105 protein-coding genes and 1 other RNA gene are annotated in these 115,343 nt (G+C 39.4%); 65 read left to right on the top strand and 41 right to left on the bottom strand.

Going from position 1 to position 115,343, the window contains the following annotated elements:
- From tuf to rimI, 5 genes are all read left to right on the top strand, one after another.
- On the top strand, positions 1-1,179 hold a 1,179-nt coding region (tuf, locus tag ASF86_RS00005), incomplete at its 5' end, for an elongation factor Tu (RefSeq protein ID WP_017390145.1).
- A 13-nt stretch (positions 1,180-1,192) separates the two neighbouring features.
- Positions 1,193-1,279, top strand: a complete 87-nt coding sequence (locus ASF86_RS18805) for a hypothetical protein (protein WP_227508788.1) — start codon at positions 1,193-1,195, stop codon at positions 1,277-1,279.
- A 204-nt stretch (positions 1,280-1,483) separates the two neighbouring features.
- Complete coding sequence (locus ASF86_RS00010; protein ID WP_056478349.1) at positions 1,484-2,365, top strand: metal-dependent hydrolase; 882 nt, start codon at positions 1,484-1,486, stop codon at positions 2,363-2,365.
- A gap of 229 nt (positions 2,366-2,594) precedes the next feature.
- Complete coding sequence (locus ASF86_RS00015; protein WP_017391404.1) at positions 2,595-3,470, top strand: metal-dependent hydrolase; 876 nt, start codon at positions 2,595-2,597, stop codon at positions 3,468-3,470.
- A 106-nt stretch (positions 3,471-3,576) separates the two neighbouring features.
- The gene (gene rimI / locus ASF86_RS00020; protein WP_004641628.1) at positions 3,577-4,032 is read left to right on the top strand and encodes a ribosomal protein S18-alanine N-acetyltransferase; all 456 of its coding nucleotides are present in this window, start codon (positions 3,577-3,579) and stop codon (positions 4,030-4,032) included.
- Positions 4,033-4,076: 44 nt separating this feature from the next.
- Here rimI and ASF86_RS00025 read toward each other — a convergent pair whose 3' ends face one another.
- Both ASF86_RS00025 and aat read right to left on the bottom strand, forming a co-directional pair.
- Positions 4,077-4,892 (bottom strand): arginyltransferase, encoded by an 816-nt coding sequence (locus ASF86_RS00025; protein ID WP_056478351.1) that lies wholly within the window; start codon positions 4,890-4,892, stop codon positions 4,077-4,079.
- 18 nt (positions 4,893-4,910) lie between these two features.
- Positions 4,911-5,642: a leucyl/phenylalanyl-tRNA--protein transferase gene (gene aat / locus ASF86_RS00030; RefSeq protein WP_056481686.1), complete on the bottom strand. Its 732-nt coding sequence runs from the start codon at positions 5,640-5,642 to the stop codon at positions 4,911-4,913.
- Positions 5,643-5,750: 108 nt separating this feature from the next.
- Here aat and ASF86_RS00035 point away from each other — a divergent pair, with 108 nt between their 5' ends.
- Positions 5,751-6,050 carry a putative quinol monooxygenase gene (locus ASF86_RS00035; protein ID WP_056478353.1) on the top strand — a complete coding sequence of 100 codons (300 nt, stop codon included), beginning with the start codon at positions 5,751-5,753 and terminating at the stop codon, positions 6,048-6,050.
- Positions 6,051-6,106: 56 nt separating this feature from the next.
- Here ASF86_RS00035 and trxB read toward each other — a convergent pair whose 3' ends face one another.
- Positions 6,107-7,057, bottom strand: coding sequence for a thioredoxin-disulfide reductase (gene trxB, locus ASF86_RS00040; RefSeq protein ID WP_056478355.1), 951 nt, complete (start codon positions 7,055-7,057; stop codon positions 6,107-6,109).
- Between the two features lie 268 nt (positions 7,058-7,325).
- On the opposite strand from trxB, the gene ASF86_RS00045 reads away from it, so the two are divergent.
- Positions 7,326-10,367 carry a DNA translocase FtsK gene (locus ASF86_RS00045; RefSeq protein WP_056478356.1) on the top strand — a complete coding sequence of 1,014 codons (3,042 nt, stop codon included), beginning with the start codon at positions 7,326-7,328 and terminating at the stop codon, positions 10,365-10,367.
- Positions 10,368-10,522: 155 nt separating this feature from the next.
- The gene (rhtC, locus tag ASF86_RS00050; RefSeq protein ID WP_004641642.1) at positions 10,523-11,143 is read left to right on the top strand and encodes a threonine export protein RhtC; all 621 of its coding nucleotides are present in this window, start codon (positions 10,523-10,525) and stop codon (positions 11,141-11,143) included.
- A gap of 41 nt (positions 11,144-11,184) precedes the next feature.
- Here rhtC and ASF86_RS00055 read toward each other — a convergent pair whose 3' ends face one another.
- From ASF86_RS00055 to ASF86_RS00080, 6 genes are all read right to left on the bottom strand, one after another.
- On the bottom strand, positions 11,185-11,472 hold the full coding sequence (locus tag ASF86_RS00055; protein WP_005048600.1) for a PA4642 family protein: 288 nt from the start codon (positions 11,470-11,472) through the stop codon (positions 11,185-11,187).
- Between the two features lie 84 nt (positions 11,473-11,556).
- Positions 11,557-11,829, bottom strand: a complete 273-nt coding sequence (gene minE, locus ASF86_RS00060) for a cell division topological specificity factor MinE (protein ID WP_003653273.1) — start codon at positions 11,827-11,829, stop codon at positions 11,557-11,559.
- Between the two features lie 2 nt (positions 11,830-11,831).
- A complete protein-coding gene (gene minD / locus ASF86_RS00065; protein WP_004641647.1) occupies positions 11,832-12,644 on the bottom strand; it encodes a septum site-determining protein MinD in 813 nt (270 codons plus the stop codon).
- 66 nt (positions 12,645-12,710) lie between these two features.
- Entirely contained in the window at positions 12,711-13,439 is a 729-nt protein-coding gene (gene minC / locus ASF86_RS00070; protein WP_004641649.1) for a septum site-determining protein MinC, read from the bottom strand.
- A 120-nt stretch (positions 13,440-13,559) separates the two neighbouring features.
- On the bottom strand, positions 13,560-14,606 hold the full coding sequence (locus tag ASF86_RS00075) for a hypothetical protein (protein WP_017391780.1): 1,047 nt from the start codon (positions 14,604-14,606) through the stop codon (positions 13,560-13,562).
- A 16-nt stretch (positions 14,607-14,622) separates the two neighbouring features.
- The gene (locus ASF86_RS00080; RefSeq protein ID WP_005042645.1) at positions 14,623-15,549 is read right to left on the bottom strand and encodes an acyltransferase; all 927 of its coding nucleotides are present in this window, start codon (positions 15,547-15,549) and stop codon (positions 14,623-14,625) included.
- Between the two features lie 246 nt (positions 15,550-15,795).
- Here ASF86_RS00080 and ASF86_RS00085 point away from each other — a divergent pair, with 246 nt between their 5' ends.
- The 10 genes from ASF86_RS00085 to ASF86_RS00130 all read left to right on the top strand — a co-directional run bounded on the left by ASF86_RS00085 (position 15,796) and on the right by ASF86_RS00130 (position 25,806).
- Positions 15,796-16,449, top strand: a complete 654-nt coding sequence (locus ASF86_RS00085) for an OmpA family protein (protein ID WP_005042643.1) — start codon at positions 15,796-15,798, stop codon at positions 16,447-16,449.
- Positions 16,450-16,641: 192 nt separating this feature from the next.
- A complete protein-coding gene (locus ASF86_RS00090) occupies positions 16,642-18,681 on the top strand; it encodes a UvrD-helicase domain-containing protein (RefSeq protein WP_005042641.1) in 2,040 nt (679 codons plus the stop codon).
- A 23-nt stretch (positions 18,682-18,704) separates the two neighbouring features.
- Entirely contained in the window at positions 18,705-19,157 is a 453-nt protein-coding gene (gene dut / locus ASF86_RS00095) for a dUTP diphosphatase (RefSeq protein WP_003653255.1), read from the top strand.
- 199 nt (positions 19,158-19,356) lie between these two features.
- On the top strand, positions 19,357-20,775 hold the full coding sequence (locus ASF86_RS00100; RefSeq protein ID WP_056478358.1) for a phosphomannomutase/phosphoglucomutase: 1,419 nt from the start codon (positions 19,357-19,359) through the stop codon (positions 20,773-20,775).
- A 15-nt stretch (positions 20,776-20,790) separates the two neighbouring features.
- Positions 20,791-21,696, top strand: a complete 906-nt coding sequence (gene argB, locus ASF86_RS00105) for an acetylglutamate kinase (protein WP_056478360.1) — start codon at positions 20,791-20,793, stop codon at positions 21,694-21,696.
- Between the two features lie 121 nt (positions 21,697-21,817).
- The gene (locus tag ASF86_RS00110) at positions 21,818-22,600 is read left to right on the top strand and encodes a GNAT family N-acetyltransferase (protein ID WP_004641657.1); all 783 of its coding nucleotides are present in this window, start codon (positions 21,818-21,820) and stop codon (positions 22,598-22,600) included.
- Positions 22,601-22,708: 108 nt separating this feature from the next.
- Positions 22,709-23,557 carry a class II glutamine amidotransferase gene (locus tag ASF86_RS00115; RefSeq protein WP_056478362.1) on the top strand — a complete coding sequence of 283 codons (849 nt, stop codon included), beginning with the start codon at positions 22,709-22,711 and terminating at the stop codon, positions 23,555-23,557.
- 251 nt (positions 23,558-23,808) lie between these two features.
- On the top strand, positions 23,809-24,264 hold the full coding sequence (locus tag ASF86_RS00120) for a bacteriohemerythrin (protein WP_017388663.1): 456 nt from the start codon (positions 23,809-23,811) through the stop codon (positions 24,262-24,264).
- Positions 24,265-24,415: 151 nt separating this feature from the next.
- Positions 24,416-25,483 (top strand): hypothetical protein, encoded by a 1,068-nt coding sequence (locus ASF86_RS00125; RefSeq protein WP_155860149.1) that lies wholly within the window; start codon positions 24,416-24,418, stop codon positions 25,481-25,483.
- Positions 25,483-25,806, top strand: a complete 324-nt coding sequence (locus tag ASF86_RS00130; protein ID WP_056478366.1) for an RnfH family protein — start codon at positions 25,483-25,485, stop codon at positions 25,804-25,806. Before ASF86_RS00125 ends, ASF86_RS00130 begins: the two co-directional genes overlap by 1 nt.
- Positions 25,807-25,873: 67 nt before the next feature.
- On the opposite strand, the gene ASF86_RS00135 is transcribed toward ASF86_RS00130, so the two are convergent.
- On the bottom strand, positions 25,874-26,272 hold the full coding sequence (locus ASF86_RS00135; protein WP_003653245.1) for an outer membrane protein assembly factor BamE: 399 nt from the start codon (positions 26,270-26,272) through the stop codon (positions 25,874-25,876).
- A 111-nt stretch (positions 26,273-26,383) separates the two neighbouring features.
- On the opposite strand from ASF86_RS00135, the gene fur reads away from it, so the two are divergent.
- Positions 26,384-26,821 (top strand): ferric iron uptake transcriptional regulator, encoded by a 438-nt coding sequence (gene fur, locus ASF86_RS00140; RefSeq protein ID WP_003653242.1) that lies wholly within the window; start codon positions 26,384-26,386, stop codon positions 26,819-26,821.
- Positions 26,822-26,890: 69 nt separating this feature from the next.
- Here the strand turns inward: fur and ASF86_RS00145 are convergent, their stop codons facing one another.
- Together ASF86_RS00145 and ASF86_RS00150 are read right to left on the bottom strand one after the other, a co-directional pair.
- Positions 26,891-28,009 carry a PilT/PilU family type 4a pilus ATPase gene (locus ASF86_RS00145; protein ID WP_004641663.1) on the bottom strand — a complete coding sequence of 373 codons (1,119 nt, stop codon included), beginning with the start codon at positions 28,007-28,009 and terminating at the stop codon, positions 26,891-26,893.
- Positions 28,010-28,028: 19 nt separating this feature from the next.
- Positions 28,029-29,066: a type IV pilus twitching motility protein PilT gene (locus ASF86_RS00150; RefSeq protein WP_003653239.1), complete on the bottom strand. Its 1,038-nt coding sequence runs from the start codon at positions 29,064-29,066 to the stop codon at positions 28,029-28,031.
- Positions 29,067-29,192: 126 nt separating this feature from the next.
- Between ASF86_RS00150 and ASF86_RS00155 the strand changes: the two genes are divergently transcribed.
- Positions 29,193-29,885 carry a YggS family pyridoxal phosphate-dependent enzyme gene (locus ASF86_RS00155; RefSeq protein ID WP_056478368.1) on the top strand — a complete coding sequence of 231 codons (693 nt, stop codon included), beginning with the start codon at positions 29,193-29,195 and terminating at the stop codon, positions 29,883-29,885.
- Between the two features lie 200 nt (positions 29,886-30,085).
- Here the strand turns inward: ASF86_RS00155 and ASF86_RS00160 are convergent, their stop codons facing one another.
- Both ASF86_RS00160 and ASF86_RS00165 read right to left on the bottom strand, forming a co-directional pair.
- Positions 30,086-33,682: an AAA family ATPase gene (locus ASF86_RS00160; RefSeq protein ID WP_056478370.1), complete on the bottom strand. Its 3,597-nt coding sequence runs from the start codon at positions 33,680-33,682 to the stop codon at positions 30,086-30,088.
- 9 nt (positions 33,683-33,691) lie between these two features.
- Positions 33,692-34,960: an exonuclease SbcCD subunit D gene (locus tag ASF86_RS00165; RefSeq protein WP_056478372.1), complete on the bottom strand. Its 1,269-nt coding sequence runs from the start codon at positions 34,958-34,960 to the stop codon at positions 33,692-33,694.
- A 164-nt stretch (positions 34,961-35,124) separates the two neighbouring features.
- Here ASF86_RS00165 and ASF86_RS00170 point away from each other — a divergent pair, with 164 nt between their 5' ends.
- The gene (locus tag ASF86_RS00170) at positions 35,125-35,601 is read left to right on the top strand and encodes an OsmC family protein (protein WP_056478374.1); all 477 of its coding nucleotides are present in this window, start codon (positions 35,125-35,127) and stop codon (positions 35,599-35,601) included.
- A gap of 72 nt (positions 35,602-35,673) precedes the next feature.
- Here the strand turns inward: ASF86_RS00170 and ASF86_RS00175 are convergent, their stop codons facing one another.
- Positions 35,674-36,051 carry a VOC family protein gene (locus ASF86_RS00175; protein WP_056478376.1) on the bottom strand — a complete coding sequence of 126 codons (378 nt, stop codon included), beginning with the start codon at positions 36,049-36,051 and terminating at the stop codon, positions 35,674-35,676.
- 380 nt (positions 36,052-36,431) lie between these two features.
- Between ASF86_RS00175 and ASF86_RS00180 the strand changes: the two genes are divergently transcribed.
- Both ASF86_RS00180 and ASF86_RS00185 read left to right on the top strand, forming a co-directional pair.
- Positions 36,432-36,881, top strand: coding sequence for an ABZJ_00895 family protein (locus ASF86_RS00180; RefSeq protein ID WP_004641670.1), 450 nt, complete (start codon positions 36,432-36,434; stop codon positions 36,879-36,881).
- Positions 36,882-36,967: 86 nt separating this feature from the next.
- Entirely contained in the window at positions 36,968-37,873 is a 906-nt protein-coding gene (locus tag ASF86_RS00185) for a TIGR01777 family oxidoreductase (protein ID WP_056478378.1), read from the top strand.
- On the opposite strand, the gene ASF86_RS00190 is transcribed toward ASF86_RS00185, so the two are convergent.
- Together ASF86_RS00190 and hemB are read right to left on the bottom strand one after the other, a co-directional pair.
- Positions 37,865-38,980 (bottom strand): NAD(P)/FAD-dependent oxidoreductase, encoded by a 1,116-nt coding sequence (locus ASF86_RS00190; RefSeq protein ID WP_056478379.1) that lies wholly within the window; start codon positions 38,978-38,980, stop codon positions 37,865-37,867. The two genes, ASF86_RS00185 and ASF86_RS00190, sit on opposite strands and share 9 nt — an antisense overlap.
- A 25-nt stretch (positions 38,981-39,005) precedes the next feature.
- Positions 39,006-40,019 carry a porphobilinogen synthase gene (gene hemB / locus ASF86_RS00195; protein ID WP_004641673.1) on the bottom strand — a complete coding sequence of 338 codons (1,014 nt, stop codon included), beginning with the start codon at positions 40,017-40,019 and terminating at the stop codon, positions 39,006-39,008.
- A gap of 142 nt (positions 40,020-40,161) precedes the next feature.
- Between hemB and ASF86_RS00200 the strand changes: the two genes are divergently transcribed.
- The 9 genes from ASF86_RS00200 (at position 40,162) to ASF86_RS00235 (ending at position 51,200) form a co-directional block, all read left to right on the top strand.
- On the top strand, positions 40,162-40,659 hold the full coding sequence (locus tag ASF86_RS00200) for a thioesterase family protein (protein WP_004641674.1): 498 nt from the start codon (positions 40,162-40,164) through the stop codon (positions 40,657-40,659).
- 268 nt (positions 40,660-40,927) lie between these two features.
- Positions 40,928-42,079, top strand: coding sequence for an EmrA/EmrK family multidrug efflux transporter periplasmic adaptor subunit (locus ASF86_RS00205; RefSeq protein ID WP_056478381.1), 1,152 nt, complete (start codon positions 40,928-40,930; stop codon positions 42,077-42,079).
- A gap of 6 nt (positions 42,080-42,085) precedes the next feature.
- The gene (locus ASF86_RS00210) at positions 42,086-43,612 is read left to right on the top strand and encodes a DHA2 family efflux MFS transporter permease subunit (RefSeq protein WP_005042591.1); all 1,527 of its coding nucleotides are present in this window, start codon (positions 42,086-42,088) and stop codon (positions 43,610-43,612) included.
- 305 nt (positions 43,613-43,917) lie between these two features.
- Complete coding sequence (locus ASF86_RS00215) at positions 43,918-45,903, top strand: gamma-glutamyltransferase family protein (RefSeq protein ID WP_056478383.1); 1,986 nt, start codon at positions 43,918-43,920, stop codon at positions 45,901-45,903.
- Positions 45,904-46,063: 160 nt separating this feature from the next.
- Positions 46,064-46,422, top strand: a transfer-messenger RNA (tmRNA) gene (gene ssrA, locus ASF86_RS18815).
- Positions 46,423-46,641: 219 nt separating this feature from the next.
- Complete coding sequence (locus ASF86_RS00220; protein WP_056478385.1) at positions 46,642-48,093, top strand: hypothetical protein; 1,452 nt, start codon at positions 46,642-46,644, stop codon at positions 48,091-48,093.
- A 151-nt stretch (positions 48,094-48,244) separates the two neighbouring features.
- Positions 48,245-49,285 carry a nucleoid-associated protein gene (locus ASF86_RS00225; RefSeq protein WP_056478387.1) on the top strand — a complete coding sequence of 347 codons (1,041 nt, stop codon included), beginning with the start codon at positions 48,245-48,247 and terminating at the stop codon, positions 49,283-49,285.
- Between the two features lie 35 nt (positions 49,286-49,320).
- Positions 49,321-50,553 carry a hypothetical protein gene (locus ASF86_RS00230; protein WP_056478389.1) on the top strand — a complete coding sequence of 411 codons (1,233 nt, stop codon included), beginning with the start codon at positions 49,321-49,323 and terminating at the stop codon, positions 50,551-50,553.
- A gap of 11 nt (positions 50,554-50,564) precedes the next feature.
- Entirely contained in the window at positions 50,565-51,200 is a 636-nt protein-coding gene (locus ASF86_RS00235; protein ID WP_056478391.1) for a hypothetical protein, read from the top strand.
- A 176-nt stretch (positions 51,201-51,376) separates the two neighbouring features.
- Here ASF86_RS00235 and ASF86_RS00240 read toward each other — a convergent pair whose 3' ends face one another.
- From ASF86_RS00240 to ASF86_RS00270, 7 genes are all read right to left on the bottom strand, one after another.
- On the bottom strand, positions 51,377-51,859 hold the full coding sequence (locus ASF86_RS00240) for a hypothetical protein (RefSeq protein WP_056478392.1): 483 nt from the start codon (positions 51,857-51,859) through the stop codon (positions 51,377-51,379).
- Positions 51,834-52,529 carry a hypothetical protein gene (locus ASF86_RS00245; protein ID WP_056481689.1) on the bottom strand — a complete coding sequence of 232 codons (696 nt, stop codon included), beginning with the start codon at positions 52,527-52,529 and terminating at the stop codon, positions 51,834-51,836. The genes ASF86_RS00240 and ASF86_RS00245 overlap by 26 nt, the downstream gene beginning before the upstream one ends.
- 3 nt (positions 52,530-52,532) lie before the next feature.
- A complete protein-coding gene (locus ASF86_RS00250; protein WP_056478394.1) occupies positions 52,533-53,072 on the bottom strand; it encodes a PAAR domain-containing protein in 540 nt (179 codons plus the stop codon).
- Between the two features lie 193 nt (positions 53,073-53,265).
- Positions 53,266-53,550, bottom strand: coding sequence for a hypothetical protein (locus ASF86_RS00255; protein ID WP_004641686.1), 285 nt, complete (start codon positions 53,548-53,550; stop codon positions 53,266-53,268).
- Positions 53,551-54,195: 645 nt separating this feature from the next.
- On the bottom strand, positions 54,196-55,542 hold the full coding sequence (locus tag ASF86_RS00260) for an OprD family outer membrane porin (protein WP_056478396.1): 1,347 nt from the start codon (positions 55,540-55,542) through the stop codon (positions 54,196-54,198).
- A gap of 78 nt (positions 55,543-55,620) precedes the next feature.
- Positions 55,621-57,006 carry an MFS transporter gene (locus ASF86_RS00265; RefSeq protein WP_056478397.1) on the bottom strand — a complete coding sequence of 462 codons (1,386 nt, stop codon included), beginning with the start codon at positions 57,004-57,006 and terminating at the stop codon, positions 55,621-55,623.
- 172 nt (positions 57,007-57,178) lie between these two features.
- Positions 57,179-58,123: a dihydrodipicolinate synthase family protein gene (locus ASF86_RS00270; protein ID WP_005042407.1), complete on the bottom strand. Its 945-nt coding sequence runs from the start codon at positions 58,121-58,123 to the stop codon at positions 57,179-57,181.
- A 185-nt stretch (positions 58,124-58,308) separates the two neighbouring features.
- Between ASF86_RS00270 and ASF86_RS00275 the strand changes: the two genes are divergently transcribed.
- Complete coding sequence (locus tag ASF86_RS00275) at positions 58,309-59,199, top strand: LysR family transcriptional regulator (RefSeq protein WP_056478399.1); 891 nt, start codon at positions 58,309-58,311, stop codon at positions 59,197-59,199.
- Positions 59,200-59,331: 132 nt separating this feature from the next.
- Here the strand turns inward: ASF86_RS00275 and ASF86_RS00280 are convergent, their stop codons facing one another.
- A complete protein-coding gene (locus ASF86_RS00280; RefSeq protein WP_056478401.1) occupies positions 59,332-59,934 on the bottom strand; it encodes a TetR/AcrR family transcriptional regulator in 603 nt (200 codons plus the stop codon).
- Positions 59,935-60,029: 95 nt separating this feature from the next.
- On the opposite strand from ASF86_RS00280, the gene ASF86_RS00285 reads away from it, so the two are divergent.
- From ASF86_RS00285 to ASF86_RS00295, 3 genes are all read left to right on the top strand, one after another.
- Positions 60,030-61,391, top strand: coding sequence for an efflux transporter outer membrane subunit (locus ASF86_RS00285; RefSeq protein WP_081407505.1), 1,362 nt, complete (start codon positions 60,030-60,032; stop codon positions 61,389-61,391).
- 68 nt (positions 61,392-61,459) lie between these two features.
- Positions 61,460-62,614, top strand: coding sequence for an efflux RND transporter periplasmic adaptor subunit (locus ASF86_RS00290; protein ID WP_056478405.1), 1,155 nt, complete (start codon positions 61,460-61,462; stop codon positions 62,612-62,614).
- Entirely contained in the window at positions 62,614-65,646 is a 3,033-nt protein-coding gene (locus ASF86_RS00295) for an efflux RND transporter permease subunit (protein ID WP_056478407.1), read from the top strand. The genes ASF86_RS00290 and ASF86_RS00295 overlap by 1 nt, the downstream gene beginning before the upstream one ends.
- A gap of 152 nt (positions 65,647-65,798) precedes the next feature.
- Here the strand turns inward: ASF86_RS00295 and ASF86_RS00300 are convergent, their stop codons facing one another.
- Positions 65,799-66,074 (bottom strand): hypothetical protein, encoded by a 276-nt coding sequence (locus ASF86_RS00300; protein ID WP_005042387.1) that lies wholly within the window; start codon positions 66,072-66,074, stop codon positions 65,799-65,801.
- Between the two features lie 406 nt (positions 66,075-66,480).
- On the opposite strand from ASF86_RS00300, the gene ASF86_RS00305 reads away from it, so the two are divergent.
- The 3 genes from ASF86_RS00305 (at position 66,481) to ASF86_RS00320 (ending at position 71,637) form a co-directional block, all read left to right on the top strand.
- A complete protein-coding gene (locus tag ASF86_RS00305) occupies positions 66,481-66,750 on the top strand; it encodes a hypothetical protein (protein WP_056478410.1) in 270 nt (89 codons plus the stop codon).
- A 2,117-nt stretch (positions 66,751-68,867) separates the two neighbouring features.
- Positions 68,868-69,575, top strand: a complete 708-nt coding sequence (locus ASF86_RS00315) for a YoaK family protein (RefSeq protein ID WP_056478414.1) — start codon at positions 68,868-68,870, stop codon at positions 69,573-69,575.
- A 148-nt stretch (positions 69,576-69,723) separates the two neighbouring features.
- Positions 69,724-71,637 (top strand): esterase/lipase family protein, encoded by a 1,914-nt coding sequence (locus ASF86_RS00320; protein ID WP_056478416.1) that lies wholly within the window; start codon positions 69,724-69,726, stop codon positions 71,635-71,637.
- A gap of 54 nt (positions 71,638-71,691) precedes the next feature.
- Here ASF86_RS00320 and ASF86_RS00325 read toward each other — a convergent pair whose 3' ends face one another.
- The 7 genes from ASF86_RS00325 to betI all read right to left on the bottom strand — a co-directional run bounded on the left by ASF86_RS00325 (position 71,692) and on the right by betI (position 80,680).
- Entirely contained in the window at positions 71,692-73,026 is a 1,335-nt protein-coding gene (locus ASF86_RS00325) for a basic amino acid/polyamine antiporter (RefSeq protein ID WP_056478418.1), read from the bottom strand.
- A gap of 5 nt (positions 73,027-73,031) precedes the next feature.
- On the bottom strand, positions 73,032-73,910 hold the full coding sequence (locus ASF86_RS00330) for a homocysteine S-methyltransferase family protein (RefSeq protein ID WP_056478420.1): 879 nt from the start codon (positions 73,908-73,910) through the stop codon (positions 73,032-73,034).
- Positions 73,911-74,125: 215 nt separating this feature from the next.
- On the bottom strand, positions 74,126-74,596 hold the full coding sequence (locus ASF86_RS00335) for a hypothetical protein (RefSeq protein ID WP_056478422.1): 471 nt from the start codon (positions 74,594-74,596) through the stop codon (positions 74,126-74,128).
- A gap of 91 nt (positions 74,597-74,687) precedes the next feature.
- Positions 74,688-76,328 carry a malate dehydrogenase (quinone) gene (gene mqo / locus ASF86_RS00340; protein ID WP_004641704.1) on the bottom strand — a complete coding sequence of 547 codons (1,641 nt, stop codon included), beginning with the start codon at positions 76,326-76,328 and terminating at the stop codon, positions 74,688-74,690.
- Between the two features lie 509 nt (positions 76,329-76,837).
- Positions 76,838-78,496 (bottom strand): choline dehydrogenase, encoded by a 1,659-nt coding sequence (betA, locus tag ASF86_RS00345; protein WP_005042369.1) that lies wholly within the window; start codon positions 78,494-78,496, stop codon positions 76,838-76,840.
- 95 nt (positions 78,497-78,591) lie between these two features.
- Positions 78,592-80,064, bottom strand: coding sequence for a betaine-aldehyde dehydrogenase (gene betB / locus ASF86_RS00350; protein ID WP_056478424.1), 1,473 nt, complete (start codon positions 80,062-80,064; stop codon positions 78,592-78,594).
- Positions 80,057-80,680, bottom strand: a complete 624-nt coding sequence (betI, locus tag ASF86_RS00355) for a transcriptional regulator BetI (protein ID WP_003653164.1) — start codon at positions 80,678-80,680, stop codon at positions 80,057-80,059. Before betI ends, betB begins: the two co-directional genes overlap by 8 nt.
- Before the next feature lie 265 nt (positions 80,681-80,945).
- Between betI and ASF86_RS00360 the strand changes: the two genes are divergently transcribed.
- From ASF86_RS00360 to ASF86_RS00375, 4 genes are all read left to right on the top strand, one after another.
- Positions 80,946-82,568, top strand: a complete 1,623-nt coding sequence (locus ASF86_RS00360; protein WP_056478426.1) for a BCCT family transporter — start codon at positions 80,946-80,948, stop codon at positions 82,566-82,568.
- A 121-nt stretch (positions 82,569-82,689) separates the two neighbouring features.
- Positions 82,690-84,756 carry a choline transporter gene (locus tag ASF86_RS00365; protein WP_056478428.1) on the top strand — a complete coding sequence of 689 codons (2,067 nt, stop codon included), beginning with the start codon at positions 82,690-82,692 and terminating at the stop codon, positions 84,754-84,756.
- 11 nt (positions 84,757-84,767) lie between these two features.
- Entirely contained in the window at positions 84,768-85,382 is a 615-nt protein-coding gene (locus ASF86_RS00370) for a MarC family protein (RefSeq protein WP_003653161.1), read from the top strand.
- 252 nt (positions 85,383-85,634) lie between these two features.
- The gene (locus ASF86_RS00375) at positions 85,635-86,150 is read left to right on the top strand and encodes an acyl-CoA thioesterase (protein ID WP_003653152.1); all 516 of its coding nucleotides are present in this window, start codon (positions 85,635-85,637) and stop codon (positions 86,148-86,150) included.
- 114 nt (positions 86,151-86,264) lie between these two features.
- On the opposite strand, the gene ASF86_RS00380 is transcribed toward ASF86_RS00375, so the two are convergent.
- Positions 86,265-86,465, bottom strand: a complete 201-nt coding sequence (locus tag ASF86_RS00380) for a hypothetical protein (protein ID WP_005042359.1) — start codon at positions 86,463-86,465, stop codon at positions 86,265-86,267.
- A gap of 495 nt (positions 86,466-86,960) precedes the next feature.
- Here ASF86_RS00380 and ASF86_RS00385 point away from each other — a divergent pair, with 495 nt between their 5' ends.
- A complete protein-coding gene (locus tag ASF86_RS00385; protein ID WP_056478430.1) occupies positions 86,961-87,959 on the top strand; it encodes a CobW family GTP-binding protein in 999 nt (332 codons plus the stop codon).
- Between the two features lie 43 nt (positions 87,960-88,002).
- Here the strand turns inward: ASF86_RS00385 and dctA are convergent, their stop codons facing one another.
- Positions 88,003-89,265, bottom strand: a complete 1,263-nt coding sequence (gene dctA, locus ASF86_RS00390; RefSeq protein WP_005042354.1) for a C4-dicarboxylate transporter DctA — start codon at positions 89,263-89,265, stop codon at positions 88,003-88,005.
- Between the two features lie 187 nt (positions 89,266-89,452).
- On the opposite strand from dctA, the gene ASF86_RS00395 reads away from it, so the two are divergent.
- The 5 genes from ASF86_RS00395 (at position 89,453) to pgaD (ending at position 94,425) form a co-directional block, all read left to right on the top strand.
- A complete protein-coding gene (locus ASF86_RS00395; RefSeq protein ID WP_056478432.1) occupies positions 89,453-89,983 on the top strand; it encodes a YaeQ family protein in 531 nt (176 codons plus the stop codon).
- Positions 89,984-90,069: 86 nt separating this feature from the next.
- Complete coding sequence (locus ASF86_RS00400; protein WP_002117532.1) at positions 90,070-90,408, top strand: FKBP-type peptidyl-prolyl cis-trans isomerase; 339 nt, start codon at positions 90,070-90,072, stop codon at positions 90,406-90,408.
- A gap of 244 nt (positions 90,409-90,652) precedes the next feature.
- Positions 90,653-92,647 carry a poly-beta-1,6-N-acetyl-D-glucosamine N-deacetylase PgaB gene (gene pgaB, locus ASF86_RS00405; protein WP_056478434.1) on the top strand — a complete coding sequence of 665 codons (1,995 nt, stop codon included), beginning with the start codon at positions 90,653-90,655 and terminating at the stop codon, positions 92,645-92,647.
- 13 nt (positions 92,648-92,660) lie between these two features.
- Positions 92,661-93,917, top strand: coding sequence for a poly-beta-1,6-N-acetyl-D-glucosamine synthase (gene pgaC, locus ASF86_RS00410; protein WP_004641712.1), 1,257 nt, complete (start codon positions 92,661-92,663; stop codon positions 93,915-93,917).
- 88 nt (positions 93,918-94,005) lie between these two features.
- Entirely contained in the window at positions 94,006-94,425 is a 420-nt protein-coding gene (gene pgaD / locus ASF86_RS00415) for a poly-beta-1,6-N-acetyl-D-glucosamine biosynthesis protein PgaD (protein ID WP_056478436.1), read from the top strand.
- 44 nt (positions 94,426-94,469) lie between these two features.
- Here pgaD and ASF86_RS00420 read toward each other — a convergent pair whose 3' ends face one another.
- The 4 genes from ASF86_RS00420 to ASF86_RS00435 all read right to left on the bottom strand — a co-directional run bounded on the left by ASF86_RS00420 (position 94,470) and on the right by ASF86_RS00435 (position 97,901).
- The gene (locus ASF86_RS00420; RefSeq protein ID WP_056478438.1) at positions 94,470-95,030 is read right to left on the bottom strand and encodes a TetR/AcrR family transcriptional regulator; all 561 of its coding nucleotides are present in this window, start codon (positions 95,028-95,030) and stop codon (positions 94,470-94,472) included.
- 22 nt (positions 95,031-95,052) lie between these two features.
- Positions 95,053-95,937: an alpha/beta fold hydrolase gene (locus ASF86_RS00425; RefSeq protein WP_056478441.1), complete on the bottom strand. Its 885-nt coding sequence runs from the start codon at positions 95,935-95,937 to the stop codon at positions 95,053-95,055.
- Between the two features lie 35 nt (positions 95,938-95,972).
- Positions 95,973-96,761, bottom strand: coding sequence for a crotonase/enoyl-CoA hydratase family protein (locus ASF86_RS00430; RefSeq protein WP_056478443.1), 789 nt, complete (start codon positions 96,759-96,761; stop codon positions 95,973-95,975).
- Between the two features lie 195 nt (positions 96,762-96,956).
- Positions 96,957-97,901, bottom strand: coding sequence for a DMT family transporter (locus tag ASF86_RS00435; protein WP_056478445.1), 945 nt, complete (start codon positions 97,899-97,901; stop codon positions 96,957-96,959).
- 403 nt (positions 97,902-98,304) lie between these two features.
- Here ASF86_RS00435 and pnuC point away from each other — a divergent pair, with 403 nt between their 5' ends.
- Together pnuC and ASF86_RS00445 are read left to right on the top strand one after the other, a co-directional pair.
- The gene (gene pnuC / locus ASF86_RS00440) at positions 98,305-98,886 is read left to right on the top strand and encodes a nicotinamide riboside transporter PnuC (RefSeq protein WP_003653131.1); all 582 of its coding nucleotides are present in this window, start codon (positions 98,305-98,307) and stop codon (positions 98,884-98,886) included.
- A gap of 14 nt (positions 98,887-98,900) precedes the next feature.
- Complete coding sequence (locus ASF86_RS00445; RefSeq protein ID WP_056478447.1) at positions 98,901-99,200, top strand: hypothetical protein; 300 nt, start codon at positions 98,901-98,903, stop codon at positions 99,198-99,200.
- A 46-nt stretch (positions 99,201-99,246) separates the two neighbouring features.
- Here ASF86_RS00445 and ASF86_RS00450 read toward each other — a convergent pair whose 3' ends face one another.
- Positions 99,247-100,059, bottom strand: coding sequence for an IclR family transcriptional regulator (locus ASF86_RS00450; RefSeq protein ID WP_003653128.1), 813 nt, complete (start codon positions 100,057-100,059; stop codon positions 99,247-99,249).
- 273 nt (positions 100,060-100,332) lie between these two features.
- Here ASF86_RS00450 and ASF86_RS00455 point away from each other — a divergent pair, with 273 nt between their 5' ends.
- The 14 genes from ASF86_RS00455 to ASF86_RS00520 all read left to right on the top strand — a co-directional run bounded on the left by ASF86_RS00455 (position 100,333) and on the right by ASF86_RS00520 (position 113,787).
- Positions 100,333-100,638 carry a non-heme iron oxygenase ferredoxin subunit gene (locus ASF86_RS00455; protein WP_003653126.1) on the top strand — a complete coding sequence of 102 codons (306 nt, stop codon included), beginning with the start codon at positions 100,333-100,335 and terminating at the stop codon, positions 100,636-100,638.
- Positions 100,639-100,665: 27 nt separating this feature from the next.
- Complete coding sequence (locus tag ASF86_RS00460) at positions 100,666-100,965, top strand: recombinase-like helix-turn-helix domain-containing protein (protein ID WP_003653124.1); 300 nt, start codon at positions 100,666-100,668, stop codon at positions 100,963-100,965.
- Between the two features lie 16 nt (positions 100,966-100,981).
- Positions 100,982-102,049 carry an aromatic ring-hydroxylating oxygenase subunit alpha gene (locus ASF86_RS00465; protein ID WP_017388716.1) on the top strand — a complete coding sequence of 356 codons (1,068 nt, stop codon included), beginning with the start codon at positions 100,982-100,984 and terminating at the stop codon, positions 102,047-102,049.
- A complete protein-coding gene (locus ASF86_RS00470; RefSeq protein ID WP_056478449.1) occupies positions 102,042-102,806 on the top strand; it encodes an SDR family oxidoreductase in 765 nt (254 codons plus the stop codon). The genes ASF86_RS00465 and ASF86_RS00470 overlap by 8 nt, the downstream gene beginning before the upstream one ends.
- 11 nt (positions 102,807-102,817) lie before the next feature.
- A complete protein-coding gene (locus tag ASF86_RS00475) occupies positions 102,818-103,747 on the top strand; it encodes a VOC family protein (protein ID WP_056478451.1) in 930 nt (309 codons plus the stop codon).
- Positions 103,748-103,775: 28 nt separating this feature from the next.
- On the top strand, positions 103,776-104,987 hold the full coding sequence (locus ASF86_RS00480; protein ID WP_004641727.1) for an NAD(P)/FAD-dependent oxidoreductase: 1,212 nt from the start codon (positions 103,776-103,778) through the stop codon (positions 104,985-104,987).
- Between the two features lie 42 nt (positions 104,988-105,029).
- The gene (locus ASF86_RS00485; protein ID WP_005042319.1) at positions 105,030-106,253 is read left to right on the top strand and encodes an MFS transporter; all 1,224 of its coding nucleotides are present in this window, start codon (positions 105,030-105,032) and stop codon (positions 106,251-106,253) included.
- 23 nt (positions 106,254-106,276) lie between these two features.
- Positions 106,277-106,798 carry a cupin domain-containing protein gene (locus ASF86_RS00490; RefSeq protein ID WP_017391724.1) on the top strand — a complete coding sequence of 174 codons (522 nt, stop codon included), beginning with the start codon at positions 106,277-106,279 and terminating at the stop codon, positions 106,796-106,798.
- Positions 106,799-106,834: 36 nt separating this feature from the next.
- On the top strand, positions 106,835-107,659 hold the full coding sequence (locus ASF86_RS00495; RefSeq protein ID WP_056478453.1) for an alpha/beta fold hydrolase: 825 nt from the start codon (positions 106,835-106,837) through the stop codon (positions 107,657-107,659).
- Positions 107,660-107,674: 15 nt separating this feature from the next.
- Entirely contained in the window at positions 107,675-108,469 is a 795-nt protein-coding gene (locus tag ASF86_RS00500; RefSeq protein ID WP_056478455.1) for an SDR family oxidoreductase, read from the top strand.
- 15 nt (positions 108,470-108,484) lie between these two features.
- Complete coding sequence (locus ASF86_RS00505) at positions 108,485-109,276, top strand: aspartate dehydrogenase (protein ID WP_003653106.1); 792 nt, start codon at positions 108,485-108,487, stop codon at positions 109,274-109,276.
- Positions 109,277-109,289: 13 nt separating this feature from the next.
- Positions 109,290-110,756 carry an aldehyde dehydrogenase gene (locus tag ASF86_RS00510; RefSeq protein ID WP_056478457.1) on the top strand — a complete coding sequence of 489 codons (1,467 nt, stop codon included), beginning with the start codon at positions 109,290-109,292 and terminating at the stop codon, positions 110,754-110,756.
- A gap of 38 nt (positions 110,757-110,794) precedes the next feature.
- The gene (locus ASF86_RS00515) at positions 110,795-112,435 is read left to right on the top strand and encodes a thiamine pyrophosphate-binding protein (RefSeq protein ID WP_056478459.1); all 1,641 of its coding nucleotides are present in this window, start codon (positions 110,795-110,797) and stop codon (positions 112,433-112,435) included.
- 155 nt (positions 112,436-112,590) lie between these two features.
- Positions 112,591-113,787, top strand: a complete 1,197-nt coding sequence (locus ASF86_RS00520; protein ID WP_056478461.1) for a hypothetical protein — start codon at positions 112,591-112,593, stop codon at positions 113,785-113,787.
- A 61-nt stretch (positions 113,788-113,848) separates the two neighbouring features.
- On the opposite strand, the gene ASF86_RS00525 is transcribed toward ASF86_RS00520, so the two are convergent.
- Positions 113,849-115,147 carry an MFS transporter gene (locus tag ASF86_RS00525; RefSeq protein ID WP_056478463.1) on the bottom strand — a complete coding sequence of 433 codons (1,299 nt, stop codon included), beginning with the start codon at positions 115,145-115,147 and terminating at the stop codon, positions 113,849-113,851.
- Positions 115,148-115,343: the final 196 nt, after the last annotated feature.

Genomic DNA, 115,343 nt, shown 5'->3' on the forward strand with positions numbered 1-115,343 from the left:
AAGTTTGAACGTAATAAGCCACACGTAAACGTGGGCACAATCGGTCACGTTGACCATGGTAAAACAACTTTAACTGCTGCGATTGCAACTATTTGTGCAAAAACTTACGGCGGTGAAGCGAAAGATTACTCACAAATCGACTCAGCACCTGAAGAAAAAGCACGTGGTATTACAATTAATACTTCACACGTAGAATACGATTCTCCAATCCGTCACTAYGCTCACGTAGACTGCCCGGGCCACGCCGATTATGTTAAAAACATGATTACTGGTGCTGCTCAGATGGACGGCGCGATCCTTGTATGTGCTGCGACTGATGGTCCAATGCCACAAACTCGTGAACACATCCTTCTTTCTCGTCAGGTTGGTGTACCTTACATCATCGTATTCTTGAACAAGTGTGACCTTGTTGATGATGAAGAATTACTTGAATTAGTAGAAATGGAAGTTCGTGAACTTCTTTCTACTTATGACTTCCCAGGTGATGACACTCCAGTTATCCGTGGTTCTGCGCTTAAAGCGTTAGAAGGCGATGCTGGTCAATATGGTGAGCCTTCAGTTCTTGCTCTTGTTGAAGCGCTTGACTCTTACATTCCAGAACCAGAACGTGCTATCGACAAAGCATTCTTAATGCCAATCGAAGACGTATTCTCTATCTCTGGCCGTGGTACAGTAGTAACTGGTCGTGTAGAAGCTGGTATCGTGAAAGTAGGCGARTCAGTTGAAATCGTTGGTATCCGTGATACTCAAACAACTACAGTTACTGGCGTAGAAATGTTCCGTAAATTGCTTGACGAAGGTCGTGCAGGCGAGAACTGTGGTGTTCTTCTACGTGGTACTAAGCGTGAAGACGTACAACGTGGTCAAGTACTTGCTAAACCAGGTACAATCAAGCCGCACACTAAATTCGATGCAGAAGTATACGTACTTTCTAAAGAAGAAGGTGGTCGTCATACTCCATTCCTTAACGGCTACCGTCCACAGTTCTACTTCCGTACAACTGACGTAACTGGCGCAATCCAATTACAAGACGGCGTTGAAATGGTTATGCCAGGCGACAACGTTGAAATGTCAGTAGAATTAATCCACCCAATCGCAATGGACCCAGGTCTACGTTTTGCGATCCGTGAAGGTGGTCGTACTGTAGGTGCTGGTGTTGTTGCGAAAGTAACTGCATAANTTAATCCACCCAATCGCAATGGACCCAGGTCTACGTTTTGCGATCCGTGAAGGTGGTCGTACTGTAGGTGCTGGTGTTGTTGCGAAAGTAACTGCATAATCACTTTCAGTGAAAAAAAGCGCTCTTTTTAGAGCGCTTTTTTTATATTCAATTGTCTAACAATCACGATAAAAGCTGGCCTTAACTGATATTTCAATGTCCTTATTTACACTTAATCCTTTTTATTAAATTTGTATGATAAGAATCAAGAAAACGAACAATAAAGTTTGAGTAACTTGGGTTACTTATTAAGGAGCTTTGGGTATGAATGCTAAAGTGAATATTACTAATCGTGCAGGGGCAAGCTTTCCTGTACGTCGTATGAACTTTGACTTTAATGATGTACCAGAATATTGGATGAATGGTTCTGCTGGACTAACACACTTTATGACAGCGTTGTCGGCGTTGTTTCCGGCAGGTGAAAAATTCTTTATTGATAGTGTACGGGCTGTACGTTATCACCCCTCTATTAAAGATGATAAAGAGCTTCAGAAAGAGATTAGTGCTTTCATTGGGCAAGAAGCAATGCATACTCAAGAGCATGTGAATTTTAATGCCTCTGCTCAAAAGTTTGGTCACGACGTTGAAGCGTTAGAGAAGTTTACTGATACAGCGATTCAAACAGCAATTCAAGCTTTTGTAAAAATTGTCAAACCATTTGGCCTGACAAAAGAAATGGTTGACCTGACTGCTACAACAGCACTTGAACATTTTACCGCTACGATTGCTTCACAGCTATTAGTCAATAAGCATATTCAAGAGTTGATGACAGATGAAACAATGTCAACGATGTGGTATTGGCATGCTATCGAAGAAAATGAGCATAAAGCCGTAGCTTTTGATGTGTACGAAGGTGTATTTGGTAAAGGCGTAAAAGCTTATGCATTACGTACAAGCTCTTTAGTATTTGCGATGACTTTGATTTTCTTGATTCAGTCTTCTTTTGTACTTCGTCTATTAAAGCAAGATAAAAAGTTAAATTTGGATGAGCTATCTGTGATTTATAAATACGCATATAGCCCATCGAAAGGTATCATTACTGGCATGGCTAAAGAAATGCTGGCTTACTTTAAGCCTGGTTTTCATCCAAATGATTTGGATACAGTAGGTCTATTGAAAACATGGAAAGCAAAATTAGGTTTGTAATTTAAATCTATGTTGATTTGAAAGGGCTCATTGGTAGCCCTTTTTTTTAAGTACTAACAATAACGATTAGCAGATCTATGCACCTTTATGGGGTGATTAATGACCTCATCTGATATTTCTCTGTCCTCATCTGCACTTAATTGGCACATTGAAAGACGTATGATTATAAATATTAAGAAAATAAATAAAGTTATATGTGAATTAGCTATTCACTTAAAAGGAGTCTGAGATGAATGCTAAAGTAAATATTTCAAATCGTGCTGGTGCTAGTTTCCCTGTTCGTCGTATGGACTTTGAATTTGCTCAGGTCCCTCGTTATTGGGCAAATTATGATGCAGGATTAACCCATTTTATGACAGCATTATCGGCCCTTTTTCCAGAAGGTGAACAGTTCTTTGTAAATAGCACGCGTGCTGTGAGAAATGACCCAAAACTTGCCGATCCGGATCTTCAAAAAGAAATAAGTGCCTTTATTGGTCAAGAAGCAATGCATTCAAAAGAACATCTTGCTTTTAATGCTTCAGCGCAAGCTTACGGATATGATGTTCGTCATATGGAAAAGCAGACAGGTACTGTCATTAAGATGGGTACAGCTGTTATGACGAAATTAATGAAACCTTTTGGTTATACCAAAGAAATGATTGATTTGACCGGAACGTGTGCTTTAGAGCATTTCACTTCGACTATTGCAGCTGAACTTTTACAAAATCCTGAAATTCAAGCGATGTTCCAAGATGACACGATGTATCATTTGTGGATGTGGCATGCGGTAGAAGAAAATGAGCATAAAGCTGTGGCATTTGATGTGTATACAAGTATGTATGGACAAGGACCAAAAGCTTATTTTATGCGTTCAACGGCTTTAATCATTGCAATGGCATTAATTTTTGCAACGCAGACACATTTTACTGCCAAGTTATTAAAAACCGATGGAAAATTAACATTGAAAGATACTAAATACATGCTTAAGTTCATGTATGGACGTAAAGGTTTTATGACCCGCCAGATTCCAGAGTTACTTGATTTCTTAAGACCAAAGTTTCATCCAAATGATTCTGACACCACAGCATTGCTGGCAACTTGGCGTGAAAAGTTAGGTCTCTAAAAAGAACGATAAAAAGGACAATTTAATTGTCCTTTTTTTTGCTCGTTTTTTCTTGTGAAGTTTTTATAATACGCATTACTTTAAAACTCTGATTGTGTTGGAACTCATGATTCGTACTATGCAAAACACTGATATTGATATTGTTGTACAAATCGAAAAATCAGTGCAAACACATCCATGGTCAAGACAGCAATTTGTTGAATCTCTGAATTCTTACCAATGTACAGTCATTGAGTCACAAAATAGAGTAGTTGGTTTTTGTATTTTGCAGCCAGTGCTAGATGAAGCGAATCTATTACTCATGGCAGTTGATCCTAAAATGCAAGGACAGGGCTTAGGATATGAGTTATTAAATGCATCAATTGATCAGTTAAAAAATCAGCCAGTACAAATATTTTTAGAAGTTCGCGAAAGTAATAAAGCAGCTATAGGTCTGTATGAGAAAACAGGTTTTCACCAAATAGATCTACGTCGTAATTACTATCCTACCCAAGAAGGTGGGCGTGAACATGCTGTAATTATGGTAAAAACCTGTACCGACGATTTTGCATCGTTGTTTTAAAACTCCTGTCTAGTTGCTGACCTAACAAAAAGACAGGATTAAAATTATTTAATAATTAAATTATTCCATTCAGAAGGTAATGTGGTCATTAGAGAGGTACCTAACTGTTGTATTTCTTCTGGTGATAAGGATCTGTTTAAACGACGCCATTGTCCATCTAATAGAAGTTCTAAAGGGGTATATTGCGATTTATAATTCATTTTGGCTGAGTGGGGGACCCAATAGCCTAAATAAAGATATTCTAAACCAAGCGATTTAACATATTCGATTTGGTTAAGAATAGAGTACACACCAAGTGATCTTCGGTGCTCATCTGGGTCGAAGAAAGTATAAACCGCAGATAGCCCATCATCCATTAGATCGCAGGTAGACACACTGATTAAACGGTTATCTTTCCAAAGCTCAAGAAAAAAGCTATCTGTACAACTATGTACTAAAAACTTTTCAAACTGATCTAAGCTAGGTGGAAACATATCACCATCAGCATGGCGTTCATTAATATAGCGTTCATATAAATCGTAATGAATTTGTGCTGCTTGCTGAGTAGGCAAAACAGTCATGGTGAGGTCTTGATTTCGTTTCCATGCTTTTTTTTGCATTCCATTCATTTGGAAGTCGGCAACTGGAACACGACAAGACAAACATTGTCTGCATAACTGGCATTCAGGGCGATAAACGAAGTCACCGCTACGACGAAATCCTAAACGAGAAAGTTCTGAAAGAGTGACCACATCAATCCGATGAATAGGGTCTAAAAACACCATGCGCGCCGATTTATTTTCTAAGTAGCTGCAATCATGAGGTGGAGTAATATAATACTGCAGATCATTTAAAAGGGACTTCGGGTGATATGATTTCATGATTGGTCCCTCCTGTTATCATTCCATTAATTTTGCATCTAATGCTATTGTTTTACTTGAAAATACACGTTCTTGATACTTTTTCCAATTGATAGAGGGGTGAATAATTACATCTTGTAACGATTTTAAGTAGTCTTGACGAGAAAGTGTACAAGCGCCCAAGCTAATTAAGTGACTATTTACAAGTTGGCAGTCTACCCAAGGGAGCTGATTTTCTTGCCCAATCAGCATTAATGTGTAAAAAGCCATTTTTGAAACATCTGTTTCATTGCTAAACATTGACTCACCGAAGCACCCTTTGCCAATCGTAATGCCGTACAAACCTCCAACAAGATTTTTTTCGTGCCAGACTTCTACGCTATAACCATAACCAGCCTGAAACATTTCACAGTAGCCCTGAATAATATCTTCACTAATCCATGTTTCATCTGCATAAGTTCTTGGTAAAGAACATGAGCGAATAACTTGTTCAAAGGCATGATTTACCGTAATCGCATAGTCATATTTTTTCATATTTCTAAGTAGCGACTTGCTCGGCTTGTAATTTTGAGGGTAGATAACACAACGAGGTTCGGGACTCCACCAACAAATGGGCTCATCTTCATTAAACCACGGAAATAATCCATGGGTGTACGCTTCATAGAGAGTAGAAGGGGAGAGATCAGCACCAATACAAATTAAACCATGACCATCTGGATCAGATTCAATGGGGTCAGGGAAAATGAATTGAGAAAGTGGAAGTTTCTGCATAGAAGATAAAATGAAATAGAATGATTCAAAATTAACGTAACTGAGCTTCATTGACAATTTTTATTGTTCATCTTTAGCATGAATGAACGAATAGAAAAGGTTTGCTTAATGCTAAAACTTATTGCAGAAGATTTTATTGATATTAAAAAAATTGATTTTGTTTTGCCGCTTTATCAAGAACTCATTGAAAAAACGAGATGTGAAGAAGGATGTATTGCGTACGATTTATATCATGATATAAAAAATTTAGGACATTTTGTTTTTATTGAAGAATGGGTAGATCGAGCCGCATTAGATCGACATGTCCAGTCTGAACACTTTCAACGGTTAGTTCCTCAGATTGATCAATATCAGACGAGGTCGGGACGTTTTACGCATTTGGACCATTTTGAAAATATGATGAAATAAAACACTATTAAAAAAGACATTCAATAGAGCATTGAATGTCTTTTGTGTTAATTGAATTAACCGAGATTATCTAGATATTTTTCAGCATCAAGTGCCGCCATACAACCTGACCCAGCAGAAGTAATGGCTTGACGATAAATACTGTCAGCTACGTCACCAGCAGCAAAAACACCAGCTACAGAAGTTGCTGTTGCATTACCTGAAGTGCCGCTTTGCACTTGAATATAGCCATCACGTAAGTTTAATTGACCATCAAACATTGCAGTGTTCGGTTTATGACCGATTGCAACGAATAGACCATGAACTTCTACGTCTTGCTTAGAGTCATCTTGAGTTGATTTAAGGCGAACACTTGTTACGCCAGTATTGTCACCCAATACTTCTTCAACTTCATGATTCCAGATAATGCTGATTTTGCCTTCTTTTTCTTTGGCAAATAAATGATCTTGCAAAATCTTTTCAGAACGTAAGCTATCACGGCGGTGTACTAGCGTTACATGTGCAGCAATATTTGATAAATAAAGCGCTTCTTCAACAGCAGTGTTACCACCGCCTACAACCATCACTTTTTGATTTTTGTAGAAGAAACCATCACATGTTGCACAGGCACTTACGCCTTGGCCCATAAATTTCTGTTCAGACTCTAGACCAAGGTACTGAGCCGTAGCACCAGTTGCAATAATCAAAGCGTCACATGTGTACTCTTCCATATCACCTTTAAGAACAAAAGGACGTACATTTAAGTCCACTTCGTTAATATGGTCATAGACGAGTTCTGTACCAAAGCGTTCAGCATGTGCTTGCATACGATCCATTAATGCAGGACCTGTTAAACCTTCAGGATCGCCCGGCCAGTTGTCAACTTCGGTTGTTGTTGTAAGTTGGCCACCTAGTTGTAAACCTGCAATTAAAGTAGGTTTAAGGTTGGCACGTGCCGCATAGACAGCTGCACTATAACCAGCAGGACCAGAACCGAGAATAATTAACCGAGAATGACGAGCACTCATTGAGGGTATCCTTATTTATTTCGAGAATTTTGAAAATTATACGTGAATTTGTCGATCAATAGCGTGAAATCAATGTGGATAATATTGATCAGGTCAATCGAATTAAGTTATATAACAATATAGAAGTGGCTCATGTTAACAACAACTGTAAAGAATCATGCACCTTTTTTGTAAGAACAGGTGCATAATATAAAGTTCATTCGTTGAAGATCTAAGTGTAGTTCTTCACATCTCTAAACCAATAATTAAATGGGTTACAGGACAGTATATGACTGCGGTGTCGAGTGTTTATGCACAGCGCTTATTGATGACATTATTCTTGGTTTCTTTTGGCATTTATATGTTTCTGGCAACAGTAACATATACACCATTTGACCCAGGCTGGATGCATATTTCCAGTGATACTCAGCAAGTATCCAATGCAAGTGGTATTGCTGGTGCATGGATTGCAGATTTGCTGTTTGGTTTTTTAGGATGGGCAAGTTTGCTTATTCCAATTTTCCTTTTCATTGAAGCAATTCAGGTGTGGTGGCCGCGTAGTTTTTTAAACCGCCCATTTCGTTATGCTGCACAATTCTTTTTAATTCTGGTTGTGTCTAGCCTACTTTATTTACACTGGAATGTGCCTGCTGATACTTTGGATAATGCAGCTGGGGGAATTATTGGTTACGAGTTGGGTCAGAGCTTATCTCAATTGCTAACAATTTACGGTGCGACCTTATTTTTACTGGTTTTCGGAGTGGTCTTGTTTACTCTTGCATTTGGGGTGCAATGGAGCAAAACATGGATTACGCTTAAAGCGACGCCAAGTTATTTACAAGATTTATTTTATAAAAACGTATCACCGAACGAATCGGATTATGATTTAACAACACAGCCTGCTAATAAAGCAGCCGCGGTTAAAGTTGCAGAAAATGCAGAGACAAATGCTTCAAATGAGAAAGTAGCATCAGTCCAATCTGAAAGTACTCAACCACAATCTGCGGCAACACGACATGATGCGGTTGCTGAGCGTTTATTTGCTGATGTGTTAGCAAAAGAGCAGAGCCGACCTGAACCTGTAGTTGATACACCAGTTGCAAATACCCAAAACTTTGAGCATACGCTTGAGCAAGCCCATAAGCTTGAAAAAGACAGCCAACGTTTAGTCGCTACTGGTGAGGTATGGCGGGCTTTACAACGTGATGATGCGAGCCATAAGCAAGAAATTGATGCGCTTTTGAGAGCAGCTGATGATTCAACAGAACAAACTCCTGCTCATGAGCAATTTCAGCAAACAATTTCTCAAGTTCATCAAACTCAATCTACACCTAAACAAGATTTACATGGTCTTGATTGGAATGATGATGAGATTTTTGATGAATTACTTGCTGCGGTTCCAAACAGCAAAACTGCAACAGATGTGCATACACCATTTGTTCAAGAGCAACATGTAGATGCAGAACCTACTTCGCAATCGGTGAATATTGCGAAAGAAACTTCTTCACCTTTATCGAATGTAAATCAGTCACCTAAAAATTTAGCAAACGAACAAGTTTTTGAAGACTTTGATGATTTATTAATAGATGAAGATATTGCGCCAGTAGAACCTGTAAGAGCAAGTAGTTATGCTCAGTCTTCAGCATTTGTAAAAGCTCCTATTCAAACGACAATTCAGGCAGATAAACTTTCAAAAGAAGAGTTTATTGAAGCGTGGCAAGAAACTGCAGGCAAACCGCAGGAAAATCCTGATATTGATGAAGACGATTTCGATTTAGATGCACCATTAACAGATGCAGCTGGTCGACCAATGTCTCGTGCAATGCAGGTTGCCAAGAAGCGTTTGGATTTACCAACTTTACCTGGCCTTGATCTACTCGATAAGGTTGATCCGAATAAGAAAGTTAACTTTACTGAAGAGCAGCTTTCGCGCTTATCTGAATTACTTGAAATTAAGTTACAAGAATTTAATGTTAAGGCTCAAGTCGTTGAAGCTCAACCAGGGCCAGTAGTCACCCGTTTCGAGTTAGATTTGGCACCGGGTGTTAAAGCATCTAAGGTAACGAATATCTCGCGTGACTTAGCCCGTTCAATGTCGATGGCTTCTGTGCGTGTGGTAGAGGTTATTCCGGGTAAACCATATATTGGTATTGAAGTGCCAAATAGTGCCCGTGAAATGGTACGTTTGATCGAGCTATTGGAAACGCCAACCTATCGAGATCCAAGCGCATTAATCAGTATGGCAATGGGTAAAGATATTTCAGGTAATCCAGTATTAACTGATTTAGCGAAAGCACCGCACATGTTAGTGGCTGGTACAACAGGCTCCGGTAAATCGGTTGCGGTAAACTCGATGATTTTATCGATGTTGCTTAAATATACACCCGACCAGTTACGTTTGATTTTAATCGATCCGAAACAGCTAGAACTTGCAAACTATAATGATATTCCACATTTATTAACTCCAGTTGTTACTGACATGAAAGATGCAGTAAGCGCGTTGAACTGGTGTGTGAATGAGATGGAACGTCGCTATAAGCTGATGTCATTTCTTAAAATTCGTAAATTAAGTGACTACAACCGTAAAGTTGAAGAAGCAATTGCGAATGGGGAAGATCTAATTGATCCAACTTGGAAACCAAGTGACTCGGCAACTCAAGAACGTGCGCCTCGTTTAACACCGTTACCATCTATTGTGATTGTGGCAGATGAGTTTGCCGACATGATTATGCAGGTCGGTAAAAAAGCAGAAGAAATGATTACGCGTTTAGCGCAAAAATCTCGTGCTGCTGGTATTCACTTATTACTTGCAACTCAACGTCCATCTGTTGATGTGATCACGGGTTTGATTAAAGCCAATATTCCAACGCGTGTAGCATTACGGGTAAACAGTAAAATTGACTCGCGTACGATTTTGGATGCAGGTGGTGCAGAAGATCTGTTAGGCCATGGTGATATGCTGTTCTTGGGGCCTGGTAAAATCGAACCTGAGCGTGTGCATGGTGCATTCATTAGTGATGATGAAGTAAACCGTATATGTGATGCTTGGCGTGAACGTGGCGAACCAGACTATGTCGATGAAATCTTGACTCCATTTGATGAAGAACCGACTTCACGTGGTTTTGACGAGGGTGAGGGTGGTTCTGACCGTGATGCACTTTATGACCAATGTGTGTCATTTGTTTTAGAAACACGTAAAGCTTCTACTTCATCGCTACAGCGTAAATTTAGCCTTGGCTATAACCGTGCTGCTCGTATCATTGACCAAATGGAAGAGAATGGCATTGTGAGCGCAATGGGCCCTAATGGTAAGCGAGATATATTGGTTTAATATGAAATAGCTAAAAAGCCTCTTCGGAGGCTTTTTTTATGATTTAAATAAAAATAAACATTTCCATAAAATGACTTAAAGATTTTATCGTATAGTAAAAAATGCTAATGTATTTTTCCTAAATAAATAACAATGAATTAAATCTGGAGGAAAACATGTTACTTGCTCTAATTACTTTAGCTTTTATCCATTTTTGTGCACTTATTACTCCAGGGCCTGATTTTTTCCTTGTATCGCAAACAGCGATTAGTCGATCACGTAAAGACGCTATGTTAGTGGTTGCTGGCATAACAGCAGGTGTTATGTTTTGGGCTTGTTTGGCACTGATGGGATTAAATCTTATTTTTGAGAAAATGGCTTGGTTAAAGCAAGGTTTACTCATTGCTGGTGGCTTATATCTGTGTTGGCTGGGCTATCAAATGTTACGTTCAGCATTTTCAAAAAATCAGCAAGAAGATGTTGTTGCTGTCGAGCTACCCAAAGCACCTTACTTATTTTTTATTAAAGGTCTTATAACGAATCTATCAAATCCTAAGGCTGTTATTTATTTTGGTAGTGTTTTCTCTTTATTTTTAGCCAATCCTCAACTTGATCAGGTTCATTGGTTGCTGTTTATTATTGTCACGGTTGAAACGATTTTATGGTTCTGCTTTGTGACTTTTATTTTTTCGTTACCAAGTTTTAGATCAGCTTATCGTAATTTTTCAAAATGGATTGATGGTATTTCAGGTGGAATTTTTACCGTATTTGGTATTTTCCTGATTGGCAATCGATAAATTTAGGTAAGAAAAAAGCCTCTTTAAGAGGCTTTTTATTTTTAAGCAAACTTTGCTAGAACTTCTAAAAAGGGTGCCGATTGACGCGGAAATTTGGCAATCACATCATGGATGCGTTGGCCTTCCGGGTCTTTGGCATTAATATCGCGTCCGTCCGCAATAAATTGAGTCAAAAGACGTTCATAGTCTGTTGGACGCATATGTTTGAATGCATGGTAGAGCACATGAAAATCTGCGTTCACACCCGTTGGCGGAAGTTGGTTGAGGTAGGCAAAAACACGCTCATCGGACCATTCTTCATTGAAAGTTGCTGGCTGTGATAATGCCATGACAATCTCCTCAGTTTTAAAAAAGGCAAAATAACTTGCGTTATTTTGCCTTGATTCTGTTTTATTGAACAGTCAGAAATAGAATTATCGTTCTTCAGGTAAATTGATATTCATTTCTAACATTTCGATATTTGCTTCAGAGCGAACCTGCATTTGGATATGCTGTTCACCTACACCACTTACATAACGACTGACCACTTGCATGATTTCTTTCTTCATCTGATCAATCTTGTCTTGGCTTAAACGGCGGCCTAAACCTTGTTCAGAAGCAACAATAACTTTCAAACGATCTTTTGCAGTTTGAGCACTTGATGGCTTTTCGTCACTGCTAAATAATTTACTCCAGAATCCTGCCATAACTACGCTCCAAATAGTCGTGCTAACCAGCCTTTAGGTTGAGCTGTGATGTGTCGATAAGGACGGTCTTCGCCAAGAAAGCGTGCAACCAAATCATCATAACCCTGACCAGCTTTAGTTTCTGAATATAGAATTACTGGCTTACCCTCGTTTGATGCTTGTAATACACTTGGACATTCTGGAATAACACCTAATGTCGGTACGCGTAGAATATCTTTAGAAATATCATCAATTGTTAGCATTTCCTGACGGTCAGCACGTTCAGGGTTAAAACGAGTAATACATAAATGTTTACGTATACGTCCTTCGTTTTGTTCAACTTTTTTGGTTTTGCTATCTAACATACCAATAATGCGGTCAGAGTCACGTACTGAAGAGATTTCAGGGTTCGTTACAATGATTGCTTCATCTGCATGATACATGGCTAAAATCGCACCACGCTCAATACCCGCAGGTGAGTCACAAATAACGTAATCAAATTCTTGAGATAGCTCATCAATAACACGAGCCACACCTTCGTCGCTCAACGCATCTTTATCACGTGTTTGTGAAGCCGGTAAAATATAAAGGTTTTCGATATCTTTATCACGAATAAGGGCTTGCTGCAGACGTGCTTCGTTGTTAATAACATTGACAAAATCATAAACAACACGACGCTCACAACCCATAATCAAATCAAGGTTACGTAAGCCTACATCAAAATCAATCACAACAGTTTTATGACCACGAAGGGCTAAACCTGTTGCAAAAGATGCGCTCGTTGTAGTTTTACCTACACCACCTTTGCCTGATGTTACGACAACAATTTTGGCCACCGAATCCACTCCTATTATGGTCATTCACCCTTAAAAGGGCTGTTTTTTGGTGATTTACTTAATAAACTAAAGTTCAATCGCTTCAAATTCAAGCTCTTGCTTTTCATTTAAATATATATGTACTGGCTTTTTTACCACATGTTTAGGGATATCATCTGCGACACAATACGTTCCGGCAATGGAAACGAGCTCAGCCTCTAAAGATTGGCAAAAAATGCGTGCAGCTGCGTGCCCGCCCGCACCAGCAATGACTCTACCACGAACTGTGCCATAAATATGTATATTTCCTGATGCAATAACTTCAGAACCACTATTCATGCCAGCTTTTAAAATAATATCGCCGTTATCTTGTACAAGGGATTGGCCTGTACGCAAAATTTCATCATGATAAGAGGTAATATGAGCAACCGCTATCTTGTTTAGTGGTTTTTTTGTTTCTGCTGAAGACGAGGCAGGAGCGGTAGCCGGTTTTTCTACAATCGCGACTTGTTCGGTTGTGGCTTTGATACGCTGTAATGGTTGATCTGCTGGTAAAACAGGGAATTGAATAGCGCGAGCCTCATCTCCTAAAATACCATCGATTACCGCCATAGGTTGCAAACCTAAGCTCACCAGAAGTTGAATTAATGCAATTAATTCTTGCTCAACTGTACTGTCAATAATCACTAAAGTTCCCTGATAGGAACCTTCATTTAATATATTTGATAATTGCTGGCGGATCACATCATGATCATTGGTATCGAAGGTTATCCTGCTAAAGTTAACCATTCTGCCGGTAATCCGTATATCAGCCATAAGTCTTCCTTCAAGGCGTTAAACGAGCTGTAATAGCGTTAAGTTTATTGTAAATAGGGCAAATGCTAGAACAATTTGTGCCAATTCTCTAGCGAGATTCATAAAAAATTAAGTAAATGCTTATTCTTTGATTCGATCATACTCCGCAAGCGTTTGTTGCCATTGTTTGACCTTGACTTGTTTTCGTACAGACTCGAGTGTCTCAAACACGACAGATTCAACCAATTGCTCAAGCTGACGATTATTAATATTTATTTCACTCACTTTTTGAGAAATTAATTGATAAGTCGGATTTGGGTGCGCCGATGAACCCTCAATTAAAGGCTCAATTAAACCTGCACTAATATTTTCACCTAATCTTTGACCAATGCTTTGAATTTGCTGTTCAATGCGGCCGCCGACTAAAGGAATTAAGCGTAATAACTGGGTTAGTTCAGGGGTATCTACTATGGCCTGATCTACAATTTTCCCAACACCTTTTGTAATTGCTGGCTTTTGTTCTTTTAAAGCAGTGGCTAAAGACTCTTGTAATAATGCTGTTAGGGTGACAGTAAATTGTTCACGATGATGATTAACCAAGTCGTGAATAATTTGTTTATGGCTAGAACTGGTTTCAAGTTCATATCTAATACCATCAATTACCGTAATAACAACACGATCGGACAGCTCTTCCATCACGACACGATAGTAAAACAAACCTGTCTTTCGCCAGCTTGGCGGAACAACCGGATAGCCCAGCTCATGTAAGCGATAAGCAATAATTCCTGCTCGAAACAACCGTAAAAAACGAAGCTGAGGAATAATGGCTAAAATTTCATACCAGTGAATAAAAGGGAAAAAGAACCAACGTTTATGATGATTATAAATAATGGCAATGCCCCAGCGGACAAGTAACTCAACAATTAAAAAACCAATAAACCATGCTTCTGATGTGATTACCCATGGGTGAAGGGAATTACGGTAAAAGCTCACAATTTGGGGCAAATGAATGTGTTCGAAGAACCATGCCCCAATACTGCTCATTAAAAAGAAATTTGCAGCCAGACAGAACAGGTTAAAAATGATAATGAACACCATAAAGATGTCATAGATCAAAAACAGCTTAAATGAAAGACTGTTTGGGTCGACATGGTGATATTTCGTTTTTTTCCCAGAACTGTTTTGCATAATAACGGGTGCTTTCTTAAATGTTCGTAGTGAGATATTGAGATTTTATTTGCTCAATAAGTTGATCTTTTTCGGTCCAAATTTCATGGACCCATTGTTGGAAACGTTCACGGTAAACCGCGTCATCTTCATAGTTTCCACCAAGAACCCAATCTGGAATTTCAATTTTACGCAAATTTACCGCAATTTTTGAAACATCACCTAGCCAGAAATTACTATATCCGGGTACGCCATTAGGGTAGACAATCGTCATGTCAACCAAGGCATCAATTTTGTCACCCAGGATATTTAATGCAAGGGCTAAACCACCCGCTTTAGGTTTAAGTAAATGCTTATATGGTGATTTTTGCTGGTCATGTTTTTCTTGAGTAAAACGAGTACCTTCTAAATAATTTAATAATGTAAATGGTTGACTTAAAAGCTGCTCGCAGGCTTTACGTGCTTCCATCATGTCACGGTCTTTGAGCTCAGGATTCTTTGCAACCTGTTCTTTGGTGTGACGCTTCATCATCGGGAAGCCTAAAATTTTAAATGCTTGCCCAACAAAAGGAATAAAGATGAGTTCCCATTTGGTAAAAAAGCGGGTGAGTGGCATACGGGTTAAACCAAAATATTGGTTTACCGTTGTATCTACCCAACTTTGGTGATTACAAGTCATGAGATAACGACCTTGCATATTTAGGTCAAGTCCCTCATCAATCGTAATATCCCATTTTAGATTTGGTAAGACATGATCAATCAACCAATTATTAACACCTAACCAGCTATTTGTAATTTGGATATTGGTTTCATCTATTTTTGATGATTTTTTTAATAGCTTGGTCAGACCTAATGCCAAAACAGGTGGACCATGAAAAAACGTACTTCCTGTAATGACTGTACCTACAGTGAGTCCACGTGTAATTTTTTTTAGCGCAGATTGCTTATTGGGTGCAGTTGACATATGAATGACCCCGAATGTCTAAAATCCATAGAAAAGTTGTTTAACTATAACTATCGTAATATGAAATACAACGACATCTTAGACAACAATGAAGAAATTGTGATGAGCTAGCATCTGAAAGTGCATCAAAATATTACAAAAAAGTAACTAAAGTGTTTATTATTAACAAAATATCAATGTTTTATACTTCGTTTTTGTTTCATTATTCATCCAGACAACAAAACACACAAAGTGAGGAGGCATGCAATGCGTGCATTAGTTATTTCAACAGTGGTAGGGGCAGCAGTAGTACTATCTGGTTGTCAAACAACTGGTAATAATCTTGGTGGCGTTGAATACGATAAAGCCGCATTAGGTACTTTAATTGGAGCAGCAGCTGGCTACGGTATTTCTAAGTCAAATGCAAACTCAAGCCGTCAAAATAACCGTGCTGCAGCAATCGGTGCAGTTCTTGGTGCCGCTGGTGGTGTATACCTTGACCAGAAAGAGAAAAAATTACGTCAACAAATGGCAGGTACTGGCGTAGACGTTGGCCGTAATCCAGATGGTTCTGTTCAATTGATTATGCCTGGTAGCATTACTTTTGATACAAACAAATCAAACATCAAGCCAAACTTCTATTCAACTTTAGACAAAGTAGCTCAAACATTGGCTGAAGATAACAAGAGTGCGATTTTGGTTACTGGTTATACTGATAACACTGGTAATGACTCTATCAACATTCCGTTATCTCAATCACGTGCACAATCAGTTAAAAACTATTTAGCTGGTAAAGGCCTTTCATCTAGCCGTATCGATGCACAAGGTTATGGTTCTTCTAACCCGATCGCAGATAACTCAACTGCATCTGGCCGTGAACAAAACCGCCGTGTAGAAATCAGCATTTATGCAAAACAATAAGATTTAATTTATTGTGTTAAAAACCACCCTCGGGTGGTTTTTTTATGACTGTGAATAATAAATAACCACGACAAACTGCGGCGCATAAATTGCATTATTAGACATCATTTATACATATCCGTAGATTTACTATTGGGATTCTAAAACAGAGATGACTATAATCATGCTCGAAAAATTAAGAGGTAATACACGATGTCATCTGCCAGTCAATTGAACAACAAGCAAGAAGAAGCCATGAAATATACTCAGGGCCCTTTATTGGTGCTTGCTGGCGCTGGTTCAGGTAAAACATCGGTAATTACTCGTAAAATTGCCTATTTGGTGCAGCATTGCCGTATTCCAGCGCATCGTATAACCGCGATGACCTTCACAAACAAAGCTGCACGTGAAATGAAAGAGCGTGTGACCAAGCTTTTGTCACGTGAAGAATCAAAAGGTCTATCTGTCTCCACTTTCCATACTTTTGGTTTAAACCTTTTACGTTTAGAACTTAAAAATTTACCTTTAAAAGCTAATTTTTCGATTTTAGATGCAGATGACTGTAAACGTATTTTGATGGATCTGATGCATCGCGACAATTTGTCGGGTGCAGAAAGTAAAGAATTAATTGCCAAGGCAATGAAGAAAATTTCAGATTGGAAAAACGATCTGATCGTGCCAGAGCAAGCACATTCGACTTGTGAAACACCTGAAGATGTACAGTTTGCGCATCTTTATCAGCTTTATGAACGTAATTTACGTGCTTACAACGCTGTTGATTTTGATGACTTGATTGTTATGCCAACACGCTTATTGCAAGAAAATGCAGAAGTACGTGATAAATGGCAAAACCGTGTTCGCTATTTATTGGTCGATGAATATCAAGATACCAACACGGCTCAGTATATTTTGGTCAAACTCTTAGTTGGGGTGATGGGGCAGTTCACTGCGGTAGGTGACGATGACCAGTCGATCTACGCGTGGCGTGGAGCCAAGCCTGAAAATATGGCTTTGTTGAAACAGGACTTCCCAAATTTACATATTATTAAGCTTGAACAAAATTACCGTTCGACCAGCCGTATTTTAAAAGCTGCCAACTGTGTGATTCAAAATAACCCGCATATTTTTGATAAGAAATTGTGGAGTGACAAAGGGCATGGAGAAGTCATCAGAATCATTACTTGTCGTAATGATGACGATGAAGCAGAGCGCGTGGTAAAAGACTTACTGACTCATAAGCTAATGAACGGTAAAAACTGGAAAGATTACGCTGTGTTATATCGCGGGAACTTTCAGGCGCGTGTACTAGAAACACAGCTTCGCCAAATGCAAATTCCGTATAAATTATCTGGCGGTACATCTTTCTTTGCTCGTGCAGAAATTAAAGATGTAATGAGTTACTTGCGTCTTATTATTAACCCTGAAGATGACAGTGCGTTCTTACGTATTATTAATACACCTAAACGCGCCATTGGGCCGGTTACTCTTGAGAAGTTAGGTTTATTCTCACAAGAAAATAATTTGTCTTTACTTGGGGCTTCTGCTGACCAGCGTTTAAGTATGGTGCTTCCTAAAAAAGCCGAAACTCAACTTCATGAATTTGCCGACTTTATTGCGACGTTTACCCGTGAATTGCTAGAAGACGATGAGCCTGTACCTAAAGTTCGTCAAATGATGAACGAAGCAGGCTATATGGATTACGTTCGTGAACAGTCCGCAACCCCTGCGCAAGAGAAAAGTAAACTCGATAATATCGAGAATTTATTTAACAGTATTCAAAACCTAATTAATCGCGCAGAAGATGTTGATGAAAAGAACATTGAAAGTGTTATTCGAAAACTAGTTCTGCTTGACCTGTTAGAACAGCAGCAGGAAGAAGAAGATACAGACAAAGTCAACTTACTTACGTTACATGCGGCAAAAGGTTTGGAGTTCCCATATGTTTATATTATGGGATTAGAGGAAGAGCTTTTACCGCATAAAAACTCCATTGCAGCAGAAACTATTGAGGAAGAACGCCGTCTGATGTACGTGGGAATTACTCGCGCACGTCAAGGTTTAACCTTAACTTTGGCAGAGCAGCGTAAAAATGGCGGGCAGATGAGACAGATGACCCCAAGCCGTTTCCTTGATGAACTTCCTCAAGATGAGTTGGAGTGGTTAGGGCGCAAAAAGAAAATTGCGGCTAATGTTGACCCTAAAGAACAGGCTCAACAATATCTGGCAAATTTAAAAGCTTTATTAAAGCGTTAATTTTTTAATTTTTAGGAAATCCCATGAAAGTTCAAGTGAAATTGCTCGATCCGCGTTTAGGTAAAGAATGGCCTTTACCTTCTTATGCAACAGCAGGTTCAGCAGGTTTAGATTTACGTGCCTGCGTCGATGAAGCAATTGATATTGAACCAGGACAAACTGTTTTAGTGAAAACAGGTATGGCAATTTATATTCATGATGTAAATTTTGCTGGTTTAATTTTACCGCGTTCAGGTTTAGGTCATAAACACGGTATCGTGCTTGGCAATTTAGTTGGTTTAATTGATTCAGATTATCAAGGTGAATTGATGGTTTCAGTTTGGAACCGTGGTCAAACCACATTCCGTCTAGAACCAGGTGAGCGCCTAGCACAGTACGTTTTAGTTCCAGTTGTTCAAGCTGAATTTGAGCAAGTAGAAGAATTTGAAGAAACTTTACGTGGCGCTGGTGGCTTTGGTCACACAGGAAAACAATAAGTTTTTTGAAAATATTAACGAAAATCAAACGCCTGTTGAACAGGCGTTTCTTTTTACATCTTGAATGTTACAATGGATTATATTACAACACGCTTTACTCATATTCTTTTAACTTTTTTAGCAAACAAACCTTTCAAAAATTTTGAATAATCTATGTTTTTGCGATAGATCGGATTGATCTTTAAATAGAAGATACACTATGAATGTAAGACACTCATTTCCAAAAAGTATTTTTCGTGCTTACGATATTAGAGGCAAACTTTCTTACTTAACCGCGGACGTTGTTCGTTCGATTGCCTACGGATTGGCACAACAATACAAACAAGCAAAACAAACTCAATTAGTGATTGGCTATGATGCCCGTCTCACAAGTCCAGCCTATGCACACTTAATTGAAGAAATTTTAATAGAACAAGGTTTAAACGTCACCAATATTGGCTGTTGCTCCACCCCAATGATGTATTACATTGCGCGAGAGTTTGGCGGCAATGGCATTATGGTGACCGCAAGCCATAACCCAAAATCGGATAATGGTATTAAGTGGATTTTAAAAGGTGAGCCGCCGTCTCCAGAAATGATTCAGCAGGTTGGTGATGAAGCTCAAACTTATGTACCAGCCCATTCAATTTCTGTTCTTGAGTTAACGGCGGCTCAATTTAAAGCTGAGTTTTGCCAGAAATACCAGCAAGCCATTTTTAAAGATATTCAGTTAAAACGTCCTTTAAAAGTTGTTTTAGATGGTTTACATGGCTCTGCTGGACACTGCTCAAAATTAATATTGGAAAAAATGGGCTGCGAAGTGATTGCTTTACGAACCAATCCAAATGGAGAGTTTCCAGACCATGCACCTGATCCTTCACATGCAGCACATTTAAGTGATTTGCGAAAAGCAATTATTGAGCAACAAGCAGATATAGGCATTGCCCTTGATGGTGATGGTGACCGTGTCGTTTTAGTAGATGAAAAAGCCCAGATATTGACTGCAGACCGATTGTTGTCACTTTTTGCACAAATGTGCCTAGAGCAGCACCCAGAGCAAGAAATCGTTTTTGATGTGAAATGTTCACGCATGGTTCAAAAAACGGTCGAACAACTCGGCGGAAAAGCAAAAATGATCCGCACGGGAAGTAGTTTTTTACGGGCTTATTTATCTCAGTCAAATGGACGCGCCATTTTTGGTGGAGAATATGCAGGCCACTACGTTTTTAATGATGGGCGTGGTTTTGGCTATGACGATGGTTTATATGCTGCATTACGTGTAATGGAATATTTTACCAAATCTGATGCTACAACAATTTCCGAATTGTTTGCTCCTTATCCAGAAAGATGTTGTACAGAAGATACCTATATTGGCACGTATCAGTCCGATCCAAAGTATGTATTACAAGATATTGAAATTTTAAGTCATCGTTTAGGTGCTCGTATCAGTAAAATCGATGGCGTACGTCTTGATTTTGATGATGGTTTTGGCATTATTCGAGCATCAAATACTGGTGAATATTTTACAGTAAGATTTGACGCAGATAATCCTTTACGATTAAAGGAAATCCAGCAAAAATTTGTAGATATGTTGCAAGAGCACTATCCGCAAATTGCACAAGAACTTTCAGAGGCCTAAGTAAGGAGAGGCGTAATGCCCCAACATCAGCATATCGGTATCGACAAAGCAAAAATCTTGATTGAAGCTTTGCCGTATATTCAACGTTTTACTGGTAAAACGCTGGTGGTGAAATACGGTGGCAATGCGATGACTGATCCGGAGCTAGAAAGTTCATTTGCCCGAGACATCGTTTTACTTAAAACGGTAGGGTTAAATCCGATTGTTGTTCACGGTGGTGGGCCACAAGTAGACTCATTTTTAAAGCAGTTAGGCCGCGAGTCTGACCGTATTGACGGTATGCGTGTAACTGATGCTGCAACCATGGAAGTGGTTGAAATGGTATTAGGTGGTAGTGTAAATAAATCGATTGTTAACCTGATTAATAAACATGGCGGCCGCGCCATTGGTTTAACAGGTAAAGATGGTAATTTACTTCGTGCTCGTAAATTACTTATGGAAAAGCAAGAAGAAGACGGTTCTATCAAACATATTGATTTAGGTATGGTCGGTGAAGTAACTGGCGTTAAAACAGATGTGTTGGAAATGTTTACCCAAAGTGACTTTATTCCAGTTATTGCGCCATTAGGCGTAGATGAAGAAGGCAATACTTATAATATTAATGCTGATTTAGTGGCAGGTAAGGTGGCAGAAGCATTAGGTGCTGAAAAATTAATCTTGCTCACAAACATTAGTGGCGTGCTGGATGAAAACAAAAATCTGTTAACTGGCCTTACTACACAAGAAGTTGATCGTCTCATTGAAACAGGCGTGATCTATGGCGGTATGATTCCTAAAGTAGGTTGTGCACTTGATGCTGTTAAAGGCGGGGTTGTTAGTGCGCATATTGTTGATGGTCGCGTACCACATGCAACACTACTTGAGATCTTTACTGATCATGGGGTTGGAACACTGATTTCTAATCGCGCAAAAACTGCTTAATAAAACTGTTATTCTCAATAAAAAGATCACTCTAGGTGGTCTTTTTTATACCATTTTAATTTGGTCATTTTTTTGTCATGAGCTTTGACTAGTGTAAGGGGTGTCACTAGGAGCGTTCATTATGCTGGAAAAATTTAATCAATATCGCCAAACCTGGACTTTACCTTTAAATCGTAATAAAGCAATAAATCAAACGCAATTTCGTTTTGAGTGGGTTGATAATTTAAAAGAATTACAAGATGTACAACGATTTCGTGCACAACAATTTAGCCAACAATTTGGAATTCATTTTGAAGATAACTTAGATCAAGATATTTATGATTTTGGTTGTGAGCATGCAGTCTTACGTGAAAAGTGGACTGGAGAAATTGTAGCGTATACCCGTCTAAAATTATTTCAAGGTCATGAGATAGCACAAAGCTACAGCGCACATGAGTTTGATATTGTTCCGCAGTTATCGCACCTGCCTAATGTGTTAGAGATAGGGCGTACCTGTGTCCATCCTCGCTTTCGTAATGGTAAAGCGTTATCGATGCTGTGGCTGAACCTTGCACCGAAAGTGCTATGGTCAATGCGCGCTAAATATTTAATGGGCTGCGTCAGTATTCATTTGCAAGATAATTTGGCTAGAGCGTACTACACGCATCGCCAGATTCAGCAATTATCTGAAAGTAAAACCATTGATATCCGTTCGAAAAAAATCTACGAACCTGAATATCCTGAATTTAGCTTTCCACAAGATGAGCGTATGCCGAAACTGTTCCAAATGTATTTGAGCATGCAGTCAAAACTATCGAAACAGGCATTTTTTGATGAAGAATTTAACTGTCTAGATTATTTTGTATTTCTGGAAGTGAATAAAGTAGCGACTTCATTTGTTATGAATAAAATGGGGCAGCGTTAATAATATGTCTTATTTTCTAATAGCCAGCACATATTGAGATTTGCAAGCAATTTTACTCTCATGCACAATAGAGTATATGAGGTAATTAGAAGTAGTTTAAAAAGCGATATGTGCCAGCTATTAGGAATGAATTGTGCAACACCAACGGATATTACTTTTTCTTTCCGTGGTTTTTCACAGCGTGCAGGAATTACCTCAGATCATAGTGATGGATTTGGTATCGCATTTTTCGAAGACAAAGCTTGCCGACTATTTGTCGATAACCAGTCGGCAGTTGAATCTCCAATTGCCGATCTTATCCGTAATTATCCTATTAAATCGCGTAACGTGATCGCGCATATCCGCAAAGCAACTCAAGGTAAAATTACATTAGAAAACTCTCATCCCTTTATTAGAGAGTTGTGGGGCCGTCATTGGATTTTTGCCCATAATGGTGATTTACATGATTTTAACCCACCACTAAGTGGACGTTTTACCCCTGTGGGTAATACAGACAGTGAACGTGCATTTTGTTATTTGCTTGATCAACTGGTTGAAGCTTTCGGTTATGAAGAACCGAGTCTTGATGAGATATTTGAAGTATTAGAAAAAATTTCTCCACAAATTGCTGAATACGGCACATTTAATTATTGTTTGTCGAATGGGAAGGCATTATTTAGTTATGCGATAACTAAATTACATTGGTTGGTTCGAGAATATCCATTTAATCAGGCTCATTTAATTGACTTAGATGTTGAGGTTGATTTTAGTCAGGTCACTACACCTGAAGATCGTGTGGCAGTTATAACGACAGAACCTTTAACACATAATGAAAACTGGATTGCTTATCAACCAGGTGAAATGATTTTATTTCAACATGGTAAGCCAATTAAAAAAGCAATTACTCATGTGGAAAGATTAAAACGTGAGCAGGAAAATCCAGAGCTTAAACGTATTACTCGTGCAGATCAGTATTAATATAAAGTATATTTAAAATGTATGAATAGAGATATTTATATATATATCACATTTAATAATAAGGTATTTTGTTTAAAAAATACTTTATTATTTTAGTTGGTTAATTTTTTAAAAAACAAATAAAAACAACAACTTGATTTAAATATAATTTTTATATGATAAAGCCGACAAAATAGCTTTGTTTTTATTTATATTCTTTAAATATATCATGAGGTTTATGCAACAGTCATTGAACATCATTGGGGAGATGTATGAAAATGAAATGGGCTTCAGAATATAATACGGGTATCGAGGTTATTGATGAGCAACATAAACGAATACTTGATTATATTAATGAAATTGATGATGTAAAAGATGATGAAGATAGACGTCGTATTAAAGACGTTTTAGACAACATTATTGATTATACGCAATCACATTTTACTTTCGAAGAAAGTTTGCAAGAGGAAGCTGATTATAAATATCGTGTACCACATAAACGTGTTCATGATTTATTTATTAAAAAAATAGAGTTATATCGTGAGCGTTTTGAAATGGGACATACTGTTGAAAAAGAGCTACAAGAAATTTTAGCAAAATGGTTAATCAATCATATTCAACATGACGATGCCGATTATGTGGGGGCAGTAAAAGAAAACATGATGGGAATTATTAGAGAAAAAGAAAAGAAGAAAGGGAAAAACTGGTTTGCTCGGTTTTTCGCATAACTTAAATAACAAAACTTATAATTTTAGTTAGCGCAGCAAACTATCGATTCGGTAGTTTGCTTTTTTTATTGAGCAAACTTTGATTTTCAGGCATGAGACGGGCAAAATATCTATAGTCTTTTTCAAGGAATGCATAATGCAGGACATACCTATGTCACGATGGTTATCGCCCCTGATGGCGTTTTGCTTATCTTTCATCATTATGGCGACATTGGCACCCGCTATGGGAATCCAGATTGATCGTCAAATCGATTTCTGGTTATTGTGGTTAGGCACAATGCTGTTATTGGCTCTGCCAGTTTGTTATTTGGAAATTGCCTTAGCAAAACGGTCGAAGACTACTGCCTTAAATGCTTTATCAAGTTTAACTCGTGAAGCAGATAGTTCACCAAAATGGCGTTTGGCTGGTTGGCTTGCGGTTATTTTTATTCCATTTTTAGCAGGGAATGTACTGAGTACTGCTGGCAACTTACTGACAGTACAGCTTAATAATAGTGTTTCTGGACAAATTGTTTTTGCTGGTCTTGCTGTTGCAGCTTTAATTTTATCTTTTATTCCGCGTCAGATTTTAATTGTGCTAATGACAGTCGGCGTAATCGCTTCTCTTGTTTTAGCTAATACAATGGGAACGACTTTACAGCCTTGGCATTGGACAAATGTTGAGTTTAAAGAATGGGGTAATGCGACCGTACTTGCACTTGTTGCAAGTGGTTTAGGCTTAGGACTTTACTGGCAAAATAGCTTGTCTGTAATCCACTCTCAAGAAGGCGCTACAAAAACTGCACTTCCAATCTGGTTGGCTCAGTTAATTGCTGTCGTTGCGTTTGGTTTCTTTTCTCTTCAAGCACAGCTTCCAGTTTTTACTTGGATTTTTACTGCGGTAATGACAACAGCTCTGTTTATTCAACTTGCGAAAGAACAGCTTGCTCAACGTCAACTGATGTACGTTTTACAATGGGTTGTCATTATTTTGGCAATTGCGGTTTGGGCTGTGCCTGAACTTCATGGCATCTTTACGCTGATTTTGATGCTTTGGGGATTACTCATTTGCCTCATCTATGCAATTTTTGCTGGTTGGATTATGAAAATTAGCCACTTGCGTAAATCGATGAATTTTAGCAATGAGTTGTTTTATAACTTGTGGCGTATTGCAGTGCGTATTGTTTTACCGCTTTCAATTGTCATTGCCATGATTGCAGTGATTGGACAAATGATCTGATGGAAAAAGCTCTGCAAGTGTGGGTTGCTTTTGCAGCCCCAGAGCAACAGTTTTTAGTTGCTATTCCATTTGAAGCTGGTATGACTGCATTACAAGCGGTTGAGGCAAGCGGGTTGCAGACACAGGTGGGTTTACCTGAGCCATTACAACTTGGCATCTTTGGTGCAAAAGTTGAGGCACATGCGATTTTGCAAGCAGGTGATCGGGTAGAGGTCTATAGACCTTTAACTATTAACCCTAAAGATATACGCCGTAACCGCGCCGAGAAGAATGCCGAGAAGAATCCTGTGGGACGATATATTAAAAGTAATCGCTTAAAGTAATAAGTCCCATAAATAAAACCCCTCGAAGTATTTCACTTGAGGGGTTTATTTTTATTAGAAAAAACGATTATAGTGGTGGGGCAGTTAAAATCGCTTCTTTAGAAGCAGGTAAACCTGGTTGCGATTCTGGAATAGTTTCTAAACCTTCAATTTTAGTTACTGTGCCAGTGCCATCAAAGTAAATTTTTAAATGCTGACCATGTGCTGCGGGGATTTTTGCCTTTTTAGCATAAGTTCCCGGGATATAGTTGTAAATGTAGTCCCAACGTTGAGGATTGAGGGGATCAGTCACAGTTGGACTACCAAGCAAAAAACGCACTTGCTGGAAATTCATGCCGACTTGTACTTGAGAGGCCTGAGCTTTGGTCAAAGGAGTCCCTTGAGGAATATCAACCTTATATACACCAAAGATTGAACAACCAGCAAGGAGTGAAGTGACTAATAACGTCAGCACGAGTTTTTGCATTTTGCTACACTATCCCAATAAATTATGATGCATTTGATCAAAGGATAGATCATACTTCATCTAAATTCTATTGCCTATTCCAACTTGAGATTTGTTGAGAGACCTTTTTTCATGCCTATTTCCAATCAAGATTTGCGCAAAGCTGGACTTAAAGTTACCCTTCCACGAATTAAGATTTTGGAATTATTAGAAAATTCAAAGCAACATCATCTTAGTGCTGAAGATATTTACAAGACTTTGTTAGAACAAGGGGAAGATGTCGGTCTTGCGACAGTTTACCGTGTGTTAACACAATTTGAAGCTGCGGGTATCATTCAGCGCCATCATTTCGAAAATAATCATTCTGTTTTCGAAATTATGCAAGAAGATCATCATGATCATTTGGTTTGCTATAATTGCAATAAAGTTATTGAATTTACTAATGATGTTATCGAGAAGGAACAGCATGCTGTAGCAGAACAACATGGGTTTACCTTAACAGGTCACTCATTAAACCTCTACGGTTACTGTAACGAACCTGAGTGTCAGGAAGTGTTGCGCAAGAAATAATCGTTTTCACATAAAGAAAACAAATAAAAAAGGAAGGTTACGTTTAACCTTCCTTTTTTTATGAAGAAATTACTGTCGATCGAAGGTTAAATGCTGATTTGTGCCTGCTATTTGATCAGGTCCTTCTTCGGCAAGCTTAATGGTCAAACGCAAATCGTTCGGTGAGTCGGCATGTTTTAATGCATCTTTATAGGTAATTTGGCCTGCTTTATAGAGATCAAACAACGCTTGGTCAAAGGTTTGCATACCGAGTTCACGCGAACGCTTCATTAAATCTTTAATTTCATGAATTTCGCCTTTACGAATGTAATCAGAAATTAATGGCGAGTTAATCAAAATCTCAATGGCTGCACGACGTGAATTGCCATCTGGTGTTGGAATAAGTTGCTGCGCAATCATGGCCTTTAAGTTAAGCGATAAGTCCATGTAAAGCTGACTGTGGCGGTCACTTTCAAAGAAGTGAATAATACGATCGAGCGCTTGGTTGGCGTTGTTAGCGTGCATCGTAGCCAATACAAGGTGACCTGTTTCAGCAAAGCCAATCGCGTAGTCCATGACTTCACGAGATCGAATCTCACCAATCAAGATCACATCTGGTGCTTGTCGCAAAGTATTCTTTAAGGCAATTTCAAATGAGTCTGTATCGATCCCGACTTCACGTTGAGTAATGATGCAGCCTGCATGTTCATGAATAAACTCGATTGGGTCTTCAATCGTAATAATATGACCTTTAGTATTGTGATTGCGATAGCTGATCATTGAAGCCAATGAAGTCGATTTACCAGTACCTGTTGCGCCAACAAAAATAATGATGCCGCGTTTGGTCATTGATAAATCTTTAAGAACGGGCGGTAACTGCAAGTCATCAATTGAAGGAATTTTAGTTTCAATTCGACGTAGTACCATGCCTGGCATGTCACGCTGCTGAAAAGCGCTCACACGAAAGCGGGCCGTTTTATCACGGTTCATAATGGCAAAGTTACATTCACGAGTGTCTGCAAATTCTTTGCGTTGTTTTTCACTCATGATGGAATGTAAAAGTTGACCAATAACATCCCCTGAAAGACTATTTTTTGAAATTGGAACAATTTGCCCGTTAATTTTCATAGATGGCGCAACACCATCTGTAATAAAAAGATCGGATGATTTTTTTTCAACCATGAGGTTGAGTAGGTCATTAAAATCCATATTTATTCTCTAATTATTTTTATAGGAATGATTCAGGCTGTTTTGCAGCAGTACGTGCAGTTTGCGGGCTAATCACACCACGAGATACCAAACCTTTTAAGCTTTGGTCGAGTGTCGTCATGCCATGATTTGCACCAGTCTGAATTGATGAATACATTTGTGCGACTTTATTTTCACGAATTAAGTTACGAATGGCAGGAATACCAATCATGATTTCATGTGCTGCGACACGTCCACCACCATTCTTTTTAAGAAGGGTTTGCGAAATAACAGCCTGTAAAGATTCTGACAACATGGCACGAACCATGTCTTTTTCTTCGGCAGGGAATACGTCAATCACACGGTCAATGGTTTTTGCAGCAGAAGTCGTATGAAGCGTACCAAACACCAAGTGACCGGTTTCAGCAGCGGTAAGTGCTAAACGAATGGTTTCAAGGTCACGCATCTCACCGACTAAAATAATATCTGGGTCTTCACGCAGTGCCGAGCGTAGTGCTTCATTAAAGCCATGCGTATCACGATGCACTTCACGCTGGTTAATCAAACATTTCTTTGACTGGTGTACAAATTCGATTGGGTCTTCAACAGTTAAAATATGGTCATAACGATTTTCGTTGATATAGTCCATCATCGCTGCAAGCGTAGTTGATTTCCCTGAACCTGTTGGTCCTGTAACTAACACAATACCACGTGGGTAATCACAAATATCTTTAAAGATTTGCCCTAAGCCTAAATCTTCCATCGTGAGTACTTTTGATGGAATGGTACGAAATACTGCGCCCGCACCGCGGTTCTGGTTAAATGCATTGACACGAAAACGCGCAACATTTGGAACTTCAAAAGAAAAGTCTGTTTCGAGCTTTTCTTCGTAGTCACGGCGTTGTTTATCATTCATGATGTCATAGACCAGACGGTGAACATCTTTGTGGTCTAGAGCTGGTAAGTTAATGCGACGGACTTCGCCATCCACGCGAATCATTGGTGGCATGCCAGCAGATAAGTGTAAATCGGACGCGCCATTTTTCACAGAGAAAGCGAGTAGCTCTGTAATATCCATAATTTCCCCAAGTAAATCAAAATATGTCATTATTTTGTAGAATAATATACGGCTTTCACCGAGGCTTACCAACACCTCGCTTTAGGTGAAAAGCAAAAAAGTTTTTTGAAAATGAGAACCTTGTCAATGAATTACCTGCAAGATGCGCGACAGCACGTATTACAGCAAATCCAGCGTGCTTGTGAACATGCTCAGCGTGCGCCTGAAACTGTGCAACTTTTAGCCGTATCAAAAACACATCCAAGTGAAAGTTTGCGTGAAATGTATGCAGCAGGGCAAAGAGCATTTGGCGAAAACTATTTACAGGAAGCTTTGGAAAAAATTGAAGCTTTACAAGATTTAGAAATTGAATGGCACTTTATTGGTCATGTTCAGCGAAACAAGACTAAAAATTTGGCTGAAAAGTTTGATTGGGTACACGGTGTAGATCGTTTAATTATTGCTGAACGATTATCTAATCAAAGGCTTCAAGATCAATCTGACTTAAATATTTGTTTGCAAGTGAATATTGACGGGCAAGATAGTAAAGATGGTTGTGCACCAGATGAGGTTGCCGAGTTAGTTGCTCAAATTAGCCAATTACCCAAAATCAGACTACGCGGTTTGATGGTGATTCCAGCACCAAACAATACTGCCGCTTTTGCAGATGCTAAGGCCTTGTTTGATTTGGTGAGAGAAAAACATGCTCACCCTCAAGACTGGGATACTTTAAGCATGGGAATGTCGAGTGATTTAGAGGTTGCAATTGCTGCAGGTTCAACCATGGTACGTGTAGGGACAGCTTTATTTGGTGCTAGAGACTATTCGCAAAAAGGATGATGTACGCTATTTCGTACGTTCATTGCGTCCTTTTGCGGCTATGGCGGGAAGTGGTTTTCACTTATTATGAATTCATCAGGAGACAGGATGTTTCTAAGAATAACAATAAACAGTGATGAATGGATGCATACAGGTACGACAGGAGTTATACCAACGCAGATTCTAAAAAAGCCCCGACAGGATGTCGGGGCTTTTTAGTTTTAACCAATGACCTCGATGGTACTTGCACCAGCACCAAGTGGTTTCACTTGAATTTGTACAGGAATACGCTCATGCATTTCTTGAATGTGTGAGATAAGAACAACCTGACGACCCTGATTTTGTAATTGATCTAAAGCATTCATCACCATGTGCAATGAAGATGCATCTAAGGTTCCAAAACCTTCATCAATAAACAGAGATTCAATTTTCATTGAACCTGAAGCCATATTGGCAATGGCTAAAGATAAGGCGAGGGCTGTTAAGAAGGATTCACCGCCCGATAAAGATGAAACCGAACGCATTTCTCCGTCCATATCGTGGTCGATAATGGCAAGACTTAAAGATTGGTCAAGGCGTTTTAACGTATAACGTTGAGAAAGCATCGCCAGTTGCTGATTCGCATGTTCCACTAAAATATCCAGATGATATTGCTGGGCATAGTCACGGAACTCTTTGCCTTTGGCATCACCAATCAGACCTGAAATTTTGCTCCAGCGATGTTCTTCTTGCTGAATGTTTTGAATTTTTTCAGCATATTGATACTGTTTCGCAAGATTTTGCTGGTGCAGCTCTAACTTCAGTTTCAGCTGATCACGAATTTCCAGTTGGGCCTTAAGCTCTGCAATATTGTTTTGAATCAGGTTCAGGAGCTTTTCAAATTCAATATTTGGTTGAGTTTGTAAGTGATCGGACAATTGCTCTTGCATGGTTTTAAGCGCAGAAGAGCTCTCACTGAGTAGACGTTCGGCATGATTAAGGCGGTTACGGATCTCTTGCTCTTGTGCTGAATTAATCTGTATGAGCGCCGTAAAGTCCTGCGCTTGAAAATCAGAATGCTCGTTTAACCAGTTTTGAATTTGCGCATTAATCTGTTGTTGATGTTGCTCGGTGTGTTGGTGTTGATGCTTGAGCTGATCTAGCGCCTGTTTTTGTTGCTCGAAGTGCTGTCTGGTCTGTTCAAAACGTTGTTTAGACGCATGATAAGCCGTTTGTTGATGCTGACGTTTGGCATCATGCTCAATTAACCAATCATGAGGCTTAAGGTCAGAAAGGCCTGTCATTTGTTGAATAAGCGATACCGCTTTTTCATTATTTTGTTGACCTTTGAGCGTAATCTCTTTGAGATTTTGGTCGATCTCATTAATTTGTTTGGTCATTTGCTCAAGGTTAGCTGTCAGCATTTTAAGTTCTTGTTGTTGCTGTTCAAAACGCTGTGAAAGCTGTTCTTGTTGTTCAAGTTGCTTAGCACGTGCATCAAGCATAGACCAAGTCTGCTTAGCTGTTTGGCTACTCGACTGCTGCCATGCGCGCTGCTCGGATTCAGATAGGCACTGAACAATATGCTGAACTTGTTGTTGCCATTGCTGTGCCGTATTGAGCAAGCTTTCACTACGCTGAACATGTTGAACCAACTGGTTCTGCTGCTTAATCGCTTGGGTTAAACGGAAGTTTTCTGAGTCAAATGAACTTATTGCAGTTTGAGCGGCTTGTCTGAGCTCATTAAGCGTTTGTAAGATTTGTTCTGGAGGTTGAGCAAGATCAATTTGCAATTGGTTGAGACTTAATTGCTGGACAAGATCTTGCTGCAAGTTTGCTTGTTTTGCATTAAGTTGAGATAAATGTTTTTGAACTTGTTCGAGCTCGGCACGACACTGGGTAAGTGTCTGCTGTTCGCTTTGCCACGCGTTAAATTTAGTTTGCTCTAGGGTTAATGCTTGCTGTTCTTGTTGTTGCTGTAAATCGAACAGGGCCTTGGAAACTGTGCTGTCATCGATGCGGTAGGGGTGATGCGTGCTGCCACAGACTAAACAAGCTTCGCCTTCTTTAAGATTGGCTCTTAACTGTTCAATATTTTCAGTATGTAATAAGCGTTGCTGTTGCAAGATGTGCTGTAATTTTTCACGCTCTGTTTTTGCTGTTTGGTAGTCTCGCTCAGCTAACTCGCAAACGGTTTTAAGCTGCTGTTCTTGAGCAGAGGTTTGGCTATGTTTTTCGGTGAACTGCTGAAGCTCAGCATATAGCTCATGATAAATTTTAACTTTTTGTTGAATGAGGTCTAGTTGAGTAATTTGAGCAAGCTTTTGTTCTTTATCTTTACGCTGTTGCTCAAGTTTTACCTCAATCTGTTCAACTGTCCCCACCGAAGTCGTCAGTTGTTCAAGTTCACTTTTAGCTTCCGATAGCTTTTGACGAGCAAGAGTAGGGTTTCCAAGCTGTTGTTCAATCACTTCGTAGTTTTGAATAAATTGCCCGAGTTGATGCAAATGTGCTGAAAGGCCTTTATCTAATACAGCATATTGCCCAGTCTGAGTAAGCTGTTGTTGCAGATGTGCCTGATTTTGTTGAAGCTGCTCAATCTGTTGTTGAACCGTGTTTTGCTGTTGTTGCAACGGGTTGAGTTTCTGCTCTAGAACATTTCTTTTTTCTTTGCACTTTTTATATTCATCTGCAATAAATGTGCGCTCTTGAATAGACTGTCGAACCTGATTTAAAGCAGGTTGATGCTGTTGCTCAAAATCGAGCGTTTGTTTGAGTTCTTGCTCTGCTGATTGATATTGTTTTTGTCCAGTTTCAAAAATTTGAACCAAATCATTAAACTTAATTTGAGCTTGCTGAATTTGCGGTTCAAGTTGTTGTAGGGTTTGTAAATTTTGAGTCTGCTGAAAGACCTGTGGGCGTATTTCAGAGAAAACTTCGAGTCGTTTTAATTGCTCACGTTCACCCGCAAGTTGCTGATGCTGGTTTTGCTGGTTTTGAAACTGTTGCTGTTTAGTTTGAACTTCAAGCTCAAGTTTGGCTTTGCGTTCAAACCATTGTTGTTGTTTATTCAACACATTTTTTTGTTGTTCTAATTTTTGATAGTTCTCTTGAGCTTGCTGATATTGTTCGGTAAATGCTGAGATTTCTTCATCAGATAAAATCTCAATATGACCTAAAAATTCTTCAAGCTGTTTACGCTGTTTTGCAATATCTGCTGTTTTACGAAAAGCCAACTCACCAATTTTGGCGAAAATACTCGAGTTTGTCAGGTACTCAAGTAGTTCACCGCGTTCACTATCTCGTGCTTTTAAAAACGCCGTGACTTCTGACTGGGCAAGTAAAACAGCACGGGTAAATTGTTCAAATGAAAGCTGGGTAATTTGTTTAACTTTTTCATCAACTGCTTTAGCTTTGTCGGCAAGTACCACGCCATCGGTCAGGCATTTTAAGTGGCGTTGCACACTTTGTAATTTACCATTCGGATTTTCACGCGCACGTTTAATTTCCCAGCGTGCCAAATAGCGTTTTTGATCTTGTGCAATAAAACAAAGTTCAGCAAAACCATGCCCTGTACCGCGGCGTAAAACAGTTAAAGGCGAATTGGTGAGTAACTCTGAACCATCAACATCTTTTAATTTACCATCGCTGTCTTTAAGGCGAGGAACGCGATTAAAAAGGGCGAGGCACATGGCATCTAAAATGGTCGACTTACCTGCACCAGTTTTCCCGACAATGGCAATTAAGCCTGCGTGAGCTAGAGGCGCGCTTTCAAAATCAATAAAGTGCTCGTCAGAAAGAGATGCCAGATTTTTTATACGAATAGATAAAATTTTCATGACATATCCTTAAGGTGTTGCATCATTTTCAAGATTTTTTTGTGCTTCTTGTACCAGACTCAGAAAATCTTTTAAGACTGCATCATCTGCGCTGTAACCTTGTTTTTCCCAGATATTTTGAAAGAGTTTTTCTGGTGTTGGTGGTTCAAGTGCAATTTGTTGAGTGGTATCGGTGTCCGAAGCATCTTGGCTTACATATTGACGTGAAATACGCACTAAACGATAGCGGTCAGGTGGCAATGCGGCTTCAAACTGTTGGCGTAAATTAGGCTGTGGTGGCGTTAAACTATAATATTCAATATCGACATATTCACGATGGTCAATATTTTCAATCACGCCGTGTGGCAAAGCTTTGAGTTGTTGCAGCACTTCGTTTAACTCACCACGAATGCGATGTAATTGGATACAACGCGGAATTTCAACAGCTTCAAACTGCAAACGGTTGGCTGTCTCTTGAGAAGGTTCGATTTTGACCTCCACCACTTGGTGCTTATAGTTAATTTCACTAAAAGAAAGTGGAATAGGTGAGCCGCTATAACGAATGTGCGGTTGGCCTACTTTTTGTGGTTTATGCAAATGCCCTAAAGCCACGTAATCAATTGCATCTTCAAATAAAGTCGTTGAAAGTGCCTCTTCATTACCAATAATAATTGGGCGCTCAGAGTCGGATGTTTCTCCACCTTGCATATGAGCATGCGACATCAAAATAAGCGCTTGGTCTGGTGTTTTACGACGCTTCGCTTCAGCAATTAGTTGTTCATGCAAATACGCAATCGCATTTTTGCTATTGGTGGTATGTTCATTAAAGCCCGTAATTTCTGCCGAACGTAAAAAAGGTAGGGCAAGGCACCATGCCACAATATCCTGATTTTGATTATAAATAGGTAAAAGCAGACGATCGAGATCTAGGGTTTTATCTTCATTCCAGCGAACCACGCCCACGGTTTTTGCATTGTATTTTTCTAAAAGTGGTTCGACCTGTTCAATACGGTAGCCTGAGTCATGGTTACCGGCAATCATGAGCGTTTGCATGTGCGGTGCAAGGCGATGTGCATCTGCTAAAAATTGGTAGAGTTGTTTTTGTGCTTGTGAACCCGGATTAATCACATCAAAAATATCACCGGCAATGAGCAGGGCATGCGGTTGTTTTTCTTGAATTTGAGTGAGTAACCAACTTAAAAATTGTTGGTGTTCGTAGTGGCGTGAATGATTATAAAAAAACTGCCCCAAATGCCAGTCAGAAGTATGTAGAAAATGTACGGACATAGAAACAGACATCAAGCCAAAGTAAACACAGATACGTTAGCATAAATTGGCAGGAGATTTTATCAAGACATTTTAAAGTGCTCGATATTTAAGCCTACGCTGAAATCTGAATTAATTTTGTCACTTTAAACTTTGCTTTGTTACTATCAGTTCAAATAATGAATCTTGAGAATAAAATGACCATTCATAAATACGAAGTGAAAATACAGTGGGAAGGCAATACAGGTACAGGCACTTCATCTTATCGTTCATATAAAAGAGACTTTAGTATTCAACATCCACAAAAAGCCACTATTCAAGGTTCATCTGACCCTGCCTATTTAGGCGATGTCACCAGATGGAACCCAGAAGATTTATTGGTTGCTTCTGCCTCAGCTTGTCATAAGCTTTGGTATTTACACCTGTGTGCAGTCAATCATATTCACGTTGTGAGTTATGTTGACCATGCACTTGGCTTTATGGAAGATGCAGATCCAGTTAAACGCGGTCACTTTACTCAAATTATTTTAAAGCCAGCGGTTATTTTAGAAAAAGGTGCTGACCAAGAGCTTGCTGCAAAATTGCATGAAGAAGCGCATCACGAATGTATGATTGCCAATTCGGTTAATTTTCCAATTACATGTGAAGCCAGTTTTAGCTTTGCCGAAGAATAAATAGTAAATAGCCACCGATAAAAATGCGGTGGCTATAAATTAGGAAATAAATAAATTGGTTAAATAAGATCTTTAAGCAGCATTTTCATCAACTTGAAAAATACCAAAAACGTTATGGTCTAAATCGACAAAGTAACCATGCCAAGCACGACCGGGAATGGCGAATTTATCCATTGCCACAATACCACCTTGCGCTAAAATTTTTGCGGCAATTTCATCAAAGTTTTCGACCTGAACCGAACAGGTAAATGCATTGGTACCATATTCCATTGGAGGCGTTTGAGCGGGACGTTTTAATAGCCCACCCATGATTGATGGTGTTTCTATACGGTAATATTCAATTGCTAAGCTTTCATCGAGTTTAAATTGCCAGCCAAACACAGCATGATAAAACTGCGCGTCTCGGGCAGGATTGGAAGACTGGATTTCAAAATAGGCAATCGTGTTCATATTATTTAAATCATATTTTTATGGTGTGAAAAGTATACGCATAGCGTTTATAGCCGAGAAAGAACTATTGTGTATGTTGAGCGTAAAATAAATGAAGGTGCCAGAAAATAAAAACCGACGATTCGAGTGATGAGAGAATCGTCGGTCAAAAACTTCATCAAGGGTTTCGGCTGCTAACAAAACCTAATCTGAAGGAAGAAAAGAGTCGTAATGAAAGGTCACCGATACAATTTTGCGGATGCCGTGCAAAGGAAGTATTCGGTTGCTGCGACCTTATTACCCTATATAACGTCAAGAGATTCGGATTGGTTGACAGAAAAATGAAAAAAAATCGAAAAAAATTTATAATTATTTTTTGAACCCATAAATTAGGCAAAAAGATGACCAAATTACGCTCTTACTTTCTCTGGTTTTTTGCTTTATGCATAGGACTCACCTTAATTGTAGGTGTGGTTGCAGCACTATTACCAGCGAGTGTAGGTGGTATTTTAACAGCCGTTCCATATTTAGGCGCAATGATTTTTGTCCTGTTTAAATTTTTAAAGAAAGAGCGCCGTGCACCAACTGTACAAGAAAAAAAGAAATTTACTTTAGGTTTTACCCTGATTTTTTGGGGCTATAACTTGTGTGGTGTTTTATTCGGCCTGTTTTTATTTGCAAGAAAAGACCCAGAGATTTTGCAGAACTTTATGCTTTACCTCAAACAGCCTCAGTTTTTAAGCATTATGCTCATTATGCTTTTAATGTTAGCGATCCCGCTTTATTTGATTACCTACTGGTTTTATGGGAAACAGGCACAGCGAATGGCAAGCAAAATGTTTAATGTGTAATAGATCACTACAGAAACCGCTACGATTAAATATAAATGATTCTTATATAATTAACTAAAACTTGTGTCCTCAGTTTTGGAGGAAATATGAATAAGAATGTATTAATCACTGGTGCTAGTGGCTTTATAGGAACTCATTTAATTAAGTTCCTACTACAAAAAAATTATAACGTGATTGCTGTGACGCGGCAGGCTGGGAAGGAATCTGACCATCCTGCTTTACAGTGGGTACAAAAATTTGAAGATATTTCAACACGTCAAATTGACTATGTCGTGAATTTGGCGGGTGCAAATATTGGCGAAAAACGTTGGACCGAGTCACGTAAAAAACAATTGATTGAAAGCCGAGTAAACACGACCCGAAAACTGTATGCATGGCTCAAGCAGTCTGAAATTTTCCCAGAAGTGATTGTGTCTGGCTCGGCGATTGGCTATTACGGTATAGATGTTGAAGAAAAGTGGGCAGAGGTGTGCACCGAAAAAAGTTCACCACAGCCTATTTTTATGTCTCAGCTTTGCCAAGAGTGGGAACACGCAGCGTTAGCAGATACTCAGCAAAATACTAAAATTATTCGTTTAGGTGTGGTGTTTGGGCAGGGCGGTGGTATTTTGCCTAAAATGTTGTTTCCTATTCGACTCCACCTAGTTGGTCAAATTGGTCATGGTCGTCAGCCTGTGGTTTGGGTACACATTGAAGACGTGTTAAACGCAATCGAGTTTATATTTCAGCATCCTCAATCTGCTCAGATCCATAATGTAGTGGCGCCAGAAAATGTGACCCAAAAGGTATTTATTGAACAAGCTGCTGCGGTACTCAATAAGAAACCACTGTTGTCGGCACCAAGCACGGTTTTTCGCTGTTTGTTAGGGGAACAGTCGCAATTGATTTTGAATGGTCAATACGTTAAACCCGAAGCCCTGCAAGCAGAAGGATTTGAATTTGCTTATCCTCAACTAAAAATGGCTTTAGAGAATATATTGGCGTCAGGCTAAGACTTTATTTTGCAAACGCTCTGGTGAATATGCTTTGGCATCAACTAAGGTTGGTTGACCCAGCATAAGCTGACGGAGTAATTGTGCAGAGCCTGCACCCATACATAACCCATTTCTAAAATGACCGAAGTTTGCCCAGAGGTTGTCCATTTCAGGCATTTTGCCAATGTACGGAACACCATTTGGTGAACTTGGTCTGAGGCCTGCCCAGCGATGTACGATCGGGAAATCGGCCAGTTCAGGCACTATTTCTAAACACGCTTCTAAAATATTGTGCTGGGTGGTTTCGTCGGTAGAAGTGTCAAAACCACGATGCGCCATGCTAGACCCACAAACAATATGACCGTCCATACGAGGAATCAGATACATGACTCGATTCATACACATGGTCGGTAGCCAGTGAGCAGGGGTTTTAAATAATAGCATTTGACCTTGAACAGGTTCGACTGGAATTTCGAGTTGTAATTGTGAGTTCCAGTAATGGCTCCAAGCGCCCGAAGTTATTACAAAATGATCTGCTGTATATTTGCGACCATCTTCGGTTTGGAGCGCTTGTATCACATCGCCATGTTGAATTAGTTTTTTAACAGCAGCGTGTTCAAAAAACTCAACATTTGGATGTTGTTTTAAATAACTAATCAGAGACTGTAAAACGCGTGGATTACGAATATTAGATAGTTCAGGGAAATAAATGGCTTGTTGAAACTGATCGGAAATATGTGGATTGACTTGCTCTAAGGCATCTCTCTGTAAATATTCGCAGCGCTGCATGGGTTCTTGATGTTGATTTGCATAGGAAAGTCCGACGTCAAAATCTTCTTCATCAAAAATTAGCATGCCTGTGTCATGAATTTCAAAATCAATCCCTGTAACAGGGGAGAGTTTTTGGTTCCATGCTTGATAAGAGGCTTTACCAAATTGAGCGAGTTGGTTCACTGCATGCACATAGCGCCAAGGGTACATCGGAGAGAGAATGCCTCCGCCAGCCCAAGAGGCTGCTTGTCCCGCTTGTTGTTGATCGAAAATGCTGACGGTACAGCCTTGTTCAACCAACTCCAGCGCAGACATCAATCCACTAATGCCCGCGCCAATGATTGCAATATGCATGCAGTGTTATCCTTTCTCTGCGAACTTAGTTCATTTCCTTGAGTTTTTCGGCAGCAGTTTCTGCAAAGTAAGTCCAGATTCCATCTGCACCAGCACGGCGGCAGCACATGAGTGATTCTAAAATCACTGATTCTGATAACCAGCCATTTTGAATTGCGCCAGCTAACATCGCGTATTCGCCACTCACTTGGTAAATGAATGTCGGAACACCAAAGGTATCTTTCACTTCACGTACCACATCCAGATATGGCATGCCCGGTTTTACAATGACCATGTCGGCGCCTTCTTGAATATCAAGCGCGATTTCATGTAAAGCTTCGGCACGGTTGGCAAAGTCCATCTGGTAGTTATATTTATTACCACCTTTGAGGTTGGATGCAGAGCCAACAGCATCACGGAACGGGCCATAGAAGCTCGACGCATATTTCGCAGAGTAGGCCATGATGTTGGTATAGATGTGACCATTGGCTTCTAAAGCTTGACGAATAGCACCAATACGGCCATCCATCATGTCACTTGGTGCAACTACATCAGCACCTGCTTCAGCGTGACTTAACGCTTGTTTAATCAAGCATTCTACGGTCTCGTCATTCAGCACATAGCCAGTGTCATCAATAATGCCATCTTGACCATGAGTCGTGTATGGGTCGAGTGCGCCATCAGTAATTAACACCATTTCTGGTAATTCTTTTTTAAGTAAACGGCAGGTGGTTTGGACTAAACCATCTTCATGCCATGCAGCTTCTGCGGTCAGGCTTTTATCTTCTTGCGGGGTAACTGGAAAAAGAGCCAGTTTTGATACGCCCAATTCCAGAAGTCTTTCAGCTTTTTTCAGTAATAAATCTGCCGACAAACGCTGAATGTTTGGCATACTTGGAATATCTTGGGTCTGATTTTGTCCCGGTAATACAAATACTGGATAAATCAAGTGATTGGTAGTGAGCTGTGTTTCGCTGACCATCGCACGCAACTGGTCATTTTTACGAATACGGCGCATGCGAGTGGCTGGAAATGCAGGACGATTGAACGTATAAGTCATAACAATCTCGATGTTCGGTATTACACTAGGATAGGTTGGCGGATATTCCATTACTGTCAACCGACTGCTGTATTGTAGCCCCATAATGCTGGATTTGTACAAAATTATGGGTGTTTATCATGCTTTTAAATTTAGGCAACGTATGAGTGATGAAAAGAAAAATTGGACTGGGAGCATTCATTTAGGTGCAAAAACTGACCTGAATGTAGTTCTTAAGCAATTATGTAAGGCGTTTAATAGCTCTCCTTTTTTTAAGCATAGTGGAATGATTATGCGTGTGGTGGACGGGCAGATTGAAGGCTATATCGAGATGCAACCTGACCTGATTGGCAATCTGGCATTTCAGATTTTGCATGGTGGAGTTGCTGCAACCTTGCTCGATAGCATTGGCGGTATTGTGGCAATGGAACACCTATATCGCCGTTCAACGCCGGAAACTCTAACCGAGACCATTAAGCAAGTATCGCGTTTGGCAACTGTCGACATGCGTGTCGATTATCTGGCGCCGGGGCGTGGTAAATACTTTATTGCCCGTGCTGAAGTTCTGCGTTTAGGTCGCAAGGGCTGTACCATGCGCATGACCATGGTCAATGATGAAGGCAAAGCAATTGCTGCGGGTATTGCTTCATACGCCTATTAAATTGCTCATTTAAGTAGTTAAAAAGCGCCAAGTGCGCTTTTTTTAGTGTTTGAAAAGCGGGAATTTTCACAAAAACTTTGAGATAAACATTAATTTAATTAGAACGAACGCATTAGTTATAATTTTTTATTCTCATATCATGAGGTTTTAGCGTTAAAATTAGCTCCTTTGACAATGCGGTATGTCTTGTTTATAGAAAAATAAAAACTCTATAACAAGGTGTAGTGCGAGATTGATGGCAAAGCCAACCCATCTTTAGGAACATACCATGACTGATGCACAAAGCAATGTACAAGAAACAGTGCCAACAACATCTGCCTCGGATGACAACAATCAAAACAAGCGCAAAAAATTTCTTGGTTTTTTTGCGCTGATTTTATTGATCGCCGCTGTTTTATATGCAATCTGGGCATTATTTTTAAATCATTCCGTGAGTACGGATAATGCCTATGTCGGTGCAGAAACGGCTCAAATCACTTCAATGGTGAGCGGTCAGGTCGCTCAGGTTGTGGTAAAAGATACCCAAACGGTACATCGTGGTGACGTGTTGGTTCGTATTGATGATCGTGATGCCAAAATTGCACTGGCTCAAGCTGAGGCAGAACTCGCCAAAGCAAAACGCCAATACAAACAAACTGCAGCAAACAGTAGCTCTTTAAACTCTCAAGTTGTGGTGCGTGCCGACGAAATTACCAGTGCCAAAGCACAAGTTGCTCAAGCACAGGCCGACTACGACAGAGCTGCTTTAGAGCTGAATCGCCGTGCGCAACTTGCCGCATCTGGTGCAGTGTCTAAAGAAGAACTCACTAAATCACAAAGTGCAGTTGAAACAGCCAAAGCAGGGCTAGAGCTTGCCAAAGCAGGTTTAGCGCAAGCATCTTCAAGCCGTAAAGCTGCCGAAAGCACTTTTGCAGCGAACGAAGCTTTAATTCAGGGTGTAAGCGAGACTTCAACACCCGATGTACAAGTTGCACAAGCACATGTTGAACAAGCTCAGCTTGATTTGGAACGTACCGTAATACGTGCACCAGTCGATGGTGTAGTGGCTCGACGTAATATTCAAGTAGGGCAACGCGTTGCACCAGGCACCAGCATGATGATGATTGTGCCGCTCAACGATTTATATGTAGATGCAAACTTTAAAGAAAGTCAGTTGAAAAAAGTCCGTCCGGGTCAAATCGTTACACTTACTTCAGATTTATATGGTGATGATGTTGAATATCACGGCAAAGTGATGGGCTTCTCTGGTGGTACAGGCTCTGCCTTTGCCTTAATTCCGGCTCAAAACGCAACAGGTAACTGGATTAAAGTGGTTCAACGCTTACCAGTACGTATTGCACTTGACCCGAAAGAACTTGCTGAACACCCACTGCGTGTTGGCTTGTCGATGGAAGCAAAAGTCGACTTATCTGCGAAGTAAACGCTTATGAAAACGCAAACACCTTTTGCCGAGCTGAGCGGTGGCCGTTTATTACTGGCAGCGTTTGTTATTGCCTTGTCGAACTTTATGGTCGTACTCGATACGACCATTGCCAACGTATCTGTACCACACATTACCGGTAACCTTGCTGTTTCAAGTACACAAGGGACATGGGTTGTTACCTCCTATGCAGTTGCAGAGGCGATTTGTGTACCCTTAACGGGTTGGCTTGCGGGCCGTTTTGGAACCGTCCGAGTCTTTATTTTTGGCCTGATTGGTTTCACCATTTTTTCATTCTTGTGCGGCCTAGCAAATTCCTTAGGAATGCTGGTGTTTTTCCGTATTGGACAAGGTCTATGCGGTGGCCCACTTATGCCACTCAGCCAAACCTTGCTCATGCGTATTTTCCCTAAAGAAAAGCATGCACAGGCGATGGGCCTATGGGCAATGACCACTGTTGTTGGACCAATTTTAGGGCCAATTTTAGGTGGTCTGATTAGTGACAACCTGTCTTGGCACTGGATTTTCTTTATTAACATTCCGGTCGGCATTATTTGTGTTTTAGCGGCAATCCGTTTGCTCAAACCAGCCGAAACAGAAACCATTTCTTTAAGAATCGATACGGTCGGTTTAGGTTTGTTAATTCTGTGGATTGGTGCACTACAGCTCATGCTCGATTTAGGGCACGAACGCGACTGGTTTAACAGCACCAGCATTGTGGTACTCGCTTTAACCGCCGTCATTGGCTTTGTGGTGTTCCTCATATGGGAGCTGACCGATAAGCACCCCGTGGTGGATGTGAAGGTATTCAGGCATAGGGGCTTTGCTATTTCAGTGTTAGCACTGTCGCTGGGCTTTGGAGCGTTCTTTGGCAGTATTGTACTGATTCCGCAGTGGCTGCAAATGAACCTTTCCTATACCGCCACATGGGCTGGCTATTTAACTGCAACTATGGGCTTTGGTAGTTTGACCATGTCACCGATTGTGGCGAAGCTTTCGACCAAACATGACCCACGAGCACTTGCGAGTTTTGGCCTGATTTTGCTGGGTGCCGTGACCTTAATGCGAGCATTCTGGACCACAGATGCCGACTTTATGGCGCTGGCTTGGCCGCAAATATTGCAAGGCTTTGCCGTACCGTTCTTCTTTATTCCACTGTCAAACATTGCACTCGGTTCGGTGTTGCAGCAAGAAATTGCATCTGCTGCGGGTCTAATGAACTTTTTAAGAACTATGGCAGGGGCAATTGGTGCTTCAATTGCAGTCACGGTGTGGGACGACCACGCCAAAGTTGCGCGTAGTGAAATGGTGTCAAACCTAAATACTGCCGAAGTTCAAAATAACCTTTTGCAAAATGGTTTTACGGCTGACTCGACCTTAGGAATCATTTCAAACCTCGTCGATAAAGAAGCCATTACCATGTCGGCAAACCATGTATTTTTGCTGTTTGCGATGGTGTTTGTCTTTGCGGGGCTGGTCATTTGGCTGTGTCCAAAACCCAAAGGAGATGTCAGCGGAATGCCTTCTCACTAAACACAAAAAAGCATCTCTTCGGAGGTGCTTTTTTTAGGTCCACTAAAAAATAAACTGCATCTGCAAATGGCAGATTTTGCCTGTATTTCACTAAATAAAGCATGCCAGAATCGGGCAAATCAGTTATAAAAGAGTGTGATATCAAGCAAGGAGGCATAAGACAGGGCATAGGATAAAACGCTCTGAAACATTCAATATTATAAAACCTTATTTTTATCAAAGATTAAAAAAACTTAATACCTGAAAACAAAGAAGCTTGCATGGCAATTGCATGGATAGGCAGGCGTATATATTGGAGTTATCACATGAATAAAAGATATTCATTTTTGTTCAGTAGTTTATTAGCAGTCGGTTTATTACAAGGATGTGGAGATGACTCCTCGTCAGATCAGCCCAAGGATGATTCAAATACAACCCCGCCCAATTTAATTGTTGATAATGACCCGACCAGTTGTAGCAAACTGGCACAAGACGGTTCAAACGTGGTGGTCGGTTCAAACCAAAATGGTGACCCAGCCGCGCCTGAAGGTGCATCGGGTTATAGACTTGGTAACACGGTTAAATACGCAGATAAATATATGGTGGTGGCAAACACGCCACTTGCGGTAAAAGCAGGTTGTGATGTTTTAAGAGCAGGCGGTAGTGCAGTCGATGCAGCCGTTGCCGTACAAGCGGTGCTCGGTTTGGTTGAACCTCAATCGAGCACGATTGCGGGTAGTGGTTTTATGATGTATTACGACGCCAAAACCAAAAAAGTCACGGCTTATGATGGCCGTGAAACCGCACCAGCCGCAGCTAACGAATATTATTTAATTCGCCAAGATATATATGACCCAAATTCACCAACACCTGTACCAAGCGCGCGTCGTAGTGGTCGCTCGATTGGTGTGCCGGGTGTGATGCGTTTGCTTGAACAAGCACAACAAGAACATGGCAAGCTTAAGTGGAACCAGCTTTTTGGTGAAGCGATTGGTTTAGCTGACAACGGTTTCCGTATTCCGGGGCGTTTGGCAGATGCGATTGCAAGTAATGCAAACAGCTTAGCGCTTGATGCAAATGCAATGGCAACCTATTTTCATTCAGATGGTTCACCACGTAAAGTCGGTGAGACCATGACCAATAAGGCTTATGTAAAAACCCTAGAAGCCCTTGCCGCGCAAGGCGCAAATGCACTGCACACTGGGCCGATTGCCCAAGCGATTGTAACCAAAGCTGCACAACCATTTGGGGATGACCCAGCACGAACTCCAATTACCCCAAGTCTAATGACCTTGCAGGATTTATCGAACTATGAGGTGAAAAAACGCGACCCGATTTGTACGACGTACCGTGACCGTTACTATGTTTGTACCATGCCGCCTCCATCTTCGGGAGGGATTGCGGTTGCGCAAACGCTAGGTATTTTAGAAAACTTTGATATGTCGCTTTATCCACCTAAAAACCCTGAAAATGAAGGGGGTGTGCCAGATGTAATGGGCGTGCATTTAGTGGCTGAAGCAGAGCGTTTGGCCTACGCCGACCGTGATAAATACGTGGCTGATACTGATTTTGTCGCTTTACCAGCTCAGGGTATTCCAAGCTTTATTGATAAAAATTACTTAAAACAACGTGCAGCATTGATTAACCCGAACCAAAGTATGGGCGTTGCGCCAGCGGGTAATTTCAATCAAGCTTCGGGTGTCGACACCACTGTTGAACACGGAACAACTCAGTTCACGATTGTAGATGCCTATGGCAATGTGGTTTCAATGACATCGACTGTTGAATCGAGTATGGGTTCATTCCACATGGTCGATGGTTTCTTGCTGTCAAACCAGTTAACTGACTTTAGCGCGAACCCACTTGATAGCACTGGGGCACTGGTTGCTAACCGTGTGGAAGGTGGCAAACGCCCACGAAGTACCATGGCGCCAACGTTAGTGTTTAAAGGCACCACGCCAGATGAGTTTTATATGGCAACAGGTTCACCAGGGGGCGGTACCATCATTCAATATGTGGTTAAAACTTTGGTGGGTGCACTAGACTGGAACTTAAACGCACAGCAGGCGACTTCGCTTGTTAACTTTGGTGCGACCAATAGCAAAAACACCAATGTAGATAGCTCGAATGTGCAGCTTTCTTTGCTTGATTTGATTGAAGGTTTAAAAGCAAAAGGGCATGGCGTTGCCAACACTGCGCAAACCAGTGGTATTTCAACGATTATGAAAGTAAATATTAATAATCAAAGTAAATACGCGGGTGGGGTAGACCCACGCCGTGAAGGTATTGTGTTAGGCAATGGTGCCTTATAGACCAAACTTTAAAAAAAGTTGTCATGTTTGGCAGCTTTTTTATGTGACCCTTGAAAAAAACAAAAGGCTCTCCATTATGTAAATATGTTCATCAGTAGCGGACTGTTGATAAAATGCACAGTATTTTATTTTAGTTATGCTATGATGCTCATACATTCATGGGGATGTTATTGGCTTCGACGCTGGTGATGAAACTCATAGATGCATGCCGAGAGCGCATTTTCTCTCGTAAATCAAATTTGCATATTTTAGTCGCAAACGACGAAACTTACGCTCTAGCTGCCTAAGGGCAGTTTGTCCGCTTCCTAGAATACTTGTGGTTTAGGAACCCGACCGTAGCGCACGCACACAAGTCCGTATAGAGTCAAGCCTCGGGGCTTTATACCAAACTTAGAGGATCGCAACTTGTACCCTGTTCGTCGGGTCACAAGGTGTTAAAACAATAGACGATATCTAAGCATGTAGTATTCTCGAGCGTAATGCTGGCGGACGCGGGTTCAACTCCCGCCATCTCCACCAAAATTCGTGAAAAGCCCTGAAACGTAAGTTTCGGGGTTTTTTCTTTTTAAGGGATTAATTGGTGAGTTAAATAAAAGAAAATTTATAACTTTATTTTTAATTATATGAGTAAAGAAAAATATTAATAAGATATTAGTTAAGAAGTAATATTGAAGATTTAAAAATAAAACTAATTATTGTAAAATCAGAAATATTGTTTAAGGAAAATAAGGGGGAAAAATGTTCGAAGAATTGAATATTTCAATAGAAAAAGTAGAAAGATATAAGAATATAGTGGAAGAGTATATTTCTATGTTGCGTGATAAGGAGGTTGGCGAGCTATATGTGGAAGCAGTAATAAAGTTAAAAAAAGAATTTGCTCTTTTAAGGGCAAATTTAAAAAATATTAATCGAGGTAATTTTAATGGATATTTAGGAGGATTTAATTCTTGGGGGAGTAATGAAAGAGATAGTATTTTAATTAGTAACCATGTAAGTGAAGAAGATTATAATCTAATAAAAAAATATAATTATAATCTTAATGAAAGATTGGGGTCGTTAGAATTTAACTATTTAGAACACAAATTCTTCGAAGATAATGTGCAATTTTATAAAATGATTATGGATTCTTGGGAGAAATTAAATAAATTAAGATTGGATTTTTTGAAATTCTATAGAGAAATCAAGGGTAAAAATAAATCAAGCTCTGAACGAATGGTTGCATTGGAAAACAATTTTTATAGTTATATAAATGAAAAAAAGAAAGAAATTGATATAAATTTTGTTTCCTATGAAAATAAAATAAAATCTGTTTTATCTAAATATAATATTGCTAATGATGATTTGGATGATTTAAATAAATCATATTTAAAAGTGAGCGAAGAAGTAAAAGGGATATATGGTCGGCTTACTGAAATAAATTCAAATATTTTTAATTTAAATAACGAGTTTAATAAGAGAGTAGGTGAGTTTGAAGCTGAACTACTATTAAGGGCATATAAAGTTGAGGAAAAAATACGTAGTGATATGGTTGGTGTAGTTGAGGATTTTACAAAAGAGTTAAGTGAAACAGATGTATTGATTAAAACTGAACTTAATTCAATTCAAAATACATCACAGAGCTTTAAAGATTTCATTAGTGATGAGACATCTATTAAATTAACGAATGATTATAAATCTAAAGCTTTATGGGAAATGAGAGCTTATTACTTTTTTAATTTTATGAGTCTGGCTATTATCAGTTTTGCTTTATATTTTTCATATTCTAGTTTGAGTGATTTTGCAGTAAAACATAATGGTAATTATACCTCATTAGATTTAACTTATTTAGGAATAAGGTTGCTTTTCTCTATTCTTATTTTTTCAACTATAACATTTACATCTAGATTAGCTTCAAAGAGTTATGTGTATTGGAAAAAGAATGAAGGTATTTTCCTTCGTTTAACTGCTCTTAAATCATTCATAGCTGATATGTCAGATACTAAAAAAGAAGAAATACATGAAAAATTAGTAGATGTTTACTTTGGTAAAGATGAGCAAGATCAAAATTTCAATCAGAAGATGAAAGATTTGCCTAATAATATCACCCAACTTTTGGGGAAAGTTGTTGAACAAACCTCTGTAGTTTTAGATATACCTAAACATAAAAAGGCTGAAATCCATACAAGTGAGGAAACTGCTAAAAAAGAGTAAAGAATTAAATTCTATAAGCCTAATAATAGATTAGGCTTTTGATTTTTAGGATCTGGTAGTGTAATTAGTCTTTACAGTTTAACTAAATTAGTTACAATGTTGCAACGAAGTTGTATAAATTATAATAATTTCAAAAATTTTTGAGGACAGTATGGAAATTCAAAATATTATTATTCATGAGGTTCGTCGTATCAAGGATGGTAGCCCATTACTTATAAATTATAAACAACAGGAAAATGATTTATTTTCTCTTGAAGATGAATTGAAAAATAATCTTTTAGAACTTTTTATTAACTCAAACTTAAACTATGGCGAATTTGCTTTAGAAGGTAACCCTGAGTTAGAACCAGCATTTGAGCAGACATTAAGAAATTATTTTGATGAAAATACCAATTGTTCTAATTTTGTTGAGATGACAATTGAGTTATCAAAAATTTATGCAGCAATCATTGCGGAAAATAAGCTTAATAGTGTTAAAGGTGGATTTTTAGTATTCTATATTTATAAAATAAAGAATAAAACTTGTCTAGCCGTAGCAATTGTTAATAAAACAAAAGGTGCTGACGTGACTAATGAGTTAGAATTTGTTGCCAGTCATTTGTTAAATTTATCCATGTTACATTTAGGGGCGAGTATAAATATTTCAGATTGGAAATCAGATTTATCTCATCGATATGTAAAGTTCAAAGCTGGACGCGCTGCTGAAATTCGCGATTATTTTGAGGCTTTCCTTGGTTGCCAATTAGATAAAAAAGCTGCACAAACAGAAACTAGAGAGTTAAGAAAAGCAATCCAGGAATTTTCAAAAAATACGTTAAATTTGGATCAAGACTCTATTGATAAAAATTTAAGAGAAGTACATAACTTTATTACTGAAAAACAAAAAGTTGATGAAACAATTTTATTAAGTAGTATCGCAAAGCATATTTTTCCAGATCATGATGAAGAGTTCCTTACTTATGCTAGTAATGAGCGTAAGATTTCTGAATATATTCAAATTGATAAGACAACATTGCGAACTTTCAAGAAGATTTCATTTAAAAATAATAAGTTTTCCTTAAGCTTTGAACGTGAATTATTGGGAAATCAATTTAGATATGAAAATGGTGTATTATCAATAAGTGATTTACCTGAAAAATTACGTCAAGAATTGGAGGAGGAGAAATTAAATCAAACAACGAAGGAAATTTAATAACTAAATTTCCTGTAGAGATAAAGACTAAATAAATGATTGACTATGCTAAAATTTTTAGTGAAATTTTTCTATCTTTAAATGATAGAGAGATTAGTCATGACCAAATTACAGGTTGGTTATCTTTAGATCAGGATAGTCTAAATAAAATTAAGCAGCTAGCTAATGAAGGGCTTGCTGATAGTAGTGTGGAATGCGTAATAGATGAGGAGAGCATAGGAGGAGTTGCTTTAGAAGATATTGAGGAAAAATATTTTAAAAGTAACATTCGATGTGAAATTACTTTACATACAAGTGATTTATCTAACAATTTTGATTATGCAATATGTAATAATTGGTCTGAATTACTAAAATCAGAATATGCTATTAGGAAGCCGATAAAAAGTCTATTCTTTATTATAAATCAGGAATATTTTAATGAAAATACGTCTAATGTAAGATTTAAAAATTATTTAAATTTACATAAAATTTATGAACTTATCAGTTTTTTATCAGAAAGTACTAATAGTTGGCCAAATACAATTTTTTACCAGCGTCCTATAAAATTTATATTTTTATTTAATGAAACGGATTTGGATTATAAAATTGATGTTACTACACTTGAAAATTTAAGAAAAAGAGACCTACATCAAGAAGCCATTATAAACTTAATGTGCAAAGAAGTCGTATTATTTGTTAAAGATATAGAAGAGAAACAAAGAGCAAGTTATTTAATTAGAAATTTTAATGCATTACTTTCAAATATACTTTTAAGTTATCAAAGCTATACTGAAAATTATAGTTTTGATAAAGTTCGAAAAGAATATCTAGAAAAAAGAACCGAATATATTAAGAAAATGAATGAATCTTTTGATTCTGTTGCAACTAAAATGCTAGCTATACCAGCAGCTATTTGGTTTGCTATCGCTCAAATAAAAGTTATAAGTTCTGAGAATCCTATGATGGATTTTTTAAAAAACTATATTGTTTTGATAACAGTTTTTATTCTTGTAATTATTTTAATTATGAATATTTGGGGGCAAAGAAATATATTAGTGGCTATGATGAGAGATTATGAGAGTATCTTTAGTAATTTATCTATAAAATTTGAAAATGAGTCTATGCAAATAACTGTTATTAAAGATGAACTAGATAGAAGTGCTTTTTTCGTTAAAATAAAAATGTATTTTTCAATATTAGCTGCTTTGATATTGTTTTTGGTTACACTAATTTTACTTTTACAAAGTAATTATGATTTTGATTTTATAGGCTTTTTAAATTTAAAGTAAAATGGGGAAATATGATTGACTCTATTCTAAAATTATTGCCATTTTTTTTGGCTATAGCTCCTCTTTTTGTCTGGTTAGATAAATCTAAACGTTTTACTCATAGACGCAAATTTTATTCAAAAAGAGTTGAAGAAATTAAAATTTATGTCAATAAATATTATCAAAAAGAATTATCTGAAATTGAAAAAGATTGTGCTGCACAGCTATTAGTTGGTTCAGATAAAGTAGGGCATTATGAAGTAGATTATATTATTGAGCATTATCCTCAGCGTTTTTTTACAGTAATTGAGGAAGTTATAACGGCTCGAAAGTTCATAAGGGTAGAGGTAATCGAAGGTACTCCTAATTTAGTTACAAACTTTACTAAAGAGCAATTAGTAAAAACTAATATTATTCTGGCGATTATGTATTTTTTAAGCTTAGGTATACTTTATATAAATGATGTATTTGTTTATATACTGACTTGGCTTCCATATGTTAATCCTATCCAAGTCGATGCAACTGTTTATTCTATAGGATTCTTATTTTTATTGGCTCTGTTTTTTATTTGCATAAGTATTATATGGTTTTTCTTTTGGAGTGCAGATTCTGCATTAAAAATTTATGAAAAACTTAATGTTAAGTATATTTCTAAAACTAGCTCCTAATGATGAGTTGTTTTCTTATAAGTAGGCCTCCGTGCCCTAATAGAACTTTAATTTTTTGCACTGATTTAAAGTAAGACCTCATTACAGCACTCTTACTTTATCTTTGAGCAGATTGCACCTCACCAAAATTCTTTAAAAAAAAGCCACTTATGATAAGTGGCTTTTTTATTGACTCATTATTTACGACAATCGTCAGGTCCCAGCTCATCTTTGGTATAAGTATCATTAATCTTCTTTAACCAAGATTGCTCCTTCTTACCAACCCAAGTAAAGATATCGCTATAGATGGCCTGATCCTTAGATGGAAGCTCATTTTTAGTCTGTCTAACAAATTTAGCCATCCAGCACAAATCATTTAATTTTTGAGTATTTAAACTTTCTTCAATAACAAAATCCTTTCCAGCTTCAGTTTCAAAAGTTCGTAAAATATCTGCTTTTTCTAAAGTTGAGTAGATCATTGCCTTTTTTACTTCACTCGTTTCAGAAGCTAAAGCTTTTTGGTAAACACGATGATCTGTAATGATCATATTCACTGCTCCACGTGTCGCATTTACTAATGCTTCACGGTCACTACTTACTTGTGTATTAGCACAACCACTAATAGCAAGTAATAATAAAGGTACAGTAAGTTTTTTAAAAAAGTTGTTGATCGCCAACACTGTGCGGGTCTCCGTTATATTCTCTATTTTGTTTCATAATCTGGATCACTTTAGGGTTGTAATCCTGATTGAATACCTTCTTAAACATATCTCTATTAATAAACAGAGGTCCGTTATTTCTTCGTAATTTAGTTAAATCAACACTTGCTGTAGCGACATTTAACTTTGCAAAAGCATCCTTTAGGTCTTCAATTTTTCCGTACACTTCTTTAGCTTGATCAAACTTGCTCAGATTTCGTAATTCAAGAAGTTCATCTACTGCAAATGCACTCAAAAAGCGTACTTTAAATGCTGTCTGTTGAAATTCTCCAACTATACGGGCGCCTTCTTTCATGGCATGTTTTAGAACATAATTATGGAAACGAATATACATTTGAGTATGAAAGCCCGGATCGGAAAGAAGCCGATCATCAAACTTATTCATATCCCATTCCATACCAAATCTAACTGCCATAAGTAATTCAATGGTATTTTTAACCTCTGCCCACTGGTTGATACTCATCATGAAGTTATAAGGTCGGGCCATATAATAATTACGAATCTTGATATGGTCGTTACAAAGAGGCTCGGTTATAACACATACTTTTTCTTCGTGAGGATAAGCATCCCATGCTGGGGATTGATCTGATAAATGTCGGTTGTAAGGATCTCTTAAATTTTTATCTGACATCATTTATTCCCATTTATCCATTGGCTGAGATAAATCGAAAGTTGTTAAATCGATTTCTTTTGCTTCTGTGCCTGTTTTGATTAGCTCTGTAAAACCACTTTTATCGGTAAACCCTTCGATTTCAGTGCCGTCAGGGCCTTTTAATTTAAAATATTGTTGCGCAAGTGGTTTGCCAGTTTCTTGATCTTTTAACTGAAATTTAATTCCGTGCTCGTCAGTCTGGGGAACAAAACTATCTTGTGCTTTACTCGCTGGCGAACTTTGAGTTGAACCGCCACCATTATCTTGAACAACTAAGTTTTGTTGAGGGAGTAATTTACAACCACAGGAAAGAGAGTCGTTAACACGGGCAGCAGCTTTCCCAAAGATCTGCATATACGGGTCGCCTGACACAATGGTTGCAACAACTTTATGAGTTGGGCAGGTGGCTTTGTCACCGACACAGGCAACGGGAATACCGTCGATTAGGAACATGCTGTTCCCTGAAATTACTTGACCGCCACCACTAGTAGGACAGCCTATTGTTATATATGGTGTTGCCAAATCTATTCCTTCTTATCTTTATGAAGTGCCAAAATCATACCAAAGAGGGGGTAGACAATACTGTATATTTTTATTGTTCAGTAGAGCTGACTTGTTTCCCAAGGCCTCCATGCCACAACAGAACTTTAATTTTTGCGCTGATTTAAAGTCATCCACCATTGCGACACAGAGATAAGGGAGCTAAGCCAAACGCTTAGCCCATGTCGTCTTTATCGCACCGCCGCATTACGCTAAAAAAAGTAGGGGCAAAGTCCTGTGGGAGAGCAGGACTTTGCAAACTGACATGTTCTAGACGTTGCATAAGCTTATGCGAATACACTTGTTCAAGCCGTTGGTAAATACAGTCGCAACTGGCTTGGGTGTGCCCACCAGACAGGCAAATTTCTTCAAAATCCTGCTGAGTGTGAATGTCGCAACCAGAAACACCGTAATCGCCTATTAAAAGGCTTAAAGCCAAAATAGGTTTATAAAGTTTCATATTATTCTCGTGATAATTTTCACTAAGTTATTAATAAAAATAAGCCGCATATATTTAAAGTATTAAAATCATTTAAAAAGGGAATAGTTAACCCGCCTGAAATACAGGAAAATAAAATGATTAAAATTTTAAAATAAAATTATTTATAAATTTAAAATATTTTAGGTGAGAGAAATCCTAAATTTTAAATAAATAAAATTACGAGAGAGGATAGGGGATTAATATAAAAAATGGCATGGTCAACTCCTAGAATTTATGGAGCTCTACCACCAAAGATCACCGTCAATTGATTATGGTGGTAGAACGGAAGAGGGTTGACAGACTGGGTATACAAACCAGCACGCGCAAGCGCGTCCCCCTCCCGTCCTACCGCAACGGTAAGGGGGAGGTGCAAGTTGCGCACAAGTCTCATACTCAGGGAGTATTTACCTGATACGCTGTATACTCGGTCTGTCAAAACCGACTGGCAATGTGTGCCAGCGAGACCATAATAATCATAAGTTTTTAACAGGTCAATTCAATTTAAATAAAATATTATAAAAAATTAAAATATAAATTTATATTTTAATTAAACTCAAAAGTTTATCGATTTAAAGTGGTAAATTAATAAAGATAATAAAGTTAAACTAAACGTTTAGCCTGTGCTTAAAATGTATAACGGTAATTAATAAATACACGGTGCTGGTCCCAATCTTTACGTGTCATTCCATTTATTTTTTCACCTAGGTTTGCATTTTCAAACTTTGACACATAATGCAAAAATGAATAACGCACATCTAAGTTTTTTACCCAAGGCAAGGCATAACTCACCGTAAAGTCAAAGTAACGCTCTTTACCTTCAATATCACTGCTAATGTTACTTTGGTGAGCGCCAAAGCCATAAATATACTTCGCTTCGGTTTTTAAACCTTTCACATAGTCTTTCCAGTTATATTTCAGCCGAAGGGAAACGGCGGTTTCATCGTTATTGGTAAAGTCAGGGCCAATGGTCGCAGAGGTCGGAAATGGGTTGGTGCCGTGGTCTTGCGTCAAAACCGAGTTACGGGCAGAGTGCACGGCAAAGTTATCTTCAATCCAAAACCCATCAAACTTTGAAACGGCAATGCCGCCTTCTAGGTTATTCTTGGCCACATTTACATCGACAAAATAACCATTCCCACGGTTGTTAATGTCTTGGCCTTTGACACAGTCCAGCTCGGTTTCTGCACCGCATTTAAACAGCTTGCCATCATCACGTGAGAAAAAAGCACCTGTGTTAAATGTCCACACCAAGCCATGAAAGGGCAATTTATATTGAGCAATCGCCCCGTACTTTTTTAAATAATCTTTGCTATTTAAATATTCCGCATTCAAGCTCCAGTTTTTGTACTGATATTTGGCACCAAGCAAACCGACATAATCAATGCGCTCGTCATTTTCAGTCACCAGTTTTTCAAAACTGTCCATGCTGCGTGGTTTCCAGCGGTCATAGTAAGCAATGTAAGTCTGTAGCTGATCATTCAGTTGAAACTGACCACTCGCACCCGAAAAAGTATCGGGCACTGCGCGGTTATTGGTGCTTTTAAGTAACAGCGAATCTTGCAACTGACGGCCTAATTTAATTTCGCTTTTGTCGCCCAATTTTGCTTTGATGTAGAGCTGACCTAAAGTCGCAAAGTTTTGATCGAGCTTGCCATTATTTTCGACCTCTAAAAGCTGAGCGCTCGGCTTGCCAGAGTCAAATAACTTGGTGACTGCATAGAGTGAACCATCTACCCCAAGCCAGTCCCACAAGTACGGTGACTGATAATTTAACTCAAGCCCTAACGCACTTTGTTCATATTCACTCGATGAAGGCGAAGGGTTGGCAAGTGTGGGGTGGGCAGTGCCTTCATCGTTCCAGTAACGGGTGTTGAGTTTTAATTCTAACTTGCCAAATTCTTGAGGAAGCTCTGCATAAGCGTTGCTAACACTGCCTAAACCAATACAGCCCCATAGCAAATATTTATTCATTTTAAATTCCTTTTTTAAGCATGAATAAGCCCTTTGCCTAACGCTGAGGTTAGGCAAGCTTTTTATGAAATGGATGAATTAAGGAGAGAGTTTTTCGAGCACTTGGCCTTTGGTTTCAATAGCAAATAAGAAGGTCACAAGGCCACCAATGAGCGCCACAACAGCCAACACACTAAACACATATTGAATGCCGTAGCCACCAACCACCAGACCAACCATAACAGGTCCAATCGCAGAGCCTGCCCGTAACCAAGCGGTACTAAAACCAATACCCATCGCACGTAGGCGAGTTGGGTAAAGTTCGGCAGCGTAAAGATATAAAGAGAATGAAATGGTCTGCAAAATGGCATAGCTGACCGTTGCCAAAATCACCACTTCCATCGCCGATTTTGCACCTAAAATCGATAGGCTCATGAGAGGAATAATCGCCAAGAAAAACGCTGCACTGTACCAAGGACGGCGGCCGACTTTATCAATCATTAACGCACAGATAATAGAGGCAATGACACCCACACCTGAGGTAATCCAGCCATAACCTAAACTGGTTTGAAGCGATAGACCAAAGTGTTGTTTGTAGAGAGATGGCAGCCAAGTCACCATGGCATTGTTAATCATATAGACGCAGAACCACATGCCCCACAGGGTAAAGGTACGTTTGCGGTAAATGCCTTGGAACAGCTCACGCCAGTCGGTTTTTGCCATGGCTTGAGGGTTAATGTCTTTAACCACAGGTTCAGGCAAAGTTTTACCACTTTTAATCGCACCGTCTTCAAAACTTTTGACAACTTTATCGGCTTCTTTAAAACGGCCTTTTGAAGCAAGCCAACGTGGTGATTCGGGCAAGAAAAACCGTAAAGGAATGACCAGTAAAGATGGAACTAAGCCCACAATAAACATGACTTTCCAGCCATAAATTGGCATCAGGAAAAATGCCGCCATGCCTGCAAACATAAGGCCCATCGGGAATAAAACTTCATAGAGCAAGAAAAACTTACCGCGCTTTTCTGCACCAATAAACTCGTTAATATAGGCACTCGCAACAGGCACTTCGCCACCTGTTCCTATGCCTTGTAAGAAACGGAAAATTAACAGAGACATTCCGCTCCACGCAAACAGACAAGAAATGTCCATTGCCACAAACAGTAAAATGGTAAAAGACAGTACTTTTAAACGACCGACTTTTTCGGCAAGTGAACCAAAAAAGATGGCACCGACCAGTTGCCCGACATAGCCTGCGGCAATGATCGCACCGACATAGGCAGGGGTGAGGTGCCATTCGGCAATGAGTTGGGGTAAAGCAAAGGCAATCGCAAGAACAGTATAAGCGTCAAAAAAGGTCGCTATACCAATGGTAATTCGCATAAATTGCAAACGTCCGGTGACGGGTAGCCGTTCGAGTCTTGCAATAATTTCCGCATTTTTTTGATGATGACTAATTGGTTCTACATCCGCTAGATTTGTCATCTTCTATCTCCTTATGACTACATTCCTCGTAGTTTTTTTGTTCTATTTCGCACTACCTGTTCACCACAGTTTGCATGCTTTTTATTATTATTTTTAAGTGACATGCCCGATGTTTGGCCTCAGGCAGCGTACAGGAAAAAAAGGCTAGCGTACATGCTAGCCCGAATAGAATTTAAGCAACGGCTTGGGTTAAATCGACCTTGCCAATTCCGGCTTGACGCATCGCATCATGAATTTCTTGCTCAGCACCATCTGCGAGTGGAAGCAATGGCGAACGCACAGTGGCATGGTCCAAAATTCCGCGAGCAACCAATGCATGTTTAAGCGCTACAGTGCCTTCCATGTGTGAACCGCGGTGATAGACATTGCGAGTCACTGGTAAAAGTTGGTCGTGAAGTGCACGAGCTTTGGCGTAATCTTTGGCTTTACCAGCCTTAATCATTTCAATTAATAGTTCAGGGGCAATGTTGCCATAGCCAACCAAAGCGCCGTCTACATCAAACATGGTGTGAAGTAAATATTCATCGTGACAAGTCAAAATCTGTAAGTCTGGACGTTCACGGCGAATAATCGGAATTTCGACATCCCAACGGCGCATGTTACGCACACCATTTTTCATGGCAAACACGCCTGGTTGTGCAGAAATATCGAGTAGGGTGTCTAGGTCGTAAGTGGCCTTAGTCGCATCTGGATATTGGAATAAAATAGATGGCAAACCGCTTTCTTCATAAATCGCTTTATAGCGGTCTTGTGGTGCACCTTTTTGATAGCCAAAACGCAACCAGCCATGTGAAGGGTAAATTAAACCTGCCGAAGCACCAGCACTTACGGCACGTTTTGCTTCTTCTGCTGCAACCGAAGTACCTTCGAGTGTAATCCCTGCGATTACCGGAATTTTGTCATCTACCGATTTAACAAAGCTTTCGATGACCTGCATTTGTTCTTTTTGCGACAAGAATGTTCCTTCACCTGCATGCCCAAGAACAACCAAGCCTTTCACACCATCAATACTGCCTAACCATGAACCTAAACGTTGAATCGCATCATGGTCTACTTGTCCGTCACGGGTAAAAGGAGTCACAGGTGCTGGGGTTAATCCACGTAAATCTAAACTCATAATCGTACTTCCTATACAGTGTAATTAAATATTCTCTGGTTCTTAATCTGATTTAAATCGTGTTGTAGAGAACATGATTGGAGTATAGAAATAGGTGAGCTATGTAGGAATTACCAATTCTTGAATTTCAGTTATACTGAAAATGTATAGCTCAAAAGTGCTAGTTTATGATTTAGGAAGAATCGATGAATTATGATTTATGGAAAATATTTTTAGACGCGGTGGAACTCGGTAGCTTAAGCAAAGTCGCCATGCTGCATAACACCAACCAGCCGCAAATCAGTCGACAAATGAACGAGCTTGAAGCCCAATGTGGTGGTCGTTTGTTTAACCGAACTGGGCGCGGTGTTGAGCTTACCGATTTAGGCCAGCATTTACTTCCTAAAATTCGTTCATGGCTGAACGTGACCGACCAACTCAATAATGAAATTTTGCACTCGACCGATACACCGATCGGGACGGTTCGTATTGCCAGTTTGCCGTCTACTGCACATCCGTTGTTATCGACCCTGTATAAAGTGCTTCAACAAAAATATCCCTTAATTAAACTGTCGGTGCGTGAAGGGCAAGGGGTACATTTAGAAAAATGGCTTGAAGATGGCAGTGTCGATTTAGCGATACTCTATCGATTTAATCCGACGCCTAAACATGGCGATGTCTATCTTACCGAAGCAGATACCTACTTGGTCGGATGTGAAGGAGATGTGCTCACTCAGGCAAATGAAGTCGAATTTAAAGCAATAAATCAGTTACCGCTGGTCACGTTTTGCAGGCCAAGTAACTGGCGAAACTTTTTAGACCACATGGCTTATGAAAATGGGGTAGAGCTGAATATTGTGTTTGAAGCCGACTCGATTAGTTTACAAACCCATTTGGTTTCCGAATCTGGCATTTACACCATGCTTGGGCCGCAAGCTTTAAAAAAGGCCAGCCAATACACCTCAATTCAAGCGGCAAAAATTATGAGTCCCGAGCTGAAGCGCTATATTTCGTTGTCTATTTCTAAACATGGCTATTTAACACCTGCTTGTAAGGCAGTGATGGAAGAAATTAAAAATCTGGCTCATTTGCTTTAAGCGGGTAATAATTTAGGTTGGCAAAATTAAAGTATATTGATAAATCTACAATTTTTTAAGTCATTGAAAAAGTGTTATAGCGAACTTCTTGGAGTGTAAGAAGTTCTACTAAATCATTGTTAAAGTAATGTGTTATTTATAAATTTTGAAGAAAGTTTCTATTGCCCGTTCACTTGCTGCCTTAATCCATTCTTCTGTTAACGGAATGTCTAAACCAAAATATAAAATATCAACAAATTCAGCTTCTACTAAAGCTCTAAAGTGACATTCTGCTATTTCTGCATCTGCTTGTTTTAAATAGCCATCATCCATCGCTTTTTGCAAAATAGAGGCCATAAAAGCCTTGGCTCCTTGAGGTCCCCGTTCATAGAATTTTTTTCCTAAGTTATTCTGTCTACCGTCTGCGATCAGTAACCTTCTAATGGCTAAGCCATTTGTAGAATAGGCTGAACGAATCATGTTAGAAGCCAAAATAGTGAGATGATTTTTTAAATTATCGGGATTTTGCTCAAGTTTTAGCATTTCATCATTAAAATTGGCTTCTGCTTCACGTAGAAGTGTTTCAATAAATAATTCTGCTTTTGACGCAAAGTGACTATATAGCGTTGCTTTAGAAACCTGAGCTACATCTCGTATGGCATCCATGGTGGAGCTTTCATACCCATTTAATTGGAAAACTTGACTAGCGGCATCAAGGATGATGTTACGGGTTGCTTCACTCTTTACTTTTGCCATTAAGTTTTTTCCTATAAAGCCAAGGGGGCTATTGTAAGTTTGACAATCAAATTTCGTCAAACTAAACTAAACCGTCTAGTTTAGTTACATTTCGCATGAACCGCCAAATTTATTCATTGCTGTTGTATTCATCCATTCCTTTCATATTTGCTGGCTGTATGCACTATTCGTCTTATCAGCCTCCCAAATTTCAGACTACAAGTGTCTGGTCACAAAACACCCCTAACTCAAATCATAAAGTTGATGACCTGACACAGTGGTGGTCGCAGTTTAATGATCCGGTTTTAGGGCAATTGATTGAAACAGCACAAGACAATAGTCCTAATTTGCTTAAAGCATGGGCCAAAATTGAACAGGCAAGGGCAACATTAACCACATCAAAGGCCAGTTTATTTCCTTCTTTGACTGGCAGTGCCTCCGCCAAAAGAGCGAAAGATGGCCAAGTCTCTAATCAGGGAACGGGCAGTTTAGATGCTTCATGGGAAATTGATTTATTTGGCAAGATTCGAAAACAGAATGAAGCCGCTCAGTCTCGTATCGAAGCCCGACAAGATGATTGGCATGATGCCCGCATTTCGCTTGCAGCAGAAGTGGCAGATGACTACGTGCAATATCGGTCCTGTGAATTATTGGTTGCGGTTTATCAGAATGAACTGCAATCGATGCAAAAAACTGAACAAGCAAATTCTCAAATGGTCAAAGCAGGGTTTACTGCACCCATGGATGGCGCTTTATCGCGTGCCAATCTTGCGAGTACCCAGATGAATCTTCTTAACCAACAGAAGCAATGTGATTTATTGGTAAAAACTCTGGTACAGGTCACGGGCATGCAAGAAACCGCATTACGCCCGTTACTCAATAGTGGAAAGTCGAAAAGCTTACCAAAGCCCGCTTTATTTAATGTTTCAGATGTTCCCGCACAGATGTTGCAACATCGCCCTGATATTGCCGCATTAGAACGTGAGGTTTATGCCACTTATGCAGAGATTGGCTCTGCTCAAGCTGATCGTTATCCGAGCCTTTCATTAACAGGTGTAATCAGCACAGTTTTAACGGGCGGAACATCGGCAGCTTCATGGTCATTTGGACCAGCTCTATCTTTACCCATTTTTGATGCAGGTCAGAAAAAAGCTGCGGTAGAAAGTGCCAAAGCCACCTATGTGTCTGCAATTGCAGTTTATCAATCTGGGGTGAGATCGGCGGTGAGTGAAGTTGAGCAAGCCTTAGTACAGCTAAATTCGATTGCTGCCCAAGAGCAGGCATCAGAAAACTCTGTTCGAGAGTATGAAAATTACTTTAATGCGCTGCAATTAAGTTGGAAAGCGGGCAATACCAATTTACTGGATTTGGAGTCGGCAAGACGTTCTGCGCTTTCAGCACAAATGAGTCAAATTGAATTGCAAACCAGCCGCGTACAGCAATGGATTGCTTTGTACAAGGCAATGGGTGGCGGCTAGCAAAAAAATGCCGTCGTCACTCAACCCGAGACAAGTTTGAAAGACATTAATTTTTAAGGATTAGCATCATGAACAAAGCGATACGACTGAAAAAATGGACGATAATCGTCATTGTGATTATGTTGATTGCAGTCGCAATATTTTTGCTATTCATTAAAAAACCAACACAAAATAAAAATAATGATTCTGTCCAGAGTGAGCAAAGTGTTTTATCCGTACAGGTGGTTTCTCCAAAAACTCAAATTTGGGAAAACACCATTAGTGCGACTGGCCCCATTGCAGCTTGGCAGGAAATAATCGTTAGCCCCGAGATTAGTGGATATAAAATTGCACAGCTCTATGTTGATGTGGGGGATCATGTAAAGAAAGGTCAGCTTTTACTTAAACTGGCAGATGACAGTTTAAATGCCGATTTGCGTAAGCAACAAGCCAATCTTCGTCAAAATCAGGTCAGCCTGCAACAAGCAGTATCGAATTTGAAGCGAGCTAAAATTATTGGAGCGGGAGGCGCGTTATCTGATCAACAATTAGAAGAATATCGTATTAATGTAGAGTCAGCTCAAGCGAGTGTCGCTTCTGCACAAGCAGACGTAGACAGTACTCAATTAAAACGATCGCAAACCCAGATTTATGCCATAGATAATGGTGTGGTTTCTTCAAAGTCCGCCGTATTGGGGAATGTCGTCAGCTCGGGAACTGAGCTGTACCGTATGATTCGTCAGGGACGTCTGGAGTGGCGCCCTGAAGTGGATGCCAAGCAAATTGATTCAATTCAAATTGGTCAAAAAGTGAACCTTTCTTTATCCAATGGTCAGCAATTAAGTGGTGTGGTCCGAAGCATAGGTCCTGCTTTATCGAACAGCACTGGACGTTCTAGTCTCTATGTCAGTCTAAATTCTGGAAATGCGCATGTTGGTATGTTTGCCAATGGCAAAATTAGTGTAGGAAAAAGTGAGGCAAATACTATTCCTCAATCTGCACTCGTAATGCGAGATGGACGCTCATATATTTATCTGGTTGGTCAGGACCAACGGGTTAAAAGTGTAGTCGTAGAAACAGGACGACGTGTGGGGCAGGATGTTGAAATTCTATCAGCACTGGCAAGCAATATACACATCGTAGAGAAGGGGGGCGCATTTTTATCAGAAGGAGTCAAAGTTAAGATTTTGTCTTCTGAAAAGTCTGTTGAACATGGGTCCCAACCACAAGTAGGAGCGCCATAATGAACGTTTCTGCTTGGTCAATTAAAAATCCAGTTCCCGCTATTTTACTCTTTTTCTTTTTAACGGTATTGGGTCTATTCGGCTTCTATCATCTGGGGGTACAAGATACGCCAGATATGGATTTACCCACTATTCAGATTTCAGCCAGCTTAGAGGGTGCGGCGCCAGAACAACTGGAAACTGAAGTGGCCAGAAAAATTGAAGATAAATTAACATCTTTAACCAAACTGGATCACATCACGACCATGATTTCGGATGGTCAGGCAACGATTTCAGTGAGTTTTGAGCTGGAAAAAGATGGTGAAGAGGCGCTTTCGGAAGTTCGTAATGCTGTAGATAGTGTACGCGCAGAATTGCCTAGCAGCATGAATGATCCCACAATTTCCAAAGTAAATATCTCAAATTCAGCCTTACTCACCTATACCATTGAATCTGATAGTTACGATGCTAAAGATTTATCTTGGTTTGTTGATAATGATGTGACCAAAGCACTCATGGCTGTTAAAGGTGTAAATACCATTAGCCGTGTTGGGGGACTTGACCGTGAAGTGCAGATTGAGCTTGACCCTAGCCTGATGGCAGGAATGGGAGTTATGCCTTCTGATGTATCGACTCAACTCAAAGCAATGCAACAAGATGCATCTGGTGGTCAGGGACGTATTGGTGGAGAGCGCCAGTCGGTTAGAACTTTGGCAACGGTTAACCATGTTGCAGATGTGGGGGCAATTAGCATCCCATTGTCCAATGGAAGTTATGTCAGGCTCGATGAAATTGCGACGATTAAAGACAGTTATTCAGATCTGACCTCGAGAGCTTATCAAAATGGTAAAGCTACGGTTGGCTTCCAGATTAAACGATCTAAAGGTTTTTCTGATGTGAGTGTGGTTGATGGGGCAAGAGCCGCCATTAGCAAATTTCAAAAAGAACACCCTGAAGTAAAGATTAAAGAAGCAAGTAATACGGTTGACCCGATTAAAGATAATTATCAGGGTTCAATGGACATGCTTTATGAAGGCGCATTTCTTGCAATTGTGGTGGTTTGGCTATTTTTAAAAAACTGGCGAACAACGTTAATTTCTGCGGTTGCTTTACCTTTATCAATTATTCCTGCATTTGGGGTCATGTATTTACTAGATTATTCCTTAAACATGATTACCTTATTGGCATTATCTCTTGTGGTCGGCATTTTAGTAGATGATGCAATTGTGGAGGTTGAAAATGTTGAAAGGCATTTGCGGCAAGGTAAAACTCCCTATGACGCAGCAATGGAAGCCACAGATGAAATTGGGTTAGCGGTTATTGCTACAACTTTGACCTTAGTGGCAATTTTCTTACCTACAGCATTTATGGGCGGGATATCAGGTTTGTTTTTTAAACAATTTGGTATTACTGCATCCGTCGCCATTTTAGCTTCGCTATTAGTTGCTCGTTTACTTACTCCAATGATGGCAGCTTATCTTTTAAAGCCTCCTCGTGAACAGAATCAAGACGAAGAAAAAGATGGGCGAGTGATGTCCACCTATAAATCACTCGTTCATTGGACCTTAGGGCACCGTAAGACAACCATGTTACTGGCGACAGGCTTCTTTCTATTGACTGTAGTTGTGGGTTTACAAAATTCTGTTTCTTTTCTGCCTGCCCAAGACAAATCGCAATCTAGTGTCAAATTGGAATTACAGCCTGGTTCAACCTTGAATGAAACCAATGCTGCTGCACAACAGGCCGATGTGATTATTCGAAAGTTGCCGGAAGTCAAAGATGTATTTATGTCAGTCGGCGGTGATGATGTCACCAGTGCAACTTTAACAGTAGATTTGGTCGCACGTGATGAGCGAGAGCTTAAGCAGGTGGCTGTAGAGCAGAAAATTCGGGAAAAGTTAAAAGCACTTTCAGGTGTACGAGTGACTGTAGGTGGAGGCAATAGTGGTGAAAAACTCGAATTAACATTAGCCAGTGATAACCCTGATTTATTAACACAGACTGCTCACAATGTAGAAAATCAGTTAAGAACATTAAAGGGAATTGGCAACGTCAGTTCGGATGCTGCAATTGAGCAGCCTGAAATTCAGATCCATCCGGATAAAGCCTTAGCCGCTTCATTTGGCGTAACCTCAGAAGCCTTGGCAGATACCATACGCTATGCAACCTATGGAGGATATTCATCAGGTTTACCTAAACTGAATTTGTCCCAGCGTCAGGTTGCCATGCGAGTACGTATGAATCCAGAGCTACGACATGATCTTGATAGCATTGCGAATTTACGAGTCAAAGGAACAAATGGAACTGTGGCATTAGGTAGCGTTGCAAAAATTGATATTGCCAGTGGTCCTTCACAGATTAACCGTATTGATCGCTTGCGTAATATTACTTTATCCGTAGAGCTCAATGGTCTAGCAACAGGTGAAGTGCAAAATGAGGCAATGAAATTGTCTTCACTTAAGACTTTACCGCAAGGGGTAAAATTGGTTGAGCAAGGTGAAACGCAACGTATGAGTGAAATGCTGCAAGGTTTTGGTCTTGCTTTCTTTATCGGAATTGTTTGTGTTTATGCTGTTCTGGTGTTGTTATTTCATGACTTCATGCAACCCGTTACGATTCTTTCAGCATTGCCTTTAGCGTTAGGTGGTGCATTTGTTTCACTCTACATTTTTGGTTTGCCTTATTCTATGCCTGTTGTCATTGGTATTTTAATGCTAATGGGGATTGTGACCAAAAACTCAATTTTGTTAGTGGATTACGCCATTATTGCCCGACGGCAAAAGAATTGTTCTCGTTTTGAAGCAGTCATGGATGCTTGTTCTAAACGTGCTCGTCCAATCATTATGACAACTTTAGCCATGGGGATGGGAATGATGCCTAATGCTTTAGGGTTAGGTGCTGAACCAAGTTTTAGACAACCAACGGCTATTGTGGTGATTGGTGGCTTGTTAACATCGACTGTATTAAGTCTATTGGTTGTGCCTGTGGTCTTTACCTACATTGATGATTTATTGATGTGGTTTAGAAGAAAAATTGCAGCCTTAAAACATTAACTATTAATGCTTAATCTCTATTAAATCTTTTTCAAACTTTTGTTAAAGGTTTAGTAGAGAATGAATCATTTATTGGCTTTAAATCATAAACAAAAATGATTGTTAATAAGGGGGCCTAGACTTAAAGAAAAGCGAGTACAAAAATTAGAAAATTACGATTGACACTGTTGCATAGTACGTTTCATTGTTTTCACAAAATCACGTGGTACTTCGGGGCTTTGTAAACTTAAGCTTCCAAGTTTAAGCATCAGTTTGGGTGAATATTGACGTTCTAAGCGGTGATAAATACATGTACAACTTGCACGGCTATGACCTGCTGCCATACATTTTAAATAGAAATCACGTTGAGCATTAGTTTTCTGACCTGCAAAGGCAATAGATGCAAATAATAATCCACCTAAAAGAACTGAATAATTATAAAGTGACATATATCTACTCGTGATTGTTTTTTTCATTATCCATATTTTGGCATAACTTTTTCAGATTCAAAATCAGTTGATATCAACTTGAAGCTTCATCATAGTTAGAACTGTTTTAGAGGTCAAATTGATTTGAAGGTGATCACTGTTTTATTGTCTCTAAAATAGACAATTTTGATTGTTACTATTTTAAAGACAGTGTTACGGCATTACACACTCTATTTATGAACTTAATAAGATTTTTTAAGTGTTTTTGATTTATATAAATATACTATTTCTGATGTGCTTACTTTTGAATTTATAATTATAGCCAATACTATTGTTATCTGGAAATTTAACACATAGTAATTTGGTATGGCTAATTTGTAAGCAAAAAACTCCGTTATTTCTGTTAAATAAAGAGCTAAATATTGTGATGCTTGATTATATTTATATGGTGAATTTGCCAATTTACATCAGTGTTTTTTATTTTGTAGTTGGATTTGGATTAAATTTTATTTCTTATAATATTGCTATTAATAATTTTAAAGTTAAAAGAGCCCCATTATTTGTAATGATTTCAATGTATTTTGTTGGTAATATAGGTATGGTCGCTCTTCTTTCATTAATAGGTACTCATGTTGGTCTATACTTTTTAGTAAGTGTTGTAATACCATATGCTGCTGTTTGGAGAACAGATTTTTAAGTTGTTGGTATTTAAAATTAATATAGATTTTAATATTTTAATTTATAAGTAATGCTGAACGGTATAGTTATTTTTTAATATTTTTAGGGGGCTATTTGCCAAATTTTTTTGTTTTTTTAAGTTTTTTTACTCTGTTTTTTTCTATATTTTTAATATACATTTTTTTGAAAAATAGAAGATTTTCAATAAAATTGTATGTTTTAATTTTTATTTTAGGACTTTTGGATTTTTATTTGTCTTTAATATATTTAATGAAAGCTTTTTAATTTGATTTAATATTTTATTAATTAAATTGAAAAGTGGTTTTGTAGTATTGATTAATACTAAATTTTTTATTGTTCAAGATTTTTTTGAGGGCTGGTGGTTGAATAATATTTTTTTAAAAGTTTCTGAAAAAGCTGTGAATATGAAGTTTAGAGAAATTTTTTTTAAATGCTTTATTGTTTTTTTGTTAGTTTTATGGAAAATAAGTGGTGTTAATATTTTTTGTTTTATTGCAGTTTTTATTTTAATTGTTAATATTTTTTTATTTTCATGATTTTGAAAATTGGTAATTGAAATTAGTCAATTTAATATAAATATCAAATAAAATTTTGTGTTTTATAATTTTATATGTTTTATGTGAGATTGGTAAATTTGAGAGGCTTACTATGAAAATAATATTGTTAAAAGATAGTGAATATAGGCCCAAAGCTTTTTTTATGGTGATATTTATGTTTCTTTATGTCTTTTTTTATAGACTCGGTAGTGATTATTCATATTTTTTTATATATTTAATATTTTGTTAATTGCTATGCTATTCATTAGGTTGAAATTGAGAATTAAAATGAAGTTTTACTTTAATTAGATTTTAAATAATTGGCTTTAATATTTTAAGATTAAATCCTGTTTATATAATATTAATGAATTATTAGATGAGATTAATCAGAGTAGTTTGATAACTGTAGGTGTGATTGCTGGTGTAGCCCAACATGAGGAAGAGTTATTTTTTTCTAATTAAATTATTTTTACTTGGTTTTATGGCACTTTTGATGGAGTATAATGTTTGTTATGTTTTTTTTAATTATACCAATGGTTTGTATTGTATTAATTGAGTTTTATATTATATTTTTTAAATTTAATATTGCAAGACATGATAAAAAGATGAGGTTAATTAGGTCATTAGAGTTATCTTTTTTCTCCATTTTTAACTGTCTGAATGTTGATTATTAAAGATGAAAATGTAAGTGAGAATTTCTAGCTTGTCATTATGTTAAATATTTTTTTATAGGGCTTTTATTGAGAAATTATTGGGGCTACAAGAACCATTCTTGATTTTTGAAAGACTACCTCGATATTAATTTAGTATTTTAATAAGAGAGTATTGGTATATTTTTAAAATATTTAAAACCTTAATAGTTTAGTATAGTGTTTTAAAAATTAATTATTTTAGCTGGAGTCCTACTTAATCTATTATATATTCTTAGTATACATTTTTGATTTAAATTTAGTGGTGATAAGATTTTTCTTAACTGATGCCATCAAGTAGGTATAGGCTGTTATTCTAGTTGATTATATCTATTAGCTATTTTTTTTAGCAGCTTCATCAGCAAGGGGAGGATATCATTGGTTGAGAAGGTTTCTGAAGTTGCAGGTAACTCCCGTAAGCAATGTGTAAGTTAATTCTTATTGAGATATCAATGTGATAAGTATTTATATGAAAATGTTTTTTTAGCTTTTCTAAGTATTGTTTCTATGTGGTTGGGTTTTTATAAAGAGACTAAAGGTAGTCGCCTCTTTGGTAAAGTTATAGCTTGGGCATGGCTTTTATATTTGGCTCTAACATTTTTTGTCGGTTTTTAATTCGGTATAACGTGGGTTAGCTATAGCGGAACCCACAGTTGTAATAGGGCGCACTACAAAAATATTGATGAATCCTATAAGAAGATGATCACTGTTTTATTGTCCTTAAAATAGACAATTTTGATTGTTGCTATTTTAAAGACAGTGTTACGACATTACACACCCTATTTTTTTACATCTTTTTTTGCTTTCATAAACGTTTAGCATTATTCATTTTTAAATCATTTAGATACAACTTAATTGCTTTAAAACTTTAATTTAACAGGATATTTTATATGGTAGATACCCCAATTAAAAAAGAAACAGAAAGTACATGGGCAATATGTCGAGATCCTGTTTTACTAACTATGGTTGGTGGGGCGATTGATACCATTGGCTTTATTGCGTTGTTTGGCTTTTTTACTGCTCATGTTACGGGAAACTTAGTGTTGGCAGGAGCGGCATGGGTTAAAGGAGGCGCGGGAATATGGATTAAGCTTGCTGCGATTCCTTTGTTCATTGTGACAGTTGTGATTACAAAACTTTTAATTGACCGTAGTCAGGTGAAGCACAAAACGCTGTCTTATTTATTCTTATTTGAAGCCATCTTTCTATCTGCTTTTATGATTGCAGGGCTTTATTTCGAACCTTTTAAAAATGCCGATGCAATTACTGTGGCATTAACAGGTGGGCTGGGTTTAATTGCTTTAGCTATTCGTAATACTTCAAGCAAAACGCTGATTAAAAATATTAGCCCAAGTACTATGATGACGGGCAATACCACGCAGCTCGGTATTGATATTGCCAATTTGCTTAAAAACAATAATGCAGCCAATCGGGCAAGTTTACTTAAAAGTGCCAGTATTGTAATTGGGTTTGTGATTGGTGCCTTTTTAGGAGCGATACTTTATGTCTATTTTGACTTCTGGAGTGTAGCGCCGTTTATCTTACCAATTTTGTATTTTTCTTATTTAGCTTCGCAGCAAAAGTTCAACCAAGCTTGATTGAACTCATGAATAATAGGCCTGAATGAAATGTAATTCAGGCTTTTTTTCGCAATAAAGGAAAACGGAAGCTGAGCTGAAATTGTTCGTTCATTGCTTTACAGGCATAATGACCTAATGGGGAATACATTGGATTAAGGAATGCAGAATGACAAAGTCTTACCATTATTCAATGATAACAATAATGGCTTTGCTCAGTGGCTGTCAGGTCATTAATTTAAAAGAAAGCAATTTAAGCAATGCTTTAAAAAGTAAGAATGAAAGTATTCTGACCGACGGCACCTTAAGTCATCAAACCCAAAACTTACTGTATTTGGTTAAAAAAGATGGAAAATCTTGTCTGCAAAATTTTTATGATTGTTTAAATAAAATTCAAAGCCTGTCTGAAAATAGCAGCCGAGAAGAACGCTATGCTGCGCTGAGTGAAATTTATTTAGCAAAAGCTTTAGATGTTGGGCGTAGCAGTCAATGTAATGCCATTAATAAAAGTAAAAATTGCGTTGAGCAAGAGTTAGCTTTGCTCGATAAAAGCTTGCGCTATAGTTACGTTTATTTATTTGACTCTGAAGAGTCTCCGTTTGATCGAGTGTTTGATCATCGCCAAAATCAGGTGCGTATTTTTTATAACGTGGCTTTGTCGAAGTTAATGACCACGTATTTTAATCATTTAAATACGCATCGTTTTCCGCCTCTGCTGAAAGCAGATGGGCATCAATATCATGTCAATTTTGACCATGCCGTAGATGTACAAAAGATTGAGGTCGATACCTTTCGCTCCAGCTATAACATGAACTTTTCTGGTTTTAATACCGTTAACCGTAAGGATGGCTTAGGGGCAGAGTTTATTGTCGGGCGTAAAGAAAATGATGTAAATCATGGTTTCATTTTAGATCCCGATGCTTTTTATGCTCATCAAACCAATCCGAACATACATTTACCACGTTTTTTTCCAGTTACGGCTATTGCTTACCCAAAACAAAAGGCCACAGCCGATCAGGTGATTGCTGGAGCAGAGTTAGAAATTGCGATGTTCGATCCATATCGACAAAGCCGTGTAAAAGTTGAAGGTGTGGACTATCCGCTCACTGCAAACTATTCGGCGCCTTATGGACTTTGGTTATCGAAATATAATTTAGGTGCAGCAGGCTATTGGTCTTTAATTAATAAAGAAACCAATTTGATCATGCCGCATTTATATATGCTGGAACCTTTTAACCCGAATAAGAAAATCATTGTGTTTGTTCATGGTTTGGCGAGTAGTCCAGAGGCGTGGGTAAGTTTGACCAATGACATTATGGGCGATGCCGAATTAAGAAATAACTATCAAGTCTGGCAGGTGTTTTATTCAACCAATATGCCGATTTTTGAAAGCCGTTTTCAGATTTATTCATTGTTGAATCAGGCTTTTCAAAATGTTGCTAAAGATAGCTACGCTGCACACGATGCAGTGCTGGTCGGGCATAGTATGGGCGGAGTGATTAGCCGTTTATTAGTAAGCGATGCCGATGTTTCAGATTTAGCCATGCAAAAAATGAATGAAGCGCAGTTAAATCGTTTAAAAGAAAATCCAGTCATTCGAGAGCGCTTTCAATTCAAAGCTTTGCCTTATTTTAAGCGGGTTGTTTTTGTTTCGGCACCGCATCATGGTACAGACTACGCTGACCGATGGTTTACCCAAATTGCACGCCGTGTTATTCGTTTGCCTGCTGACTTTTTTATTGCAGTCGAAATGAGAGATGAGAAAAATACAAAGCTCAGAAAAGGTTTAATTGAAAATGGAGCGAGTAATTTAAGTCGTTCTTCAAACTTTATGCAGCTTACGCAAGCCATTCAGCCATCGTCCAGCGTGGTCTATCACTCGATTATGGGCAATATTAATGGGACGACTGATAAGTTAAAAAGCAGTGATGGTATTGTGCCGTATCAAAGTTCACATTTAGGTGGTGAACAGTCGGAACTGATTATTAAAGGCGGGCATTCAATTCAAACTAGCCCAGAGGCGATTTTAGAATTACGCCGTATTTTAAGATTGCATTTAAAGCAGTCACAGCCTTTAAAATAGAATTTTTGTTTTTAGACAACCACTGCTGAAATGGGTCAGCAGTGGTTGAAATAATTAATTTAGCTGATTTTGTTTGAGCGATTTTTTGTGCTCAAAGTAGCTGATTGAAAAAATAACCAAGCCGACTAAATACAAGACCACAGACAGCAGCAATAAATCTAATCCTGCTGCATAGAGCAACCAAAGTGCATAAATTGAAGCGACGCTTGCAATGGCAATATGTGGCGTGCGTTTGTGGCAAATTGATTCTTTAAGATAAAAAGCAGACACTAGAAAATAAGGCAGTAAAATCATGACCGATGAAATCAATAAAAGCTGTGTATAGTTTTTATTGAAAAAATATACGGCAATCAATGCGCCTTGCACGACCAGAGTGGTGAGCCAAAGCGATGAAATGGGTACATTATTTTGATTATTCTTTAAAAATAATTTCGGGAATGCACCATTTTTTGCAGCCAAATATGGAATTTCAGTTGCAAATAAAGTCCAGCTTAAATAAGACGAAGCAACAGAAATAATAAGGCCGATGGTAATAACGATAGTGCCCGGCAAACCGATGAGCTGCTGTAAAATGGTTGCCATTGATGGGTTATGCATGCCAGCAAGTGCTTCACGGCTGACCACGCCATAGGCCAATACTGTCACCATTACATAAAAAGTTAATGCCAGTAACACACCCAAAATGGTCGCTTTACCAATGTCATAACGGTTTTTTGCACGCGATGATAAAACCACAGCACCTTCAATACCGGTAAATACCCAAAGGGTAATTAGCATCAGGTCTTTCACTTGCTGCCAAAGTGGAACTTTTAAAGAGAAGTCATTTAAGTTGAGCTTGAATAAATCAAACTTAAAGGCAATGAAGGTAAAGAAGATGAAAACCACCATTGGAATGATTTTGGCAATGGTCGCCAGTAAATTCACAATTGCTGCTTCTTTAATGCCTCGACTCACCAACCAGTGTACAAGCCATACAAAAATGCTTGAGCCAATCAGTGAATAGAGCGTATTACCTTCACCAAAAATAATATGATCTTTGCTGTCGGTAAACATGCCAACGCCCGAAAAGGCAATCACGACATAACCAACAATACCAATGGTGGTACACAACCAATAGCCCCAAGCGGAGCAAAACCCAATCAGGTCACCAAAACCTTCACGCGCATAGTTATAAATACCACCATCTAGATCCGGTCGTTGGCGAGTTAAATGTAATAGCGTGAGTGCCAAGAAAATAATGCCGACCCCGGTAATGAGCCATGCAACAAGAAGGGCAGAGCCATTGGCAACCTGAGCCATATTTTGGGGTAGGCTAAATACGCCTGACCCCACCATAGAACTAAAGACCAGCGCTGTAAGAGACAACAATCCAATTTTGGCAGCAGACATGGTATTTATTCTTTAAAAAATTGAGAGAGTTCAGCAATATGTTCTGGACCAATACCACAGCAACCGCCCACTAAACTTGCACCTGCTTGCTGCCACTGCTTGGCAAAACCAAGATAAGCAGGAGCATCAAGGTCTTTACGAACTTCATCAAGTCCATCGTTGGCAGTTGCGCTGCTATCTTGAGGCGGGAAAGCATTGGCATAGGCACCAATTTGTACAGACTCTGGAATAAGTCCTTTAATTTCATTAATGGCTTGCAAGATTACTTCAGGCTGGCAGCAGTTAAACAAAACCGCTTTTGCATTTGACTGTTTTATAAAATCAGCCACTTGTTGCATGTTTTCGCCTGAGCGGAGTAAGGCTTGTTCTTGTGTAATTTCGTCTTGAAGGGTAAACGATACCCAATAGTCCTTACCATCTTTTGGTAATAAGGCATGCACTGTTTCGACTTCTTTTAAGCACGATTGGGTTTCTGCTAACCAGAAATCCACCTCTGGTGCCAATGTGTTAATGATTGGTTCAGCAAGATCTTTAGCCTGCTCAGCCTGAAACAAGTCTGCACGGTAAGAACCAAATAAAGGTGGTAAGCAGCCCGCAATTTTGACATTTTTGCCGCTTTCTTTAACTGCATTTTTTGCTTGTTCGATCGCAACTTTAATTAAACGAATGCCGTCAGTTTCAAAGCGTTCTTGCCCAATGTGAAAAGGAACAACAGCATAGTTATTGGTGGTAATGACTTCTGAACCAGCGTTAATAAAATCGAGGTGTACTTCTTTTACTGTTTCAGGCGCTTCAATGAGTGCGAGCGCAGACCACTCTGGTTGACGAAATGGAGCGCCACGACGAGCCAATTCACGGCCTAAACCGCCATCTAAAATTTTCATAAATTACAACATAAAGGGAGAAAAATATTTAAGTAATCTAGCGCGTAGAGGGGGCGTATTCAATCGCTAATATGCTCGATATATTTCTAAATAAATTAGATTGTTATGAATATTTTTTCTTAAAAGGAATTCTGTATATGATGTTCAGTTTTACTGATGAACTTCATGTGAAAAAGAAGACTTATTTATATACAGCTATAGATTAAAAAACAAGCTTAAAGTGCGCCATATTGTTGCCAACTTTCCCCAGTGTGCTGAGTTTTATAATACGCTTTAAGTTGCTCAAGTTGACTAAAATGTATGCCTGACCAAATCAATAAGCTGATTAATATTAAAGCTTTATATAGGCTTCGAATTTTTTTGACGTGAGTGAATGCCAATAACACAAAAAACAGAGCAGGTAAAAATATAAAGAATTGGACAGAAGAGAAAAATAAATGGGCTGCACTAAAATATAAAGCGACAGCACTGATTAGTAGATTTAAAATTGAAAACAGTTTTTGATATTTGCCGAGCTTAAATGCATAAGCAGTGATGGCAAGTAACACGGCTGAGCTGACGTAAATCGCTGTACCGCCAATCATCCACATATAAAAACCGCTTAACAAAAGATAAGCCAGTAGCACAACAAGCACGAGCTTAAAACAAAATGAAAAGAGGCGGGATGATGAGTTTAAAGGCGTCATAGTTAATCTAAATATCTCAACTGAGGTCTTAAAAAACAAAAGGATGAATCGAAATTCATCCTTTTGGAATTTTACTTATACATCATCAAACTTAGTTTGCTTTTGCAACAGGGGCAGCAGCAGTTTCATCGTTTGCCGCTTTAAATGGAGATGTATAGTTCAAGCCAAGTGTAGAACTTGTGTACTGACGAACTTTGTCGAGTAATACAGGATCTTTGCTTAGGTCTTGTTTATAAGAAACAACAATTTCATGAAGCTTCTGATTCCATTTACCTTCAGTTTGCTCAGGGAACGCTTTTTCAAGCAAGTTGAGCATGATATATGGAGAAGTCGAAGCACCCGGAGACGCACCTAACAATGCAGTTACAGCACCATCTTTAGACGCAAAGATTTCTGTACCGAATTGAAGTGTAGCTGGTTTACCCGGTTCTTTTTTGATGATCTGAACACGTTGACCACCTTGGCTTAAACGCCAGTCTTCAGCTTTCGCATCTGGGTAGTATTTACGAAGTTCATTTAGACGGTCTTCATCTGACATCATGACTTGGCTAACCAAGTATTTAACAAGATCAAGATTTTCCAAACCAACAGTGGTCATTGGTAAAACGTTGTTTTTGTTAGTAGATGCAAGTAAATCAAGCTGAGAACCGTTTTTCAGGAACTTGTTTGAATACGTAGCAAATGGTCCAAACAATACATATTTTTTACCGTCGATATAACGCGTATCAATATGTGGCACAGACATTGGAGGCGCACCTAATTCAGCACGGCCATAAACTTTTGCTGTGTGTTCTGCAGTAATTTTTGGGTTGTCAGTAATTAAGAACTCACCACCGACAGGGAAGCCAGCATATTGTTTCGCTTCTGGTAAACCAGTAAGTTGCAATAATTTAACTGCTGCACCACCTGCACCAATAAATACAAAACGCGTTTTAACGTGATCTACTTTACCAGTTTTCAAATTTTTGAAAGACACAGTCCAAGTTTTGTCATCATTTTGGCTGATGCCAGTCACTTCGGTTGAGGTCTGTAATTTGAAATTAGGGTTTTGGTCTAAACGATTCACTAATTGTTTAGTGATAGAACCATAGTTTACGTCAGAGCCAACATCCATACGGGTCGCTGCAACTTTTTGACTAGGGTCACGATCGTTCATTACTAAAGGTGCCCATTGTTTAATAACAGCTGGGTCTTCAGTAAATTTCATACCTTTGAACAACGGGCTTTGAATCATTGCAGCATAACGTTTTTCTAAGAATTGAACGTTATCGCCCCAAACGAAAGCAATGTGCGGAACTGGGTTAATGAATGATTTAGGTTCAGCTAAAACGCCTTGTTTTACCTGATATGACCAAAACTGTTTAGCAACTTCAAATTGAGAAGCAACTTTTTCAGCTTTGACAATTTCCATCTTACCGTTTTTCTCTTCGGTATAGTTCATTTCCATAAAGCCAGAGTGGCCTGTTCCGGCATTGTTAAAGCCGTTTGAACTTTCTTGAGCAACTTGGTCAAGACGTTCATACATACGAATTTGCCAGTTTGGTTCAAGCTCAGTGAAATAAGTACCGAGAGTGGCACTCATGATGCCGCCGCCAACAAGAACGGCATCAACAACTGGCTCATCTTTTGCAGTTTGAACTTGTTTTGACGTCGTTGGTCTAAACAAGAAAACGATACCTGCAATTAAAATAAGAATGATTAATACCAGAAGGTATTTCAAAAACTTTTTCATGTAAGGGGGACCTTAAAATAAGTTATTTGAGTCACTTAAGGTGTGAGGAAACCTAGACAGCGTATCCAGACAAAATGGATATAAATGCGAAGTAAATTCTCAAAATCAGAGAACTTATAAAAAAATAAAATTACTTGGGATTATCGCAAACACTCTATATTTTAGACCAATTTTGCATTGACAAGACAATTTTTATAATAAATGGGTTTCATCAATATCATAAATATGATTTATATTTGATCAATTTGAGCTTTAATAAGATAATTTTCAATAATTATTTTTAATTAACTATTTGAAATATAATTAATAAATTTTATTTGATTAAAGTTAAATCATTTGAAGAATATACGTATATAAAGATAGATGATTTTTTGTTTCATGCCATATTGATGTAAAACAGCTTTTTTTGAAGAGCTTATTTTCTGTCATACATCGTTCTTATTAATGCTTGGATTATAAATATTAAATTAAGGGTATATTTCTGCATAAGAAATATACCCTTTAAGATTTTATGAGGCTACATAGAAAGGTGCAGTTGAACGTGGTAGTGCTTCACGTCCACGAATTTGGTCTGCAATTTTCTCGGCAATCATAATGGTGGTTGCATTTAAGTTACCGGTAATAATAAGCGGCATGATCGAGGCATCAACCACACGTAAGCTTTGCATACCATGGACTCGGCCTTGACCATCCACGACAGCCATTTCATCTTCCCCCATCTTACAGCTACAAGACGGATGGTAAGCTGTTTCTGCATGGTTACGAACAAAGTCGTCAAGCTCTGCATCTGTTTGCAAATGTTTGCCCGGACTAATTTCTTCACCACGATATGGATCAAGAGCAGGTTGTTGCATGATTTCTCGGGTGATACGAATCGCATCACGGAACTCACGCCAGTCTTGTTCACTCGACATATAGTTGAACAAGATACTTGGATGCTCAAACGGATCTTTTGATTTAAGTCTAATACGGCCACGTGAAGGCGAGCGCATTGAACCTACGTGTGCTTGGAAACCATGTTCTTTCACGGCATTACTACCGTTGTAGTTAATGGCAACTGGCAAGAAATGGTACTGGATGTTTGGCCATTTGAACTCATCCGAACTACGGATAAATCCGCCCGCTTCAAACTGGTTACTTGCGCCAATACCTGTACCATTAAATAACCACTCAGCACCAATGGCAGGTTGGTTATACCATTTCAAGGCAGGGTATAAAGAAACAGGTTGCTTACATTTATATTGTAGGTACATCTCCAAGTGGTCTTGCAGGTTTTCACCTACACCTGGTAAATCATGAACGACATCAATGTCCATTGATTTTAAGAAAGTACTTTCACCCACACCAGAGCGCTGTAAAATTTGTGGTGAAGCAATTGCACCTGCACACAGTAAGACTTCGCGTTTAACCAACGCACGTTGTAAGTTGTTTTGGTCAGCCCCGATAATGTATTCAACACCCACGGCTTGTTTTTGATTAAATAAGATTTTATTGGTCGTTGCATGAGTCAGAATGGTGAGGTTAGGACGGCCTTTTGCCATATCCAGATAACCACGTGCGGTACTTGAACGGCGACCTTTAGGCGTTACTGTACGGTCCATTGGACCAAAACCTTCTTGCTGGTAACCATTTAAGTCGTCAGTACGTGGGTAACCTGCTTGTACACCAGCTTCAACCATGGCATGGAACAACACATTGTTGCCATTTTTCGGCGTAGCAACGGACACAGGGCCATTGCCACCATGGTAGTCATTTTCGCCAATATCACGAGTTTCGGCTTTTCTGTAGTATGGCAAACAATCGGCATAAGACCAGTTTTCTAGGCCTTTATGGGTTGCCCATTGTTCTAAATCCATTGCATTACCACGGATATAGCACATACCATTAATTAAAGATGAGCCGCCTAAACCTTTACCACGACCACATTCCATACGACGGTTATTCATGTGCGGTTCAGGGTCGGTTAAATAAGCCCAGTTATAGCGACGACCTTGAAGAGGGTAGGCCAAAGCTGCCGGCATTTGGGTACGAAAATCCAAACGATAATCTGGGCCACCAGCTTCTAATAATAAAACGGTGGTATCTTTGTCTTCAGTAAGACGTGCAGCAAGTACATTTCCGGCAGATCCTGCGCCAATGATAATGTAATCATATTCTTTAATATTCATAACTATCCTTTTTTTACTAACAGTTTGCCTGAGCAATCTATAAAGATTGCTCTGCATATGTGATTTAGGTTGAAGTGTTTAAGGCAATTGATGCATTAAAAAATGCTTTGATAATCGCCAAGTTCAACTTGAATAGATTTGATACGGGTATAGTGCCCAAGCGTGGTTAGACCATTTTCACGGCCTACACCAGATTGTTTGTAGCCACCCACTGGCATCTCGGCAGGCGATTCGCCCCAAGTGTTAATCCAGCAAATACCAGCTTCAATTTGGTGAATAATGCGATGAGCGCGGCTAATGTCTTGAGTGACAACGCCAGCAGCTAAACCAAAGGTGGTGTCGTTAGCACGACGAATCACTTCTTCTTCAGTCTCGTAGCTTAAGATGCTCATGACTGGTCCAAAAATTTCTTCTTGAACAATTGCCATCTGGTCATTGCAGTCGCTAAATACCGTCGGTAGTACATAAGCGCCTTTAGCAAGGTCACCTTCTGTTGCACGTCCACCACCAATTAAGACTTTAGCGCCTTGTCGTTTACCTGACTCAATGAAAGACAAAACTTTTTCCATGTGAGGGAAGCTGGTGAGTGGCCCGAAGTTGGTTTCTTCAGCCATTGGGTCACCAATGCGAATACGTTTTACACGTTCTACAACGGCTTTTTCAAAGTCGGCTAAAAGCGATTTTGGAACAAATACACGCGTACCATTGGTACAAACTTGGCCTGAACTAAAGAAGTTCGCCATGACAGCAATATCAGCTGCGCGATTAAGGTCGGCATCTTCACAAATAATCAGTGGAGACTTACCACCAAGTTCCATGGTCACTTCTTTAAGTGTAGAGCCAGCAGCGCTTGCCATGACTTTTTTGCCAGTTTCAACGCCACCTGTAAATGAGATTTTCTCAATTACTGGATGTTCAGTTAACCACTGACCAATTTCACGGCCTGGCCCTTGAACTACGTTAAATACGCCGTCTGGTAAGCCAGCTTCTGTATAGATTTCTGCAAGTTTGAATGCAGTAAGAGGGGTGGTTTCGCTAGGTTTGAAAATCATGGCATTGCCGGCAGCAAGGGCAGGGGCAGATTTCCATAAAGCGATTTGAATTGGATAGTTCCAGGCACCAATACCTGCAACCACGCCTAAAGGTTCACGGCGTGTATAAAAGAAACTTGATTCGCGAAGCGGAACTTGTTCACCCTGAATGGCTGTTGCAAGTCCTGCATAATATTCGAGTACATCTGCACCAGTCACAATGTCGACGGTAGATGTTTCGCTGTAGGCTTTACCAGTGTCGAGTGTTTCAAGACGGGCAAGTTCATCATTACGGTCACGCAAAATGTCGATTGCGCGACGTAAAATACGTGAACGCTCCATGGCAGTCATGGCAGCCCAGATTTTTTGTCCTTGTTGGGCACTTTGTACAGCAGCTTCAATATCTTGTTCAGAAGCTTGTTGAAGAGTCGCGATTGTCTCGCCGTTGGCAGGGTTAATACTATTAAATGTTTTTCCACTGGTTGCGTTAACGTAGCGTCCATGGATATACAGTTGTTGAACTTGTACATCACTCATTTTGTCTCTCCTGCAAAGGCTTGTTCGCAAATTGAACTTGCGTTTGTACATAATCGTAAGCAATGGAACGAGCAAGGTTGCTGTCAAATTCGTTATGACGGCTTAAACTGCCTCGTAACCATAATCCATCAATCAATGCTGCCAACCCTCTAGCGGCAACACTGGCCTGTTGTTCATTCATTAACTTGAGAAAATAAAACTTCAAGTTGGAATATAGGCGTTGATCATTAATCTTTTGCAAGCGGCTTAAGTCTGGTACATGCATACTCGCTGACCAAAAGTCTAACCAGACCCGCATTGCTTTTTCATTGACCTGACTAATGTCAAAGTTAGAGTCGATAATGGCCTTAATTTGGCTCTCTGGATGCGAATCTGCTTCTGCTCTGTACTGTTCGGTTTTATGACGCAGAACATTCAGCATTTCTTGCATACAGGTATTGATCAACCCTTGTTTGTCGCCAAAATAATGGCTGACAATGCCAGTCGACAGCTCGGCTTTTTTTGCAATTTGTGCAATGGTGGTATTCGATAACCCCACTTCATAAATTACGTCGAGTGCAGCGTTCATAATTTCTTCACGTCGCACGTGCTCTGGTTTTACTCTGCGTTTTGTCATGTTTTTCCACATCAGCACTTTTAGTGGTGCTTTAAATTCAGCATGTTAACTTGCAGAGCATCATAGCACTTTTTTTATCATACTTGTTATTGATTGAACGTTCAATCAATAACAAGTATGATATGTAAAAATCAATGAATTTTTGAAGATTAGCACGAGGAATAAAGCGCTAAAATCAAAGATTCTTAAGGATAGGATGATGCGCATAAGTACATTACTTATCACGTTATTTTGAGAAAATACACCGATTGCAAGGAGCAATAAGATGGTGTTGAAAAGTGATAGATATTCTTCAGACCATATTCGGTTAAATCGTTTTGTATTTTGGAGTTCAGCCATCAGTATTGGTGTTTTTGGCCTACTTTTTGTGCTATTTCCAGAAAAAAGTCAGTTTTGGTTGACCTATATACAAGAGCAAGTAAATCACTTTTTCGGGTGGTATTACATGCTGGTGATTGTGCTCTGTCTAGGTTTTGTGGCTTGGCTCGCTTTTTCAAAAGTAGGGCAAATACCCTTAGGAAAAGACGACGACAAACCCGAGTTTACTTATTTGGCATGGACTTCAATGCTGTTCTCGGCAGGGATTGGTATTGCCTTACTTTATTATGGCGTTGCCGAACCTGTTGATCACTTCTTGAGACCACCAGAAGGTGAGGCCGGAACCATTCAAGCTGCCAGAAATGCCATGACCTATAGCTTTTTGCATTGGGGGATTCATGGCTGGGTACTCTATGCATTGCTTGGAGTCACTCTAGGTTATTTCGCTTTTAGACAAGACTTGCCCTTAGCATTACGTTCAGCGCTTTATCCAATTTTTGGAGAGCGTGTTCATGGCTTAGTGGGAGATTTTGTTGATGGCTTTGGAATTTTAGCTACAGTTATTTCCTTGGTCACCAACTTGGGAATCGGAGCATTGGTACTGGTATCAGGCATTTGTTATTTACTTCCGCAAATTCCTAATAACTCAGTGACCTTAATTGCTGCTGTTCTCATCATGATGAGTGTTGCCACAATTACGACAGTGGTTGGTATTGAAAAAGGTCTGGCATGGTTATCTCGTATTAATTTACGTCTACTGTATGCCTTACTTTTATTCGTATTTTTAACGGGCCCTACAAATCATTTATTAAATGGTCTTGTGCAAAATACGGGTGATTATCTAAGTAATTTTATTGGTAAAAGCTTTGATATGTATTTATACAACCAGAAGGCAAGTGGCTGGTTAGGTTCGTGGACAGTATTTTATTGGGCATGGTGGATTGCTTGGGCACCTTTTGTAGGGATGTTTATTGCCCGTATTTCAAAAGGACGTACGATTCGGGAAGTTATTCTGGGTGTATGCCTGATTCCACTTGGCTTTACGCTGGCTTGGATCTCGGTTTTTGGAAATACGGCAATTTACTTTATCTTGAACCAAAAACAGAAAGTGTTGGGTGATATGGTCTTAACGGATCCGGCATTATCTTTATTTAAGCTACTCGAATATCTGCCATTTAATCCTTATGTTGCTGGCATTGTTGTTGTAATTTGTTTCGTTTTATTTTTGACACCAGTTGGCTCTGGTACACTAATGATCGCTAATTTGTCCTCAAAAGGGGGCACCAATGATAGTGATTCACCGATCTGGTTACGCGTCTTTTGGTCTGTGGTAATTACCATTGTAAGTATTGGCTTGTTACTAGCCGGTAGTTTTAACTCCATGCAAAGTGCTGTGGTGTTATGTGGTTTACCATTTTCAGTCATTATTTTGCTTTATATGTTTGGCTTAGCCAAAGCGTTAAAGCAAGATGATTTTGACCCTCAATTAGTGAAAAAGCAGTTAGCTGTTTCAAAAGACATTTCGGTCCCATCGAACTGTGACCAGAATAAAGTGACTGAGGTTTTATAACCTCAACCGATCACATCTATATATTATTTTTTTGCGTTTAAAGTCGTCTTTTCATTGTTTTAAATAAGAGTGAAAAGACGAAATTAAATATTTTGTTTTTATTTTATTCCTTGAGGATTGTATGGCAACAGATAATCCAAGAGCAGTTGATGATTTAACATTATCTAAATCTAAAAAAGACCCGCTCAACCGTGTGGTTTTTTATTTTTCAGCTGTACTTATTTTAATTTTTTCTCTCGTCACGTTTTTGTTCAACGATTTTGCAAACCGAATCATGAACACCGTACTTCAGTGGGTAACCTCAACCTTTGGTTGGTATTACTTGCTTGCCGCAACACTTTACATGGCGTTTGTGATTTTTATTGCCTGTTCAAGATATGGCAATATTAAGCTAGGACCTAAGCATTCAAAACCTGAGTTTAGTTTACTGAGTTGGTCTGCCATGCTGTTTTCGGCTGGTATCGGTATCGATTTAATGTTCTTTTCGGTCGCTGAGCCTTTATCTCATTATATGCAACCGCCAGTAGGTGCAGCTCAGACTTATGAAGCCGCACGCCAAAGCATGGTCTGGACATTGTTCCACTATGGTTTAACTGGTTGGTGTATGTATGCCTTGATTGGCATGTCATTGGGATATTTTAGCTATCGTTATAATCTGCCGCTTACTATTCGCTCTGCACTCTACCCAATTTTTGGTCAAAGAATTAATGGTGTAATTGGGCATAGCGTTGATACAGCTGCCGTTATCGGGACAATTTTTGGTATTGCAACGACCTGCGGGATTGGGGTGGTACAGCTGAATTATGGCCTACATGTGTTATTGGGATTACCAGAAAACATCTGGATGCAATTTATCCTGATTGCTGTCGCGGTTGGTATTAGTATTATTTCGGTGACATCAGGCGTGAATAAAGGCCTGCGGATTTTATCTGAAATCAATATTTATGTTTCGATTGGCCTTTTACTGTTTATCTTATTCTTGGGAAATACTGAGTTTTTACTCAATGCCCTTGTTCAAAATGTTGGTGATTACTTAAGCCGTTTCCCGTCTTTGGCTTTACAAAGTTTTGCGTTTGAACAGCCTAAAGAGTGGATGAGTAGCTGGACCTTGTTCTTCTGGGCATGGTGGATTGCGTGGTCTCCATTTGTAGGACTTTTTCTGGCGCGTATCTCAAGAGGGCGTACCATTCGTGAGTTTGTGTCTGGTACTTTAATTATCCCACTTTTATTTACGATCACGTGGCTATCTATTTTTGGTAATAGTGCGTTGCACAGCGTTATTTTTGAAGGGAACCAAACCTTAGCTGCTACTGTGTTGGCGAATCCGGCTCATGGTTTTTATGATTTGTTAGCACAATATCCGGGATTTACGTTTATTGCTTCAATTGCCACCGTAACAGGGCTTTTGTTCTATGTGACATCTGCTGATTCGGGAGCGCTGGTTCTAGGGAACTTCACCACCAAGTTAACTCATATTGATAATGATGCTCCGCGTTGGTTGAGTGTGTTCTGGGCTATTGCCATTGGTTTACTTACGTTAGCGATGCTGATGACCAACGGGATTACCGCTTTGCAAAACGCAACCATCATTATGGGATTGCCGTTTAGTTTCGTGATGTTCCTTGTCATGGCAGGACTTTATAAGTCCTTAAGGCTTGAAGATTACAGGCAGGCCAGCCGCAGTATGAATGCAGCTCCAGTGGTGGGTAACGTTGATATTTTGAATTGGAAGCAGCGTTTAACTCGAGTGATGCATCATCCAGGAACCACTGAAACTCTGCGCATGTTGGACACCGTCTGCCGACCAGCAGTTCAGGCCGTTGCTGATGAACTTATTAAGCAGGGAATGAATGTGGATGTGCAGCAAACGCTACTCGAAGATGAAGACACGCTTTACCATCTCGACTTCACTATTCATTTGGAAGAAGAACAAAACTTCGTTTACCAGATCTGGCCCGTACGTTATAGCGCACCGAATTTCAGTCAACGTGTGAAACGGGGTAAACAGTTCTATTACCGACTTGAAACCTATCTTTATGATGGTTCTCAAGATAACGACCTCGTTGGTTACGGTAAGGAACAGGTTATTAATGACATTTTAGATAAATATGAAAGACATATGACGTTCTTACATATTAATCGTATTAGCCCAGGGAACCGACCTTTGTTCCCAGATCCACAAGCTTAAGAGGACAATGCATGGCTTCTCCTTATCTACATTCTTTTGCTTTATTTTTCTCTTTGCTCAATCCATTTTTAATGAGCATTTATATGATTGGCCTAATCCGTCATTCAGAAACAAAGGTGTTTAATAAAGCACTGATTCAGGGAAGCTTGATTGCTTTTGTTGTGTTCATGCTATTTGCATGGGGCGGCGAAACAATTTTTAGTAAATATCTGAATGTACGTTTTGAAGCCTTCCAGATTTTTGGAGGCCTTATCTTTTTGGTCATTGGCTATCGCTATGTTTTTCAGGGTGCCGATACGATTGGTGAAATGCGTGGAGCGCCAGAACATCTGGCTGGCACCATTGCAATGCCATTTATGATTGGCCCCGGAACTATTAGTGCCGCTGTGGTTACAGGCATTGAAATGTCAATTGGTGAGGCAGCCCTAGTGATTGCTTTCACCTTGTTTTTAACCTGTAGTATTTTGATTTTGATGAAATTTTCACATGATCATTTACGCTATAAACATGCCAAGCATATCGACCGTTATTTCGACATTGTGGGACGTTTATCTGCTTTATTAATCGGAACGATCGCCATTGATATGATTATTAATGGTGTGACAGGCGTTATTACTAAAGTATAGCGAGTGATCTGTAAGACCCTGCTATGCCATTAAGCGTGGAATAAAATGGCATAGCATGTTCTATAAAACTTTAAAATAAATGATGCAGCTATAAAAAATAACTTTAAAAATAATGCTTTAAAAAATTAGATTTTAAAAAACAATCAGAGATATTAAAAAATACAATGCCATGTTGTGGATTTAATCATGTTTTTTTTGTGAATTATCAACCATAATGTTGACTGAGCTTGTTTTAAGACACAGAGTTGAGCTATGCCTACATTAGATGAAATAACCACAGCAACTGATGACCAGTCTGAATTGACGATGTCAGTTTTGATGACGCCTGATATGGCAAATTTTTCAGGTAATGTTCATGGTGGTACGATTCTAAAACTACTAGACCAAGTCGCTTACGCTTGTGCGAGTCGTTATTCGGGTGGCTACGTGGTGACGTTATCTGTAGATAAGGTGAATTTTAAAGAACCTATTTATGTAGGTGAGCTGGTAACCTTCTTGGCAAGTGTTAACCATGTAGGCCGTACTTCAATGGAAGTGGGAATACGTGTTGAAGCCCAAAATATCCAGAAGCGTACAGTGCGCCATACCAATAGCTGTTATTTCACCATGGTTGCTGTTGATGAACAGAGCAAGCCATGTGAAGTGCCTCAATTAAATCTAAATACTGAGTGGAAACGTTGCCGCTTTGAAGCAGCCGAGCACCGTAAGGTTTTACGTCTACAAGAAAATCACAACCCATCTTGTAGTATGTATAAAAAATCTTCTTAAAAAAAAGGATCGAACCGCAGCATGGTTCGATCCTTTTCTTCTTTACTGAAATTCAGCATCCATTTTTCATTTCAGTAAAATTATCTCTGAGCTTGGAGGAGAGTGCTGAGAGAATTAACGAGCTGCAGGAGCAGCTTCAGAAGCAGAACCTACAGCATCAGATGCAGCATTTGCTGTGTTTGCTTGTTCTTGAGTTGAAACAACAACTTTCTCTTCACCAGCAGTGCTGTGTGCTTGTTCATGTTTAGAAGCAGCGAAAGTTGATACTGCAGTTAAAGCTAAAGTTGTTGCAAGTAGAGTCTTAGCTAATTTCATTTTATGGCATCCTTAAATTCATTAAAAAAGTAAATCAAACCTAATCGTTCATACCTACACGAAACGTATATGGCTGAATGACTAAGCTAGGACACATGCTAAGCCGAGCTTGGGATTACATCAATTAACTTAACAATCTATTACGCCTATCTTAACAATATGAAATATACGGACCGTTTATGTGCGGAATCTGTAAAGTTAACCGGCTTAAATACACCTTAAAATGTGTAAAAATATTTCTTATTGAGTGAAAAAAAACCAATTGTGTTACGTAAACCTAACACTCTGGCATGAATTGTGAATGTGCATAAATAGAATATTCCATTTGAATTGTGATTATCTAAAGTTAATTTAGATTTTAAATGAGATGTAATTCTCATTTTTGGTTTGTTAAGTAAAAATTAAAAAATCATCGGCCAAGTTTAAAAATCATTTACATGACAAAAAAGAGTGATATACCTAAAATGTTTTAGACCGTTCTAATTTGAGTGACTCGTGAAATTTATTGCCCAAAAAACTGTTCCTACCCATATTATTTCCGGTTTTTTAGGGGCGGGAAAAACCACGTTATTACAGCATTTATTAAGTCAGAAGCCTAAAGATGAGGTCTGGGCTGTATTAATGAATGAGTTTGGGCAAATTGGAGTAGACCAACAACTCTTACCTCAAGATGAAGGATATGCAGTCAAAGAATTATTAGGTGGTTGCTTATGTTGTAGCAGTCAATTGCCTATGCATATTGCTTTAGCCCGTCTATTGAGTGAACAAAAGCCAGACCGACTATTTATTGAACCGACTGGTCTTGGGCATCCTTCGCAGTTATTTGATCAACTGACTGAACCGCATTGGCAAAGTAGTTTAGCCATGCGAGCATTAGTCACAGTTGTAGATGGTAGCCGTTTGCATGATACAAACTGGGTAAAGCAAAACCTTTATGAAGATCAGTTAAAAGCTGCTCAGATTGTGGTGGTGTCACATACAGATGTGATGACTTTTGAAGATGATCAGGCACTTGAGTTATTAAAAGAAGAATATCAGCCTTATCAACAAGAGTGGATTAAAACTGAACATGGTCAGTTAGCGTTAAATAAAATTGATGTAGCTGCTCGTTTAACCGAACGCTCTATTCAACCTTTACTTAAACTTCAAAAACAAATGACTGAAACAGAGGTCGTGAAAGAAATTCAGCAGTTACCTTATCATTATATCGAGTCGGCACAAGGTTATATTGTCGCGGGTTGGAAATTGCCTAAACGCTGGAAATTTGAGTTTTATGCTTTGCTCGATGTGCTATGTGCACAAAAAGACTGGTTGCGAATTAAGGGAATTTTTAATACAGATCAGGGTTGGAAAACCTTTAACTTTAATCCGCAGCAATTTAATTATAAGTCTGGCGAAGAGGGCATTGATAACCGGATTGAAATGATTAGCCAACATGAACACGATTGGTTGGCATTTGAAACTGATTTATTGAATTGCCGAATTGAAGATTAGAGAACATTGAGAAAAGATGATTCAATGTTCTCTAGAACGGATTTTAAGGTTTAGTATTTAGCACGGCTTTAGCCTGAGCATGGTCAATATCTTTTTCCCAATGCGCAATGACTACGGCCGCAACACAGTTACCAATCAAGTTGGTGCAGGCACGAATAATGCCAATGAACCAGTCGACTGAAAGTAGAAGTACTAGACCAATCGCAGGGAGGCTTGGAATTACTGAAAGCGTGGCTGCAAGAATAACTAAAGCTGAACCGGGAATACCGTGTGCACCTTTAGAAGTAATGAGCGAAACTAATAAAATAGCCAACAAGTCGTGCGTAGATAAATCAATATTGCAGGCTTGTGCAATAAAAATAACAGCTAAAGTTAAGTAAATTGAAAATCCATCTAGGTTAAAGGAATAACCAGTAGGAATAACCAGTCCTACAGTTGAATCTTTAATTCCCAAATTTTTAAGCTTTTTCATAATTTGAGGAAGAACAGAGTCAGAAGATGCTGTACCTAAAACAATGGCTAATTCATCTTTAAAATAAGCCACAAATTTGAAGATGTTGAGACCGGCAAGTTTTAAAATTGAACCTAAAACAATAACGACAAATAAAATGCAGGTTGCATAAAACAGTAAAACTAAATAACCCAATTGTAGAAGTGAATCTAAACCAAATTTGGCAGTGGTATAGGCCACTGATCCGAACACACCAATAGGCGCTAAACGAATAATCAGTCCCATAATTTTAAAGAAGACTTCAGAAAAAGCTTCCAAAGCCTGACGTACCAGCTCTGCCAAATGTTTAGGAATTAAAAGTAGTGCTACACCAAATAAAATAGCGATTAATAAAACTTGTAAAATATCGCCGTTTGCAAAAGCAGCCGTGAAGGTTTTTGGAATAATATTGAGCAGAAATTCCGAACCTGTGTGCATTTCATGTGCACGTTCGGTATAGGTGCTTAAATCTTTTGCATCTAAATGGCTGATATCGATGTTCATGCCAACACCAGGTTTAAATACATAGGCCACAATAATGCCTAAAACTAAAGCAATACTGGTGACCACTTCAAAATACAGAATGGTTTTTGCACCGACTTTGCCCATTTTTTTGATGTCATTTGCACCATAAATACCGAGTACAACCACACAAAACACAATTGGTGCAATCAGCATCTTAATTAAAGAAATAAAACCATCACCCAATGGCTTTAAAGATAGGGAGAAATCATGAAAACCAGCTCCAACTGCAACACCAAGAAAGAGAGCACAAAGAACCTGTAAAAATAAACTACGCTTGAGCTTTTGCCACATAAGTCATCAATTTTCGGAAGAGGAGAATATCTCTTTTAAGCAAAAAGCCAGCCAACTCTAAAATAAGTGGAGCGTTTTGGAAGAATATGCAAATTTCACCATCGCGATGTTTTACATTACTCAGTTTTTTTATAATTTTTAGCTAAAATCGAGTATCCTTAGCGCCAAATTTTGGAACATATTAATCATGGCGCTTAAAGCAACAATTTATAAGGCAGACTTGAATATTGCGAATATGGATGACCATATTTATGGTGATTACCAACTGACGCTTGCCTTACATCCTTCGGAAACTTTAGAACGTTTAATGGTTCGTTTAATGGCCTTTGCCCGTTTTGCAAGTGATGAGCTTGAGTTTACAAAAGATCTTTTTGAAACTGATGAACCAGCGTTATGGCAGAAGGATTTAACAGGTCAGTTGGAAACATGGATTGAAGTGGGCTTACCTTCGGAAGATAAAGTTAAAAAAGCGAGTGCACGCTGTAAACAAGTTGCGATTGTTGTGTATGGCACACAAGTCGAAGAGTGGTGGAAGAGAAATAGTAAAATTAAAACGTTAAGTAACGTTCAGGTTTGGCAAATCGCACCTGCAAGCACAGCTGAGCTCGAACAACTGTGTGAACGTACCATGCAGCTACAGTTAAATGTGATGGATACAGAGTGGACTCTTTTAGGTGAAAAGGGTCAGGCAAATGTCGTGTGGACACAGTTACAGTAAAATAGAAAAGCGCAACAAATTCTACAGATTCAATTGGTACACTAAGTACCAGTTGCTATTTAAAGATTCTGTTTAAGGGGTAAACCATGTCAAATGAATTAGAAATTATCGATTTAAAAGTAGGTGAAGGTAAAGAAGCGGTTAAAGGCGCTTTGATTACGACTCACTATACAGGTTGGTTAGAAGACGGTACAAAATTTGACTCTTCAATCGACCGCGGTAATTATTTTGAATGCGTGATTGGAACAGGCCGTGTCATTAAAGGCTGGGACCAAGGTATCATGGGAATGAAAGTTGGCGGTAAGCGTAAACTTATTGTACCTGCTCATTTAGCATATGGTGAGCGTAAAATGGGTAAGATTATTCCAGCCAATTCTAATTTAATTTTTGAAATTGAATTGTTTGATGTCAAAACCCGTGACTAGCGAAAAACTTAAAGCCCTTTAGGGGGCTTTCTTGTTTATATGAGCTTTAAATATAAATACATTCATAATTTATATTTTAGCTTTTTGAATATTTAAGCTTATTTTCAGGTTATTTGATTATAAATGCTGACTGAAAAACTGTTCATTTGTGGACAGGATGATATTAAGACCAAATTTCAGAAAATTTGCGTCCTAACATCAAATTTCACATAAATAATCTATATTGTTATTGAGACGCTATTTCATGACTATCCGCTTTGCATCTCCTTTGTTGAATCTTACGCTTGGATTAGCCCTTACTGGCATGTCTGGTATGGCATTGGCTAAACCACAAAAAATTGATGCTTCAACACTTACGGTCATTGGCTATCATGAAATTACTGATACAAAAAATGCAATGATTCCTGAGTATGCGGTTACTACTCAACAATTTACTCAGCATGTTGAATGGTTGCAAAAGAATGGTTTCCATTTTATTACCGTTGATCAATTAATTCGTGCACATCAAGGTAAATATCAACTGCCGACTAAGCCAGTATTATTGACCGTAGATGATGGTTATCAGTCTTTTTATCAAAATGCATATCCTGTTATTAAGGCAAAAAAGATTCCGGTTGTTTTGGCTGTAGTCGGTTCATGGTCAGAACCAAAAGCTGGTCAAAAAGTTGACTTCTCTGGCGAAGAAATCTCTCGCGATAAGATCTTAAGCTGGAATGAGCTTAAAGAGATGCAAGACAGCGGTTTAGTCGAAATCGCGAATCATAGCTATCATTTGCATCGTGGTATTACAGGAAACCCACAAGGCAACTCTGAACCTGCTGCGACCACACGTTTTTATGATGTTAAAACACAAACATATGAGAACGATGCACAATATCAGGCACGTATTTATAACGATCTGAAAAAGAATAATGACTTATTAAAAGCGCATGGCTTACGTTCACCACGTATTATGGTGTGGCCATATGGTCGCTATAATATGCAGACTGTTCAAATTGCAAAAAAATTAGGTATGCCAGTGACCATTACGCTTGATGATGGGGCAGACCATGCAAAACAATCTCTACAAAATATGAGCCGTATTTTGGTAGAAGGCGGAATGACAACTGATGATTTGGCTCAAGAAATTAAAAACCGTGAATTAAATTTAACGGATAATAATCGTCCGCAAAAAATCATGCATATTGATCTGGACTATATTTATGATCCAGACCCGAAACAACAAGAGCGTAATTTAGGACACTTGTTAGATCGAATTAATGGCATGGGTGTAAATACAGTTTATTTACAGGCATTTTCAGATCCAGATGCGAATGGTTCTGCTGATATGGTTTATTTCCCAAACCGTCATATTCCAATGCGTGCAGACTTGTTTAACCGTGTTGCATGGCAAATTCAAACGCGCACATCTGTAAGCCGTATTTATGCATGGATGCCGTTATTGGCGTGGGAACTACCAAAAACTGATCCTGTTTCTAAGGACTTGGTGGTGACTCAGCAGGAAAAAGCAGGTGAACACCTTAATATGGGGTATATCCGTTTAAGTCCATTCTCAGCCGATGCACGTCAAACGATTCGTGAAATTTATCAGGATTTGGCAAAATCAACGCCATTTAATGGCCTCTTGTTCCATGATGACGTGACATTATCTGATTATGAAGATGCAAGCCCTGATGCTTTAAAAGCCTATGCGAAACAAGGCTTACCAACAGATTTAGCAAAAATCCGTGAGAACGACCAAGACTTGCAAAAGTGGACTGCATATAAGACAAAATATCTAGATGATTTTGCGATGCAACTCGTTGATGACGTGCGACAATATGAACCGTTCTTGGTGACTGCACGCAATTTATATGCGCAAGTCGCGTTAAAACCATATGCGGAAAATTGGTACTCTCAATCTCTTGAAGAGTCATTAAAACGTTATGATTTTACAGCTATTATGGCAATGCCTTATATGGAGCAGGTCGATAATTCAGATCAGTTCTATAAAGACATGATTGATCGCGTGAAACAATACCCGAATGGCCTCAAGAAAACCGTTTTTGAATTACAGGCAACCGACTGGCGTAAAAACGAAAAGGTACCTTCAACTGAAATGGCAGCAACAATTCATTCACTGTATCAGCAAGGTGTAATGCATGTGGGATATTACCCTGATGACCCAATTAAAGATCATCCGGATGTTGACGTAATGCATAAAGCATTTGCTGAAAAATCATCTCGTCTTGTGCCATAGTCGGGGCTGAAACATGACAATCTTTGCTGCAATATGGTCGCATGCCTTAAAATTCGTTTTTTATTACCCATTATTCATGTCGTATTTATGGATGATGGGTGCGATCATTTTCTATTGGAGAGAACGTCAGGCTCCGCCTTACGATCAACCAGCGCCATTAGAAAGTTATCCAAAAGTCGCTGTATTAGTTCCTTGTTTTAATGAAGGGGATAATGCAGAAGAAACCATTAGCCATGCTTTAAAACTGGATTATCCTCATTTTGAAGTCATCGCGATTAATGATGGTAGCTCAGACAATACCGGCGAAGTACTCGACCGTTTAGCAGAACAACATGAAAAACTTCGTGTTGTTCATTTGGCTCAAAACCAAGGTAAAGCCATGGGGTTGCAAGCCGGAAGCTTAATGACCGATGCCGAGTTTTTAATTGGTATTGATGGTGATGCGTTACTTGATCCACATGCAGCAAAGTGGATGATTCGTCATTTTCTTGAAAATCCGACTGTTGCTGCGGTTACTGGAAACCCACGTATCCGTACTCGCTCAACTTTATTAGGGCGTATTCAGGTCGGTGAGTTTTCTTCGATTGTAGGCATGATTAAACGTGCACAACGTACCTTTGGTCGCTTGTTTACTGTATCAGGTGTAATTACGGCTTTTCGTAAAAGCGCCGTTCACCAAGTCGACTATTGGTCACCCAATATGTTGACTGAAGATATCGATATTACTTGGAAGTTACAGCGTGCAGGTTGGGATATTGAGTTTGAACCGAATGCTTTGGTTTGGATTTTAATGCCTGAAACCTTAAATGGGTTGTGGAAACAACGTTTACGCTGGGCAATGGGTGGCGCACAAGTATTAATTAAAAATATTGATGTGTTCACCAAGCCAAAATTGAATTTTTTATGGCCTTTAATGTTTGAGCTTTGCTTAACATTAGTCTGGTCATATTTAATGCTAGCGATGGCTGTATTGTGGTTGGCACATTTTATTTTACCACTACCAGCACTAGCCGTTGTGAGCTCTCCATTTTTACCGTATGGTAGCGGTATTTTATTGGGGGCAACTTGTCTAATTCAGTTTGCTTTAAGCAAATGGATGGATAGTCGTTATGAACCAAACCTAGGAAAAAATTATTTCTGGATGATTTGGTACCCGCTAGTCTTTTGGTTAATTACGATTTCGGCAACCATTGTGGCATTTCCAAAAGTCTTACGACGTGGAGATGAGAAACGAGCACGTTGGGTGAGCCCGGATCGGGGCATTCGTTAGATGAAATGCAAGAGTCATGAGATTTTAAAGATCGTGCTGTATTGATGTCTGGGGAAAAAGCACAGCACTTCGTTAGGTAAAGAGAGAAATGAAGACAGATTCGTTGATTATTGATTTACGCCGTCAATTACCATGGCATAAACGCTATGCTTCTACAACAAGCACAGCCATGATGTGGGCGGTTTGGTTGTTGTTGTGGCGTCCGTTCGTGTTTGTATGGTTATTGGTTGAACTACAAAAAACTCATTTGGTACATCGTTTATTTAGTGCCTTTGGTTTAGGAATTGAACATGGCCTTACCGCATTAATTGCTTGTGCAATTTGTTTATTGTTGTGGAGCCATGTGCTACCGGAGCGTCGTGTCGGTGGTAATGCGCTTAAAATGAAACAGACTGATGATTATGCACGCTATTTTGATTTACCTGAACATGAAATTGAGCAGGGTCGTAGCCAAAAAATTACAGTCGTTCACCACGATGAACTAGGTAAAATCGTTAGAGTTGAATAAGCCTTATTAATCAAATAAAGCCCACTTGAAGTGGGCTTTATTTTTTATGAATTGAGAAATCCAAGAATACGTTGTTTGACTTGATTAATATAAAACTCATCATGGGTGACACGGTACATCAAGATCGCACCTTCATAATCAGCAATACTTTGTTTTGCTAAAATCTCTGCTTGATCTTGAGCAAGGCTCTTCGCAAAAATAGATTGGATTGCACGTTGCCAGTCCTCAAAAATGCTGCGTATTTTGGCTAAAATTTTAGGTGAACCATATGCTGCTTCCATAGAAATAATACCTATTAAGCAACCATTCACTCCTTGTGTAAAAAAATGAATAGCACGCTCATGCATTTGCTCAAACCGTTCAATGGCTGAGAGTTCGGACTTTACCGTATTTCCAAATAAAGAATGAATCAAATACTGATGAGTGCTATTGAGCACTTCAAGCAATAGTGCTTCTTTGTTTGGATAATAATAATAAAAAGAAGCTTTGGTTAGGCCGCAAGCCTTTGCCAGCATGTCCATACTGGTGCCTGCATAACCATAGGTTTTAAACTGCAAAGCACAGTGCTTGAGCAATTCTTCTTTCGCAAGTTTTTGCGGTCTCATCTTAAATTATCCAAAACATAAATCAGGCTTGTACCAAATCATCAAAAGTAGTACGGATTTTACTCCAGATCTGTTCAGCACCTTTTTTAAAGTAGCCCATATGCCCAATTGTTTTCATAGAAACATCTTGAGGTTGAAGGCTGATATATGTGACTGGAGCTTGTCGATAATGCTGCATAAATGCGCGACAAGAAGTGGGTAAAGCCCAATCATCATCAAGTGCCGATACTGCATAAATTGGTGTTTTGACCGAAGCATATTGTTCAATTAAATGTTGCTGTTCTGGGTCAGCAAAAAAATACTTAGGATTTTTACACCACTTGCGCCATTGTTTATACACATTTAATGGCAAGTCAGAACCCATATTAAATTTGCTCCAAGGCAAATAACCTGTCACAGCAACGATAGGTGGAAACACAATATTCCAGACCACTTGAACTTTAAAACGTTCTTTGAGTGGCATATAGCCGTGCCAGCCAGCCCCAGTGCCAAACGTGTAGCAGGCCAATAATTTATCATGATTAGGTAATAGCCCTAATGCGTGACCGCCGTAAGAGTGGCCCACCATTAAAAGAGGCAGGGGTTCTTGTGATAAATATTCAATGGCACCTGCTAAGTCATATTGTCCCCAGTCTAAATAAGACATATCGAATCCTTTTAAAGATTTGGGACTCGATTTCCCCACACCTCGATAATCGAAGGTGAATACTTGATAACCATATTGCGTCATATATTCAGCAAAGCGACGGTAAAATTCATGTGGTACGCCAGTAGCTCCAGCAACGACAATATTGGCTTTAGCTGCTGTCGTCGTAAAGTAACGTGTGCCGTAGAGTTGATAGCCATCTAAAGCTGAAAATTGTACATTTTGGCTAAGCTGTTCGTTCGTTTGAGTTGCTAATTGCATTGCTTTTCTCTTTATTTTTCTTGCTTGATGAAGCCTTATTTACCTTTAAAAACAGGAGGTCTTTTTTGCAACATGGCAAAAACTCCTTCTTGCACATCTTCAGTTTTTAATAAGGGATGAAGATGATTTTGTAACTGGCTAAATGCAGCTTGATAACCTTCATTGATGGCTTCATGTGCAGAGGCAAGGGTGGCTTTTACAGCAAGTGGTGCAGCTTGAGCGATATGTTCAGCTAACTCGATGGCACGGTTGAGCTCCGTACCTTCAGGGCAAATTTCTGTAATCAGGTTCATATCCAAGGCAGCCTTTGCATCAAAAGGGTCACCTGTCAGTAAATAGCGCATGGCCTTGGCCCAACCTGCGGCTTGTGTAAAGCGTGCTGTTGCCCCACCAAAAGGTAAGATGCCGCGCTGAACTTCCATTTGCGCAAACTGAGTATTTTCACTTGCTAAAGCAATGTCTGCGTTCAGAAAGAGTTCAATACCAGCGGTATAACAATAGCCTTGTACCGCAACAATTAAAGGTTTACTCAGTTTTCGACCCACAGTGCCCCAAGGGTTTACTTCTTCATCACTAAAATCAAAAACACCTGTGGCAAGCTTAGGTTGTAACTCAACCAGATCTAATCCAGCAGTAAAATGCTCACCATGGGCAAATATTACTGCACAGCGCAGCTCATCATTATTTTCATATTCGGTGAGCGCTAGTGATAAATCTTTAATCAGGTGGCTATCAAAGGCATTACGTTTTGCTGCCCGATCTAGCCCAATTAAAAAAATATGTCCGCGAGTTTCACGGCTAACTTTTCCTTCTTGATTTGACATATCGTGATGTCCTTTATTTGTCTTTAATAAGTTTTTAAACGATCGTTAGAAAACTGTCAAATACAATTTATAGACTACTTCGTAAACAAAAATAGAAGGAAGGATCAAAATAAAACTAAACTTTTATTCTTAAGATTAATATAAATATGAGGGGGGGAATAACCTGATGAGTAGCCTCAATCAGGTTATAAAACATTATGTTGGACGACGTGAATACATCAGTAATCCTAAGCATAACAGCGTTAAACCTAAAATAAGATGTGAGCTGAGCTGTTCATGATTGAACCATGTTCCCCAAAATGTAGCTAAAACTGGGGTAATAATGGTAATGAGCAACACAGTGGTCGGTTGTAGGACTTTGATGAGTTGATAATAGAAAATCATGGCAAGCACAGATGAAAAGACTGCACTGTAGAGCACCGCTATTGAAATTTTAAGGCTCGGAAATTCAGTTGGAAGATGTGACCAAAAGAAAGGTAACAGGCATATATAACCGACCCATGAAACAAGGGTGGCACCTGTCATTTGTGTAATTGGTGGAATATGTGCTCCGACAGATTTTACAGCAAAAGTCGACAATACATAAAACAGCATCGCAATCAGCTCTAACATAATACCGAAGCGATTGAGCTGAAAACCTGATGAAGACAGTCCTAAAGTAAAACTCATCCCGACAAGAGCGATACCGAGCCCAAGCCACTGCCATGCCGAAAAACGTTCACGTCCTAATAAAAAAGAGCTGATTAGTCCAGACACCAACGGAGAAGTACCGTAAATAATTGAAATAATGGCAGAGGGGACTTTATCTGCACCCATATAGCAAAAGGCCATAGAACCAAATAAACCAATGGCTCCAGCACAATAACTTAAAACAGCTTTTTTACTAAAGATGAGTTTTAAACGAAAAAATCGTAGACAGAGTAAGGCGATTGGAATCGCCAAACTGAATCGAATAAATAACCCCCATGCCCAGTGAATTTCTTGTACTGTCCAGACGGCTGCGAGTGGGGTAAGTGACCAAATAATGACGACAGCAATAAATTGGCCGGCTGTAGCAAGGCGAGTCGGAGATGAAGATAATGCTACAACCGGCTGAATCTGCGGGGTGGATATACTCTGTTGTTCAAATAACGGCTTCATATAAAGCTCCAGAAAGTTTGGTTTTTGTCTTTTAAAAGGGCATAAAAAAAGCCGCGTTTTATGGCGGCCTTTTAAGAAAAATCAAAGAATATATTATGTAATTAACTTCTTGATTTTCTCATCCGAAGCGCCAAATTGTCCAAAAGAAGGACGTCGCCAATCGGCCATAGAGACATTGACCTCTAAGGCATAGAATTGATGAACTAGACATAGATGGGCTTTAGATAAAAACATGATAAGTATATTAAAATATAGATGATATTTTTATAACACAGAAATAGAAAAGTACAAATTATATTCAAGCATGAACCACAGATTTTTTGATTTCAAATTAGCAGTTTGCTTAAATTGATATTTTTCTCATAATACCTCGTCGAATTGATCTCTATAAGAAGCTGTTCTTATGTCACCTTTAGAAATTTTTGCAGTCTTGATTAGCCTAATTGGAGTTGGATTAACTGTTATTAGGAACATGTGGTGTTGGCTGTTTAATTTCTTTGCCTTTGTTTTATATGCTTATTTGTTCTACGAATTTAAGCTTTATGGTGAAACGATTTTGCAGTTCTTTTTCATGGTCGTAAATTTTTATGGTTTTTACTACTGGTTCAAGGGAAAGCAGCAAGATCATGACATTCGTATTGAACCGATTGCAGTTCAAAAAGCAATTTTTCAAATGATTATTGCAGCGGTAGGTGGTTTGCTCTTTGGTTTGATTCTTAAAAACTTTACCGATGCGGCTGTGCCAATGCTTGATTCGCAACTTGCAGCGTTTAGTTTACTCGCAACCTATTGGACTAGTCGCAAGCATATTGCAACATGGGTACTTTGGGTGTTCGTTGATATTATTTATGTAGGCATGTTTATCTATAAAGATTTATTTTTAACAGCCGCTTTATATGCAGCCTTTGTTCTAATGGCAGCTTATGGTTGGTATCAATGGGAAAAGGTTAAAAAGAAACAGAATTTATCTTCTGAGCCGATTTAGTTTGGAGAATGGTCATGTTGTTGAGCTTAGATGGTTATAAACAGCAACAGTTTGATCAAATTGCCGCAAAAATAATGGCAGAGCCAGAAAAATATTGTGAATTTAATTCAGTGTCAGATTTTTATAATGCTGAATGGTTCAAGGATTTTCCACAAGGTACTCAGGTGTCTGCTACTGGTTTAGATGATGGCGCTGAAGAGTTTTATACTGTTGTACAATTTAAACAGCAATATTTAAAGTTTGATATTAAAGAAAACCATTCAACAGTTATTTTTCAAGATATGAATGGGAACGTATTTAAGCGTAATTTTTAATTTCTGAAATAAAATTGCAAAAAAAAGCGACTTAACGTCGCTTTTTTTAATAAATAAATTTTGAAATTTTGTTTGCTGTTTCAACGACTAGGCTTGCAATATCTTCTTTAAACGTTCTTTCATCATAGGTTGTAATTGGGCAACTCACTGAAATAACAGCGACCATTTTGCCATTTGACTGTTTAAAGATAGGTGCCGCACAGGCTGCCATATCATGGTTATAATGACCCCAGCTCACCATCGTTTTTTGTGTTTTTACATAAACTAATCTTTGCAATAAGGTTTTTAAATTGGTTGGAGTCAGTTCAGAAAAACTATCCCAATCATCAAAGTTACGGTAACGCTGACGTACTTCAGTTTCAGGTAAATCAGACAATAACATTTGACCAATTACGGTTGCATGGGCAGGCCAGCGAGTACCTAAGCTAATGTTACTCGTGAAGGTTCCCATCGACTGAATATTATTTACAAAGACAATATGTGTGCCTTCTAAAATAGAAAGGTGCACGGCAAGTTTGGTTTGATCACGTAGTTCTTTCATTAATGGTGTCGATAAATCGAGCAATGAAAGTTTAGATAAACTGTTAAAACCTAATTCCATGACTTTTGAATCAAGTGCATAAGTTTTTTGAGAAGCTTTCCTTAAATAGCCGCAAGATTCGAGTGTATAGATTAGACGAAATGCACTAGAACGGTTCACTTCTAAAATTTCAGCGATTTCTGTAATCGTCATTTCTTGTGCTTGTTGGTTAAATGCTTGCAAGATGGCTAAACCCCGTACAAGACCGGGTACTAAATATCGATCATCATTTTTTGTTGTTTCTGATTCTTGCGAATCTTCTTCAATAGTTAGGCTCATTCGTGTCATTTTCCTATAAATAAAACAAGGTTCAATTTGGGGCATGCTGCTTTATTTTAGAACTATTGTAATTGTTAAAAATACATAAAACAATTTTTATATTTAAAACTTTGTTTCTTGTTTGAAACGTAACAAAATATTTAAAATTCATTAAGCCAATGAATTATCTATTTATTTTTACTTTGACAAAAAATGATCAAGGGTATTATGCTTAGCTCATGTTTTGAAAATCAAATTATGTTTTGTATATAAAACAAAATGAGGACGCAAGGTATGAGCTGGATCTCAATTTGTCAGCAGGGTGACGTTAGCGAAGATGAGCCGAAAGCCATCGAAATTGAAGGGAAGAAAATTGGCGTATTTTTCGTCGATGAAAATTACTTTGCGATTGAAAATGTTTGCCCTCATGCATATGCCTTATTAACCGAAGGATTTATCGAAGATCAAACTGTTGAATGTCCATTGCACGAAGCAATTTTTGACATTCAGACAGGTGAGCTAAAAAGTGGACCGGGATGTAGAAACCTATGTACGTACCCAGTTCGTGTTGAAGGACAAGATATTCAAATTCAACTCTAGTCCTCACAGGTACAAGGAAGCAGAACAATGAAGACATTTAATGAAAAGTTGGCAAGCTGGATTCATGCAACGCCGGCAACCGATGCAGGCATCAACAATATTCAAATTCCTGGTCAATCTGAATTGTTGGTTTGGCAAACACGTTATAAAGAACCAACCGTCTACGAACAAGACTTTGTAAAGAACTTGATTCAAGCATTTTCTGCGGGCGCAACAGCATTAGATGACGTTGTTTCTGCACTTAATCAGCAGGGTTTCCGCTGTGAATCTGGTGATGAATGGACTTCTGCGAGCTTTACAGAAGAAATGCAACGTTTAGGTTATTAATTCAAGGAAGAATAAAATGAACGCAATCGTATCAGCTTCACAAAGCGCTGAAGAATATTTAGAACTCGGTTTACGTGATCAATGGCATCCGGTTTTAGCAAGTTGGGAAGTGGCTGCCAATCCGGTCGGAATTACCCGTTTGGGTGAAAACATTGTGGTTTGGCGTGATGCCGAAGGTCAGGTACACGCACTTGAAGACCGCTGTCCGCACCGTGGTGCTCGTCTTTCATTAGGCTGGAACTTAGGTGACCGAGTTGCTTGTTGGTATCACGGTGTTGAAGTTCGTGCTGATGGTGTGGTTGCAGATGTACCAGCCGTTCACGAATGTCCAATGACAGGAACTAAATGCTTAAAAAGCTATCCAGTTAGTGAACAGCATGGCGCAATTTTTATTTGGTTTGGTATCGACGCAAATGAACAGCCAAAACCGCTTGAGTTCCCAGAACAACTTGCAAGCGAAGAGTGGAGTGCATTCCTTTGCCAAGCCGACTGGAAAGTAAACCATCAATACGCGATTGATAACGTGATGGACCCAATGCACGGGACCTATTTACACGCGACATCACATTCGATGGCAGATGGTGAACGTACCGCAGAGATGAAGCACCGTACTACAGATAATGGCTTTGTTTTTGAAAAAGAAGGCCAAACGGGTGTGAACTTCGACTGGGTTGAATACGGCTCTACAGGTGCAAGTTGGTTACGTCTTTCAATTCCGTACCGTAAACAATTTGGTCCGGGTGGCGAATTTTGGATTGTAGGTTATGCAACGCCAATTGATGCCAACAATACCCGCGTATTTTTCTGGCGCTGCCGTAAAGTAAGTGGCTGGCAACGTAATGTATGGCGTTTCTTATATCGCAATCACTTAGAACAGTTGCATTGGGATGTGTTGGAGCAAGACCGCATTATTTTAGAAAACCTTGCACCAAATGCGCGTGAAAGAGAATTCCTCTATCAACACGATGTGGGTCTTGCACGTTTACGCCGTTTAATGAAGAAAGAAGCTGAGAAGCAATTAAAGAAAATTGCTGCACTAAATGCATCAAACCGTATTGAGATGCAGGAAGAAGCTCATGGCTAATGTAGCGTTGCTGCAAGGCAAAAAAGTTTTAGTGACTGGTGCTGCACGTGGTTTAGGGCGAGATTTCGCCCAAGCGATTGCTGAAGCTGGTGCTGAGGTTGTAATGGCAGATATTTTGTCTGAGCTCGTTCAGCAAGAAGCACAAGAGTTACAGAAACAAGGACTTCATGTTCATGCGGTCACCGTTGACCTTGCCTATGCGACCTCGATTGAAAATGCGGTAGCAAAAAGTGTTGAGCTGTTAAAAGGGTTGGATGGCCTTGTGAACTGTGCGGCGCTTGCAACGAATGTAGGTGGAAAAAATATGATTGATTATGATCCTGAACTTTGGGATCGGGTCATGAATATTAATGTGAAAGGCACATGGCTAATCAGTAAGGCATGCGTTCCACACTTAAAGCAGTCGGCTGCTGGCAAGATTGTGAATGTTGCATCAGATACTGCTTTATGGGGTGCGCCGAACCTGATGGCTTATGTGGCAAGTAAAGGTGCAATTTTTGCCATGACACGTTCAATGGCAAGAGAGTTGGGGCAGTTCAATATCTGTGTCAACACATTGTCTCCAGGTCTGACTTTGGTTGAAGCAACCGAATATGTACCGCAGGAACGTCACGATTTATATGTCAACGGAAGAGCGATTCAGCGTCAGCAACTTCCACAAGATTTAAATGGGACAGCATTGTATCTACTGTCGGATTTGTCCTCTTTTGTGACAGGTCAAAATATTCCGGTCAATGGCGGTTTTGTCTTTAACTAAGGAGTAGTCAAATGATTACAGGGATCGAGATTTTAAAGTTTGGAGTTGAAGATAGAGCCGCTTCAAACAAGTTTTTAGCAGATTTTGGTTTAAACCAAAGTGCTTCTGATATTGAAGGCACTGATTTATATCAGACTCAAAACGGTAGCAAGATTTATCTATTTAATTGTGATGATGACCGTTTGCCACCTGCGATTGAGCAAGGTTCAACTTTACGTGAAGTCACGTGGGGTGTTGATCATGCTCAAGACCTTGAAGACTTAGCAGGCCGCCTAGCCGATGTAAATGGTTTTAAGCGTTCTGAAAATACAGTTCAGTGCCTTGATCCAAATGGCATGACCATTCGTTTTGAACAAAGTTTTGTGAAAGATGTTCAAGAACTTAAAACGGAAGGCATTAACCAATACGGCAATATTCAACGTGTGAATGCGGCAAGTCCTGTCTATGAAAAAGGTCAACCTGTTGCGATTGGACATGTCGTGTTCTTCACACCAGATTTAGCAGCAACTGAAAATTTCTATATTGAAAAAATAGGCTTTCATTTGTCTGATGCCTACAAAAATCGCGGTGCATTCTTACGTTGCCGCGGTAAAGGTTATCACCATGATTTATTCTTGCTTAGTGTTCCAAATAAACCTGCTGGTCTAAATCATGTTGCTTTTGTCGTACGTGATATCCATGAGGTGATTGGGGGCGGTTTAAATATGAATCGTTCGGAATGGTCAACCTTTATTGGACCGGGACGTCACCCAATTTCTTCAGCTTATTTTTGGTACGTCAACTCACCATTAGGCGGTGCATTTGAATATTACACCAACGATGATTATTTGACAGAAGAATGGCAGCCACGTGTAGAAGAACATCGTCTAGAGCTTTTCACCGAGTGGGCGATTGAGGGGGGGCTTGATGACACAACCCGCCGTCAGGTGAAGCCTGTTTAACAGGTATTGCTTTACAAGGAAGATGGCTATGGAAAAGATCGTAATTGTAGGTGCCGGACAGGCAGCGGGTTGGGCAGTAAGCACACTACGCCAAAATGGTTATGTGGGCGAAATTCACGTGGTTTCAAATGAAGATCAAGTGTTTTATGAGCGTCCGCCACTGTCTAAGCAAGTACTTTCAAAAGAAGCAACTTATGAAAGTTTGAATCTGTTTTCTAATGAGCAGGTTCAAGAGTTCAACGTTCAATGGCACAAACCGGAAATTGCGACAAAAGTCGATCGTGAACAAAAACAGGTTCATCTAGAAAGTGGTCAGGTTTTGCCCTATGACAAATTACTGATTGCAACAGGAAGCCGTGCACGTGTACCAGTCAATACATGGCAGTTCATTCCAAATGTTGTGACCTTACGTAATGTGCATGACTGTGAACGTTTGGCTGAAATTTTAAAGCATGCAAAGAATGTCGCTGTGATTGGCGGTGGTTGGATTGGTCTTGAAATTGCGGCAACTGCGCGTAAGCAAGGTAAAGAAGTTCATATTTTTGAATATGGCGATCGTTTATGTGCAAGAAGCGTGAGTCCTGAAGTCTCTGCATTTTTAAAAAATATGCATGAAACCCAAGGCACAAAAATTCATTTAGACAGCAAGAGCCTACATTTGGTTGAAGCACCTCATCAAAAAGTTGAAGTGGTGAATCATCCACAAAATAGTCAATTGTTTGATTGTGTGGTGGTGGGTGCGGGTGCCGAGATTGCTAAAGAGTTAGGTGTACATGCTGGCCTCGATGTGAAAGATGGCATTGTGGTGAACTGCTTTGGACAAACTTCAGATCAACACATTTATGCCGCAGGCGATGTCGCGATTCATCCGGGTTTGGGCTATTGCATTCAGTCTTGGGCAAATGCACAAAATCAGGCAATTGCCGCAGCGAAGTCGATGCTGGGGATTGAAACTGAATATACGGATATTCCTTGGCTCTGGTCTGATCAATATCACTTTAATATCCAGATATTAGGTACGTATCAACCTGAAAAAACGAAAGAGTTGGTGATTCGCCAAGGCGGTGAAGATCAGGTGAGTTATTTATATCTGGACCATGAAAATCGTTTGCTGAACATGATTGCCATTAATGATTCGAAACTGGTCAAACTGGCAAAACGTTGGATGCAAGCCAACACTGTTTTAGACCCAAAACTGTTAGAAGATTCTGAATTTAATGTCATGAAGTTAAAACCGTAAACATTAAATCTGGTTCTCATTACCAAATCGAAGGAATGACACATGAGTAATGAAGAAAAAAGTGGATTAAAGCATTGGGTACCTGCTTTTGTCCTTATGGTGTGTGTGGTACTGGCATTTTTCGACAAGATTAGTATTGCGGTTTTATTTTCAGATCCTCATTTCCAAAGTGCAATGGGAATTGCTGAAGATAAGGCCAAGCTGGGATGGCTCATGACAAGTTTCTTACTTGCTTATGGTTTTTCATCAGTCTTTCTAAGCTTTTTGGGTGACATTTTTAACCCGAAGAAAATGCTGTTTTGGAGTGTAACTTCATGGGGCTTACTCATGTTTTGCATGGGGTTCACCACCAGTTATTCAGGCATGTTGATTTTACGTGTACTTCTCGGTTTGGCAGAAGGTCCATTGTTTGCCTTGGCTTATACCATTGTAAAACAGACATATACAGACCGTCAGCAAGCACGTGCTTCAACCATGTTCTTACTTGGAACACCAATTGGTGCATTCCTTGGGTTCCCGATCACTGCAAATGTTTTGGCACACCATGACTGGCACACCACTTTTTTTGTGATGGCTGGGTTAACGCTAATCGCTATTTTCAGCATTGTTTTCGGTTTGCGTAATTTGCAACTTAAGAAAACTGTCGAAATTGAAGGCGAGAGCAAACGTACCAATTTCAAAGGCCATATTGCTAATACCAAAATACTTTTGAGCAATAGAGCGTTCTGGCTGGTTTGTCTCTTCAACATTGCATTGATGACTTATTTATGGGGCTTAAATAGCTGGGTTCCTTCTTACTTAATGCAAGACAAAGGCTTCAACCTCAAAGAATTTGGAATGTATTCAAGCTTTCCATTCATTGCCATGTTAATTGGCGAAATCATCGGTGCGTTTTTATCTGACAAGTTGGGTCGCCGTGCAATTCAAGTCTTTAGCGGCTTATTACTCGCAGGCATTTTCATGTATGTGATGGTCATCATGACCGAGCCATTATTGATTATTGCAGCGATGTCTTTAAGTGCGATGGCTTGGGGTTTTGGAGTGGCCGCTGTATTTGCTCTGCTTGCAAAAGTAACCACCTCAAATGTAGGGGCGACTGCGGGCGGAATATTTAACGGTTTGGGTAATTTTGCAAGTGCAATTGCACCTGTACTTATCGGTTACATCGTGATGCAAACACATAGTTTTAATTTGGGAATTACCTTCTTGGCTGCTGTCGCTGTCATTGGGTCATTTTTCTTGGTTCCTCTTTTAAAACGATATTAATTCACTGTATAGGAGTTTAAAAAATGACTACACAACAATTCGAATCGTGGGCACAACCAGAAAATTCTTCTTTAGAAGATTGGTTAAACACGCGTATTGCTCGCTTTGAGACACGTAAATATGACTTTGATGCTTTGAAGTTCCAAGCCGATTACGACCCGAAATATCGCCGTGCGCAAATGCGTTACATGGGTACAGGTGCAACAGGTGTTGCAAATGACGGTAACACTGTACCAGCAGAAAACTTTACGTTTTCGACCATGGTGTTGCCACCACAGTGTGAAGGTCCTTTGCACATTCACCACGACGTTGAAGAAGTTTTCTTTATGCTTCGCGGCGAAATTGATTTGTTCATTGAGCACAACGGCGAAAAATTCGAAACCCGTTTAAAAGAGCGTGACTTGATTTCAATTCCACCGGGAATCTACCGTGGTCTATTTAACCCAGGTCAAGAAGATGCCTTGATGTGTGTGATGTTGGGAACAGGCAAACCGACGATTCCAAACTATCCACCAGAGCACCCATTGTCTCAAATCAAACGTTAATCGTTTGATGATGTGAGTTAAGGGAAAGGAATAAAAATGATGACACTCATTGAAAAGTTAGCAGAATTTCCGGTTAAAACGGTGACTGTGCAAGGCCAGCAACAAGCATATCGAGAAGCCGGTCAGGGCGAATACCTTGTGCTGTTACATGGCATTAGTTCAGGTTCTGCTTCTTGGGTGAACCAACTTGAAGTGCTGTCTCATCATTTTCATGTCATTGCCTGGGATGCACCGGGCTATGGCAAATCAGATGAACTTTTAACTGATCAGCCGAATGCTACCGACTATGCAAAGCGTTTGGCAGCGCTGTTTGAAGTTTTAAAAATTGAAAAAGCAATTGTTGTTGGCCACTCATTAGGCGCCTTACAGGCGAGTGCATTTGCTGCACTTTATCCAGAACGAGTAGAACATTTGGTGATCGCCAATTTGGCTCAAGGCTACCAACGTCAAGATGAACAAACACAAATGCAGGTTTTTGAAAAAAGACCAAAAATGTTGAAAGAGTTAGGCGCTAAAGGAATGGCAGAAAGCCGTGGGCCTCATTTGATTTATAAACAAGAACCACAAGCCTTAGCTTTAGTTTCAGAGGTGATGCAACAGTTGACCTTACAGGGATTCACACATGCATCGTACTTACTTGCCTATGACGAAATACGTAATTATTTAACAGATTTAAAAGTCCCATGCACAGTGATTGCAGGGCAGCAAGATCAAATCACTCCTGCGTTAGGTATACAAGAGCTTGCTCAGGAATTGCAGTTGGAACAGCACTACATCATCCAAGATGCAGGACATTTAAGTTATGTCGACCAACCGCAAGCATTTAACCAAATTATGTTGACGATTCAGGAACAATCGTAAGAGAGATTAAGGATTATGAGCTTCCAAGTTGAAGGAAAAGTTGCAGTTGTTACGGGTGGCTCCTCTGGGATTGGGCTGGCTGCTGTTGAAATACTGGTTGTAGAAGGTGCAAAAGTAGCTTGGTGTGGTCGCGATGAAGAGCGTTTGAATGCGTCAAAACTCTATATTTTAGAGAAATATCCGCATGCCAATATTTTTACCAAAGCATGTAATGTGTTGAAAAAAGAAGAAGTTCAACAATTTGCCAAAGACGTAAAACTCAATTTAGGCAATGTTGATATGCTCATTAACAATGCTGGACAAGGCCGCGTTTCAAACTTTGAAAATACGCAAGATGAAGACTGGATGAAAGAAATTGAGCTGAAGTATTTCAGTGTTTTACATCCGGTTCGGGCTTTTCTTGAAGATTTAAAACACTCTGCAAATGCATCGATTACCAATGTGAACTCGTTACTGGCATTGCAACCAGAGCCACACATGATTGCCACTTCATCAGCACGAGCGGCGTTGTTGAATCTGACACATTCTTTGGCTCACGAGTTTACTCAGTATGGTGTTCGTGTGAACTCGATTTTACTCGGAATGGTCGAGTCTGCGCAGTGGAAACGCCGTTATGAAACTCGCTCAGACTTAAACCAGTCATGGGAAGAATGGACAGGCAATATTGCTAAAAACCGCGGTATTCCAATGCAGCGTTTAGGCCGTCCTGAAGAACCAGCCCGTGCTTTAGTTTTCTTGGCATCTCCATTGGCATCGTACACCACAGGTGCGGCACTCGATGTCTCAGGTGGTTTTAATAAACATTTATAAATATCAGGTGCTGTCATGAAAAAGTTGATGATGATTGGTTTTGGAGCAATGGCAGCAGAAGTGCATGCTCACTTGCCTCAAGATTTGCAACTGAAATGGATTGTCGTGCCGTCTCGTAGCGTTGAAAAAGTTCAATCACAAGTGTCTTCAGAGATTCAGGTGATTTCAGATATTGAGCAATGTGATGGTGCGCCAGACTATGTCATTGAGGTGGCAGGTCAAGCAGCAGTGAAAGAACATGCTCAAAAGGTTTTAGCGAAAGGTTGGACCATAGGCCTGATTTCGGTTGGAACTTTAGCTGATAGCGATTTTCTGATTCAGCTCAAACAAACAGCTGAAGAAAATAATGCCCATCTGCATTTACTCGCAGGTGCCATTGCTGGCATTGACGGTATTTCAGCAGCCAAAGAAGGTGGCTTGCAAAAAGTCACTTACAAAGGCTGTAAAAGTCCAAAAAGCTGGAAAGGGAGTTATGCAGAGCAATTGGTCGATTTAGACCATGTGACTGAAGCTACGGTCTTTTTTACCGGAACTGCTCGTGAAGCTGCCATGAAGTTTCCAGCAAACGCCAACGTCGCTGCAACGATTGCACTTGCTGGGCTTGGAATGGATGAAACCATGGTCGAATTAACTGTTGATCCAACGATCAACAAAAACAAGCACACCATTGTGGCCGAAGGTGGCTTTGGGCAAATGACCATTGAACTGGTTGGCGTGCCGTTAGCAAGTAACCCGAAAACATCAACTTTGGCTGCGCTTAGCGTGATTCGTGCTTGTCGCAACAGTGTAGAAGCAATACAGATTTAAGAAGGATTTGATCATGGCAAAGGAAATTTATATTGCAGGTGAATGGCGTTTGGGCCGCGGTGCGGTCATCCAAAGCCTGTTTCCGGCAGATCAGTCTGTCAATGCAGAAATTTCGACTGCAACGCTTGAAGATGTGAATGAAGCGATTGAAAAGGCTGATCAAGCTTGGCGTCAACCCAACTGGAGAAATAGCTTGCCGCATGAGCGTGCACGTATTCTCTACAAAGTTGCAGACATTATTGAAGCACGTGTCGATGAATTAGCAAAATTACAAACACGCGATAACGGTAAGCCTTTAACCGAAACACGTGGTTTGGTGATGAGCGCTGCGGCGACTGCACGTTATGTTGCAGCGGCTTGTGAAACGCTGAATGATGAGCTAACCACTCAACGTGCTCCAGACTTTATGACCATGAGCGTGCATGAACCTGTAGGTGTTGTGGCAGCAATTACACCTTGGAACTCTCCAATTGCGAGTGAAGTTCAAAAGCTTGCCCCAGCTTTGGCAGCTGGAAATGCAGTGGTGTTAAAACCGGCTGAAGCAACATCACTGATTGCTTTAGAACTTGCCAAAATTTTTGAAGAGGCAGGTTTGCCAAAAGGCTTACTCAGTGTGTTAGTTGGTCGTGGTTCGGTTATTGGTGATGCAATTGCTCAGCACCCGTTGGTTCGTAAAATCTCTTTTACAGGAGGAACAACCACGGGCCGTCATTTAGCTCATATTGCAGCGGAAAAACTCATTACCACATCGCTTGAGCTAGGTGGCAAGTCACCAACAATCGTTCTGCCAGATGCTGATGTAGAACTTGCTGCTAAAGGCGTAGCGTACGGTATTTTTAGTTCGGCAGGCCAAGCGTGTATCGCAGGCTCTCGCTTGTTTATTCATAGCAGTCTTTACGATCAGTTTTTAACGCGTTTGGTTGAAATAACCAAAGGCTTACGTGTGGGCCATCCAGAACAAGCTGGTGTGCATTTAGGGCCACTGGTCAATGACAAACATTTGCAGTCGGTTGACCGCTATGTGCAACTTGCCAAAAGCGAAGGTGGTCAGGTTCTGATTGGTGGTGAAGCATTAACCACTGGTGACTATGCCAAAGGCAGTTATTATTTACCCACCATTATTACGGGTTTAAGTAATAGTGCTCAAACCTGTCAGGAAGAAATTTTTGGCCCTGTTTTAGTCGTCATGAAATATGACAACGAACAAGATTTGATTGCTCAAGCCAATGACAGTTGTTTTGGTCTTGCAGCAGGCATCTGGACTGAAAGCTACCGTAAAGCTTGGCGTATTTCCCGTGTGTTAGAAGTGGGAACAGTGTGGATTAATACCTACAAAAAGTTCTCGATTAGTGCGCCGTTTGGTGGCTTTAAAGACAGTGGTATTGGGCGCGAAAAAGGCCGTTTGGGCATTTTATCGTACATGCAGCAAAAGAGTATTTATATGGGGCTGAATGAACAGCCTAACCCTTGGTGCGATTAATAGATTCAAGGACTGAAAACAAATTTTGAGGAACAGACATGACTGAACGTGTAAATGTAGGCGAAGCAATCGCAAGAGTTTTAGAAGCGCACCAAGTTGACAGTATTTATGGTGTTATTTCCATCCACAATTTACCTATTGCCGATGCAGTTGGGCGCCGTGAAAAAATGCGCTTTGTTGCAGCTCGTGGTGAAGCGGGTGCGGTCACTATGGCAGATGCACACTCACGCTTTAAAGGCTTGGGTGTAGCACTGACCAGTACTGGTGCTGGCGCTGGTAATGCGGTGGGTTCACTGATTGAAGCGATGAATGCGGGTAGCCCTGTATTGCATTTAACAGGTCAGGTTGAGCGTGAATATCTTGACCGTGATGCAAGTTTCATTCACGAAACCAAAGACCAACTTACGTTTTTACGTGCATCAAGCAAAGCGGCATTTCGTATTACAAGTCCAGACAATGCAGTGGGTGTAATCCGTGAAGCCATCCGTGTGGCAACCACTGTTCCAATGGGGCCAGTAAGTGTTGAGTTGCCAATTGATGTACAAGCGGCAGAAATTGATTTGCCACTTAACTTAGGGCCAGTCAAAGCATTGCAATTGCCACAAGCGGATCAAGCTGAAATTGATCTTCTTGTGAATGAAATCAAAAAAGCAAAACGCCCAATTTTCTGGATTGGCGGTGGAACTTTAAATAGTGTTGCCGAAGTTAAAGCAATTGCAGATTTAGGTATTCCGGTTGTGTCATCTACACACGGTCGTGGCGTATTGGCAGATGATCATCCACGTAGTTTAGGTGCATTCCACAACTCGGCAGCGGTTGAGCAGTTATTAAAAGATGCCGACTTAATGGTTGTATTGGGTTCTCGTTTACGTAGTAATGAAACCAAAACTTATTCGGTTGAGTTCCCTGAAAATATTATTCAGGTTGATGCTAACCCAATGGCTCAACAACGTAATTACAAAATTCGCAACTTCATTTGTGGTGATGCCAAAGATGTCTTAACACGTGTGTTGGAACAGCTTCAAGGTACTTCAAAAGTTGATGCCGATTACGATGCTGCTGTAGTGGCGGCTAAACAAGCTGCAATTGATGCACTGCGTAAGCAAATCGACCAATACGCTTTAATTTGTGATCACTTGCGTGCAGCTTTACCTCAAGACGGCATTTTTGTACGTGACATCACCATGTCGGGCAGTACATGGGGCAGTCGCTTGTTCCCTGTACAAGCACCAAACCAAAACATTCACTCACTCGCGGGTGCAATTGGTTTAGGTCTTGCAACGGCAATCGGTGCTTCGGTTGCTAACCCTGACAAAAAAGTGATTGGTTTGGTCGGCGATGGCGGCTTAATGCTTGGCATTGGCGAAATTGCAACCATGGTCCAAGAAAACACCAACATGGTCCTAATGATTATGAATGATGGTGGCTATGGCGTAATGCGTGGCATTCAAAATAACTACTTTGGTGGTCGTCAGTATTTCAATGAATTGCATACACCAGACTACAAACTTCTTGGCGAATCAATGGGTGTGAAGAGCTGGAAAGTCGGTAGTGCAGATGAGTTTAAAACTGTCATTCAAGAGGCGGTTGCATTTGAAGGACCAACGGTAATTGAGCTCGATATGAACTCGATTGGACCATTAAACTTTGCGGGTCCACCGCAAAAGAAACTGTATTAACCAGTTTGGATGGTTTAGTACATATGCGATGGGAGCTGCTAAGCCATCCTTTTTTTAGATATATTTTTTTATCTAAAAAACAATAAAAACGAAGTTTTATAGGTAAAACAAATAAAGTTCCAGCAGGATGCTGGAACTCAATCAAGGATGTAGAGATGAAAAAGACTTCATTGATCATGGCATTCATTGCACCACTCGCTATGGGGATGAGTGCAAGTGCGTTTGCAAAAGACTCATTACTTGAATGGAAAAGTGATGATGGAACTGACTCATTAAAGTTAGGTGGGGTGGTTCGGTTAAATCAGCGCTATGAAGATTGGGAAGGGCCAAACCGTGGTTTTGGTAAGCTCCATTTTGATATTTTCAGGATAGATCTAAAAGGTAAATTTGATGATGCCTATATCAATGCCAGCTATATGGTTCAAGACCAACAGAAAACGTCCATTGAAAAAGCATATGTTGGCTATAACTTAGATGCCAATAACAGCATTGAAGCAGGTTTGGTTTATAAGCCTTTTACGATTTATCCTTATCCGCAAAATGGCTGGACCTATCACATTCCATTCTTTTTAGGTTATGGCAATAACATTGCACCGGGGATCAACTGGAATTATCACAACAAAGATTGGGATGTAAAACTCGGTTATTATCCTCAAATGTTAGAGACGAACCTGCGTTATTCCCCTGAAAGTGCAACTTATGATGACTTGGCAGGAAATGCATTTCCATCTCAAAAAGCCTATCAAAATGAAAAGCGTCATCAGGTGAATACCCGCATTGTTCGCAAGTTAGAAACTGATTTCGGTAAGCAAGAGTTTGGTGTATCGGGTGCAATTGCCCAGTTGCATAATGACATCACTGACAAAGACGGCAAATATTATGCAGTCGGTTTGCATACTGAAAATAACTATAAGCGCTTTAACTTACAAAGTTCGGTCATTCATTATCAGTACGATGCTAAAAATCCGGATGGTGTAAACAGTGATATGACTTTGATGGGAGCGAATGGCCTTACGCCTGCTTATTTCATTGCTTCGGAAGGTACGATTGCCAGTTTAAACCTTGCCTATACGTTGCCTGTGACCAATATGGGCAAGCTAAAAGCCATTAAGTTTTATAATGACTATAGCTATCTCGATAAAAAACGTGATGATTGGTCAGATTCGCAAATGAACACTACAGGCATGATGTTTATAGCTTCACCATTTATGGTTTGGGCAGATTACACGTGGGGCAAAAACTCCAACATTATTGGTGGGGCGACCAACTCAACAGGGTATACCTCTGCCACATCACCCAACAGTGATAAGTGGTTATACCGAATTAACTTTAATATCGGTTTTACTTTCTAAAGTGACCCGTAATAAAAAACCACGCAACTGGCGTGGTTTTTTATTTAATAGATAAGCTCTTTTAATATCTGGACTTTTCAAACTTATTCCAAAATACAAATGCAGTCACAAAGGCCAAAATGGTGAGCGCAAAAATATAATACATCGCACCGATATCACTATATTGACTAAGCCAATGGACTAAAGGCAACGTCATACCGCCAACAATTGCATAAGATAAATTATAAGAAAATGAAATGCCCGAGAAGCGAACGGGTGCGGGGAACATTTTAACCATGCTGCTCGACACCATGCCAACAGTGCCTGAGCAAAGACCTAGCAACATATATAAGCCAAAGATAGTTGAATGTGCGGCATGGCCCAAACTGTTATAAAAAAATGCTGCTGTGAGTGCTACGGCAAGCGCCCCTACCATCATCACTTTGCCACAGCCAAAACGGTCAGCAAAATAACCAGCCAAAATACAGCCAACCATTTGCATGACAATGGCTGCGCTTTGCATTTCAAAAGTCTGAGCACGTTCAAAACCAAATGAACCAATCAATAAATTTGGCATGGCTAAAATCACCACCACCACACAGCCTGTTAAAAACCACGTAAATAACATGCCAATCGCAACGGCTGTTTTATGTGTTTTTAACACTTGTTTAACCGGCATTTCTTTTGAGATTTCTTTACGTGCCTGCATTGCTTTAAACACAGGTGTTTCTTTTAAATAGGTCCGTAAATAAAGTGCTACAAGGCCAAAAATACCGCCTGCAATGAAAGGAATACGCCAAGCCCAGTCGTGAATCTGTCCCTCACTAAAATTCAGCGAAATCCATAGCGACATGAGCGCACCCAACAAAATTCCTAAAGACAGTCCGGCAGTTAATAAACCATTGGCCAGTCCAATTTTTCTTTCGGGAACATGTTCTGACACAAATGTCCAAGCGGCGGGAATTTCACCCCCAATTGCAATACCTTGCACCACACGCATGAGCAATAAAAGTAGCGGTGCCAAATAACCAATATTTTCAAAAGTGGGCAATATCCCGATAAACAGAGTAGGCAGCGCCATCAGCAAAATAGAAAGCGAAAATAGTTTTTTACGCCCGACTAGATCGCCAAAATGGGCCATTACAACCCCACCTAACGGCCTAAAAAAGTAACCGGCTGCAAAAATACCGTAAGTATTGAGCATGGCCCAAAAAGGACTAAGCGTACTTGGGAAAAAGAGGTCGGAAATGATTTTGGCGTAGAACACATAAATCACAAAATCGTAAAACTCTAAAGCGCCACCGAGTGAAGAAAGGGCGAGGGTTCGTTTATCTTCTTTATTCAGATAGTTCGCATCCTGCAACGTTAATTCTTGATCCATTTTTTACTTAATTGTTGTAATTGAAGCTTGGATATTAATGGAAAAGTGAATTAAAAGTAAATGGAGGAAATTTGTGCTATAGATGAGTGTAGATTGGGTTCACCAAGAAAAGACAAAACGGTTTAAAACTAAAAACGCTTTAGATTAAACAAAAACAGATGTAGGAATGGCTTTTCTTTTGAGCCGTTCAGCGACA

Origin of the sequence: Acinetobacter sp. Leaf130, from assembly GCF_001423205.1 — a bacterium.
GTDB lineage: Bacteria > Pseudomonadota > Gammaproteobacteria > Pseudomonadales > Moraxellaceae > Acinetobacter > Acinetobacter calcoaceticus.

Coding starts and splice junctions, on each gene's coding strand:
- ASF86_RS00010 (WP_056478349.1), top strand. CDS start 1,484: ATGAATGCTAAAGTGAATATTACTAATCGTGCAGGGGCAAGCTTTCCT.
- ASF86_RS00015 (WP_017391404.1), top strand. CDS start 2,595: ATGAATGCTAAAGTAAATATTTCAAATCGTGCTGGTGCTAGTTTCCCT.
- rimI (WP_004641628.1), top strand. CDS start 3,577: ATGATTCGTACTATGCAAAACACTGATATTGATATTGTTGTACAAATC.
- ASF86_RS00025 (WP_056478351.1), bottom strand. CDS start 4,892: ATGAAATCATATCACCCGAAGTCCCTTTTAAATGATCTGCAGTATTAT.
- aat (WP_056481686.1), bottom strand. CDS start 5,642: ATGCAGAAACTTCCACTTTCTCAATTCATTTTCCCTGACCCCATTGAA.
- ASF86_RS00035 (WP_056478353.1), top strand. CDS start 5,751: ATGCTAAAACTTATTGCAGAAGATTTTATTGATATTAAAAAAATTGAT.
- trxB (WP_056478355.1), bottom strand. CDS start 7,057: ATGAGTGCTCGTCATTCTCGGTTAATTATTCTCGGTTCTGGTCCTGCT.
- ASF86_RS00045 (WP_056478356.1), top strand. CDS start 7,326: ATGACTGCGGTGTCGAGTGTTTATGCACAGCGCTTATTGATGACATTA.
- rhtC (WP_004641642.1), top strand. CDS start 10,523: ATGTTACTTGCTCTAATTACTTTAGCTTTTATCCATTTTTGTGCACTT.
- ASF86_RS00055 (WP_005048600.1), bottom strand. CDS start 11,472: ATGGCATTATCACAGCCAGCAACTTTCAATGAAGAATGGTCCGATGAG.
- minE (WP_003653273.1), bottom strand. CDS start 11,829: ATGGCAGGATTCTGGAGTAAATTATTTAGCAGTGACGAAAAGCCATCA.
- minC (WP_004641649.1), bottom strand. CDS start 13,439: ATGGCTGATATACGGATTACCGGCAGAATGGTTAACTTTAGCAGGATA.
- ASF86_RS00075 (WP_017391780.1), bottom strand. CDS start 14,606: ATGCAAAACAGTTCTGGGAAAAAAACGAAATATCACCATGTCGACCCA.
- ASF86_RS00080 (WP_005042645.1), bottom strand. CDS start 15,549: ATGTCAACTGCACCCAATAAGCAATCTGCGCTAAAAAAAATTACACGT.
- ASF86_RS00085 (WP_005042643.1), top strand. CDS start 15,796: ATGCGTGCATTAGTTATTTCAACAGTGGTAGGGGCAGCAGTAGTACTA.
- ASF86_RS00090 (WP_005042641.1), top strand. CDS start 16,642: ATGTCATCTGCCAGTCAATTGAACAACAAGCAAGAAGAAGCCATGAAA.
- dut (WP_003653255.1), top strand. CDS start 18,705: ATGAAAGTTCAAGTGAAATTGCTCGATCCGCGTTTAGGTAAAGAATGG.
- ASF86_RS00100 (WP_056478358.1), top strand. CDS start 19,357: ATGAATGTAAGACACTCATTTCCAAAAAGTATTTTTCGTGCTTACGAT.
- argB (WP_056478360.1), top strand. CDS start 20,791: ATGCCCCAACATCAGCATATCGGTATCGACAAAGCAAAAATCTTGATT.
- ASF86_RS00110 (WP_004641657.1), top strand. CDS start 21,818: ATGCTGGAAAAATTTAATCAATATCGCCAAACCTGGACTTTACCTTTA.
- ASF86_RS00115 (WP_056478362.1), top strand. CDS start 22,709: ATGTGCCAGCTATTAGGAATGAATTGTGCAACACCAACGGATATTACT.
- ASF86_RS00120 (WP_017388663.1), top strand. CDS start 23,809: ATGAAAATGAAATGGGCTTCAGAATATAATACGGGTATCGAGGTTATT.
- ASF86_RS00125 (WP_155860149.1), top strand. CDS start 24,416: ATGTCACGATGGTTATCGCCCCTGATGGCGTTTTGCTTATCTTTCATC.
- ASF86_RS00130 (WP_056478366.1), top strand. CDS start 25,483: ATGGAAAAAGCTCTGCAAGTGTGGGTTGCTTTTGCAGCCCCAGAGCAA.
- ASF86_RS00135 (WP_003653245.1), bottom strand. CDS start 26,272: ATGCAAAAACTCGTGCTGACGTTATTAGTCACTTCACTCCTTGCTGGT.
- fur (WP_003653242.1), top strand. CDS start 26,384: ATGCCTATTTCCAATCAAGATTTGCGCAAAGCTGGACTTAAAGTTACC.
- ASF86_RS00145 (WP_004641663.1), bottom strand. CDS start 28,009: ATGGATTTTAATGACCTACTCAACCTCATGGTTGAAAAAAAATCATCC.
- ASF86_RS00150 (WP_003653239.1), bottom strand. CDS start 29,066: ATGGATATTACAGAGCTACTCGCTTTCTCTGTGAAAAATGGCGCGTCC.
- ASF86_RS00155 (WP_056478368.1), top strand. CDS start 29,193: ATGAATTACCTGCAAGATGCGCGACAGCACGTATTACAGCAAATCCAG.
- ASF86_RS00160 (WP_056478370.1), bottom strand. CDS start 33,682: ATGAAAATTTTATCTATTCGTATAAAAAATCTGGCATCTCTTTCTGAC.
- ASF86_RS00165 (WP_056478372.1), bottom strand. CDS start 34,960: ATGTCTGTTTCTATGTCCGTACATTTTCTACATACTTCTGACTGGCAT.
- ASF86_RS00170 (WP_056478374.1), top strand. CDS start 35,125: ATGACCATTCATAAATACGAAGTGAAAATACAGTGGGAAGGCAATACA.
- ASF86_RS00175 (WP_056478376.1), bottom strand. CDS start 36,051: ATGAACACGATTGCCTATTTTGAAATCCAGTCTTCCAATCCTGCCCGA.
- ASF86_RS00180 (WP_004641670.1), top strand. CDS start 36,432: ATGACCAAATTACGCTCTTACTTTCTCTGGTTTTTTGCTTTATGCATA.
- ASF86_RS00185 (WP_056478378.1), top strand. CDS start 36,968: ATGAATAAGAATGTATTAATCACTGGTGCTAGTGGCTTTATAGGAACT.
- ASF86_RS00190 (WP_056478379.1), bottom strand. CDS start 38,980: ATGCATATTGCAATCATTGGCGCGGGCATTAGTGGATTGATGTCTGCG.
- hemB (WP_004641673.1), bottom strand. CDS start 40,019: ATGACTTATACGTTCAATCGTCCTGCATTTCCAGCCACTCGCATGCGC.
- ASF86_RS00200 (WP_004641674.1), top strand. CDS start 40,162: ATGAGTGATGAAAAGAAAAATTGGACTGGGAGCATTCATTTAGGTGCA.
- ASF86_RS00205 (WP_056478381.1), top strand. CDS start 40,928: ATGACTGATGCACAAAGCAATGTACAAGAAACAGTGCCAACAACATCT.
- ASF86_RS00210 (WP_005042591.1), top strand. CDS start 42,086: ATGAAAACGCAAACACCTTTTGCCGAGCTGAGCGGTGGCCGTTTATTA.
- ASF86_RS00215 (WP_056478383.1), top strand. CDS start 43,918: ATGAATAAAAGATATTCATTTTTGTTCAGTAGTTTATTAGCAGTCGGT.
- ASF86_RS00220 (WP_056478385.1), top strand. CDS start 46,642: ATGTTCGAAGAATTGAATATTTCAATAGAAAAAGTAGAAAGATATAAG.
- ASF86_RS00225 (WP_056478387.1), top strand. CDS start 48,245: ATGGAAATTCAAAATATTATTATTCATGAGGTTCGTCGTATCAAGGAT.
- ASF86_RS00230 (WP_056478389.1), top strand. CDS start 49,321: ATGATTGACTATGCTAAAATTTTTAGTGAAATTTTTCTATCTTTAAAT.
- ASF86_RS00235 (WP_056478391.1), top strand. CDS start 50,565: ATGATTGACTCTATTCTAAAATTATTGCCATTTTTTTTGGCTATAGCT.
- ASF86_RS00245 (WP_056481689.1), bottom strand. CDS start 52,529: ATGTCAGATAAAAATTTAAGAGATCCTTACAACCGACATTTATCAGAT.
- ASF86_RS00255 (WP_004641686.1), bottom strand. CDS start 53,550: ATGAAACTTTATAAACCTATTTTGGCTTTAAGCCTTTTAATAGGCGAT.
- ASF86_RS00260 (WP_056478396.1), bottom strand. CDS start 55,542: ATGAATAAATATTTGCTATGGGGCTGTATTGGTTTAGGCAGTGTTAGC.
- ASF86_RS00265 (WP_056478397.1), bottom strand. CDS start 57,006: ATGACAAATCTAGCGGATGTAGAACCAATTAGTCATCATCAAAAAAAT.
- ASF86_RS00270 (WP_005042407.1), bottom strand. CDS start 58,123: ATGAGTTTAGATTTACGTGGATTAACCCCAGCACCTGTGACTCCTTTT.
- ASF86_RS00275 (WP_056478399.1), top strand. CDS start 58,309: ATGAATTATGATTTATGGAAAATATTTTTAGACGCGGTGGAACTCGGT.
- ASF86_RS00280 (WP_056478401.1), bottom strand. CDS start 59,934: ATGGCAAAAGTAAAGAGTGAAGCAACCCGTAACATCATCCTTGATGCC.
- ASF86_RS00285 (WP_081407505.1), top strand. CDS start 60,030: ATGAACCGCCAAATTTATTCATTGCTGTTGTATTCATCCATTCCTTTC.
- ASF86_RS00290 (WP_056478405.1), top strand. CDS start 61,460: ATGAACAAAGCGATACGACTGAAAAAATGGACGATAATCGTCATTGTG.
- ASF86_RS00295 (WP_056478407.1), top strand. CDS start 62,614: ATGAACGTTTCTGCTTGGTCAATTAAAAATCCAGTTCCCGCTATTTTA.
- ASF86_RS00300 (WP_005042387.1), bottom strand. CDS start 66,074: ATGTCACTTTATAATTATTCAGTTCTTTTAGGTGGATTATTATTTGCA.
- ASF86_RS00305 (WP_056478410.1), top strand. CDS start 66,481: ATGCTTGATTATATTTATATGGTGAATTTGCCAATTTACATCAGTGTT.
- ASF86_RS00315 (WP_056478414.1), top strand. CDS start 68,868: ATGGTAGATACCCCAATTAAAAAAGAAACAGAAAGTACATGGGCAATA.
- ASF86_RS00320 (WP_056478416.1), top strand. CDS start 69,724: ATGACAAAGTCTTACCATTATTCAATGATAACAATAATGGCTTTGCTC.
- ASF86_RS00325 (WP_056478418.1), bottom strand. CDS start 73,026: ATGTCTGCTGCCAAAATTGGATTGTTGTCTCTTACAGCGCTGGTCTTT.
- ASF86_RS00330 (WP_056478420.1), bottom strand. CDS start 73,910: ATGAAAATTTTAGATGGCGGTTTAGGCCGTGAATTGGCTCGTCGTGGC.
- ASF86_RS00335 (WP_056478422.1), bottom strand. CDS start 74,596: ATGACGCCTTTAAACTCATCATCCCGCCTCTTTTCATTTTGTTTTAAG.
- mqo (WP_004641704.1), bottom strand. CDS start 76,328: ATGAAAAAGTTTTTGAAATACCTTCTGGTATTAATCATTCTTATTTTA.
- betA (WP_005042369.1), bottom strand. CDS start 78,496: ATGAATATTAAAGAATATGATTACATTATCATTGGCGCAGGATCTGCC.
- betB (WP_056478424.1), bottom strand. CDS start 80,064: ATGAGTGATGTACAAGTTCAACAACTGTATATCCATGGACGCTACGTT.
- betI (WP_003653164.1), bottom strand. CDS start 80,680: ATGACAAAACGCAGAGTAAAACCAGAGCACGTGCGACGTGAAGAAATT.
- ASF86_RS00360 (WP_056478426.1), top strand. CDS start 80,946: ATGGTGTTGAAAAGTGATAGATATTCTTCAGACCATATTCGGTTAAAT.
- ASF86_RS00365 (WP_056478428.1), top strand. CDS start 82,690: ATGGCAACAGATAATCCAAGAGCAGTTGATGATTTAACATTATCTAAA.
- ASF86_RS00370 (WP_003653161.1), top strand. CDS start 84,768: ATGGCTTCTCCTTATCTACATTCTTTTGCTTTATTTTTCTCTTTGCTC.
- ASF86_RS00375 (WP_003653152.1), top strand. CDS start 85,635: ATGCCTACATTAGATGAAATAACCACAGCAACTGATGACCAGTCTGAA.
- ASF86_RS00380 (WP_005042359.1), bottom strand. CDS start 86,465: ATGAAATTAGCTAAGACTCTACTTGCAACAACTTTAGCTTTAACTGCA.
- dctA (WP_005042354.1), bottom strand. CDS start 89,265: ATGTGGCAAAAGCTCAAGCGTAGTTTATTTTTACAGGTTCTTTGTGCT.
- ASF86_RS00395 (WP_056478432.1), top strand. CDS start 89,453: ATGGCGCTTAAAGCAACAATTTATAAGGCAGACTTGAATATTGCGAAT.
- ASF86_RS00400 (WP_002117532.1), top strand. CDS start 90,070: ATGTCAAATGAATTAGAAATTATCGATTTAAAAGTAGGTGAAGGTAAA.
- pgaB (WP_056478434.1), top strand. CDS start 90,653: ATGACTATCCGCTTTGCATCTCCTTTGTTGAATCTTACGCTTGGATTA.
- pgaC (WP_004641712.1), top strand. CDS start 92,661: ATGACAATCTTTGCTGCAATATGGTCGCATGCCTTAAAATTCGTTTTT.
- pgaD (WP_056478436.1), top strand. CDS start 94,006: ATGAAGACAGATTCGTTGATTATTGATTTACGCCGTCAATTACCATGG.
- ASF86_RS00420 (WP_056478438.1), bottom strand. CDS start 95,030: ATGAGACCGCAAAAACTTGCGAAAGAAGAATTGCTCAAGCACTGTGCT.
- ASF86_RS00425 (WP_056478441.1), bottom strand. CDS start 95,937: ATGCAATTAGCAACTCAAACGAACGAACAGCTTAGCCAAAATGTACAA.
- ASF86_RS00430 (WP_056478443.1), bottom strand. CDS start 96,761: ATGTCAAATCAAGAAGGAAAAGTTAGCCGTGAAACTCGCGGACATATT.
- ASF86_RS00435 (WP_056478445.1), bottom strand. CDS start 97,901: ATGAAGCCGTTATTTGAACAACAGAGTATATCCACCCCGCAGATTCAG.
- pnuC (WP_003653131.1), top strand. CDS start 98,305: ATGTCACCTTTAGAAATTTTTGCAGTCTTGATTAGCCTAATTGGAGTT.
- ASF86_RS00445 (WP_056478447.1), top strand. CDS start 98,901: ATGTTGTTGAGCTTAGATGGTTATAAACAGCAACAGTTTGATCAAATT.
- ASF86_RS00450 (WP_003653128.1), bottom strand. CDS start 100,059: ATGAGCCTAACTATTGAAGAAGATTCGCAAGAATCAGAAACAACAAAA.
- ASF86_RS00455 (WP_003653126.1), top strand. CDS start 100,333: ATGAGCTGGATCTCAATTTGTCAGCAGGGTGACGTTAGCGAAGATGAG.
- ASF86_RS00460 (WP_003653124.1), top strand. CDS start 100,666: ATGAAGACATTTAATGAAAAGTTGGCAAGCTGGATTCATGCAACGCCG.
- ASF86_RS00465 (WP_017388716.1), top strand. CDS start 100,982: ATGAACGCAATCGTATCAGCTTCACAAAGCGCTGAAGAATATTTAGAA.
- ASF86_RS00470 (WP_056478449.1), top strand. CDS start 102,042: ATGGCTAATGTAGCGTTGCTGCAAGGCAAAAAAGTTTTAGTGACTGGT.
- ASF86_RS00475 (WP_056478451.1), top strand. CDS start 102,818: ATGATTACAGGGATCGAGATTTTAAAGTTTGGAGTTGAAGATAGAGCC.
- ASF86_RS00480 (WP_004641727.1), top strand. CDS start 103,776: ATGGAAAAGATCGTAATTGTAGGTGCCGGACAGGCAGCGGGTTGGGCA.
- ASF86_RS00485 (WP_005042319.1), top strand. CDS start 105,030: ATGAGTAATGAAGAAAAAAGTGGATTAAAGCATTGGGTACCTGCTTTT.
- ASF86_RS00490 (WP_017391724.1), top strand. CDS start 106,277: ATGACTACACAACAATTCGAATCGTGGGCACAACCAGAAAATTCTTCT.
- ASF86_RS00495 (WP_056478453.1), top strand. CDS start 106,835: ATGATGACACTCATTGAAAAGTTAGCAGAATTTCCGGTTAAAACGGTG.
- ASF86_RS00500 (WP_056478455.1), top strand. CDS start 107,675: ATGAGCTTCCAAGTTGAAGGAAAAGTTGCAGTTGTTACGGGTGGCTCC.
- ASF86_RS00505 (WP_003653106.1), top strand. CDS start 108,485: ATGAAAAAGTTGATGATGATTGGTTTTGGAGCAATGGCAGCAGAAGTG.
- ASF86_RS00510 (WP_056478457.1), top strand. CDS start 109,290: ATGGCAAAGGAAATTTATATTGCAGGTGAATGGCGTTTGGGCCGCGGT.
- ASF86_RS00515 (WP_056478459.1), top strand. CDS start 110,795: ATGACTGAACGTGTAAATGTAGGCGAAGCAATCGCAAGAGTTTTAGAA.
- ASF86_RS00520 (WP_056478461.1), top strand. CDS start 112,591: ATGAAAAAGACTTCATTGATCATGGCATTCATTGCACCACTCGCTATG.
- ASF86_RS00525 (WP_056478463.1), bottom strand. CDS start 115,147: ATGGATCAAGAATTAACGTTGCAGGATGCGAACTATCTGAATAAAGAA.